At 68.4% G+C, this 112,172-nt stretch carries 108 protein-coding genes, 1 tRNA gene and 2 rRNA genes (2 of these 111 cut by a window edge); 71 read left to right on the top strand and 40 right to left on the bottom strand.

Features of this window, described 5'->3' with window-relative positions; genetic code table 11:
- Together MRBLWS13_RS04640 and rrf are read left to right on the top strand one after the other, a co-directional pair.
- Positions 1–2,432: ribosomal RNA gene (locus MRBLWS13_RS04640) — 23S ribosomal RNA — on the top strand (it extends 673 nt beyond the left edge of the window).
- A gap of 105 nt (positions 2,433–2,537) precedes the next feature.
- A 5S ribosomal RNA gene (gene rrf / locus MRBLWS13_RS04635) occupies positions 2,538–2,654 on the top strand.
- Between the two features lie 45 nt (positions 2,655–2,699).
- On the opposite strand, the gene MRBLWS13_RS04630 is transcribed toward rrf, so the two are convergent.
- The gene (locus MRBLWS13_RS04630) at positions 2,700–3,992 is read right to left on the bottom strand and encodes a hypothetical protein (RefSeq protein ID WP_349427867.1); all 1,293 of its coding nucleotides are present in this window, start codon (positions 3,990–3,992) and stop codon (positions 2,700–2,702) included.
- Between the two features lie 6 nt (positions 3,993–3,998).
- Here MRBLWS13_RS04630 and MRBLWS13_RS04625 point away from each other — a divergent pair, with 6 nt between their 5' ends.
- The 17 genes from MRBLWS13_RS04625 to der all read left to right on the top strand — a co-directional run bounded on the left by MRBLWS13_RS04625 (position 3,999) and on the right by der (position 20,358).
- The gene (locus tag MRBLWS13_RS04625; protein ID WP_349427866.1) at positions 3,999–4,943 is read left to right on the top strand and encodes a hypothetical protein; all 945 of its coding nucleotides are present in this window, start codon (positions 3,999–4,001) and stop codon (positions 4,941–4,943) included.
- Positions 4,943–5,980 (top strand): HAD-IIA family hydrolase, encoded by a 1,038-nt coding sequence (locus MRBLWS13_RS04620; RefSeq protein ID WP_349427865.1) that lies wholly within the window; start codon positions 4,943–4,945, stop codon positions 5,978–5,980. The genes MRBLWS13_RS04625 and MRBLWS13_RS04620 overlap by 1 nt, the downstream gene beginning before the upstream one ends.
- 58 nt (positions 5,981–6,038) lie before the next feature.
- Positions 6,039–6,197, top strand: a complete 159-nt coding sequence (locus MRBLWS13_RS04615) for a hypothetical protein (protein WP_349427864.1) — start codon at positions 6,039–6,041, stop codon at positions 6,195–6,197.
- Entirely contained in the window at positions 6,194–6,994 is an 801-nt protein-coding gene (locus MRBLWS13_RS04610; protein WP_349427863.1) for a TlyA family RNA methyltransferase, read from the top strand. Before MRBLWS13_RS04615 ends, MRBLWS13_RS04610 begins: the two co-directional genes overlap by 4 nt.
- Positions 6,991–7,980, top strand: a complete 990-nt coding sequence (locus MRBLWS13_RS04605) for an NAD kinase (protein WP_349427862.1) — start codon at positions 6,991–6,993, stop codon at positions 7,978–7,980. The genes MRBLWS13_RS04610 and MRBLWS13_RS04605 overlap by 4 nt, the downstream gene beginning before the upstream one ends.
- Entirely contained in the window at positions 7,977–9,668 is a 1,692-nt protein-coding gene (gene recN / locus MRBLWS13_RS04600; RefSeq protein WP_349427861.1) for a DNA repair protein RecN, read from the top strand. Before MRBLWS13_RS04605 ends, recN begins: the two co-directional genes overlap by 4 nt.
- 77 nt (positions 9,669–9,745) lie before the next feature.
- Complete coding sequence (locus tag MRBLWS13_RS04595; protein WP_349428983.1) at positions 9,746–11,461, top strand: CTP synthase; 1,716 nt, start codon at positions 9,746–9,748, stop codon at positions 11,459–11,461.
- A 16-nt stretch (positions 11,462–11,477) separates the two neighbouring features.
- Positions 11,478–12,092 (top strand): NUDIX hydrolase, encoded by a 615-nt coding sequence (locus tag MRBLWS13_RS04590; RefSeq protein WP_349428982.1) that lies wholly within the window; start codon positions 11,478–11,480, stop codon positions 12,090–12,092.
- A gap of 17 nt (positions 12,093–12,109) precedes the next feature.
- Positions 12,110–13,060 (top strand): site-specific tyrosine recombinase XerD, encoded by a 951-nt coding sequence (gene xerD, locus MRBLWS13_RS04585; RefSeq protein WP_349427860.1) that lies wholly within the window; start codon positions 12,110–12,112, stop codon positions 13,058–13,060.
- Between the two features lie 86 nt (positions 13,061–13,146).
- Complete coding sequence (locus MRBLWS13_RS04580) at positions 13,147–13,665, top strand: septum formation family protein (RefSeq protein WP_349427859.1); 519 nt, start codon at positions 13,147–13,149, stop codon at positions 13,663–13,665.
- Positions 13,666–13,793: 128 nt separating this feature from the next.
- Positions 13,794–14,684: a ParA family protein gene (locus tag MRBLWS13_RS04575; protein ID WP_349427858.1), complete on the top strand. Its 891-nt coding sequence runs from the start codon at positions 13,794–13,796 to the stop codon at positions 14,682–14,684.
- The gene (locus tag MRBLWS13_RS04570; RefSeq protein ID WP_349427857.1) at positions 14,668–15,471 is read left to right on the top strand and encodes a ScpA family protein; all 804 of its coding nucleotides are present in this window, start codon (positions 14,668–14,670) and stop codon (positions 15,469–15,471) included. Before MRBLWS13_RS04575 ends, MRBLWS13_RS04570 begins: the two co-directional genes overlap by 17 nt.
- Positions 15,461–16,060 carry an SMC-Scp complex subunit ScpB gene (gene scpB, locus MRBLWS13_RS04565; RefSeq protein WP_349427856.1) on the top strand — a complete coding sequence of 200 codons (600 nt, stop codon included), beginning with the start codon at positions 15,461–15,463 and terminating at the stop codon, positions 16,058–16,060. The genes MRBLWS13_RS04570 and scpB overlap by 11 nt, the downstream gene beginning before the upstream one ends.
- Entirely contained in the window at positions 16,057–16,890 is an 834-nt protein-coding gene (locus tag MRBLWS13_RS04560; protein WP_349427855.1) for a pseudouridine synthase, read from the top strand. The genes scpB and MRBLWS13_RS04560 overlap by 4 nt, the downstream gene beginning before the upstream one ends.
- Positions 16,891–16,987: 97 nt before the next feature.
- The gene (locus tag MRBLWS13_RS04555) at positions 16,988–18,067 is read left to right on the top strand and encodes a prephenate dehydrogenase (protein ID WP_349428981.1); all 1,080 of its coding nucleotides are present in this window, start codon (positions 16,988–16,990) and stop codon (positions 18,065–18,067) included.
- The gene (cmk, locus tag MRBLWS13_RS04550; protein ID WP_349427854.1) at positions 18,060–18,815 is read left to right on the top strand and encodes a (d)CMP kinase; all 756 of its coding nucleotides are present in this window, start codon (positions 18,060–18,062) and stop codon (positions 18,813–18,815) included. The genes MRBLWS13_RS04555 and cmk overlap by 8 nt, the downstream gene beginning before the upstream one ends.
- A gap of 1 nt (position 18,816) precedes the next feature.
- Complete coding sequence (gene der / locus MRBLWS13_RS04545) at positions 18,817–20,358, top strand: ribosome biogenesis GTPase Der (RefSeq protein ID WP_349427853.1); 1,542 nt, start codon at positions 18,817–18,819, stop codon at positions 20,356–20,358.
- 52 nt (positions 20,359–20,410) lie between these two features.
- Here der and MRBLWS13_RS04540 read toward each other — a convergent pair whose 3' ends face one another.
- Positions 20,411–20,836: a GNAT family N-acetyltransferase gene (locus MRBLWS13_RS04540; RefSeq protein ID WP_349427852.1), complete on the bottom strand. Its 426-nt coding sequence runs from the start codon at positions 20,834–20,836 to the stop codon at positions 20,411–20,413.
- 101 nt (positions 20,837–20,937) lie between these two features.
- On the opposite strand from MRBLWS13_RS04540, the gene MRBLWS13_RS04535 reads away from it, so the two are divergent.
- The 3 genes from MRBLWS13_RS04535 to MRBLWS13_RS04525 all read left to right on the top strand — a co-directional run bounded on the left by MRBLWS13_RS04535 (position 20,938) and on the right by MRBLWS13_RS04525 (position 24,133).
- Positions 20,938–21,840, top strand: a complete 903-nt coding sequence (locus MRBLWS13_RS04535) for an NUDIX hydrolase (protein WP_349427851.1) — start codon at positions 20,938–20,940, stop codon at positions 21,838–21,840.
- Between the two features lie 155 nt (positions 21,841–21,995).
- A complete protein-coding gene (locus tag MRBLWS13_RS04530) occupies positions 21,996–23,618 on the top strand; it encodes a helix-turn-helix transcriptional regulator (RefSeq protein WP_349427850.1) in 1,623 nt (540 codons plus the stop codon).
- A gap of 110 nt (positions 23,619–23,728) precedes the next feature.
- Complete coding sequence (locus tag MRBLWS13_RS04525) at positions 23,729–24,133, top strand: hypothetical protein (protein WP_349427849.1); 405 nt, start codon at positions 23,729–23,731, stop codon at positions 24,131–24,133.
- Here the strand turns inward: MRBLWS13_RS04525 and MRBLWS13_RS04520 are convergent.
- Together MRBLWS13_RS04520 and MRBLWS13_RS04515 are read right to left on the bottom strand one after the other, a co-directional pair.
- Positions 24,051–24,428 (bottom strand): S4 domain-containing protein, encoded by a 378-nt coding sequence (locus tag MRBLWS13_RS04520; protein ID WP_349427848.1) that lies wholly within the window; start codon positions 24,426–24,428, stop codon positions 24,051–24,053. The two genes, MRBLWS13_RS04525 and MRBLWS13_RS04520, sit on opposite strands and share 83 nt — an antisense overlap.
- Positions 24,425–25,102, bottom strand: coding sequence for a lysoplasmalogenase (locus MRBLWS13_RS04515; RefSeq protein ID WP_349427847.1), 678 nt, complete (start codon positions 25,100–25,102; stop codon positions 24,425–24,427). The genes MRBLWS13_RS04520 and MRBLWS13_RS04515 overlap by 4 nt, the downstream gene beginning before the upstream one ends.
- Before the next feature lie 37 nt (positions 25,103–25,139).
- Here MRBLWS13_RS04515 and MRBLWS13_RS04510 point away from each other — a divergent pair, with 37 nt between their 5' ends.
- Entirely contained in the window at positions 25,140–26,318 is a 1,179-nt protein-coding gene (locus tag MRBLWS13_RS04510) for a low temperature requirement protein A (RefSeq protein ID WP_349427846.1), read from the top strand.
- Positions 26,319–26,343: 25 nt separating this feature from the next.
- Here MRBLWS13_RS04510 and MRBLWS13_RS04505 read toward each other — a convergent pair whose 3' ends face one another.
- Entirely contained in the window at positions 26,344–26,931 is a 588-nt protein-coding gene (locus tag MRBLWS13_RS04505) for a GNAT family N-acetyltransferase (RefSeq protein ID WP_349427845.1), read from the bottom strand.
- Between the two features lie 222 nt (positions 26,932–27,153).
- Here MRBLWS13_RS04505 and MRBLWS13_RS04500 point away from each other — a divergent pair.
- Positions 27,154–27,227, top strand: a tRNA-Pro gene (locus tag MRBLWS13_RS04500).
- 207 nt (positions 27,228–27,434) lie between these two features.
- On the opposite strand, the gene MRBLWS13_RS04495 is transcribed toward MRBLWS13_RS04500, so the two are convergent.
- The 3 genes from MRBLWS13_RS04495 to MRBLWS13_RS04485 are packed head-to-tail and all read right to left on the bottom strand — an operon-like array spanning position 27,435 to position 29,441.
- Positions 27,435–28,664, bottom strand: coding sequence for a tyrosine-type recombinase/integrase (locus tag MRBLWS13_RS04495; protein WP_349427844.1), 1,230 nt, complete (start codon positions 28,662–28,664; stop codon positions 27,435–27,437).
- A complete protein-coding gene (locus MRBLWS13_RS04490; RefSeq protein ID WP_349427843.1) occupies positions 28,648–28,860 on the bottom strand; it encodes a helix-turn-helix domain-containing protein in 213 nt (70 codons plus the stop codon). The genes MRBLWS13_RS04495 and MRBLWS13_RS04490 overlap by 17 nt, the downstream gene beginning before the upstream one ends.
- A complete protein-coding gene (locus MRBLWS13_RS04485) occupies positions 28,857–29,441 on the bottom strand; it encodes a hypothetical protein (protein WP_349427842.1) in 585 nt (194 codons plus the stop codon). The genes MRBLWS13_RS04490 and MRBLWS13_RS04485 overlap by 4 nt, the downstream gene beginning before the upstream one ends.
- 329 nt (positions 29,442–29,770) lie before the next feature.
- Here MRBLWS13_RS04485 and MRBLWS13_RS04480 point away from each other — a divergent pair, with 329 nt between their 5' ends.
- Positions 29,771–30,163 (top strand): hypothetical protein, encoded by a 393-nt coding sequence (locus MRBLWS13_RS04480; protein WP_349427841.1) that lies wholly within the window; start codon positions 29,771–29,773, stop codon positions 30,161–30,163.
- Here the strand turns inward: MRBLWS13_RS04480 and MRBLWS13_RS04475 are convergent.
- The gene (locus tag MRBLWS13_RS04475; protein WP_349427840.1) at positions 30,150–30,644 is read right to left on the bottom strand and encodes a TetR/AcrR family transcriptional regulator; all 495 of its coding nucleotides are present in this window, start codon (positions 30,642–30,644) and stop codon (positions 30,150–30,152) included. The two genes, MRBLWS13_RS04480 and MRBLWS13_RS04475, sit on opposite strands and share 14 nt — an antisense overlap.
- Positions 30,645–30,745: 101 nt before the next feature.
- On the opposite strand from MRBLWS13_RS04475, the gene MRBLWS13_RS04470 reads away from it, so the two are divergent.
- The 4 genes from MRBLWS13_RS04470 (at position 30,746) to MRBLWS13_RS04455 (ending at position 34,049) form a co-directional block, all read left to right on the top strand.
- Positions 30,746–31,708, top strand: coding sequence for a 2-dehydropantoate 2-reductase N-terminal domain-containing protein (locus MRBLWS13_RS04470; RefSeq protein ID WP_349427839.1), 963 nt, complete (start codon positions 30,746–30,748; stop codon positions 31,706–31,708).
- A gap of 337 nt (positions 31,709–32,045) precedes the next feature.
- On the top strand, positions 32,046–32,657 hold the full coding sequence (locus MRBLWS13_RS04465; RefSeq protein WP_349427838.1) for a DUF3887 domain-containing protein: 612 nt from the start codon (positions 32,046–32,048) through the stop codon (positions 32,655–32,657).
- The gene (locus MRBLWS13_RS04460; RefSeq protein WP_349427837.1) at positions 32,654–33,697 is read left to right on the top strand and encodes a type II CAAX endopeptidase family protein; all 1,044 of its coding nucleotides are present in this window, start codon (positions 32,654–32,656) and stop codon (positions 33,695–33,697) included. The genes MRBLWS13_RS04465 and MRBLWS13_RS04460 overlap by 4 nt, the downstream gene beginning before the upstream one ends.
- Positions 33,687–34,049, top strand: a complete 363-nt coding sequence (locus MRBLWS13_RS04455) for a hypothetical protein (RefSeq protein ID WP_349427836.1) — start codon at positions 33,687–33,689, stop codon at positions 34,047–34,049. Before MRBLWS13_RS04460 ends, MRBLWS13_RS04455 begins: the two co-directional genes overlap by 11 nt.
- Before the next feature lie 749 nt (positions 34,050–34,798).
- On the opposite strand, the gene MRBLWS13_RS04450 is transcribed toward MRBLWS13_RS04455, so the two are convergent.
- Positions 34,799–35,902 (bottom strand): cupin domain-containing protein, encoded by a 1,104-nt coding sequence (locus tag MRBLWS13_RS04450; RefSeq protein ID WP_349427835.1) that lies wholly within the window; start codon positions 35,900–35,902, stop codon positions 34,799–34,801.
- Positions 35,903–36,114: 212 nt separating this feature from the next.
- Between MRBLWS13_RS04450 and MRBLWS13_RS04445 the strand changes: the two genes are divergently transcribed.
- A complete protein-coding gene (locus MRBLWS13_RS04445) occupies positions 36,115–36,966 on the top strand; it encodes a YoaK family protein (protein ID WP_349427834.1) in 852 nt (283 codons plus the stop codon).
- A 36-nt stretch (positions 36,967–37,002) separates the two neighbouring features.
- Here MRBLWS13_RS04445 and MRBLWS13_RS04440 read toward each other — a convergent pair whose 3' ends face one another.
- The 9 genes from MRBLWS13_RS04440 to MRBLWS13_RS04400 form a co-directional block, all read right to left on the bottom strand.
- Positions 37,003–37,719: an alpha/beta hydrolase gene (locus MRBLWS13_RS04440; RefSeq protein ID WP_349427833.1), complete on the bottom strand. Its 717-nt coding sequence runs from the start codon at positions 37,717–37,719 to the stop codon at positions 37,003–37,005.
- Positions 37,720–37,792: 73 nt separating this feature from the next.
- The gene (locus tag MRBLWS13_RS04435; protein ID WP_349427832.1) at positions 37,793–38,734 is read right to left on the bottom strand and encodes an AEC family transporter; all 942 of its coding nucleotides are present in this window, start codon (positions 38,732–38,734) and stop codon (positions 37,793–37,795) included.
- Between the two features lie 100 nt (positions 38,735–38,834).
- Positions 38,835–41,576 (bottom strand): AAA family ATPase, encoded by a 2,742-nt coding sequence (locus tag MRBLWS13_RS04430; RefSeq protein WP_349427831.1) that lies wholly within the window; start codon positions 41,574–41,576, stop codon positions 38,835–38,837.
- Between the two features lie 153 nt (positions 41,577–41,729).
- A complete protein-coding gene (locus MRBLWS13_RS04425; protein ID WP_349427830.1) occupies positions 41,730–42,485 on the bottom strand; it encodes a CE1759 family FMN reductase in 756 nt (251 codons plus the stop codon).
- On the bottom strand, positions 42,434–42,895 hold the full coding sequence (locus MRBLWS13_RS04420) for a MarR family transcriptional regulator (RefSeq protein ID WP_349427829.1): 462 nt from the start codon (positions 42,893–42,895) through the stop codon (positions 42,434–42,436). Before MRBLWS13_RS04420 ends, MRBLWS13_RS04425 begins: the two co-directional genes overlap by 52 nt.
- 3 nt (positions 42,896–42,898) lie before the next feature.
- Positions 42,899–44,089, bottom strand: a complete 1,191-nt coding sequence (locus MRBLWS13_RS04415) for a CE1758 family FMN-dependent luciferase-like monooxygenase (protein WP_349427828.1) — start codon at positions 44,087–44,089, stop codon at positions 42,899–42,901.
- A 44-nt stretch (positions 44,090–44,133) separates the two neighbouring features.
- Complete coding sequence (locus MRBLWS13_RS04410; protein WP_349427827.1) at positions 44,134–44,832, bottom strand: TMEM175 family protein; 699 nt, start codon at positions 44,830–44,832, stop codon at positions 44,134–44,136.
- A 139-nt stretch (positions 44,833–44,971) separates the two neighbouring features.
- Entirely contained in the window at positions 44,972–45,808 is an 837-nt protein-coding gene (locus MRBLWS13_RS04405; protein WP_349428980.1) for an NAD(P)-dependent oxidoreductase, read from the bottom strand.
- Positions 45,805–46,521, bottom strand: a complete 717-nt coding sequence (locus MRBLWS13_RS04400) for an SDR family NAD(P)-dependent oxidoreductase (RefSeq protein WP_349427826.1) — start codon at positions 46,519–46,521, stop codon at positions 45,805–45,807. The genes MRBLWS13_RS04405 and MRBLWS13_RS04400 overlap by 4 nt, the downstream gene beginning before the upstream one ends.
- Before the next feature lie 325 nt (positions 46,522–46,846).
- Here MRBLWS13_RS04400 and MRBLWS13_RS04395 point away from each other — a divergent pair, with 325 nt between their 5' ends.
- Complete coding sequence (locus tag MRBLWS13_RS04395; protein WP_349427825.1) at positions 46,847–47,074, top strand: nuclear transport factor 2 family protein; 228 nt, start codon at positions 46,847–46,849, stop codon at positions 47,072–47,074.
- A gap of 408 nt (positions 47,075–47,482) precedes the next feature.
- Positions 47,483–48,259 (top strand): cyclase family protein, encoded by a 777-nt coding sequence (locus tag MRBLWS13_RS04390; RefSeq protein WP_349427824.1) that lies wholly within the window; start codon positions 47,483–47,485, stop codon positions 48,257–48,259.
- Positions 48,260–48,549: 290 nt separating this feature from the next.
- Here the strand turns inward: MRBLWS13_RS04390 and MRBLWS13_RS04385 are convergent, their stop codons facing one another.
- The 4 genes from MRBLWS13_RS04385 to MRBLWS13_RS04370 all read right to left on the bottom strand — a co-directional run bounded on the left by MRBLWS13_RS04385 (position 48,550) and on the right by MRBLWS13_RS04370 (position 55,776).
- Positions 48,550–50,850: a glycoside hydrolase family 3 N-terminal domain-containing protein gene (locus MRBLWS13_RS04385; protein ID WP_349427823.1), complete on the bottom strand. Its 2,301-nt coding sequence runs from the start codon at positions 50,848–50,850 to the stop codon at positions 48,550–48,552.
- A 42-nt stretch (positions 50,851–50,892) separates the two neighbouring features.
- Entirely contained in the window at positions 50,893–51,483 is a 591-nt protein-coding gene (locus MRBLWS13_RS04380) for a helix-turn-helix domain-containing protein (RefSeq protein WP_349427822.1), read from the bottom strand.
- 10 nt (positions 51,484–51,493) lie between these two features.
- Positions 51,494–54,256 carry a glycoside hydrolase family 3 C-terminal domain-containing protein gene (locus MRBLWS13_RS04375; protein WP_349427821.1) on the bottom strand — a complete coding sequence of 921 codons (2,763 nt, stop codon included), beginning with the start codon at positions 54,254–54,256 and terminating at the stop codon, positions 51,494–51,496.
- A gap of 107 nt (positions 54,257–54,363) precedes the next feature.
- Complete coding sequence (locus MRBLWS13_RS04370; RefSeq protein WP_349427820.1) at positions 54,364–55,776, bottom strand: MFS transporter; 1,413 nt, start codon at positions 55,774–55,776, stop codon at positions 54,364–54,366.
- 508 nt (positions 55,777–56,284) lie between these two features.
- Here MRBLWS13_RS04370 and MRBLWS13_RS04365 point away from each other — a divergent pair.
- The 7 genes from MRBLWS13_RS04365 to MRBLWS13_RS04335 all read left to right on the top strand — a co-directional run bounded on the left by MRBLWS13_RS04365 (position 56,285) and on the right by MRBLWS13_RS04335 (position 64,321).
- Positions 56,285–57,160: an aromatic alcohol reductase gene (locus tag MRBLWS13_RS04365; protein ID WP_349427819.1), complete on the top strand. Its 876-nt coding sequence runs from the start codon at positions 56,285–56,287 to the stop codon at positions 57,158–57,160.
- Positions 57,161–57,419: 259 nt separating this feature from the next.
- Positions 57,420–58,370, top strand: coding sequence for a LysR substrate-binding domain-containing protein (locus tag MRBLWS13_RS04360; protein ID WP_349427818.1), 951 nt, complete (start codon positions 57,420–57,422; stop codon positions 58,368–58,370).
- A 138-nt stretch (positions 58,371–58,508) separates the two neighbouring features.
- The gene (locus MRBLWS13_RS04355) at positions 58,509–60,095 is read left to right on the top strand and encodes a sugar ABC transporter ATP-binding protein (protein ID WP_349427817.1); all 1,587 of its coding nucleotides are present in this window, start codon (positions 58,509–58,511) and stop codon (positions 60,093–60,095) included.
- A gap of 22 nt (positions 60,096–60,117) precedes the next feature.
- Positions 60,118–61,146: an ABC transporter permease gene (locus MRBLWS13_RS04350; protein ID WP_349427816.1), complete on the top strand. Its 1,029-nt coding sequence runs from the start codon at positions 60,118–60,120 to the stop codon at positions 61,144–61,146.
- 72 nt (positions 61,147–61,218) lie between these two features.
- Positions 61,219–62,238 carry a sugar ABC transporter substrate-binding protein gene (locus MRBLWS13_RS04345; protein WP_349427815.1) on the top strand — a complete coding sequence of 340 codons (1,020 nt, stop codon included), beginning with the start codon at positions 61,219–61,221 and terminating at the stop codon, positions 62,236–62,238.
- 69 nt (positions 62,239–62,307) lie between these two features.
- Positions 62,308–63,528 (top strand): pre-mycofactocin synthase MftD, encoded by a 1,221-nt coding sequence (gene mftD / locus MRBLWS13_RS04340; protein WP_349427814.1) that lies wholly within the window; start codon positions 62,308–62,310, stop codon positions 63,526–63,528.
- 43 nt (positions 63,529–63,571) lie between these two features.
- Complete coding sequence (locus MRBLWS13_RS04335) at positions 63,572–64,321, top strand: aldolase/citrate lyase family protein (protein ID WP_349427813.1); 750 nt, start codon at positions 63,572–63,574, stop codon at positions 64,319–64,321.
- 31 nt (positions 64,322–64,352) lie between these two features.
- On the opposite strand, the gene MRBLWS13_RS04330 is transcribed toward MRBLWS13_RS04335, so the two are convergent.
- Positions 64,353–64,565, bottom strand: a complete 213-nt coding sequence (locus tag MRBLWS13_RS04330) for a hypothetical protein (protein ID WP_349427812.1) — start codon at positions 64,563–64,565, stop codon at positions 64,353–64,355.
- Positions 64,566–64,751: 186 nt separating this feature from the next.
- Between MRBLWS13_RS04330 and MRBLWS13_RS04325 the strand changes: the two genes are divergently transcribed.
- Positions 64,752–65,030 (top strand): hypothetical protein, encoded by a 279-nt coding sequence (locus tag MRBLWS13_RS04325; protein ID WP_349427811.1) that lies wholly within the window; start codon positions 64,752–64,754, stop codon positions 65,028–65,030.
- Between the two features lie 133 nt (positions 65,031–65,163).
- The gene (locus MRBLWS13_RS04320) at positions 65,164–65,886 is read left to right on the top strand and encodes a hypothetical protein (RefSeq protein ID WP_349427810.1); all 723 of its coding nucleotides are present in this window, start codon (positions 65,164–65,166) and stop codon (positions 65,884–65,886) included.
- A gap of 88 nt (positions 65,887–65,974) precedes the next feature.
- Here MRBLWS13_RS04320 and MRBLWS13_RS04315 read toward each other — a convergent pair whose 3' ends face one another.
- Together MRBLWS13_RS04315 and MRBLWS13_RS04310 are read right to left on the bottom strand one after the other, a co-directional pair.
- Complete coding sequence (locus MRBLWS13_RS04315) at positions 65,975–66,772, bottom strand: transglutaminase family protein (protein ID WP_349427809.1); 798 nt, start codon at positions 66,770–66,772, stop codon at positions 65,975–65,977.
- Positions 66,773–66,824: 52 nt separating this feature from the next.
- Positions 66,825–68,147, bottom strand: a complete 1,323-nt coding sequence (locus MRBLWS13_RS04310) for an NAD(P)/FAD-dependent oxidoreductase (RefSeq protein WP_349427808.1) — start codon at positions 68,145–68,147, stop codon at positions 66,825–66,827.
- A 121-nt stretch (positions 68,148–68,268) separates the two neighbouring features.
- Between MRBLWS13_RS04310 and MRBLWS13_RS04305 the strand changes: the two genes are divergently transcribed.
- Genes MRBLWS13_RS04305 through MRBLWS13_RS04290 form a run of 4 tightly spaced genes read left to right on the top strand, consistent with a single transcriptional unit; the run spans position 68,269 to position 71,807 of the window.
- The gene (locus MRBLWS13_RS04305; RefSeq protein WP_349427807.1) at positions 68,269–68,742 is read left to right on the top strand and encodes a hypothetical protein; all 474 of its coding nucleotides are present in this window, start codon (positions 68,269–68,271) and stop codon (positions 68,740–68,742) included.
- Entirely contained in the window at positions 68,729–70,303 is a 1,575-nt protein-coding gene (locus MRBLWS13_RS04300) for a multicopper oxidase family protein (protein WP_349427806.1), read from the top strand. Before MRBLWS13_RS04305 ends, MRBLWS13_RS04300 begins: the two co-directional genes overlap by 14 nt.
- Before the next feature lie 50 nt (positions 70,304–70,353).
- Positions 70,354–71,067 carry a hypothetical protein gene (locus MRBLWS13_RS04295; protein WP_349427805.1) on the top strand — a complete coding sequence of 238 codons (714 nt, stop codon included), beginning with the start codon at positions 70,354–70,356 and terminating at the stop codon, positions 71,065–71,067.
- Positions 71,068–71,102: 35 nt separating this feature from the next.
- Positions 71,103–71,807 carry a lipoate--protein ligase family protein gene (locus MRBLWS13_RS04290; RefSeq protein ID WP_349427804.1) on the top strand — a complete coding sequence of 235 codons (705 nt, stop codon included), beginning with the start codon at positions 71,103–71,105 and terminating at the stop codon, positions 71,805–71,807.
- 5 nt (positions 71,808–71,812) lie between these two features.
- Here MRBLWS13_RS04290 and MRBLWS13_RS04285 read toward each other — a convergent pair whose 3' ends face one another.
- Entirely contained in the window at positions 71,813–72,739 is a 927-nt protein-coding gene (locus tag MRBLWS13_RS04285; RefSeq protein WP_349427803.1) for an Lrp/AsnC family transcriptional regulator, read from the bottom strand.
- Between the two features lie 217 nt (positions 72,740–72,956).
- On the opposite strand from MRBLWS13_RS04285, the gene MRBLWS13_RS04280 reads away from it, so the two are divergent.
- The 6 genes from MRBLWS13_RS04280 (at position 72,957) to MRBLWS13_RS04255 (ending at position 79,636) form a co-directional block, all read left to right on the top strand.
- Complete coding sequence (locus tag MRBLWS13_RS04280; RefSeq protein ID WP_349427802.1) at positions 72,957–74,279, top strand: MFS transporter; 1,323 nt, start codon at positions 72,957–72,959, stop codon at positions 74,277–74,279.
- 45 nt (positions 74,280–74,324) lie between these two features.
- Positions 74,325–75,995 (top strand): amidohydrolase, encoded by a 1,671-nt coding sequence (locus tag MRBLWS13_RS04275; RefSeq protein WP_349427801.1) that lies wholly within the window; start codon positions 74,325–74,327, stop codon positions 75,993–75,995.
- A gap of 13 nt (positions 75,996–76,008) precedes the next feature.
- Positions 76,009–77,673, top strand: coding sequence for a thiamine pyrophosphate-dependent enzyme (locus MRBLWS13_RS04270; protein ID WP_349427800.1), 1,665 nt, complete (start codon positions 76,009–76,011; stop codon positions 77,671–77,673).
- Positions 77,670–78,650 (top strand): agmatinase, encoded by a 981-nt coding sequence (speB, locus tag MRBLWS13_RS04265; RefSeq protein WP_349427799.1) that lies wholly within the window; start codon positions 77,670–77,672, stop codon positions 78,648–78,650. Before MRBLWS13_RS04270 ends, speB begins: the two co-directional genes overlap by 4 nt.
- 81 nt (positions 78,651–78,731) lie before the next feature.
- Positions 78,732–79,148, top strand: coding sequence for a hypothetical protein (locus MRBLWS13_RS04260; RefSeq protein ID WP_349427798.1), 417 nt, complete (start codon positions 78,732–78,734; stop codon positions 79,146–79,148).
- A 56-nt stretch (positions 79,149–79,204) separates the two neighbouring features.
- Complete coding sequence (locus MRBLWS13_RS04255) at positions 79,205–79,636, top strand: DUF2809 domain-containing protein (protein ID WP_349427797.1); 432 nt, start codon at positions 79,205–79,207, stop codon at positions 79,634–79,636.
- A gap of 52 nt (positions 79,637–79,688) precedes the next feature.
- Here MRBLWS13_RS04255 and MRBLWS13_RS04250 read toward each other — a convergent pair whose 3' ends face one another.
- Positions 79,689–80,447 carry an NAD(P)-binding domain-containing protein gene (locus MRBLWS13_RS04250; protein WP_349427796.1) on the bottom strand — a complete coding sequence of 253 codons (759 nt, stop codon included), beginning with the start codon at positions 80,445–80,447 and terminating at the stop codon, positions 79,689–79,691.
- Between the two features lie 62 nt (positions 80,448–80,509).
- Between MRBLWS13_RS04250 and MRBLWS13_RS04245 the strand changes: the two genes are divergently transcribed.
- The gene (locus MRBLWS13_RS04245; protein WP_349427795.1) at positions 80,510–81,496 is read left to right on the top strand and encodes a L,D-transpeptidase; all 987 of its coding nucleotides are present in this window, start codon (positions 80,510–80,512) and stop codon (positions 81,494–81,496) included.
- Between the two features lie 43 nt (positions 81,497–81,539).
- On the opposite strand, the gene MRBLWS13_RS04240 is transcribed toward MRBLWS13_RS04245, so the two are convergent.
- Positions 81,540–82,769: an FUSC family protein gene (locus MRBLWS13_RS04240; protein ID WP_349427794.1), complete on the bottom strand. Its 1,230-nt coding sequence runs from the start codon at positions 82,767–82,769 to the stop codon at positions 81,540–81,542.
- A 21-nt stretch (positions 82,770–82,790) separates the two neighbouring features.
- Between MRBLWS13_RS04240 and MRBLWS13_RS04235 the strand changes: the two genes are divergently transcribed.
- Positions 82,791–83,798: an aldo/keto reductase gene (locus tag MRBLWS13_RS04235; protein WP_349427793.1), complete on the top strand. Its 1,008-nt coding sequence runs from the start codon at positions 82,791–82,793 to the stop codon at positions 83,796–83,798.
- Between the two features lie 194 nt (positions 83,799–83,992).
- Here MRBLWS13_RS04235 and MRBLWS13_RS04230 read toward each other — a convergent pair whose 3' ends face one another.
- From MRBLWS13_RS04230 to MRBLWS13_RS04220, 3 genes are all read right to left on the bottom strand, one after another.
- Positions 83,993–84,394, bottom strand: a complete 402-nt coding sequence (locus MRBLWS13_RS04230; protein ID WP_349427792.1) for a hypothetical protein — start codon at positions 84,392–84,394, stop codon at positions 83,993–83,995.
- Between the two features lie 236 nt (positions 84,395–84,630).
- Positions 84,631–86,562 carry a glycosyl hydrolase family 28-related protein gene (locus MRBLWS13_RS04225; RefSeq protein WP_349427791.1) on the bottom strand — a complete coding sequence of 644 codons (1,932 nt, stop codon included), beginning with the start codon at positions 86,560–86,562 and terminating at the stop codon, positions 84,631–84,633.
- 119 nt (positions 86,563–86,681) lie between these two features.
- A complete protein-coding gene (locus tag MRBLWS13_RS04220; protein ID WP_349427790.1) occupies positions 86,682–87,269 on the bottom strand; it encodes a GNAT family N-acetyltransferase in 588 nt (195 codons plus the stop codon).
- Between the two features lie 50 nt (positions 87,270–87,319).
- Between MRBLWS13_RS04220 and MRBLWS13_RS04215 the strand changes: the two genes are divergently transcribed.
- Positions 87,320–88,117 carry a glycosyltransferase family A protein gene (locus tag MRBLWS13_RS04215; protein WP_349427789.1) on the top strand — a complete coding sequence of 266 codons (798 nt, stop codon included), beginning with the start codon at positions 87,320–87,322 and terminating at the stop codon, positions 88,115–88,117.
- 223 nt (positions 88,118–88,340) lie between these two features.
- Here the strand turns inward: MRBLWS13_RS04215 and MRBLWS13_RS04210 are convergent, their stop codons facing one another.
- On the bottom strand, positions 88,341–88,772 hold the full coding sequence (locus MRBLWS13_RS04210) for a DUF1294 domain-containing protein (RefSeq protein WP_349427788.1): 432 nt from the start codon (positions 88,770–88,772) through the stop codon (positions 88,341–88,343).
- 41 nt (positions 88,773–88,813) lie between these two features.
- Here MRBLWS13_RS04210 and MRBLWS13_RS04205 point away from each other — a divergent pair, with 41 nt between their 5' ends.
- The 3 genes from MRBLWS13_RS04205 (at position 88,814) to MRBLWS13_RS04195 (ending at position 90,712) form a co-directional block, all read left to right on the top strand.
- Positions 88,814–89,242 carry an SRPBCC domain-containing protein gene (locus MRBLWS13_RS04205; protein ID WP_349427787.1) on the top strand — a complete coding sequence of 143 codons (429 nt, stop codon included), beginning with the start codon at positions 88,814–88,816 and terminating at the stop codon, positions 89,240–89,242.
- Positions 89,243–89,275: 33 nt separating this feature from the next.
- Positions 89,276–89,575 carry a DUF1905 domain-containing protein gene (locus MRBLWS13_RS04200; protein ID WP_349427786.1) on the top strand — a complete coding sequence of 100 codons (300 nt, stop codon included), beginning with the start codon at positions 89,276–89,278 and terminating at the stop codon, positions 89,573–89,575.
- A gap of 432 nt (positions 89,576–90,007) precedes the next feature.
- A complete protein-coding gene (locus tag MRBLWS13_RS04195) occupies positions 90,008–90,712 on the top strand; it encodes a hypothetical protein (RefSeq protein WP_349427785.1) in 705 nt (234 codons plus the stop codon).
- Positions 90,713–90,842: 130 nt separating this feature from the next.
- On the opposite strand, the gene MRBLWS13_RS04190 is transcribed toward MRBLWS13_RS04195, so the two are convergent.
- Together MRBLWS13_RS04190 and MRBLWS13_RS04185 are read right to left on the bottom strand one after the other, a co-directional pair.
- Positions 90,843–92,228: a DUF222 domain-containing protein gene (locus tag MRBLWS13_RS04190; protein ID WP_349427784.1), complete on the bottom strand. Its 1,386-nt coding sequence runs from the start codon at positions 92,226–92,228 to the stop codon at positions 90,843–90,845.
- Positions 92,203–92,472, bottom strand: a complete 270-nt coding sequence (locus tag MRBLWS13_RS04185; RefSeq protein ID WP_349427783.1) for a hypothetical protein — start codon at positions 92,470–92,472, stop codon at positions 92,203–92,205. Before MRBLWS13_RS04185 ends, MRBLWS13_RS04190 begins: the two co-directional genes overlap by 26 nt.
- 307 nt (positions 92,473–92,779) lie before the next feature.
- Between MRBLWS13_RS04185 and MRBLWS13_RS04180 the strand changes: the two genes are divergently transcribed.
- From MRBLWS13_RS04180 to MRBLWS13_RS04135, 10 genes are all read left to right on the top strand, one after another.
- Positions 92,780–93,220 (top strand): type II secretion system protein, encoded by a 441-nt coding sequence (locus MRBLWS13_RS04180; protein WP_349427782.1) that lies wholly within the window; start codon positions 92,780–92,782, stop codon positions 93,218–93,220.
- 92 nt (positions 93,221–93,312) lie between these two features.
- Positions 93,313–93,693: a prepilin-type N-terminal cleavage/methylation domain-containing protein gene (locus tag MRBLWS13_RS04175; RefSeq protein ID WP_349427781.1), complete on the top strand. Its 381-nt coding sequence runs from the start codon at positions 93,313–93,315 to the stop codon at positions 93,691–93,693.
- Positions 93,690–94,223, top strand: coding sequence for a hypothetical protein (locus MRBLWS13_RS04170; protein ID WP_349427780.1), 534 nt, complete (start codon positions 93,690–93,692; stop codon positions 94,221–94,223). The genes MRBLWS13_RS04175 and MRBLWS13_RS04170 overlap by 4 nt, the downstream gene beginning before the upstream one ends.
- Positions 94,214–95,827, top strand: a complete 1,614-nt coding sequence (locus tag MRBLWS13_RS04165; protein ID WP_349427779.1) for a hypothetical protein — start codon at positions 94,214–94,216, stop codon at positions 95,825–95,827. Before MRBLWS13_RS04170 ends, MRBLWS13_RS04165 begins: the two co-directional genes overlap by 10 nt.
- A gap of 3 nt (positions 95,828–95,830) precedes the next feature.
- Entirely contained in the window at positions 95,831–96,715 is an 885-nt protein-coding gene (locus MRBLWS13_RS04160; RefSeq protein ID WP_349427778.1) for a prepilin peptidase, read from the top strand.
- A 28-nt stretch (positions 96,716–96,743) separates the two neighbouring features.
- Positions 96,744–97,772: a pilus assembly protein PilM gene (pilM, locus tag MRBLWS13_RS04155; RefSeq protein ID WP_349427777.1), complete on the top strand. Its 1,029-nt coding sequence runs from the start codon at positions 96,744–96,746 to the stop codon at positions 97,770–97,772.
- Positions 97,769–98,416: a hypothetical protein gene (locus tag MRBLWS13_RS04150; protein WP_349427776.1), complete on the top strand. Its 648-nt coding sequence runs from the start codon at positions 97,769–97,771 to the stop codon at positions 98,414–98,416. The genes pilM and MRBLWS13_RS04150 overlap by 4 nt, the downstream gene beginning before the upstream one ends.
- Positions 98,416–99,132 carry a hypothetical protein gene (locus MRBLWS13_RS04145; RefSeq protein ID WP_349427775.1) on the top strand — a complete coding sequence of 239 codons (717 nt, stop codon included), beginning with the start codon at positions 98,416–98,418 and terminating at the stop codon, positions 99,130–99,132. Before MRBLWS13_RS04150 ends, MRBLWS13_RS04145 begins: the two co-directional genes overlap by 1 nt.
- A 5-nt stretch (positions 99,133–99,137) precedes the next feature.
- Complete coding sequence (locus MRBLWS13_RS04140; protein ID WP_349427774.1) at positions 99,138–100,463, top strand: type IV pilus twitching motility protein PilT; 1,326 nt, start codon at positions 99,138–99,140, stop codon at positions 100,461–100,463.
- A gap of 1 nt (position 100,464) precedes the next feature.
- On the top strand, positions 100,465–101,700 hold the full coding sequence (locus MRBLWS13_RS04135) for a type II secretion system F family protein (protein WP_349427773.1): 1,236 nt from the start codon (positions 100,465–100,467) through the stop codon (positions 101,698–101,700).
- Between the two features lie 245 nt (positions 101,701–101,945).
- On the opposite strand, the gene MRBLWS13_RS04130 is transcribed toward MRBLWS13_RS04135, so the two are convergent.
- Positions 101,946–103,619: an ATPase, T2SS/T4P/T4SS family gene (locus MRBLWS13_RS04130; protein WP_349427772.1), complete on the bottom strand. Its 1,674-nt coding sequence runs from the start codon at positions 103,617–103,619 to the stop codon at positions 101,946–101,948.
- Between the two features lie 86 nt (positions 103,620–103,705).
- Here MRBLWS13_RS04130 and MRBLWS13_RS04125 point away from each other — a divergent pair, with 86 nt between their 5' ends.
- Together MRBLWS13_RS04125 and MRBLWS13_RS04120 are read left to right on the top strand one after the other, a co-directional pair.
- On the top strand, positions 103,706–104,779 hold the full coding sequence (locus MRBLWS13_RS04125) for a YhjD/YihY/BrkB family envelope integrity protein (RefSeq protein WP_349427771.1): 1,074 nt from the start codon (positions 103,706–103,708) through the stop codon (positions 104,777–104,779).
- Positions 104,776–105,540 (top strand): NAD(P)H-hydrate epimerase, encoded by a 765-nt coding sequence (locus MRBLWS13_RS04120; protein ID WP_349427770.1) that lies wholly within the window; start codon positions 104,776–104,778, stop codon positions 105,538–105,540. The genes MRBLWS13_RS04125 and MRBLWS13_RS04120 overlap by 4 nt, the downstream gene beginning before the upstream one ends.
- Positions 105,541–105,576: 36 nt before the next feature.
- On the opposite strand, the gene MRBLWS13_RS04115 is transcribed toward MRBLWS13_RS04120, so the two are convergent.
- The 3 genes from MRBLWS13_RS04115 to glgP all read right to left on the bottom strand — a co-directional run bounded on the left by MRBLWS13_RS04115 (position 105,577) and on the right by glgP (position 109,639).
- Positions 105,577–106,014: a hypothetical protein gene (locus MRBLWS13_RS04115; protein WP_349427769.1), complete on the bottom strand. Its 438-nt coding sequence runs from the start codon at positions 106,012–106,014 to the stop codon at positions 105,577–105,579.
- A 79-nt stretch (positions 106,015–106,093) separates the two neighbouring features.
- Complete coding sequence (locus MRBLWS13_RS04110; protein WP_349427768.1) at positions 106,094–106,825, bottom strand: glutamine amidotransferase; 732 nt, start codon at positions 106,823–106,825, stop codon at positions 106,094–106,096.
- A 255-nt stretch (positions 106,826–107,080) separates the two neighbouring features.
- On the bottom strand, positions 107,081–109,639 hold the full coding sequence (gene glgP / locus MRBLWS13_RS04105) for an alpha-glucan family phosphorylase (RefSeq protein ID WP_349427767.1): 2,559 nt from the start codon (positions 109,637–109,639) through the stop codon (positions 107,081–107,083).
- A 162-nt stretch (positions 109,640–109,801) separates the two neighbouring features.
- Between glgP and MRBLWS13_RS04100 the strand changes: the two genes are divergently transcribed.
- Together MRBLWS13_RS04100 and MRBLWS13_RS04095 are read left to right on the top strand one after the other, a co-directional pair.
- A complete protein-coding gene (locus MRBLWS13_RS04100; RefSeq protein ID WP_349427766.1) occupies positions 109,802–110,035 on the top strand; it encodes a response regulator in 234 nt (77 codons plus the stop codon).
- On the top strand, positions 110,022–110,675 hold the full coding sequence (locus tag MRBLWS13_RS04095; RefSeq protein WP_349427765.1) for a CYTH domain-containing protein: 654 nt from the start codon (positions 110,022–110,024) through the stop codon (positions 110,673–110,675). Before MRBLWS13_RS04100 ends, MRBLWS13_RS04095 begins: the two co-directional genes overlap by 14 nt.
- 176 nt (positions 110,676–110,851) lie before the next feature.
- Here MRBLWS13_RS04095 and lpdA read toward each other — a convergent pair whose 3' ends face one another.
- Positions 110,852–112,172 carry the 3' portion of a dihydrolipoyl dehydrogenase gene (lpdA, locus tag MRBLWS13_RS04090; protein WP_349427764.1) on the bottom strand. Its footprint extends 80 nt past the window's final position, so 1,321 of the gene's 1,401 nt are visible here — the last part of the coding sequence; the start codon falls outside the window, past its right edge — the gene reads right to left on this strand; the stop codon is at positions 110,852–110,854.

The following is a 112,172-nucleotide window of genomic DNA, read 5'->3' as shown; positions in this document are numbered from 1 at the left end:
TTAGCGATATGTGGCGAGGTTAACCCGGGTGGGGTAGCCGTAGCGAAAGCGAGTCTGAATAGGGCGATTCAGTCGCATGTCCTAGACCCGAAGCGAAGTGATCTATCCATGGCCAGGCTGAAGCGACGGTAAGACGTCGTGGAGGGCCGAACCCACTTAGGTTGAAAACTGAGGGGATGAGCTGTGGATAGGGGTGAAAGGCCAATCAAACTTCGTGATAGCTGGTTCTCTCCGAAATGCATTTAGGTGCAGCGTTGCGTGTTTCTTGCCGGAGGTAGAGCTACTGGATGGCCGATGGGCCCTACAAGGTTACTGACGTCAGCCAAACTCCGAATGCCGGTAAGTGAGAGCGCAGCAGTGAGACTGTGGGGGATAAGCTTCATAGTCGAGAGGGAAACAACCCAGACCACCATCTAAGGTCCCTAAGCGCGTGCTAAGTGGGAAAGGATGTGGAGTTGCTTAGACAACCAGGAGGTTGGCTTAGAAGCAGCCACCCTTGAAAGAGTGCGTAATAGCTCACTGGTCAAGTGATTCCGCGCCGACAATGTAACGGGGCTCAAGCACGCCACCGAAGTTGTGGCATTGACATTATTGGTAGGCCTTCGTGGTCCAGCCGTGTTGATGGGTAGGAGAGCGTCGTGTGGCGAGTGAAGCGGCGGGGTGACCCAGCCGTGGACGCCACACGAGTGAGAATGCAGGCATGAGTAGCGAAAGACGTGTGAGAAACACGTCCTCCGAAAGACCAAGGGTTCCAGGGTCAAGCTAATCTTCCCTGGGTAAGTCGGGACCTAAGGCGAGGCCGACAGGCGTAGTCGATGGACAACGGGTTGATATTCCCGTACCGGCGAAGAACCGCCCAAACTAACCCAGTAGTGCTAAGTGTCTGAATCCCATTGACGGATCCCTTCGGGGTGATGCTGTGGGCCTAGCGCACGACCCCATTCTGGTGCGGTTAGCGTATTAACAGGTGTGACGCAGGAAGGTAGCCCATCCCGGGCGATGGTTGTCCCGGGGCAAGTGCGTAGGCCGAGTGGTAGGCAAATCCGCCACTCATGACGGCTGAGACACGATGCGGATGAAAAGTGGGTGATCCTATGCTGCCAAGAAAAGCATCGACGCGAGGTTCTAGCCGCCCGTACCCCAAACCGACTCAGGTGGTCAGGTAGAGAATACCAAGGAGATCGAGAGAATCGTGGTTAAGGAACTCGGCAAAATGCCCCCGTAACTTCGGGAGAAGGGGGGCCATCCACTTATATGAGCTTGCCTCAAAAAGGGTGTGGTGGCCGCAGAGACTAGTGGGTAGCGACTGTTTACTAAAAACACAGGTCCGTGCCAAGTCGCAAGACGATGTATACGGACTGACGCCTGCCCGGTGCTGGAAGGTTAAGAGGACCGGTTAGCCGCAAGGCGAAGCTGAGAATTTAAGCCCCAGTAAACGGCGGTGGTAACTATAACCATCCTAAGGTAGCGAAATTCCTTGTCGGGTAAGTTCCGACCTGCACGAATGGCGTAACGACTTCCCAACTGTCTCAACCGCGAACTCGGCGAAATTGCATTACGAGTAAAGATGCTCGTTACGCGCAGCAGGACGGAAAGACCCCGTGACCTTTACTACAGCTTGGTATTGGTGTTCGGTGTGGCTTGTGTAGGATAGGTGGGAGACTGTGAAGCGGATACGCCAGTATTCGTGGAGTCATTGTTGAAATACCACTCTGGTCACTCTGGATATCTAACTTCGAACCGTAATCCGGTTCAGGGACAGTGCCTGGTGGGTAGTTTAACTGGGGCGGTTGCCTCCCAAAAAGTAACGGAGGCGCCCAAAGGTTCCCTCAACCTGGTTGGCAATCAGGTGGCGAGTGTAAGTGCACAAGGGAGCTTGACTGTGAGACTGACAGGTCGAGCAGGGACGAAAGTCGGGACTAGTGATCCGGCAGTGGCTTGTGGAAGCGCTGTCGCTCAACGGATAAAAGGTACCTCGGGGATAACAGGCTGATCTTGCCCAAGAGTCCATATCGACGGCATGGTTTGGCACCTCGATGTCGGCTCGTCGCATCCTGGGGCTGGAGTAGGTCCCAAGGGTTGGGCTGTTCGCCCATTAAAGCGGTACGCGAGCTGGGTTTAGAACGTCGTGAGACAGTTCGGTCCCTATCCGCTGCGCGCGTAGGAAGTTTGAGAGGATCTGACCCTAGTACGAGAGGACCGGGTTGGACGAACCTCTGGTGTGCCAGTTGTACTGCCAAGTGCACCGCTGGTTAGCTACGTTCGGGATGGATAACCGCTGAAAGCATCTAAGCGGGAAGCCGGCCTCAAGATGAGACTTCCATACCTTCGGGTGAGAGGCTCCCAGCCAGACTACTGGGTTGATAGGCCAGATGTGGAAGCGCAGCAATGCGTGCAGCTGACTGGTACTAATAAGCCGATGACTTGATAACACACCGTTCATGGTGCTTGCGTCCACTGAGTGGTTCCCGATGTACGGTCGGGAACACAACAAAACATTGCTTTTCACGTTGTGAAGACTGAAACATCAAGAGAGTTTCGGCGGCCATAGCGAGAGGGAAACGCCCGGTCACATTCCGAACCCGGAAGCTAAGCCTCTCAGCGCCGATGGTACTGCAGGGGGGACCCTGTGGGAGAGTAGGACACCGCCGGACACCCATTCACGCAATGGCCACCCCTGATGGGGTGGCCATTGCGCGTTAACAGGGTGGATTGCCGACGCAGACCGCATCCAGGAGGATCGAAGAATGGCAGAGCAGGAGCCGCGCGACGACAGACGCGCGCCGAGCGAACGATCCGACGGGAAGCAGTCGCCGGCACGAGCCGACCGCAAGCCGTACCAGAAACGAGACGGCGACCGGAAGCCGTACCAGAAACGAGACGGCGACCGGAAGCCGTACCAGAAGCGCGAGGGTGATCGCCCGTCCGCAGCTCGCGATGGCGACCGTAAGCCGTACCAGAAGCGTGAGGGTGACCGTCCCTACGCAGCTCGCGATGGCGACCGTAAGCCGTATCAGAAGCGTGAGGGTGATCGTCCCTACGCAGCTCGTGATGGCGACCGGAGGCCGTATCAGAAGCGTGAGGGTGATCGTCCCTACGCAGCTCGTGATGGCGACCGTAAGCCGTATCAGAAGCGTGAGGGTGATCGTCCCTACGCAGCTCGTGATGGCGACCGGAGGCCGTATCAGAAGCGTGAGGGTGATCGTCCCTACGCAGCTCGTGATGGCGACCGTAACCCGTATCAGAAGCGTGACGGCGACCGCCCGTACGCTCCCCGTGACGGCGCGCGTTCGTACCCGCCGCGTGATGCCGGGGACCGCAAGCCCTACCAGAAGCGCGAGGGGGACCGCCCCTACGCTCCCCGCGATGGCGACCGTAAGCCGTATCAGAGGCGTGACGGTGACCGTCCGTACGCTCCTCGGGATGGCGAGCGTTCTTACACCCCGCGTGATGGCGGTGACCGCAAGCCTTATCAGAAGCGCGACGGCGACCGCCCCTACGCACCTCGTGACAGTGAGCGTTCCTACACGCCGCGCGACGGGGGAGACCGTAAGCGGTACCAGAAGCGCGACGGTGACCGCCCCTACGCACCTCGTGACAGTGAGCGTTCCTACACGCCGCGCGACGGGGGAGACCGTAAGCCGTACCAGAAGCGCGACGGCGACCGCCCCTACGTCCCCCGCGATGGCGGAGACCGTAAGCCGTACCAGAAGCGCGACGGCGACCGCCCCTACGCTCCCCGTGACGGTGAGCGTTCCTACACCCCGCGCGATGGCGGCGACCGCAAGCCGTACGAGCGCAGCGCTCGCCCGACCCGCGGCGGGGCGAACCGCCCCGATCGCGAGGTCCGCGAGGGTGAGATCCGACCGGTCCGTCCGCGGCACGACGACCCGTTCATCCCCGATGACGTCACCGCGCGCGACCTGCCGCCGGCGGCGCGCAACGAGCTGAAGACGCTGAGCAAGGAGAACGCCGACGAAGTCGCGCGCCACCTTGCGATGGCATCGGAGCTCATCGACGAGGATCCCGCGCTGGCGCACCAGCACGCGCTGTCGGCATCCCGCCGGGCCGGGCGCATCGCGGTCGTGCGCGAGACCCTCGCGATCACCGCCTACGCGACCGGCGACTTCGCCCTCGCTCTGCGCGAGCTGCGCACCTACCGGCGCATTTCCGGCCGCGACGACCAGATCGCACTCATGGTCGACAGCGAGCGCGGCGTCGGGCGCGCCGATCGTGCCCTCGAGGTGGGCCGCTCCGTCGACCGCGCCACGTTGGACACTCCCGTCCGCGTGGAGCTGGCGATCGCGATGTCAGGCGCTCGTCTCGACCTCGGCGAGCCCGAGCGCGCTCTCCAGGAGCTCGACATCCCCGAACTCGACCCCGATCGCGCCTTCGAATGGAGTCCGGGCCTGTTCGCCGCGCGAGCCGCGGTGCTCGAAGAGCTCGGTCGCACCGACGAGGCTGCGCAGTGGCACCGTCGTGCCGTCGTCGCCGGAGAGGCGATCGATGCGGCGACCGGTCTCGGCGATCTCGAGACGGTGCTCGTAGAAGAAGTCCTCGAGGAGGACGACGAGGACGAGTCGTTCGACGAGGTCGTGGATCTCGATGACGCGGAAGACGAGGCCGAGGACGAGTCGTTCGACGAGATCGTGGATCTCGATGAGCCCGAAGACGAGGCCGAGGACGAGTCGTCCGACGAGGTCGACGCTCTCGACGAATCCGAGCACGAGCTGGAATCCGAGCCCGAGCCCGAGGCCGACGATGAATTCGAGCCAGAGGTCGCTGCCGAACCCGAGTCCGAGCTGAGCCCTCAGGAGGAGCTCTCGGTCGCCGACGAGGTCGCCGAGATCCTCGAGGAGGCCGGCGTCGACGAGCCGCGGCACGAAGCCGACGCAAGCGCCGATGCGGAGGCGAACGCAGACACCGACGAGGCCGAGCGCTGATGGCGCTCTTCGGGAGGCGGGCGGCGACGCCCGCCCCGCTCGACGGTGTCGACGTCGTGCTCGCCGATCTCGACGGAGTCGTGTACGCCGGCGCGGGAGCGCTGCCGTACGCGGTCGAGAGTCTGAATCGCGCCCGGGACGGCCGATCCCTGGCCTACATCACGAACAACGCGGCGCGCACCGACGCGTCGGTGGCGGCGCACTTGAGCGAGCTCGGTCTGCAGACCGCCCCGCGGGATGTCGTCACCAGCCCGCAGGCCGCGATGCGATTGCTCGCAGAGAGGATCGCGCCCGGATCGACCGTGCTCGTCGTGGGCGGAGATGGTCTCGTGGTCGAGGTCGAGAAGGCCGGCTTCGTCGTGACACGGAGCGCCGACGACGCCCCGGCGGCCGTCGTGCAAGGGTTCGCCCCCGAGGTCGGGTGGACACAGCTCGCCGAAGCGGCGTTCGCCCTGAAGACTCCCGAGGAGGAGGGCGGGATCCCCTGGGTCGCCACCAACACCGACTGGACGATCCCGCAGTCACGCGGCATCGCTCCCGGCAACGGCACGCTCGTGTCCGCGGTGCACACAGCGGTGGGCCGGCTCGCCACCGTGGCCGGCAAGCCCGAGACGCCCATTTTCCAGGAGGCTGTGGCGCGGTTCGAGGCGCGGCATCCGCTGTTTCTGGGCGACCGCTTGGACACCGACATCCTCGGCGCGAATCGTGCGGGCATCGGGTCGGCGCTCGTGCTGACGGGTGTGGACAGACCCAAGCACGTGCTGGCGGCGCCGGAGAGTTCGCGGCCGACCTACATCCTCGGCGATCTTCGCGAACTTCATGAGCCGTACCCCGAGGTGCAGGTGAAGGACGGGGTCGCCACCGTGCGCGACGCGCGCGTCGCGATCGACGGTGCCGACATCCGCATTCTGAGCGAGGGGGACCGCGCGATCGACCTGGTGCGAGCGGGCGCCGCTGCCATCTGGTCGACAGGCCGTGCGATCTTCGGCTTCCGCGTGCCCGAGCGGCTGTACGCCGACCCGTTCCACCGGCCCTGACCGGTCACGGCCGCGTCGAATCCGGTCGACTGTCGCGGCGCCCCCGTATTCTGGGGGCATGGATCAGGCCAGCCAGCATGACGACGAGACGGGCGACCTCCTGTCGACCCTCGAGGTGATCGAGGCGCAGCCCCTGGCCACGCGGGCTGACGCGTACGACACGCTGCACGACACGCTCGCCCGTCGCCTCGAGGCGACGCCCGGCTCCCCGTCATGACGGGCCGGCTCGACGCCGCCCTGGCCGCCCGCGGTCTTGCGCGCTCGCGCACTCACGCCGCGACGCTCATCTCGGAAGGCCTCGTCACCGTCGACGGCCGCGCCGTGGTGAAGCCCTCGACGCCGGTGGGCGACGACAGCCGGATCGAGGTCGCCGGCGCCGATCACTACGTCAGCCGCGCGGCGCACAAGCTGATCGCCGGACTCGACGCGTTCGACGTCGACGTCCGCGGCCGTGTGGCGCTGGACATGGGCGCTTCCACCGGCGGGTTCACCCAAGTGCTCCGCGAACGCGGCGCCGAGCCCGTGATCGCGGTGGATGTCGGACACGGGCAGCTCGCCGCGTCCGTCGCCGGCGACCCCGGCGTCGTCTCGATCGAAGGATTCAACGTCCGCCACATGACTCCGGAATCGCTCGCCGAGGCGAGCGGTATGGCGCCGGCACCGTCGGTCATCACCGGCGACCTGTCGTTCATCTCGCTGTCCCACGTGCTGCCGGCGGCGACGGCTGTGGCGGCATCCGATGCCGATCTGGTACTCCTCGTGAAACCTCAGTTCGAGGTGGGGCGCACCGCGGTGAAGGGCGGCCTCGTCACCAACCCGGTGCTGCGCGCCGACGCCGTCGCGCGCGTGCTCTGGTCGGCGTGGGACACGGGACTCGGCACGTGCGGCATCGTCTCCTCCCCGATCGCGGGCACGCACGGCAATTCCGAGTTCATCGTCCACCTCGCGCCGGGCCGGGGGAGCAATCCGACAGAATGGTTGAGCACCGTGAACCGACTGGCGGGGAGCCGATGAACAACGCCGACGCACCGCACGACACGCAGGCTCACACGCAGACCGAGCGCAGCATCCTGGTGGTGGCGCACGCGCATCGTGCCGAGACGGTCACCGCCGCCGAGCGGGTCGTCGACGCACTGCGCGCGGCGGGTGCCCGGCCGGTGTTCGCTCCCGACGACGCGGAGGAGCTGCTGGCTGCGGGTTCCACGCTCGGCGATGTGGCGCTGCTCGGACGCGATGTGCCGGTCGGCGAGGTGGAGCTCGCGATCGTGCTGGGTGGTGACGGCACCATCCTGCGCGCCGCGGAGCTGGTGCGAGACGGACGCGCGCCCGTGCTGGGCATCAACATGGGCCACGTCGGCTTCCTCGCCGAGACCGAGCGCGACGACATGGACGAGGCCGTCCGCCGCGTCATCGCCCGCGAGTACGAGGTCGAGGAGCGCATGGCGCTACAGGTGCGGGTGAAGGACACCGTCGACTCCGTGATCTACGAGACGTGGGCGCTCAACGAGGCGACGGTCGAGAAGGCCAGCCGCGAGCGCATGCTCGAGGTGGTGGTCGAGATCGACGGGCGTCCGCTGTCGACGTTCGGCTGCGACGGCATGGTCGTGTCGACGCCCACCGGGTCGACCGCCTACAACTTCTCCGCGGGCGGTCCGGTCATCTGGCCGACCGTCGAGGCGATCGCCGTGGTGCCGCTGTCGGCGCATGCGCTCTTCGCCAAGCCGCTCGTGGTGGGACCGGAGCATTCGGTGGCGATCGAGGTGCTCGAGCGCACGAACGGCACGGGCATCCTGTGGTGCGACGGCCGGCGGTCGCACGACCTGCCGCCCGGCGCCCGCGTCGTCGTGCGTCGCTCGGAGCGTCCGGTGCGCCTGGCGCGCCTGCATCCCGCACAGTTCACGGATCGCCTCGTGCGCAAGTTCCGCCTTCCGGTCGAGGGCTGGCGCGGCCCGGCCGCGATCGCCGGCGTCCTGCCCGTCTCATCCGAGGTCGCACCGTGATCGAGGAGATGCGCCTGCGCGACCTCGGCGTGATCGCCGAGGCGACGCTGCCCATCGGCGCCGGCTTCACCGCGATCACGGGGGAGACCGGCGCGGGCAAGACGATGGTCGTCACCGGCCTGGGTCTGCTGCTCGGCCAGCGGGCCGACTCCGGCGCCGTGCGTGCCGGCGCCTCGCAGGCCACGGTCGACGGCGTATGGATCGTGCCCGAGGACGGACCGGTCGCCGCACGCGTGCGCGAGGCGGGCGGCGACGTTGAGCCCATCGGCGGCGGCCGCGCCGAGCTCTACATCGGCCGCTCGATCTCGAGCGAGGGGCGCGGCCGGGCCTCCGTCGGCGGACGCGCGGCGCCGGCCGGGGTGCTCGCCGACCTCGCCGACGAGCTCGTGGTGGTGCACGGGCAGTCCGACCAGCTGCGCCTGCGTTCGGCGTCGGCGCAGCGCGACGCGCTCGACAGGTTCGGCGGCGAGGCGGTCCACACCGCGCGAGGCAGGTACCGACGGGCGTTCGAGCACTGGCGCGCGATCGATCGCGAGCTGTCGCAACTCACTGACGAGCGCGATGCGCGTGCCCGTGAAGCCCAGGACCTGCGGGCGCAGCTGGCCGAGATCGAGCAGGCGGCCCCGCAGCCGGGTGAGGACACCGAGCTCGCCGCGCGCGCCGAGCGGCTGGCGAACGCCGAAGAGCTGCGGGTCGCCGCCGCGACCGCGCACGACGGCCTCTCGGGCGAGGGCGACGAGCCCGACGCCGCCGCGCTGCTGGCCGAGTCCCGCCGCGTTCTCGAGCGCGTGCACGATCCGGTGCTCGAAGAGCTCGCGGGTCAGCTGGCCGACCTCGGCTATCGCGTCGCCGACGTCGCCGCCGCACTCGCCGGCTATCTCGCCGACCTCGACGAGTCCGGCCCGCACGAGCTCGCCGCCGTCGAGGAGCGTCGCGCGGTGCTGGCGGGGCTCGTCCGCGCGCACGGCACGCTCGACGCCGCGATCGAGCTGCTCGACACCGGCTCCTCGCGCCTGGCAGAGCTGGACGACGACTCCGATCGGATCGAACGGCTGACCGAGGAGCGGGATGCCGCGGCCGCCGCTCTCGACGAGACCGCCGCCGTGCTCACCGCCGCGAGAACCGAGGCGGCGTCGCGTCTGGGTTCCGCCGTCACGGCCGAGCTGCGTGCCCTCGCGATGCCCGATGCCCGCCTCGAGGTCGCGGTCACCGCCGGCGCCGAGACGGCGTCGGGGCGCGACGACGTTTCGATCTTGCTGGCCCCGCACCCGGGTGCCGAGCCGCGCGCGGTCTCGCGCGGTGCGAGCGGCGGAGAGCTGAGCCGCGTCATGCTCGCCATCGAGGTCGTGATCGCCGCTGTCGACCCGGTGCCGACGTTCGTCTTCGACGAGGTGGATGCCGGCATCGGCGGCGCCGCGGCGATCGAGGTGGGCCGGCGTCTGGCCCGCCTGTCGGAGTCCTCGCAGGTGATCGCGGTCACCCATCTCGCACAGGTCGCGGCGTTCGCCGCCAACCATCTGACCGTCGTGAAGGCGAACGACGGCTTGGTGACGGCATCCGATGTCCGTCGCCTGGAAGGAGCCGACCGCGAGGCCGAGATGGCCCGCCTGCTGTCGGGCATGCCCGACTCGGATGCCGCCCTGACCCATGCGCGCGAGTTGCTGAGCTTGCGCACCGAAGTCGACTGAGATCCGTCGCCTGCTCCGCGTGTCCTCAGCTTCTGCGAAGCTCATCGAAATACAGCCTGATAGGATAAAAGCCCGTGATGCAGACTTCTGGTTCTTCCCGCGGCGACAGTTCGAACGACACCACCAAGCACATCTTCGTGACGGGTGGTGTCGTTTCCTCTTTGGGCAAGGGCCTCACCGCCGCGAGCCTCGGGAACCTCCTCACGGCGCGCGGCCTGCACGTCGTGATGCAGAAGCTCGACCCGTACCTGAACGTGGATCCGGGCACGATGAACCCGTTCCAGCACGGCGAGGTCTTCGTGACCGACGACGGCGCCGAGACCGATCTCGACATCGGCCACTACGAGCGCTTCCTCGACATCGAGCTGAGCCAGGCGGCGAACGTCACGACGGGCCAGATCTACTCGCAGGTGATCGCGAAGGAGCGCCGCGGCGAGTATCTCGGCGACACCGTGCAGGTGATCCCGCACATCACCGACGAGATCAAGCGCCGCATGCGTCTGCAGGCGGACGCGGCGCCCAAGCCCGACGTCATCATCACCGAGATCGGCGGCACCGTCGGCGACATCGAGTCGCAGCCGTTCATCGAGTCGGCCCGTCAGATCCGTCATGAGCTCGGCCGTAGCAATGTCTTCTTCGTGCATGTGTCGCTCGTCCCGTTCATGGGCGCGTCCGGCGAGCAGAAGACCAAGCCCACCCAGCACTCGGTGGCGGCGCTGCGCTCCATCGGCATCCAGCCCGACGCGCTCGTGCTCCGCAGCGACCGACCTGTGACCGAGGCCAACAAGCGCAAGATCGCGCTGATGTGCGACGTCGACGAGGACGCGGTCGTCAATAACATCGATGCGGCAAGCATCTACGACATCCCGTCGATGCTGAACGAGCAGGGCCTCGACGAGTACATCGTCCGCTTCCTCGGGCTGTCGCGGGCGGCCGACGTTGACTGGTCGCGCTGGCAGCGCGTCCTGAGCGCCGTGCACAATCCGAAGCACGAGGTCACGATCGGCCTGGTCGGCAAGTACATCGATCTGCCGGACGCCTACCTCTCGGTGACCGAGGCGCTCAAGGCGGGCGGGTTCGCGCAGGAGACGCACGTCAACATCCGCTGGATCCCGTCCGACGAGTGCGAGACGCCGGAGGGGGCGGCCAAGGCGCTCGCGCCGCTCGACGGCATCGTGATCCCGGGCGGGTTCGGCATCCGCGGCATCGAGGGCAAGATCGGCGCGCTCAAGTTCGCGCGCGAGCAGGGCATCCCGACGCTCGGCATCTGCCTCGGCCTGCAGTGCATCGTCATCGAGTACGCGCGTCACGTCGCCGGCATCGCCGACGCGTCGTCGAGCGAGTTCGACCCCGACACCGAGCACCCGGTGATCGCGACGATGGAGGAGCAGGTCGACATCCTCGACCACGGCGACCTCGGCGGCACGATGCGCCTCGGCCTCTACCCGGCCGACCTTACCGAGGGCTCCATCGCGGCCGAGGTGTACGGCGCGACCCGCGCCTCCGAGCGCCACCGCCACCGCTACGAGGTCAACAACCGCTACCGCGACCGCATCGCCGAGGCCGGGCTGGTGTTCTCGGGCATCAACCCCGACCTCGACCTCGTCGAGTACGTCGAGCTGCCGCGCGACGTCCACCCGTACTACATCGCGACGCAGGCGCACCCCGAGCTGCGCTCGCGTCCCACCGACGCCAACCCGCTGTTCCGCGGACTGGTGGGCGCGGCGCTCGAGCGTCATCGCGCGAGCGAGCTGTTCGAGGTGGAGCCGTTCGATGAGCTCGCGGGGCGGTGACGTGACGGACGATCGGATGCCGCAGCCCGGCGCTCCCGCGAGGCCCACGGCGGCGCTTCTCGCGGACGAGCCCGTCGACGCCGCGGTCCTCGAGAGCGAGCTGGTCTACGAGGGCCGCGTGTGGGACGTGCGCAGCGACACCGTCGCGTATGGCGACGGGCAGATCGTGCGCCAGTACGTCGACCATCCGGGGGCTGCCGCCGTCGTCGCTGTCGAGGACGGCCGGGTGCTGCTGATCCAGCAGTACCGGCATCCGATCCGCCTGCGCGATTGGGAGATCCCGGCGGGGCTGCTCGACATCGCGGGGGAGTCGCCCCTCGAGACCGCACGTCGCGAGCTCGCGGAGGAGGCAGACCTGGTCGCCTCGTCGTGGGAGCCGCTGGTGAGCATCTTCACGACCCCCGGCGGGAACGACGAGATCGTCCACCTGTTCCTCGCCCGCGACCTGGCGCCCGCCGACGACGTGCACGCGCGCGAGGACGAGGAGGCCGACATCCGCCTCGAGTGGGTGCCGCTCGCCGACGCCGTGGCCGGCATCTTCGCCGGACGGCTGCGCAACGGCATCCTCGCCGTCGGCGTCCTGGCCGCCGCGGAGCGGCTCCGCGGCGCGAAGGAGGACCCGGGCGCGTGAAGTGAAGACGGCCTGACATGAGAATCGATCGCGCGGTCGACGCCTACCTGCGCCATGTCGCCATCGAGCGCGGCCTGTCGGAGAACACCGTCGCGGCATACCGGCGCGATCTCTCGGGCTATGCGCAGTGGCTGCGCGAGCAGGGCATCGACGACACGGCCGCGGTCACCTCGGTGACGCTCGCCAGCTTCGTCGCCGACAGGGCGGCCGGGCAGTCCCCGATCGCGGCATCGTCGCTGGCGCGCCTGCAGTCGTCGGTGCGGGGGCTGCACCGCTTCCTCGCGCGGGAGGGCATCGAGCCGGCCGATCCGTCGATGAACCTGCGTCCGCCGAAGCAGGCGCGACGGCTTCCGAAGGCGCTCACCATCGAGCAGGTCGAGTCGCTGCTGGATGCCTCGGGCCCGGCGCCATCGACCGACGCCGACGTGGCGGGCGCCGCGGGCGGGGCGCCGGGGGATCTGCTCGCGACGCGGGATCGCGCCCTCCTGGAGCTGCTGTACGCGACGGGGGCGCGGGTGTCGGAGATCGTGCAGCTCGACGTCGACGACGTCGCGCACGGAGACGTGCTGCGTGTGCGCGGCAAGGGCTCGAAGGAGCGGATCGTCCCGGTCGGCTCGTACGCTCGCGCGGCCGTCGATGCCTATCTCACACGCGCCCGCCCCGAGCTGTCGCTGCGCGGACGCGCGACGCCGAAGCTGTTCCTCGGAGCGCGAGGAGCTCCGCTGTCGCGCCAGAGCGCCTGGCTGATCATCCAGTCCGCTGCCGAGCGCGCGCACCTCACCGCGCACGTCTCGCCGCACACCCTGCGGCATTCGTTCGCCACCCATCTGCTGCAGGGCGGTGCCGACGTCCGCGTCGTGCAGGAGCTCCTCGGTCATGCCTCCGTGGCGACGACGCAGATCTACACCTACGTGTCGGTCGACGCGCTGCGCGACGTCTACGCCACGTCGCATCCGCGGGCACGTTAACGATTTCTCATGGAGTTCGAAACTCCGCCAGACTGTGCGATCGGGGATCCGCCACCCGGGCGGACCACCGATCTCCGGGGAATCGAATGAACAACAAACGTGCTCGCATCTCGCTGGCTGCCGTCGTCGTGGCGGCCGCGGTCTCGCTCAGCGGCTGCTCGATCGTCGACCAGCTCCTGCCGTCGTCGCAGCCGGTCCGCGACGCCGAGACCGGCGAGGTGAGCGAGGCGGTCGACAATGCGGACGTGTTCGCCATCCGCGTCGGCGACTGCCTCAACACCGCGAACATGGACACGACCGAAGAGGTGAGCGACGTGCCCGTCGTTCCGTGCGACGAGCCGCACGACGACGAGGTGTACTACTCGTACTCGCTGGCCGACGGCGACTACCCGGGCGAGGACGCGATCATCGCGGATGCCGACACCACCTGCATCGCGGAGTTCGCGACGTTCATCGGCCTGGCGTACGAGTCGTCCACGCTCGACTACTGGCCGATGTACCCGACCACAGGGTCGTGGGAGAGCGGCGACCGCGAGGTGCTGTGCATCGCGTGGGATCCGGCCGGCGCCCAGCTGACCGGCACCCTCGCCGGCGCCGCACGCTGATCGACGTCACGGCGCTCGCGCTCTGCGCGGGCGCCGCGACGCACGCATCTCCCGCTGCCGCGGCGCTTTGCTGAAGGATTCGGCGAGGGGCCACTAGGATCGAGCGAGCACGAGGAAGCGGGAGCACGGTGGCTGACAGCACGGCGAAGACCAGATCGGGGAAGGCCTCGGAGTCCGAGGTTCCCATCGGGCCTACCGGGCGTCCCTACCAGGGCTTCCCCACTCCGCCGAAGCTCGACGGCCACGGTCCTGCTCGCATCATCGCCCTCTGCAACCAGAAGGGCGGCGTCGGCAAGACGACGACCACCATCAACCTCGCCGCCGCGCTCGCCGGCTACGGTCGCAAGGTGCTCGCGGTCGACTTCGACCCGCAGGGTGCACTGTCGGCCGGTCTCGGCATCCAGACGCACGAGATCCCGACGATCTACGACCTGCTTCTCGACGGCAAGCGCGACCCGTACGACGTCGTCGTCCACTCGCGCGTCGAGAACCTCGACGTCATCCCGGCCAACATCGACCTGTCGGCCGCCGAGGTCCACCTCGTCAACGAGGTCGCGCGCGAGCAGACGCTGTCGCGCGCGCTGCGCAAGGTGTCCGCCGACTACGACGTCGTGCTCATCGACTGCCAGCCGTCGCTGGGTCTGCTGACCGTCAACGCGCTGACCGCCAGCCACGGCGTGGTGATCCCGCTCGAGTGCGAGTTCTTCGCCCTGCGCGGCGTCGCGATGCTGATCGAGACGATCGACAAGGTTCGGGACCGCCTCAACCCGACGATCGCCCTCGACGGCGTGCTCGCGACGATGTACGACTCGCGCACGCTGCACTCGCGCGAGGTGCTCGAGCGCGTGGTCGACGCGTTCGGCGACGACGTCCTCGAGACGGTCATCGGCCGTACCGTCAAGTTCCCGGATGCCTCGGTGTCAGGCATGCCGATCACCGAATTCGCGCCGGAGCACGCTGCCGCGCAGGCCTACCTGCGGCTGGCGCGAGAGCTGGTCGCCCGTGGCGCTGTCGCCTGATCAGGACTCTGGGTTCCGCGTCGCGCTGGCGAACTTCGACGGACCGTTCGACCTGCTGCTGACGCTGATCTCGAAGCACGAGCTCGACATCACCGAGGTGTCGCTCTCGCTCGTGACGAACGACTTCATCGCCTACCTGCGAGATCTGGGTCCCGATGAGGACCTGGACGAAGCGTCCGAGTTCCTCGTCGTCGCCGCGACGCTCCTCGACATGAAGGTCGCCGGGCTCCTGCCCCAGGGGGAGCTGGTGGACGCCGAGTCCGTCGCCCTGCTCGAGGCGCGCGACCTGCTGTTCGCGCGCCTCTTGCAATACCGTGCGTTCAAGGAGGTCTCGGCGTGGTTCGAGCGCTGCCTCCGGCGCGAGGGCGTACGCCACACGCGGTCGGTGCGGCTCGACGAGAAGTACCGGCAGGCGGTGCCGGAGCTGGTCTGGTCGCTGAGCCCCGACGATTTCGCGGCCCTCGCGCTGCTGGCGATGACTCCGAAAGAGATCCCGCGCATCGGGTTCGACCACCTGCATGCGCCGCTGGTCAGCATCCGTGAGCAGGCCGCGATCGTGGTGACGCTGCTGCGGGATGCCGGATCCCTGACGTTCCGCGAGCTCATCGCGGGGGTCGGCCAGCCGGGTGTCGTCGTGGCGCGATTCCTGTCGGTGCTGGAGCTGTACCGCCACGCCGCCCTGTCCTTCGAACAGCTCGAGCCGCTCGGCGAGCTGACCCTCCGCTGGAGCGCGCAGCGCTGGAGCGACGAGAACCTCGCCACCCTGGGAGCCGACTATGACCGATGACGCTGCGCCGAACTCCCCGATCACGACCGACGTCGCGCGGCGGCTCGAGGCGATCCTGCTGATCGTCGAGGAGCCGCAGAGCCTGGTGAGCCTCGCGGCAGCGGTCGGCGCCCCCGTGCCCGCGGTGCGGCAGGCGATCGAGGCGCTCGTCGACGACTACGACGGCAAGTCCGGCGGGCCCGTGCGCGGCTTCGAGCTGCGCGAGGTCGGCGGCGGCTGGCGCCTGTACGTCCGCGAGGAGCTCGACGACCTCGTCAGCGAGTTCGTCGGCGGCCAGGCGCCGTCGCGGCTGTCGCAGGCGGCGCTCGAGACGCTCGCCGTGATCGCCTACAAGCAGCCGGTGACCCGCAGCCAGGTCGCGTCGATCCGCGCGGTGAACGTGGACTCGGTCGTGCGGACGCTGCTGGCGCGCGGGCTCATCACCGAGCTCTTCGCGGATGCCGAGACCGGCGCCATCAACTACGGCACGACCGACGCGCTCCTCGTGCATCTCGGCATCAACTCACTGGACGAGCTTCCGCACATCTCACCGCTGCTGGACGGCGCGGACGAGGTCGGCGACAGCCTGGACGAAGGGATACGTCGATGACCGGCGGAGCGGCACAGGGACCGGGCGCGGAGTCCACCGAGGGCGTGCGCCTGCAGAAGGTGCTGGCGAACGCCGGGGTCGCATCGCGGCGGGTCGCCGAGGACCTCATCGTCGCGGGCCGCGTCCGCGTCAACGGCGAGGTCGTCACCGAGCTCGGCTCGCGCATCGACCCCGAGAACGACCTGGTCGACGTCGACGGCACCGCCGTGCAACTCGACCAGTCCAAGCGCTACGTCATGCTCAACAAGCCCACCGGCGTCGTGAGCTCGATGAAGGACGACCGTGGTCGCCCGGACCTCCGCCGTTTCACGAAGGACTGGGACGAGCGGCTCTACAACGTGGGCCGATTGGATGCCGAGACCAGCGGACTGCTCGTCCTCACGAACGACGGCGAGCTGGCGCACGTGCTGGCCCACCCCTCGTTCGGCGTCACCAAGGTGTACATCGCCAAGGTGGACGGACGGGTGACGCCGCAGACCATCCAGAGGCTCGTCCGCGGCGTCGAGCTCGAGGACGGCCCGATCGCCGCCGACAAGGCCCGGCTGCTGTCGTCCTCGGCTGAAGGCGGCGGGTCGCTCGTGGAGCTCACGCTCCATTCGGGCCGCAACCGGATCGTGCGCCGCATGATGGCGGCGGTCGGGCATCCGGTCGTCGAGCTCGTGCGGCGGCAGTTCGGGCCGCTCCACCTGGGAACCCTGCCAGCCGGGCGCGCCCGCGAGTTGACTAAAGTGGAGCGGGGCGCTCTGCTGACTCTCGCGCGCAGTGCGACTTCTTCCACGCCGGCGGAGGACGCGCCCGATGCCCGCGACGGCGATCAGTCCGCGGAGTGAAGATCCCTCTCTGTGGGGCGAACAGGAGACGCAAGTGACCGACACGAGGCCGACCTCGGCGCGCGAGCGCGCCGGAGAGTCCGCGCTCGCTCCGCGCGTGCAGGGCACGGTGCGGATCGTCGGCGCAGGCCTTCTCGGAGCCAGCATCGGCCACGCGCTGACCGCACGGGGCGTCGACGTGGCCCTCGACGACACCTCGCCATCGCAGCTGCGCCTGGCCGTCGATTACGGGGCGGGCCGGCCTGCCGCCGACTCCGACCATCCGTCCCTCGTCGTCGTCGCGGTGCCGCCCGACGTCACCGCTGACGTCATCCAGCGCGAGCTCGCCCGCTACCCGGGCGCCGTCGTGACGGATGTCGCGAGCGTCAAGCTCGAGCCTCTCCGCACGCTCCGCGAGCGCGGCGTCGACCTCACGCATTACATCGGCTCTCACCCGCTGGCCGGGCGCGAGCGCGGGGGAGCGATCTCGGCGCGCGCCGACATCTTCGTCGGGCGGCCGTGGGTGGTGTGCCGCGACGAGGAGACGCCGTCGGCGGACCTCGCCCTCGTGGAGGGTCTGGCGCTCGATCTCGGCGCGACGCCGCTCGAGATGAGTCCCGAAGACCACGACCGTGCGGTCGCACTCGTCTCGCACGTGCCGCAGCTCGTCGCCAGCCTCCTCGCCGGTCGCTTCGTCGACGCGCCCGACGGGTCGCTGCGCCTCGCGGGCCAGGGCGTGCGCGACACGACCCGCATCGCGGCATCCGCCCCCGAACTGTGGGTGCAGATCCTCGGGGCCAACGCGGCGCCCGTCGTCGACGTGCTCGATCTGCTGGCGACCGACCTGACCGCCGTCGCCGACGCGTTGCGCGCGCCCGACGCCCCCGGCTCGCGCCGCGCCGTCGCCGACACGATCCGTCGCGGCAACGACGGCGTCGAGCGCCTGCCCGGCAAGCACGGCCAGAACCGCCGCTTCGAGCAGGTCGTCGTCATGGTCGACGACACCCCCGGCCAGCTCGGCCGTCTGTTCGGCGAGCTCGGCGAGCTCGCCGTGAACGTGGAAGACCTGCGCCTCGAGCACTCGCCGGGCGCCCAGTTCGGCCTCGCCGAGATCAGCGTCGTCCCGAGCGCCGTGCGCCGAGCCGTCGACGGCCTCGAGTCGCGCGGCTGGAAGATTGCGAGCACCACCAATGACTGACTCCTCGACCTCCGCCGCGACGGACGGCAGCGCAGGCGTCGTCGTCGTCGCCATCGACGGGCCTGCCGGCAGCGGCAAGTCGAGCGTCTCGAAGCAGGTCGCCCGCCGTCTCGGCTACGGGTACCTCGACACCGGCGCCGCCTACCGCGCACTGGCGTGGCACGCCCTCGAGCGCGGCGTCGACACGTCGGATGCGGCATCCATCCTCGACGTCACCGGCGATTTCGACTACGCGATCTCGCTGGATCCCGATGCGTACTGGGTGCGTGTCGGCGCGGCAGACGTGACCGAGGCGATTCGCGAGCCCCGCGTGTCGGATGCCGTGAGCGGCGTCGCCCGCGTCCCCGCCGTGCGCGAGTCCGTGAACCGGATGTTCCGCGCGCTGGTCGCGGCCTCCGGGCGTCCCGGTGTCGTCGTCGAAGGCCGCGACATCACGACGGTCGTCGCGCCCGACGCCCCCGTGCGCATCCTCCTCACCGCGGCACCGGAGGTGCGCGCGGCCCGTCGGAGCGCCGAGGTGACGACGCAGGATGCCGCGGCCGTCGCCGCCGCACTCCACCGGCGCGACGCCTCCGACTCGGCCGTCGTCGACTTCCTCACCGCCGCACCCGGCGTCGACGTCGTCGACTCGACCCACCTCGATTTCGACCAGACCGTGGACGCCGTGCTCGGCGTGATCCGGGCCGCAGAGCCGGCCCCGATGATCCAGGGCGCCCCCGCGGTCGACCCACTGCAGACAGGAGCCTGAGATGGCCGCCGACAACCCCGCCGACTTCGACGAGTTCGAAGACACCGCCGACGACCACCTCGCGGAGAACCTCGCCGCGCTGGACGACGACCTCGCCGAACAGCGTGCCGCCGCCCTGCGCGCCGGCCTCGAGGAGTACGACCTCGACCCGGAGGACGCCGAGCTGCTCGCTGGGCTGGTGCGCGGCGAGGACGGCATCGAGTTCCTCCCCGCGCTGCCCGTCGTCGCCATCGTCGGCCGGCCCAACGTCGGCAAGTCCGCCCTGGTGAACCGCATCCTCGGCCGCCGCGAGGCCGTCGTGGAGGACACCCCCGGCGTCACGCGCGACCGCGTCACGTACAAGGCGGAGTGGATGGATCGCCGGTTCACGATCGTCGACACCGGCGGGTGGGAGCCCGACGCCAAGGGCATCGACCGCTCCGTCGCGCTGCAGGCCGAGGTCGCGATCGACCTGTCGGACGTCGTGATGTTCGTCGTCGACGCCATGGTGGGCGCCACCTCCACCGACGAGCACGTCGTGCGCCTGCTGCGCAAGGCCGGCAAGCCCGTCTTCCTCGTCGCCAACAAGATCGATGACGCCCGTCAGGAGCCCGAGGCCGCGGCCCTGTGGAACCTCGGCCTCGGTGAGCCGTACCCGGTCTCGGCGATCCACGGCCGTGGCGTCGCCGACCTGCTCGACGAGATCGTCAAGGTGCTGCCCGACGTGTCGGCGGTCGCCAAGCACGAGATCGGCGGCCCGCGCCGCGTCGCGATCCTCGGACGCCCGAACGTCGGCAAGTCGTCCCTGCTCAACAAGGCCGCGGGCGAGGAGCGCGTCGTCGTCAACGAGCTCGCGGGCACCACCCGCGACCCCGTCGATGAGATCGTCGAGGTCGGCGGCAAGCTGTGGCGCTTCGTCGACACCGCCGGCATCCGTCGCCGCGTGCACCTGCAGCAGGGCGCGGACTTCTACGCGTCGCTGCGCACGTCGGCCGCGCTGGAGAAGGCGGAGGTCGCCGTCGTGGTGCTCGACGTCACGCAGCCGCTCAGCGAGCAGGACGTGCGAATCATCGACCTGGTGCTGGAGTCGGGGCGCGCACTCGTGCTCGCCTTCAACAAGTGGGACCGCCTCAACGACGACGACATGGACGGGCAGGACCGCCGCCGCTACCTCGAGCGCGAGATCGAGCAGGACCTCGCCCACGTCGCGTGGGCGCCCCGCGTGAACATCTCGGCGCGCACCGGACGCCACCTCGACAAGCTCGTGCCGGCGCTCGAGACCGCGCTCGAGTCGTGGGACCAGCGCATCCCGACCGGCAAGTTCAACGCCTTCCTGTCGGAGCTCATCGCCGAGCACCCGCACCCGCTGCGGGGCGGCAAGCAACCGCGCATCCTGTTCGGCACCCAGGCGTCCACGCGCCCGCCGACCTTCGTGCTGTTCACCACGGGCTTCCTCGACCCGGGCTACCGTCGGTTCATCCAACGCCGCCTCCGGGAGCTGTACGGCTTCGAGGGCACCCCGATCGTCATCAACATGCGGGTGCGCGAGCGCCGCCAGCGCTGACGCCCGCCGCCGCAACCGCGGGGAGGACGGATGCCGCGGGTCGCGGCATCCGTCACCCGCCGGTGCGGTGGGCGAATGCCGGTCGCACCATGGCGGTCTCGTCGGGCTCGGCGAAGCCGAACTGCCGGTACAGGCCGTGCGCGTCGCCGGTGAAGAGCGTCCACCGCAGGTCGCGCCCGGGCCCGTCGTCGATCATAAGCTGCAGCAGCAGCTTGCCGAGCCCGTGGCCGCGATGCTCGTCGAGCAAGAACACGTCGGCGAGGTAGGCGAAGCCGACGCCGTCCGACACTGCGCGAGCGAACCCGACCTGCTCGCCGGTATCGCTGCGATACGCACCGACGACGCGCCAGGCATTGCCGATCTGGGTCTCGACGTCAGCGCGCGTGCGCCAGCGTCCCCAGTAGGCCTCCGTCGACAGCCAGGCCCACACGACATCGTGCTGGATGCGGGCGGGGTCGTCGTCGATGTCGTAGTCCATAGCGTCCATTCTGGCGAGCCCTCGCGTGACGGCCGGCGGTCCGGTCACCCGCCCGTGGCTCGGTAGAGTGACAGGCTGATGGTGAACGAAAGGCCGGTACAGTGACGATCGAGCCCCCCGCCCCCGGCGAGCCCCGGCGCCCTCACGGGCCGCGCGACCCGGGTGACGCGTGGGTGGTCGCACCCACGGGGGAGCGGTACTGGGGCCGCTTCGGTGCCGCTGGACTGCTCGCGGTGGATGCCGAGCGAGGGGTGCTGCTGCAGCACCGGGTCTCGTGGAGTCACTTCGGCGATACCTGGGCGCTGCCCGGAGGAGCGCGCCACGAGGGCGAGTCGGCGTGCGATGGAGCCTTCCGCGAAGCCGCAGAGGAGGCGCGCGTCCCCGAGGCCGCCGTGCAGCCGCGCCTGCTGAGCGTTCTCGATCTCGGCTACTGGAGCTACACCACTGTCGTCGGCGACGTCGTCCGGCCCTTCGAGCCCGTCATCAGCGACCCCGAGAGCCACGAGCTGGCATGGGTGCCGGTGGGCGAGGTCATCGGCTATCCGCTCCACCCCGGCTTCGCGGCATCGTGGGAGGTGCTGCGCGGTCTCGTCGATGTGCGGCCGGCCGCCATCGTGGACGTCGCCAACGTCATGGGCTCGGTGCCCGACGGCTGGTGGAACGACCGCGCGGGCGCCGCCGCGCGCCTGATCTCGCGGATCGCGGGCCTCGCCGGGCGTGGGGTGCCGGCATCCGTTCTCGACCTGCCCGAGCACACTTGGTACCCCGAATGGACCGCCGTCGTCGAGGGGCAGGCGCGGTCCGTGGCAGACGCCGACGGCGTCGAGGTGGTGCGGGCCACGGCGTCCGGTGACGACGCGATCGTCGTGGCCGCCGAGCAGGCGGTGGCGCGCGGACGTGTCGTGACGGTCGTCACGAGCGACCGCGGCCTGGCCGGGAGGGCGACGGCTACCGGAGCCGCCGTCCGCGGTGCCCGCTGGCTGCTCGACCTGATCGACGCCTGATACGGACCTGTCGGAATCGCCGCCCGCGCGGGGCGGAAGGTCTGCGGCGCGGCGCGCGCCTTGCGGGCCGCGTCTCGGCGGCGGTACGTTTCGCGCAGGATCCGACGGGCGCCGGTGCCGACCCGTGGCCGGGACGCGACCGACGGGAGAGCGACATGATCATCTCCAGCGACCTGGACGCCGGCCGAACCGCGTCGGCGGACCGGCGCTGGGCAGACGCGCTCGAGCTGCTCGCACGTGTCGATGCGCGCGTCGGGCTCGGGGCATCCGATCTCGAGACGCTCGCGACGGCCGCGCTGCTCCGCGGTGAGCCGCGTGTATCCGTCGACGCGCTGTCGCGGGCCTACTCGGCGCACCTCGGCGCGCAGGACACCGCGGGCGCTGCGCGCTCGGCGGGGTGGCTGGCGCTGACCCTCATCGAGCAGGGCGACTTCACCAACAGCGTGATGTGGGCCGCGCGCGCGATGCGGATCGCGGGGGCGATGGCCGAGCCCGGCGCGCTGGCGGGCTTCGTCCGGCTGGCGCCGGCCGTCGGGCAGCTGGGCAGCGGGAACGCCGCCGAGGCGGTCCACTCCTTCGAGGAGATCCTCGATGTCGCCGAGCGCGCGGGCGATCGGGAGCTCGCGGCGTTCACGAGACTCGGCCTCGGCAAGTCGCTGATCGAGGCGGGGTCGCCGGCCGAGGGCTTCGCATGCCTGGACCTGGCGATGGCCGCCGTCGCAGCCGGCGATGTCCCGCCGCTGCCGAGCGGCGTGATCGCCTGTGCCTCGGTCCCGGACGCCCTGCTGGCCTTCGACCTGGAGCGCGCGGACGCGTGGACCGCCGTGCTGGCTCGGTGGTGCGGCGAGCAGCCGCAGCTGATCGCCTTCAGCGGGCAGTGTCATGCGCTCGAGGCGGCGCTCCTCCTCGTGCGGGGCGCGTGGGCCGAGGCTTCGACGGCCGTCGATCTCGCGCTGTCGCGCTTCCGGGCGGGCGACTACCGGGCGATCTGGGGTGCTCCCTACCAGCTGGGGGAGCTCGCCCGGCTGCGCGGAGCGTTCCACTCCGCCGAGGAGTCGTACCGCCGCGCGGCGGACTCCGGATGGGAGGCGCAGCCCGGCCTCGCGCTTCTCCACCTCGCGCTCGGACGCACGGCGCGGGCGCAGGAGGAGATCCGCCGGAGCGCGGCCGGCGCCGACCCGGTCACCCGACGGTTCCTCCTGCCTGCGCTCATCGAGATCGAGGTGGCGGCGGGCGATCCCGCATCCGCGCGTCGCGCGCTGGAGGAGCTTCGCGGACCGATACCCGACACGGCCACCCCGATGCTCGACGCCACCGTCGTCACGGCGGACGCGAGGGTGCTGCTCGGTGAGGGGCGCGCGGCAGGGGCCCTCGAGGCGGCGCGCGCCGCCGCGCACGCGTGGAGCGCGGTCGGGGCGCCGTACGAGGCGGCCCGCAGCCGGGTGCTGGCGGGGCATGCACTTCGCGCGCGCGGCGAGACCGAGGCGGCGAGAGCGGACTTCGAGGCGGCCCGCGCGGTGTTCCTCGAGCTCGGCGCGGAACCCGCCCTTGCCGACCTCGCGGCGCTGATGGGCGATCGGCGCTCCGGCGCCCTCACCGCGCGCGAGCTCGAGGTGCTGCGGCTGGTGTCGACGGGCCTCACGAACCGGGGCATCGGCGCAAAGCTGTCCCTGAGCGAGAAGACCGTCGCGCGGCACCTCGCCAACATCTTCGGCAAGCTCGGCATCTCGACCCGAGCCGCGGCGACCGCCTACGCGTACGAGAACGGGCTGGTCTGACCGGTCGCGCATCGGAGGGTGTCTACACACAATGACCCATGCGCGGCGCCCACCGAACATGGGCTCTTCGCCCGACGCGGCGCGCGGGCGCGTGCACCTACCGTGGCGATATGGACATCCCGCTGATCGCAGGCACGGTATCGACCGTCGTCTTCGCGGTCAGCAACCTGCCCATGCTCCGCAAGGCCCTGCGCACCGGCGACGTCTCGTCGTACAGCCTGGCGAGCATCGCGATGATCAACGTCGCGAACGTCGTCTACTCGCTCTACGTGTTCAGCCTGCCGCTCGGCCCGATCTGGGCGCTGCACACGTTCTACCTCGTCTCGTGCGCCATCATGCTGGTGCTGTGCCTCGTGCAGCGCCGCGTCGCAGCGAGGAGGGAGGCGTCGAGCCGCGTGCCGGTGCTCGCCGTCACGGAGGGTCTGGAGCCGGTCACTCGCGTCCCCGAAGGCGATCGATCTCCCGGCGCTCGCGCTTGGTCGGGCGCCCCGCGCCGCGGTCGCGCTGCGCCATGATCGGCGTGGGGTCGCGTGGTGGGGTGCGGTCCTCCATCGCGGTGGGGACCAGCGGGGCGCCGACCCGCTTGGAGATCGGCTGCTTCACGACGAGCATCCGGTCGAACCCGTCGATGCGCACGCGGATCTCGTCGCCGATCCGCACCGGCTGGGCCGCCTTCGCGCGCTCGCCGCCGACGCGCACGTGCCCGGCTCGGCAGGCGGTGGTCGCGGCCGAGCGGGTCTTGTAGATGCGCACCGCCCAGAGCCAGGCGTCGACGCGCACCGCCTTGCCGGCGGTCGAGGCATCCGTCATCTCGTCACCGCCGGTTCCTCCGCCGTGCGCCGTTCGCGGACGCCGACGAGCACGCCTGCGGCGATGAGGCCCTGGCCGAGGCAGTACGTGAGCATGACGAGGGGACTCGTCCAGTCCGGCATCGCGTCGGGCACGAACAGCCGGAACGCGAGCACCGAGTCGGACGCGAGGAAGAACACGCCTCCCCACACGATGAGCGGGTGGCACCGGGATGCCGCGACCGCCGTGCCGCCCAGCACGAGCCCGTAGAGCGCGACGGCGACGGCGAGGCCGCCGAGATGCGGCCACAGCACCGCGAGGAGCGCGATCCACCAGACGGCGTAGACAGCCGCCCACGGCGGCACGCGCCGGACCGCGAGCATCCGCCAGAACAGCCAGATGTAGCAGAGGTGGGCGAGTCCGAAGAAGAGCAGCATCATCGGCACGGTCGGCAGCCACGGCACGAACGTGCCCGCGCCGTCGCCCAGCCACGAGAGCCCGATCGCGACCACGAGCAGGGTGTGGGCGCGCGTCCAGCCGGATCCGCGCGCGCCCCAGACGACCGCGAGGGCGAGGAGCGGCATGAGTGCGAGCTTGGTCGGCGGTGCGACCGCGGTCGCACCGACCGCGAGCGCCGCCACATGCACGATCGACACCGCGATGTAGGGCACGAACCCGATCCACAGCCGACGCATGATCCTCCTCGACGCGCAGGGCAACCATAATCGTCGCATGACTGATGTGCTGGCCCGGATGGGGCTCGTTCGCATGTCCGCCCGCGACACTGGGGCGGCGCACCGCGCGTCGACGCCGCTCGAGCTGTTGTTCGACCTCGTGTTCGTCGTCGCCGTGTCGCAGGCGTCGCAGAACCTGCATCACCTCATCAGTGAGGATCATGTCGGTCAGGGCGTGCTCTCGTACCTGATGGTGTTCTTCGCGATCTGGTGGGCGTGGATGAACTTCACGTGGTTCTCGTCCGCGTTCGACACCGACGACTGGCTGTACCGCGTGCTGACGATCGTGCAGGTGGGCGGCGTGCTGGTGCTTGCGGCCGGCGTGCACGACGCGATGGTCGAGTTCGACTACGTCGTGGTGACATGGGGCTACGTCATCATGCGACTGGCGATGGTGGTGCAGTGGCTGCGGGCGGCGGCATCCGATCCGCAGTCCCGCCGCACGGCGCTGCGGATGGCTCTCGGTGTGACGGTGGTGCAGGTGTTGTGGCTTGCGCGCATCTACCTGCTCGACCCGGAGTGGCAGTTCTGGACCTTCTTCGTGCTGGTACTGCTCGAGCTGCTGCTGCCGGTGTGGGGCGAGTCCGCCGGCCGCACGCGCTGGCACCCGCATCACATCGCCGAGCGCTACGGGCTCTTCACGCTGCTGCTGCTCGGCGAGAGCCTGCTGGCATCGGCCAACGCGATCTTCGATGCGCTCGGCGAGGGCGAGCATGTGTCGGAGCTCGTGACGCTCGCGATCTCGGGGATCGTGGTGACGGCCGGCATCTGGTGGGTCTACTTCGCCCGCGAGCAGCAGAGCCGGCTCGATAGCATGCGGTCCGGGTTCCGGTTCGGGTACCTCCATTACGTGATCTTCGCGGCGGTGGGCGCCGTGTCGGCGGGTGTCGAGGTCGAGATCGACGAGATCACCGGCCACACCGAGGTGTCGCCCGAGATCGCGGGCCTCGCCCTGACGCTGCCGATCGCGATCGTGGTGGCGGCGTCGTGGCTCGTGCTGCTGCGCGGCGCGCTGTCGCGCTGGGCCTCCGCGGCCGTCCTCACCGGGGCGGTGCTGATCGTGCTGAGCGGCCTGCTGCCGTCGTCGGAGTACGTCGTGGCGGCGGTTCTTCTCGCCGGGGTGGTCGTCGTGCTCGAGGTGGATCGGATCCGCCGGGAACGCGTCGCCGCCGGCTGACCGCGCCGGATGCCGCGAGCCGCGGTCAGCTCGCGAGATCGAGGGAGACGATCGCGAGGTGGGGCTGCGGTCGGGCGACCTCGCGGAAGCCGGCATCCTCGAACGTGGACAGCACGCCGTGGTACAGGTCGTTGACCGGGATCTTCTTGCCTGCGCCGGGATCCAGTGGGTAGGCCTCGATGACGCGTGCTCCGCCGGTGCGGGCGTAGTCGATCGCCGCGTCGAGGAGGCGCGCATTGAGGCCCCGCTTGCGGTGGTCTTTGCGGACCACGAAGCAGCTCACCGTCCACACCGAGTCGTCATCCCACGGCTCTTCGGAGTGTGCGATGAAATTGCGCGTGCGGCCGATGCGCACCTGGCGCGTGCGGGGACCGACCCGCACCCAGCCCGCGGCCTCGCCGTCGACGTAGGCGATGAGTGCCGGTGGCGGCCCGGCGTCGATCTCGTCGCGCAGCCGCCCCTCGCGCTCCGGCCGCGACGTCTTCTGCCACTCGCTGTTCGGCATCATCCACCACTGGCACTGGCAGCCGTATCCGTCGCCGCCGCCGCTCAGCGCGTGCTGCGCGTCGTCGAAGCGATCTGCGGTGGCCGGCTCGATGGTGATCGTGGTCATCCCGTGACGCTAGTCCGTCCCGCCGACACCGGCAACGGACGGACGGATGCCACGCCCGGGCGTACGCCGGTTCGCGGGGTGTCCGCAGAACGGGTAGGATGGGGGAGTTGTCCGCGCGCAAGCGAGGGCATCGGGATGTGGCGCAGCTTGGTAGCGCACTTGACTGGGGGTTAAGGGGTTTACCCCGCTCTGGTCGGCCTGAACAACTGAATATCAATGCCACGGGCTGTGGCGCAGCTTGGTAGCGCACCTGACTGGGGGTCAGGGGGTCGCAGGTTCAAATCCTGTCAGCCCGACGTAAAAGCCCAGGTGAGAGTAGGTTTCTCGCCTGGGCTTCATCATGTCCGGGGGTCGTTTTCTGTTGTCCCCCTCTGGTCCCCCTGGCGCTGTGTCGACAGGTCGCTTGCGACGGTCGGACCGCCTCGAACCCGCTTCCTGTGGACAAGGGGACCAAAAGGGGACCAGAACGCCTGGGTGACCACTCCTCCCGGCTCCACAGCGCATCACAGAGCCCTGGCCGCAGGGCTGCTGCGGCGGGCTTGCCTGCGCTGCCCCGCGGCGGACAGAAAGGCGTTGGCCTGCTCGGCCGCCGACGCGAGGTGGCGGTCGTCGGGATGCAGGTAGCCGCGGGTCGTCTCCATCGAGGCGTGCCCGAGGATTTCTTGGAGCACATGCAGCGGGATGCCGGCGTCGGCCATCCAGGTCGCCCCGGTGTGGCGCAGGCCGTGCCGGGTGAGGTCGGGCAGCCCGAGTTTCGCGACGATGCCGTCCCAGTTCGTGGCATCGCGAACGGTCGCGGTGGTGAGGATGCCGCCCTTCGGCCCGACGAACAGTTGATCCTCAGGCTCCTTGCCCTCGGTGAGGCGTTCCAGCACGGGCCGGAGCGGTTCGAGAATCGGCACACGCCGTTCTTTGCGGCTCTTGGTCGGCTTGGTCACCAGACCGCCCTTGCCAGGAAAGACCTGCCGACGGATCACGACGAGGTTCTTGCCGAAGCCCACGTCCCCGACCTGCAACCCGGACACCTCCGAGGACCGGGCCGCCAGCAGCGCGGCGAGCATCACGAAGTCGCTGTAGGACTGGTGCACCTTGCCGCACGCTCGCGCGAGCCGGTTGAGGGTCTTCATGGCCGGGATCGCATGCGCCCGAGGGGAGGCCTGCTCGGCCGACTGTCCGCGGAAGGCGTTGCGGTTCAGGCTCCGCTTGGCGCGGTTCTTCGCCGGGTTGATGGTCAGCAGCCCATCGCGCACCGCCTCGTCCAGCACCCGCACCAGCGGAGCGATGGTGTTCTTGATCGTGGACGCCCCGTGCCGCTTCTCCCACTCGTCGATGGTTCGGTCGATTATGCCCGCGGTGATCTGAGTGACGGGCAGGTGACCGAGCGCGGGCAGCACGCGCAGTCGCAGCCCATGCCCGTAGGTGTCGGCAGTCGAGGTCGGGTCCAGGCCCCGTGCCCACCTGTCGCCGATGGAGGTGACGAACTCCAGCAGCGTCACGGACACGTCGATGCCCTTGGTCGCAGAGCTGCGGAGCTGGTCGAAGAACTCGTGCGCAGCTGTCTCGTCCCGCACGATCTCCGAGCGGATCACACGCCGTTTGGTGGTGGGGTCAGTCCACCGGGCGCGGGCACGGATGCCGTAGGAGCGACGCTCCATGTCGGTGGAGACCTTCACCCCGATCGGCGGCACCGGTTTGGGCTCAGCGGCCGGCTGCGGCTCAGCTCTCCGGGGCATGGTCGTGTTCCATCTCGCCAAGCCAGCGGTTCACGGCATCGAGCCGATACCGGGCGATTCCGCCGAGCCGCAGGAACGGCGGTCCCGTGCCAGCCGACCGCCACCGCGACAGCGTGGACTCCGACACCTTCAAATACGCGGCCACCTCACGGCTGTGCATCAGGGGCGACACCACGAGCGTTCCGTCGCCACTCATGACACTTCCCCGGTGTCGGGGTCGAGGTCGCGGTAGAACGCGTCCTCCGCTTCGCGGCGGGCCTGGACGTCGGCCATGACGAACTCCACGAACTCGGCGTCGCGGTCAATGATCGGGACGTCTTCGATCGGGCCAGCGGGTTCCTCCCCGGGCCAGACGGTCTGCCTGGTGGTCCGGTCGTGGTCGAGTTTGGTGCCCGACGCCGCCACCCATTCGCGGAGGCGCTGGCGGGCGTCGGCGAAGTCGCGGTGCCAGCCGAGCGGTGCGGACCCGTTTTGCTCGGGGTCGTAGGCGCAGAGCCAATGCAGGTGCAACGCGGACAGTTCCCACAGCAACTCAGGATGGGTATGCCATGCCGGCGGGATGACGGAGGCGGGCAGGCCGTAGGTGTGTCTGAGCCAGTCCACCCATCTGTTGAGTTCCAGCCACTCGACCTCGGCGTCGTAGGCGTTCAGCAGGTTCCAATTGATCGGGTGCGGTGGCTCGGCGACCAGTGGGCCCTCGAAGTCGTCGTCGGTGTCGTCCAGGTCCGGGCCGGGAACCTCGTCCAGGGCGGCGTCCTCGTGTGGGGTATCGGACATGCGGTGCTCCTGTCTGCTCTTGCGTGCCCGGTCATGCCGGGGCTCGCTGTGGCAGGCAGGTGGGCCAGGAGGCGTCTGGACGTTCAGTCCTCGGTGCGGATAAGGGGACCAGAACCGCTCGTCGCAGCTCCACCGGCCTATGGCTCGGCATCACAGGCCTCGTGTCGAGGAGGCGCTTCCGGCGGCCCGACGCTTCTGCCCGGAGGGAGAGAGGAACGCGTTGGCCTGCTCCGCCGCAGAGGCGAGGTGCCGGTCATCGGGATGCACATACCCGCGGGTGGTTTCCATGGACGCGTGCCCAAGAATCTCCTGAAGCGACCCGATCGGCGATGACCGCGTCGAACAGCCCCTCCAGCACCGACAGTGTTCCGTTTGGCATCGAAGACCTGCCCGGCTGGGCTGCCCGCGTCTACGACCACAACCTTCAGCATCCAGAACTCTCGCGACTTATCGCCTCGACGCGACTCGAGCAACATCCCGACGGCCGATGGTTCAACAGTTCACGACACGAGCACAAGCTCCGTGCGATCGCTACCGCGCAGGCAGCCGGCCGCCTGCGCCCGGCAGACCCCGCCGACCTGCTCATCCTCTTGATCAGCATGGCCTCGGCTTGGTCACCGTCGAGCAGCGTCTACACCGCAACGACGCAAGAGCGCGGCAGCGATCACGACCGACGACGGGTCCTGCTCCGCGAGGCCGTGGTCCGTGTCACGCAGCCCTGAGCCCAGCGAGTAGTATCTCCACGGCCGCGCGCGACTCCGCTATCCAGTGTGGTCGGTCGGTTGCTGACCCGATGCCGTGCAGCACGACCATGACCGCCCCCGCGCTCGCGTCGCTGCGTACGTCGCCTTCGACGACGGCCTGAGTCAGAAGCTCAGTGACGGTGCGTTCGAGCTGGATGCCCCCGTCGGCCTGCACGGACGGGTCGACGACGGCTGCAAGCCTGCGGGCAAGTCCGCTGTGTGCCACGACGTACTCAACGAAACCGCGCAAGAAGGCGCCGAGGTTTTCATCGGCGGATCGAGTCGGGTCGCGGGCCTCGTCGCAGAGTGCGGCGACTTCCTCCTCGTAGACAGCCGTCGCCAACGCCTCCCGCGTCGGGAAATGCCGGTAGAGCGTTCCCACTCCCACGCCGGCACGCGCCGCGAAGTCATCGAAACGCAACTGCTCGTCACGATCGAACACCTCACGCGCGGCTGCCACGATCGCGTCTCTATTTCGGCGTGCATCTGCTCGTAGCGCTCGCGTCCCGGCCACGCGTAACCCCCCTTCGACAATCGGAGACAGTCTCCATATTCTTCTAATTGGAGACACGCTCCATTTTACGGGAAGGCACACCCGCCATGCGCATTCTGATGTTCGGTCGCGGAGTGATCGCGACGATCTATGGCCGCGTGCTTCAGACCGCAGGACACGATGTCGAGTTCTACGTGCGTCCGGGACGCGTTGCGGAGTACGGCGACATGGTGCAGGTGGATGTGATCGACGGTCGCCACAAGCCATTCGGCCGGCGGATTCGCGAGTCGTACCGAACCACGTTGCGCGAGTCCCTTGATGAGACCGACGGCTTCGATCTGATCGTGCTCAGCGTCGGGCACCACCACCTCGCAGAGGCAGCGGCGTTCCTGGCGCCCCGACTCGGAAAGGCGATGGTTCTCGTGCTCGGCAACGTGTGGGCGGAACCGCTCACTGCCGTCGCGCCACTTCCGTCCGATCGGGTCGTGTTCGGGTTCCCGCTAGCGGGCGGCGGTTACGGCGACGACGGCGTGCTGCGAGGCGCGATGATGCCCTCCGTCATCATTGGCACCACGGGAGCCTCTCCCCGGCCACAGGAGCAGGAGATCTTCACCGCCTTCCGGCAGGCAGGCCTGACCGCCCGCCAGCAGAAAGACATGCGAGGGTGGCTCTGGCTTCACTTCATCGCCGACGCCGGCATGTTCAACCAGGCGCTGCGCAGCGGGTCATTGGCGAACATGATCGGAGACCGCCGAGCTTTCCGCGACGCCTTCTTGACGACACGCGAACTGATCCCCGTGCTGACGGCTCGAGGAGTCGACCTAGGACAGCATCGCATGGCGATGCTCCCGTACCGACACCCGCTCCTCGCCGCGACAATGATCGCATGGGCGACTCGACTGATTCCGATCGCGCAAAGGAGCCTCGCGGCGCACACCGATCCCCACGCCGCCGAAGCACGCGCCGTCCTCGACGACACGATGAGCGAAGCGCACCGGCTTCGCATCCCCACCCCCCGCCTCGATCGGTGATCCAGGGCTCGACGCCGAAACTCCGGCGGGTGGGGGCAGCAGGCATCTCACGGACTTCTTCCGAGACGATCATCGTCTCAACTCAGGTATGAAAGCGGGTCAAGCTCCAATGCCCTCAAGATAGAGGCACGTGCGCAGGCTCATCGTCCAGGATCGCAGTAGGAACTACGTTCACTACCGCAAGCCCGGCCCGGGGTCCGGCGATCGCTGGACTGCGGATGCGAGCAGGGTCGTGGCTCGTCGCGACTGGCGGTCGATTCAATCTGTGAAGGTCTCATTCTTAGACATCTGTAAACCGCATCTTTACAGATCAGTGCATGTCAGGCATACTTGACGTATGCAAGACAACTTGACGGATGCGATTCGGGGATTGAAGCGCCATGCAGACGCGCTCCTCGCGGCACGAGTGCTGACCATCCCCGGCGATGACTTTGCTGGCGAGATCGAGCAATCACTGCGACTTCAGTCCGCGGCTGACGATGTCGTTCGTTCGGTCGTGCAGCAGGCGCGCGAGGCAGGTGCGACCTGGCAAACGATCGGCGACGCCTTGGGCGTGAGTCGGCAAGCGGCTTTTCAACGCTACGGCAAACCGGTCGATCCGAGAACGGGAGAACCCATGAACACAACCCCCTTGAGTGAGGCCACGGAGCTGGCCCGAACCGTCATCCACGATCTCGCGAGTGGTCGGTGGGAACTGGTCACCGAGAGGTTCGACCCCGCGATGCGCGAGAACCTGTCGGAAGACGCGCTGGCGGCCGCGTGGGCGCAGATCGTGGGAAGCTCCGGGGCCTTTGAAAGCCAGGGTGATCCCGTGGTGACGCGAGCCGGTGACGTGACGGTCACGAACACGCCCCTCTCGATGGAGGCGGGCGACTACACCGCGCGAATCGCGTTCCGTGACGACCAGACCATCGCAGGTCTGCACATCCTTCAGGAGCAGACATCATGACCGACACCCGCGACCGCACCCCCACGACCGTTGCCGATGTGCGTTCTCGACTGAACGGCCGCGACATCCGATCCATCGCGATCTTCGTCGCGATCGCCTTCGCGCTCGCATGGCTTGTCGCGCTACCGCTCTGGCTCGGCGACGGACTGGCAAGCCCCTTGTTCCCGATCATCGGGATCGCCATGATGGCTACGCCTGCCGTCGCCGCCCTCGTCATGGTGTTCTTCATCGACCGGCCGCAGCGCCGGGCGAGGTCGCTGGGTCTCTGGCCGTTGAAGCCCGCGGGTCGGCTGATCGGATACGCCCTGCTGGGAATCTTCGTGCCCATCGTGCTCGCCCTCGTCGCTCTGCCGATCGGCGCGGCGTTGGGCGTGTTCCCGGCCGACTTCGTGAACTTCTCCGGATTCCAGCAGACCATCACCGAACAGCTGCGGGCGCTCGGAGAGAGCACGCTCCCGCTCCCGCTCCCGCTCGGCACGCTCGTCATCCTCCAGCTGGTCACGCTTCCCACGGCGGCGTTCATCAACCTCCTCCCCGCGCTCGGCGAGGAACTCGGCTGGCGAGGCTGGCTGCTCCCGAAGCTCATGCCGCTCGGACCCGTGTCCGCGATTCTCATCTCCGGTGTCATCTGGGGGCTGTGGCACGCGCCGCTCATCCTGCTCGGGTACAACTACGTGGGCGCACCGGGATGGCTCGCTCTCGCGGCGATGGTCGGCACGTGCATCGTCTTCGGAGCGATCTTCGGCTGGTTGCGGCTTCGATCCGACTCGGTCTGGCCCGCAGCCCTCGCTCACGCCGCGTTCAATGGCGCCGGCGGCACCTTCCTCCTCTTCGCCATGGCGGGCGAGCAGGTCGACACCACTCAGGCGACCGTTCTCGGTTGGAGCGGATGGATCGTGCCGCTCGCACTCGTGATTGTCCTCCTCGCTACCGGCCAGTTCCGCCGACCCTCACCTCCGCAGACCTCGACGGAGACTGTGACGGCCCCGACCGACGCGGCGAGCCGATCGGCGGAGGAAGTGGTCACCGATGACCGGTAACCGTCTCACCATCACCGACGGCAACTTGATCGTCGAACCGCTCGGGATGGACAAGCTGTGGTCTTTCAGGCGCCGCATCGAAATCCCGCTCGCGCATGTCAAAGCTGCGTTCTTCGACCCCAGCGTGATCGACGAACCCAAAGGCATCCGCTTCCCCGGGCTGCACCTGCCCGGCAAGGTGGCAGGCACCTTCTACGCCAACGGCAAGAGACAATTCTGGAATATCGCCGGGTACCACCACGCGATCACCATCGAGCTCGATTCCGCCGAACGCTTCGACCGCCTTGTCCTGAGTGTCAGTGACCCTCTGCGCCAGGCCGATGCCATCAATAGTGCCCGCCGTTCGAGCTGACCCGGACGGTCAACGCGAAGATCGTGAACGGGCTCGTGACAACGAGCCGCCCGGTCAACATGGCGTCGCCCAGCAGGAACTCGAGCATCGTGTGTTCGCGCCTGGCCGGGCGCGTGATCCAGGGGGGGACCAGAAGGGGACCACAATCATGCAATCCATGCATCTCATGATTTGTTCTGCATGATCTGATCCGCGGAACTACGCGGTTCCAGGCTCCATTCGAGCCGCTTGGACGCCTGGGGGTCAAGGGGTCGCAGGTTCAAATCCTGTCATCCCGACCGAAAAGTCCCGGGAACCTAAGGGTTCCCGGGACTTCATTGTTGGTGAGATGTGACCACGTCACCGAAACCTACCTTTCTGACGATCACGGTCAGCCCGGTGGGATGACTGCATGGCCGACGCCAGAAGACGGCGCATCACGATCTCTTCCAGTGGGGTTCTCGATGGAGGACGTTACACGGATCGACACCGCGCCCGAGGCGCATCACGCGCCTTCTACGCTCGACAGCTATGGCTCAGCGTGGCGAGGTTTCGAGCTGGTCCGACGTCCGCCGCGGCCTGCGCCGAATCCTGGGGGTCGCACCCGGCCGCCGCGCCCGCCCGCTGCTGGTCGAAGACCTCCGCCACATCCTGGCTGTCGTCGATCGAACAACCCCGGCCGGAAAGCGTGACGCCGCGCTCATCCTGCTCAGTTTCGCCGCCGCCCTGCGTCGGTCGGAACTCGCTGCGCTGGAAGTCGCGTACATCGGTCAGCGCAACGGAACGATGCCCTGGGTCTGCCTGGGAAACCCGGCGATGACCTCTTCCGGAATGTTCAGGTGCTGCGCGACGAGCGCCGGCGGTAGATGCGCAAGCCAGTTAGCGAGGGAGACCTCTTCGTAGTGGGCGCTGCGGAACGTCTCGAGGAACACCAGGGTGTCGTCGCCGGCGTTCTCCACGTAGTGGCCGAGGTTGCGACGCACGAGACCGACATCTCCGGCGCGAAAGTCCATCGTGTTTGCGTGCGGACCTGTGTTGAACACTGTCATCCGAGCGGCGCCGTTCAAGTAGTACTGCCACTCGTCGGCGTTAGGGTGCCAATGTAGCTCGCGCATCCCGCCTGGCTCGACCGTGACCAGGGCAGCCGCAACCGTCGTGGATGCGGGGAAGTTCGAGCTGTCGGCGATCTGGATCCGGCCCCCACTGTTCTCGTGCGCAGGCACCGACTGACCGAGCCGAAAGATCACGGGCTCGGTGCCACCCCACTGCACCCCAGCGGCGAGCTGGTCAGCCTCCAGATCGCCCGGGACTTCTCCAGGGAAGATCCACAGATCGTGGAGCGGGATGTCGCTGAACACGTCCTGCGCGACCCCGAAGTTCTTCGCGAGGACGTCGGGCGGCGTGTGCGCAAACCAGTCCGTCAGCAGCAGGGTGTTGCTCTCGGACTGCCCTCCGTCGTCGAATGCGAGCACGAACTCCGCGCCGTCCGGGCCGAGCCCCTGCAACGAGTGCGGAAGGCCCGCGGGGAAGAACCAGAGGTCGCCCTCGAAGACGTCCTCGATACTCGGAAGTCCTGCCCGACTCAGGGTGGTGACGCGGCATCCGCCCCTCGTCATCAGTGCCCACTCCGCAGTCTGGTGCCAATGCAGCTCGCGGATTCCGCCGGCTTCGAGGTACATGTTCACGCCCGCGATCTCGTCGGAGATCGCGAAGTCGCTCTGAGTGACCTCGCGCGCCCATCCTCCGCGCTGGACTCGGCGCGGCGAGATGTTGAACGACGACCAGAAGAACGGCTGCGTGCTGACATCGGTCGGCGGTGCCTGGAGAGAACTCGGGAACTGCCCTTCGATCACCAGGTTACGAGGACCGGTCATCGTCGCGCTGGAAGGGCTGGTCAATGTGTTCACCAGGCCCTCGGCCGGAAGGTCCGGGTTTCCGAACTGCGGAGCCTCGTGATGCGGCGCCGGAGTCTCGTCTCGTCCATGGTGGGGGCATCCTCTCGATCATCGTTGCGGGTGAGCACGTCACCGAAGTGGCGCCGGCAAGCGCTCACGGACTAGCGAACTACGCCTGGGCCGCTGGGTGCTTGAGCCATTCGACTCGACTTCCTGGGGTTCGGCTGTCGTTTCGCGACGTCGATCGAGAGATCGGGTCATCTTACTCATCCCATGCGTCCGAGCGTCGGGAAGCCTGGACCGCAGGGACTGAGGTCTTGCGCCACGCAGAGGAGTCTCGAATGCCGGGAGCCGAACTTCGCACCATTCCTCCCCTGCTCGAGCGACCGCAAGCGGCCATCGCACTGGCGGCCTCGTCCGGCGCGATGAACGCCTGGACCCTCGCGAACGCCGGTTCCTTTGCGACCGTGCAATCCGGCAACATCGTTGCAGTCGGCTTCTACGGCGCGCAGCAGGACCCTGCGCGGGTCATACCTGTGCTCCTGTCGGTTCTCGCGTTCGGACTCGGCGCATTCCTGTGCGCGATCGTGGTTGCCTTGGTCGAGGGCCGAGGACACAAGTACTCACCGTGGATCCTCGCCGTTGAGGCGATCGTCGTCGCCACGTCCGCCGCTCTCGCCTCGGCGGTCCCGTCGATGGCGATCGCGATCACCGTGAGCTTCATCGCCGGCATCCAAGGGAACGCGTTCCATCGGAACAGCGGCGTGATCTACGGCAACACCGCCGTGACCTTCGTCGTGCAGATGACGCTCAGCGCGCTCGGTCGCGCAACGGTGTCGCGCATCAAGGCAGATCGCGAACCCGTGCTGCGTATCGCCGGGCTCTATGGATCGGTCGTCCTTGCATTCGCCTTCGGTGCGGCGGCGGGCTTCCTGCTCGACACCGTGTGGCGGGCTGCATCGCTCGTCGCCGTTTCGGTCGCTCTCGCGATTCTCGCGATAGTCGCCTCCGGTGCGCGAGGCGAGGTCGATCCGATGTACTGATCGACCTCGGCTTCCCCCGGCGGTCTACCGAGTCAATCACTCGGCCTCGCGCATCCGTGCCGATGCCGCGAGGATGAGGCGCGCGACGTCTTGCGGGTGGCTGACCATCGCGAGATGGCCACTGTCGATTTCGATCACCTGCGCCTGCATTCTCTGCGCGAGGAATCTCTCCAGTTCCGGCGCGGTCGTTCGGTCCTGCGTCGAGACCGAATAGTAGGTGGGACGCACTCGCCACGCGGCAACAGTGGTGCGCGAGGGGAACAGGGCATCGGAGATCGCGCCCTGAACGGCATAAAGCACTCGCGCGCGTTCAGCATCGATTCCGTTCGCGAAGTCGTCGATGAACGCCGCTTCGGACAGCCGTGCGAATCCATCGGTGTGCACCAGCCCAGCGGTCGCCGGCGGCATGGGGAACCTGGCGGCCAAAGCGGAGTAGTCCTCGCCGGCGTCGGGTGCTCGTGCCGCGATGTAGACGAGCGCCGACACGCGGTCATCGATACCAGCCTCGGTGATCACCGTGCCCGCCCAGGAGTGTCCGACCAGAACAGTCGGCGGGTCGACGAGGGCAATGGCCCGCCGAGTCGCGGCGACATCGTCGGCGAGCGAGGTCAGCGGGTTCTGCACCGCTGCTACCTGCAGCCCTGCGCGCAACAGGAGGGGTATCACGTCCTGCCATGACGATCCGTCTGCGTAGGCGCCGTGAACCAGCACCGCACTGTGCGCGGGGGCAGGGGTCGAAAGCGGGTCTGTCATCTGAATTCTCCTTGCGTGGTGGATCGTGGTCGGGGCCGGTCAGACCTGCGACGACACAGACCTGCGGCGATCGTCAGCGTGGCAACCATGTGATCACCAGCGGTAGCGTGACAGCCGCGAGAACGGTGGATAGGAGAAGCGTCGTGCCCGCCAGTGCAGACTTCGCGCCGAGACTGAGGCCGAGCAGGACTCCGAAGAAGCCGGCCGGCACCGCCATGATCAGCACTGCGTCAGCGGTCGCCGCAGGCGGGAGCGCGAATGCCAGCGCGAGGGCATAGGCGATTGCGGGTCGCACGAGGACGCTCACGATCGTGGACACCACGGCGCCGGCAGTGATCTCGATTCGCTGAGCGGAAAGCACGAGACCGGTCAGGAAGAGAGCGAGGCCGGCAGACACCATGCCGATCTCCGAGAGCGTCGCGTCGACGACATGGGGCAACGGCACCCCGGACAGACTGTAAACGAGCCCGAGAAGAGGGGCGATCACGATCGGCTTCGCGAGAGCGACAGCCACCGCACGCGCAGACAGTCGCGGGCTGGCTCCGCCGTCGGCTGCCGAACCCGAGTCGCGTTGGACGAGGAGGATCGTCACTGGGGACAGGGTGACGGAGCCGACAGCAAGGGTGACAGCGACGGTCAGCGCTCCGGTGGGGCCCATCACCGTGTCCGCAAGCGGGAGGCCGACGGCCGCGGCGTTGGGGAAGGCGACGGTGAGCGCCTGGATAGCCGCGTCGCTGCTTCGCCCATGGTGCCGCCGCCCCATGACGAACACTCCCGCGTAGACGACTGTCATCGCGAGCAAGACGACCGCAGCCATGGGAGCGTGACCGAGCAGGTCGGTACGCGATGAGGAAGCGAGAATCGCGAAGAGAGCGACCGGTATCGCGATCTGCATCACGAGTGTGTTCAAAGACGAGACGTCGACGTTGTCGATCAGCCGCCAGCGCCCGCATCCCCATCCGAGGGCTATCACGAAGAAGACCGGCGCGAGGGCCTCGACCGTGCTCCAGGCCATCGCGTCCCCTCCGCGCTCTACTCAACACCTCACCCGACGATGATCGCCTCCGACATTTGACTCGACCGAACGGCCGACCGGCTCCAGCCTGCTGCCACAGTCAACCCTCGAGCCGGGCGAGCGCGTCGCGGAGTCCCGCGCGGCTTGTGATCCCGAGCTTCGGAAACGTGTTGTAGAGATGCCCGCTCACCGTGCGGGGCGACAGGAAGAGACTGTGCGCGATGTCCTTGTTGGTCATGCCGGATGCCGCCATCTCGGCGATGACCAATTCCTGAGAGGTCAGATCCGACATGAGGCCGTGTTCCGCGGCAATCCGCACGCTCGCGTCGCCGGTCGCCCGCAGCTCTTGCGATGACCGTTCCACCCACGGAATCGCGCCGAGCCGCTCGAAGATCTCCAACGCATCGTGGAGTACCTCCCGCGCACGGCTGGTGTCGACCGCCCGGCGGAGACGCTCGCCGTAGGCGAGTTGCACGCGGGCGAGGTCGAACGGCCACGAGCTGGCTTCCGGCATCCGCAACGCTTCCTCGAATCTCTCGCGCCAGTCGGCTCCGCCGTCCGAGAGGGCGACGGCGCCCGCCGTGAGGAGCGCCATGCGCGGAGAGACACCGGGGAGCCCGGAGTCGACCATCGCCCGACTATGCAAGTACGCGTCCGCGGGCAGCCCGAGACGAACCGCCGCCTCGACCAGGTCGAAACCGACCCACATGGCAGGCGGAACGAACCTGGGGAGTTCGCCGGGGGCACCAAGTCTGGACGCAGTGCGGTACACCTCCTCCCAGTTGCCATCGGCGACGGCGGCGAGCACGCGCGGCTGGTACGAGAACCGTTGGGCACCCCAGCTCTCCCGGCGGCTGCACTCGGCATCCACGAACGCCGAGCGCTCCCGCGCCGCGTCCGTGTCCCCTCGGCCGGCCGCGAGAAGCGCCTGAAGATAGGCGAAATACCACGCGCCGTTCCCGAAGCCGTGCTCCTCACAGAGCTGGGCACCCTCATCGGCGAGGTGCTGAGCGTCGATCCACCGGCCGTGGAGATATTCATTGATGCTGAGAAAGCTCAGGCAACGCGCATACGGGCGAGGCGGTCCTCCCTCTCGACCCGAGACGACGCGATCCCACGCGTAAGGTCGCCAGAGATCGATGAGATCGAGGTACATCGCGGCGAACGTCATCGACATGGCCAACGTCGGGTCCTCGTCTGGCGGCGGAGTCGAAGCGAGTCGGATGACCGTCGGACGGGCATCCTCGCCCTTTCGTACCGTGTCACCGACGGCCCAGCTCTCGGCGCGCAGGACTTCGGGCGCCTCGGGCACCAATCGATCGAGAGCGTCGAAGTATGCCTCCCAACATTGCGGGTCGCCGGCGTAGGAGCACAGCAGCAGCCACGTTCGAAATGTCGCGATCAGTTCGTGATCGTCGGCCTGCCAGCCGTGAGTGCCCTCCCGCACGGCACGCTCGATGCGCTCCAGCGCGATGCGGTGGGCCCCTTCCGCGTTGACGGTCACCTGCGCCTGTGCAACGACCGCGTAGAGCGACCCGGGGCCGCGACCCAGGTCAGCGCGCGCGTCCGCGAGCAATGTCTGTGCGCGGTGGAGATCACCGGCGACATCGGCACCGAGGAACGCCGCTTCGGCGAGCCGACGGGCTCGATCCGGTGCGGACGGACTAAGCAGCGCCGCACGGGTGAGCGCCGAGGTCGCCCCCTGAGGGTCGCCGCGCGAGAACGAGCGGTGCGCCAGCTCCTGCAGCAGGCGCGCGACCGATTCATCGGGCGCGATCGCCGCAGCGGCCAGATGCCAGACGCGCCGGTCGGGGTCGTCGGTGTTCGACTCGGCGAGCTGCAAATGCATCTGCCGCCGTTCGGCGCTGGTCGCTCGGGATACCAGCGCTGACCTGAAGAGTGGATGGCGAAACTCGACCCGGTTCGCATCTTCGTCGACCATGACCGTACCGGCCGACTCAGCCGGCTCGAGATCGTCGAACTGCAGACCGAGCCGGCCGAGCTCGTGCACACCCGTCCGTCCATCCAAGGCGAGCAGGAGCAGTGCCTTATGCGTGCGGACGGGAAGGCGCTCGATGCGGGCGGCGAAGGATGCTTCCAATCCACCCGGAAGGGGGAGCGCGTCCGAGTCAGACCTCATCACGTGCTCGACGTCGGATATCCATTCGACAAGAGCAAGCGGGTACCCCGCCGAGCGGCGCACGAGCTCCTGCCGGACCGTCGCCGGCAGTGCTGGGGCGCGCTCCCGGACCAGCCGATCCGCCTCCACCGAGGAGAGCGGGCGGACTCGGTGAACACGGATGCCGGACGAGTCGAAGTGCGATGCCTCGCCGTCGCGGACAGCTCCGACGAAACCGACCCGCTGGTCATCGAGTCGACGCGTGATGAATGCGAGGGCTGCGGCGCTGGCGGCATCCATCCAGTGGAGGTCGTCGACCGCGACGAGCAGGGGAGTCCTGCCCGCGGCATCCGCGAGGAGGGCGAGAGCCGCGTTGTACACCATCAGCGGCTCGACGGCAGCGTTCGGATCGCTCATGCCCAGGGCGGACCGGAGTGCTGAAGACAGCGGCGGCGGAAGCCGGTCGAGACCGGAGATGATCGGCCTGAGTAGCTGATGGAGGGTACCGAAGCTCAGCTCGGCTTCGAATTGAACTCCCGATGCCCTCAGCACGGATGCACCGCGCACCGAGGCGACTTCGGCGCAGTGGCGCAGCAGCTCGGTCTTCCCCACGCCGGCCTCACCTGGAAGGAGCAGCGCCCCGCCCGCACTCAGAGCAATCCCCAAGAACGTGTCGAGCGCGACGATGTCGTGCTCCCGTCCGACAAGCGTCGGAGTCTGCACGGTGCGGTCACCTCCCGGGTCGGAGGGGGATGAGCCGATCTTAGGGGCGCCGCCGCATCTCCTCAATAACCTGTTGCGCGATCATCGCGACCGCAGTCGCGCAATGCATCCTTGGTCGCCGATCCTGCGCGCGCGCCCTTGCGGCGGGCGCGTTCAACCCACCTGATGGGCTGACCCACCGGTTGCCAGGCGCATGAGATCGGTGTCGAAGTCGACGTCCGCGGACGACTTCTCCGCACGCGAGGCGCTGCCGCCGAAGCGGTGGCGGTAGTGTCGCCACGCTGCATCGGCCATGCGATGGCCCACCCGACTGATGACGAGCTGGACCAATTCCGTGGCGGCCCGCTCGATACGCGATCCCAGGGCCGTCGATCCCCAATCCTCTGGGGCGGCGAACACGGAGGTGGGGACCGACAACGCTCGCATGAAGGCGAAGAGCGGTCGAAGCTGGTCATCGACCACCATCGCGTGGCGGGTGGATTCGGCCGTGGCTGCCAGGATGGTCGGCTTCGCGATCATCACGTCCTCGTCGAGCAGGTCCACGAAGGACTTGAACAGGCCGCTGATGCCGGCCTTGTACACCGGTGTGGCCGCGATGACGGCATCCGCTTGCGAGAGCGCGTCGATGGCAGCCTCGAGCTGTTCGCTTCGCAGCCGGGTCACGACGGCTCGGGCGATGTCGACGGCGAGGGGCGCGAGCTCCACCACCGTTGTCATCGCCGTGACGTCCTCAGCGGCAAGACCGTCACCCACGCGTACCGCGATCCGATCAGCGAGCAACCGCGTCGACGACGGGTCGCTCACGCCGGCCGACAGGACCACGATGCGCACGGACGGTTCCATGTCGATGACGGTGCTCATGCTGCGTTCACCCCTCCGATCGGTTCTGAAGCGAGCATCGCTCGGCACAAGTCGCGCAGCTGCACGAGTTGCTCGCCGTTCAGCCTGCTCGACATCTGCGCCGTGACATGGCGCGCGTGCTGACGACCGATCCGTCGCTGAGTCTCGCTCCCGCGGACCGTCAGTCGGAGCCGTGTCGCGCGCCGGTCCTTGTCGTCCTCCGCGCGCGCGATCATGCCTGCGGACTCGAGCCGCGTGACGAGCCGCGACACCCCGGCCTGGCTAAGGAGGACGTCGTCGAGCAGGTCCGTCATCCGGAGCCCTTCCGGCGACTTGGACAGTTCGTACAGCACTCCGTACTCGTTGGGCAGCAACTCGTCCCACGCATCTGCCGTATGCAGCTCGCGCAGGACCGTCATCTGCGCACGGAAAAGGGCTTCCCAGGACTCGTTGGCGAGCCGCGTGTCGTTGTGCGCCACGGCTCAGCTCGCCAGCGGGTAGGTGGGACGGACGGACGGATCGCTGTCGCGGTACGGCGACGTGCCCGTCACGTTGTCTCCACGGTTCGCGTTCGGCCGAGGCTGTCGCGGCTCGGCGTCGCCGTACTTCGCCCTCACCAGGCTCGCATGGGTCGGCGCCTCGGCTGCCAGCGGCGAACGGGCGGCGTCCATCTCCTTGCGCAGCACCGGCACCACCTCGGTTCCGAGCAGTTCGACCTGCTCGAGGGCCATCTCTACGGGGAGTCCGCCCAGGTCGACATTCCACAGTTGACGCTGGTAGTCGCCGAAGCCCTCACGGAACGTCATGGTCTTGTCGATCGCTTCCTGCGGACTTCCCACCGACATGGGCGTGAGTTCCTTGTATTCCTCGAGCGTGTAGCTCATCCCGTAGATCTGCGAGTTGTCGAAGTACGGCCGATAGGCGTCGAGGGCGTCCTGCGAGCGTCGGGCCAGGAACGCCTGGCCTCCGAGACCGACGATCGCCTGCTCCTTGGTTCCATGACCATAATGCACGAACCGCTCACGGTAGAAGTCGACCAGCGGCACGAAGTGGAAGTTCGGGGCGAGGACGTTGTTGGCGAAGTAGCCATTGCCGTAGAACGCCGCCTGTTCGGCGATCTCGGGGCTGCGAATCGCACCGTGCCAGACGAACGGGGGTACGCCATCCAATGGTCGCGGCGTCGACGTGAAGCCCTGCAGTGGTGTGCGGAACCGACCCTCCCAATCGACGACGTCCTTTCGCCACAACTCATGGAGAAGGTTGTAGTTCTCCAATGCCAGCGGCAATCCCTCGCGGATGTCCTTGCCGAACCACGGGTAGACCGGCACAGTGTTGCCTCGACCGACCATGAGGTCCATGCGGCCCTTGGCGAGGTGCTGGAGCATCGCGTAGTCCTCGGCAACCTTCACGGGGTCGTTCGTCGTGATCAGCGTCACCGAAGTCGACAGCAGGATTCGCTTCGTCAGCGCCGCGATGTGCGAGAGGAGGGTCGTCGGGGAGGATGAGAAGAACGGAGGGTTGTGGTGCTCACCTATCGAGAACACGTCCAGACCGACCTCGTCCGCCCGCTGCGCGATCCGCACGATCGCATCGATCCGCTCCGCTTCGCTCGGCGTGTAGTCGCGCACCGGGTCGCGTGTGATGTCGCTGACCGAGAAGATTCCGAACTGCATCGCAGCCCCTTTCACTTGATTCATCCGTAGCGAACATTGCATGACTAGTCATGTATTCCCGACCCGCTCGGACCGACCGGTGACCTGGGTCGCCGGCGTGACGTCGAGAAGAGGAAGTACACCGGGATCGCCCCGTACAGTGCGAGTGAGATCACCGGGTTGACGAATGACGTGGCGAACGCGATGAGGACCGGGATGCCGGCGACGGCGGCTTCGATCGAACTGCGCCGCATCCAGACCGCATCATGCGGGCGCCGAAGAAGATGCGGGCGCCGACTCAACAGCGCCGTCATTGCGGACCAGGAGATCATCACCACGAGTGCCGCCAGGGCGAAAAGCCCGCAGGCGACGATGCCATTCCAGTGGGCCGCCTCGTTCTGTATCGACTCCGCGACGAGGGCTGTCGGCCAAGGCAGGAGCGATACTCCCAGGAGCAGGAGCAGATTGAGAAGCACGATCGCAGGCTCGACCCGTGCGACTCGCTCAAAGACTGTGTGGTGGTGCACCCAGATCCCCGCGATCGTCAAGAATGCCGCCAGATATGCGACGAAAGATGGCCACTTCTCCATGAGCACGTCAGGTAGTGACCCGGACGAGGGAACCGGCAGGTCGAGAACCAGAAGGGTGATCGCGATGGCGAAGACGCCGTCGGTGAACATCTCCACTCGGTCGGACTCGTTCGAGGGGATCTCCCGCTCCGGATGCTGCGCCGCTGCGCCCCCTACCTTCCTCTTTCTGGACACGTGCCCAGCACAGCACCATCCAACACACCGCAAACCGGAAGGATGACTCGTTTCCGCATGCCGAAGACGCATGACAAGTCGACCAGCGTGTGTGGTGTGATCCGCTGCGAGGGAGCCGCTGCGTGGTCCAGACTGCGTCCTAGGACTGGGTTAGCCTCGTCAGCTCGGAAAGCCCGTTGGCCCCCGCGAGAGCGCGCTCGACGACGGGCATACGCTTCTGGCCGAGTGAGGCCGTCGCGGCTGAGAACAGATCCATGTCGATGAGTTCCAGCGAGGCCAGATGCTCGACGTTGTCAACCGTGATCGAGGGACCGATCGCCTGAAGCGCGAAACTCGACGCTGAGCCCGAGCGCAGGACTTCGATCAGACTCCTGACAGGCAGGTCGAGACGTAGTGCCAGGTTCACGACCTCGATCACGTTCTGGTGGTTCATCATCATGAGGGCGTTGTTGAAGAGCTTGCCGTACTGACCCGAGCCGGCGGGCCCGACATGGATGACGCTCTTCGAGAAGGTGTCGAAGATGGCACGAGCGCGCGCGACACCATCGTCCGTTCCGCCCACGATGGTGGTGAGCTGGCGAACGCGTGCGACGGCGTTCCCACCGCTCACTGGGGCGTCCAGCACATCGACGTTGCGGACAGCACCCAGCCCGGCAAGATGTCGCGCCGTCTCCGGTAGCCCCGTTCCGTGATTGACCAGAATCGACTCGGGCTGCATCCCGGCGAGGAGGCCGCCATCGACCACAAGCTGCAACACGTCCGTGTCCTCGGGAAGGCACAGTGCGACAAGCTCGCTCACCTTCGCCATATCGCCAGGTGATTCGTGCACGGTGAACTTGCGGTTGCCCAGGGCGCCCAGGGACGCGGAATGCCTCGCCCACACATGCAACGGGTAGCCCCCATCGATGATCGCCTGCGCGATCGGGGCTCCCTGGTCGCCGAGTCCGACGAAGCCGATGCGGGCGGGTGGACTCACCACGATGCCGGTCCGTCATTTGAGAGGAAGCTGCCGGTCGGGCCATCTGCAGCCACCTGCGCCATCCGGACGATCACCGCCGATCCCTCCTCGACGGTCTGCGTGCCCGTGTTGCCGTTCAGGTCGGTCCGTGTGAAGCCCGGGTCCACGGCGTTGATTCGAAAGTCGGGCAATGCTTTGGCGAGCTGGATCGTGATCGCATTCAACGCCGACTTGGAAGACGGATATGCGATGCCCCGGTAGAACTGGGTCGGGCTCGAAGGGTCACTGAGTTCGGTGAGCGATCCGAGCCCGCTCGATACGTTGACGATGACGGGAGCCGCCGACTTCTGCAGCAGGGGCAGGAACGAATGAACAACGCGAATCACGCCGAAGACGTTGGTGTCGAATACTGCCAGCATGTCGCCCGCGGTAGTGTCCTCGGCGGCGAGGATCCCATTGTCGGCAAGGCGTCCCTCAACACCTGCGCAGTTGACAACCACATCGATGCCGCCCTCGGTCTCGCTCGCGTCTATCTCCGCCGCCGCTGCGGCGACGGAAGCGTCGTCGGTCACATCGATCTGTATGAATCGAGCGCCGATCTCGTTCGCGGCTGCGCGTCCGCGTTCACCGTCGCGTGCTCCTGCGTAGACAGTGTGCCCTGCGGCGGCGAGCTGGCGCGCGGTTTCTCGCCCGAGGCCCTTAGTTGCACCCGTCACCAATACGGCGCTCATCTCGGCCTCCTTTCGCTGTGCGGTGGATCGTGTTCTGGCCTTCCCTAAGGTGGCAGGCGAGTTCGGGCCATGGCATCAGTCAAATGACCCTCATGACCGTGCGCGGGCACCCGCCCCGCGTGCGAGCCCGGTGCTGAGCGGGACGGGCTGCCTGAATCGAGTTAGATGTCCGGGGCAACTCCTCGAAGGATCTGCTGACCTTGAGGGGACGAACCAGGCAAGGAGCGCTCATGACTGATGAACCGGTCTCCGCACACGACCAGCAACTTCCGCCCGCCGTGGCCGAACTCATCGACGCACCAACCGAGCCGACGCCAATCGCTTCGTGGAGGCGTTCACGCCGGACGCCTACGTCGAGGATGGTGCTGCGCAATACCATGGCCGAGAGGGCATCGCAGAGTGGAACCACACCGACAACCTAGGTGTCGGCATGCGGTTCGATCTGTTGTCGGTGTCTGGGTATGGCGACGACACATACGACGTTGCGCTCCGAGCCACCAGCCGACGATTCACCGGCACCGGCACGATGCACATCACCCTGCGCGAGGGTTGATCTCGCGCTTGATAGTCGGCTGATACGAGAGCGGGCGTCTGCGCGCAGCCTCGGCTGGAAAGTCTCTGACGGAAGCTGGGTTCGCGTGAGACCGCCTCCTCAACGAAGGGTGCAGTTCATCGCCGCGAAAGCTCTGTAAATGAGAATTGAACGTGAGGTGTGCGTCACGTGCCTCCGTGCCGAATCCTCCGAGCGTGGACCGCAGCCTCAGACTCAAGCGATACCGCGGGTCGCAGTGAGTCTCCCGGGACGAAGATCTGCAATTGGGTTGTTAAGCAATGCTTGACGCTCACGTCATCGAGCTGTGAGTATATAGCGGACATGTGCGGCGGATCCAAATGAGATCCGCGCATCCCTGACGCTGGGCGAGGGTTGCTTCGTCGAACAGTCGATATGAAAGGCGTGGTCATGGCACAACTGGGCGATCTGCTCGCATCAATCTCGACGGGCACAGTCAAGATCATCGACTTGACAAACAAGCTGACTGAGAACACGCCCAGTATGACTCTTCCCGACCCATACCCCAGCCCGGCTCCATTCGAGCTCGAGGAGATCGCCGCATACGACGAGCGTGGTCCCGTATGGCGGGCGAACGACATTCACATCAGCGAGCACACGGGTACTCATATCGATGTGCCGATTCACTGGATAACGGGACGCGACGGCAGGGATGTCTCCGAGACGCCATTGCCACGCCTGATCGGTCCGGCGGTGGTCGTGGACTTCGCAGCCGAGGTGGCAGCGGATCCGGACTTCTTGGTGACGGTGGATCATCTCCAGCAGTGGCAGGCGGAGCACGGGGACTTTCCGGAGAACGCGTGGGTACTGGTTCGGACCGGGTGGGCTGCGCACTCTCAGAACGCCGAAAAGTTCGTCAACGCAGACAGTGCGGGAGGGCACACGCCGGGGTTTGCTCCGGAGTGCGCTCGCTGGCTGGCCGAGGAGACGCCTATCTCGGGCGTGGGTGTGGAGACGATGGGGCTCGACGCAGGGCTTGCTTTCGGCATGGAGCCCGCGATGCCCATGCACTACTACCTGCTAGGCAATGACAAGTACGGCATCACCTCGCTGCAGAACCTGGATCGGCTGCCGGCAACAGGCGCGATGATCGTTGTGGCCCCACTTCCGATCGTAGGCGGCACAGGGAGCCCGGCGCGCGTGCTGGCGCTGGTCGAACACGACTGATCATCACACAGCGCCCACTCGCGCTGGGTGGGTGCCGTCACCCGAGCACATGCTGATCACTATCAGCACCCCAACTACATCGACGAGGGTGCCGTGCTGGCGTGCTTAGCAGTTCACCGAGGATGGAGCGAAAGCCACGCCGAATCGTCGTCGGGAGCGGCCGCAAGTGCTGATTACGCACATATGTGCGCGTAGGTGGCGGCCACGAGGGCTTCCCCGTGGTAGCCCAGTCGCCCGACACTCGGGCCTGGTGCTTCCTGTTCTTGATCCCGAGATCGTAGTGAAGCGCCTCAGCCTGCGGTGGCCTCGATGACGAAGCGGGCACGTAGCTGGGTGGAACCGCGACTCGACGGCCCGACGCGCAACTCGAACTCGCCGGGCTCGACGACGCGGTGACCATCGGCATCGACGATGGTGAACGCCGCGGCCGCCAGCTCGAACTCCACATGGGCCTCCTCGCCAGGCGCCAGATCGATCTGTCGGAACGTCTTGAGCTCCTGATCGGCCCAGCTCACCGAGGTCACGAGGTCGCTCGCGTACACCTGCACGGTCTCGCGCGCGGGCCGCGCGCCGGAGTTCCGTACGGTCACGACGGCGCGCACCGCGCCGTCGTGCTCAACGCGGTCCTCGGCAATCCACAGGGCGTCGTACTCGACGTTGGTGTACGACAGGCCGTCGCCGAACGCGTAGGCGGGGCGCTGGGTCAAGTCGGCGTAGCGGTCGCCGTGCTGCCCGCGGATCTGGTTATAGTACGTCGGCTGCTGGCCGACGTGCCGGGGGAACGAGATCGGGAGGCGCCCGGACGGCTCGATGAGCCCCAGCAGCAGCTCCGCGATCGCCTGACCACCGCGCATACCGGGGTTGGCGGCCCACACGACCGCGGCCGCATCGGTCACCGCGGGAGGCAGGATAAGCGGTTTGGAGGCGAGGAGCACGACGATGAGCGGAGTGCCCGTCGCCGCGAGGGCTTCGAGCAACGCTCGCTGCGCGCCGACCAGGTCGAGGGTCGCCGTGGAGCGTCCCTCTCCGACGAGTTCGATGCGGTCGCCGACGACGGCGACCACGTAGTCCGCGCGACGGGCGTCGGATACCGCATCCGCAATCATCGTCTCGTCCGGTTCAGCGGGCGTGACGATCGCCGGACGCGGCTGCCCATCGGTGAAGAACTCTCCCTCTGGATCGGGCCGGAGAGTCAAGATGTCGGCTCCGGGCGCGAACGTCACGGTCCAGTCCGCCGGCGTCTGGGCGCGCAGTCCATCGAGCAGGGTTGTGATCATCTGCCGGGGTTGCGAGTGGATCCAGTCCGCCTGCCCAGATCCGCCGGCCCAGTCGCCGAGCTGCGTCTGGGCGTCGTCGGCGAGCGCCCCGACGACTGCGATGCGACGCCGGTGCGGCGACACTCCGCGCCCGGATTCGTCCGCCGTCACGCCGCCGGCGAGCGGCAGCGTGCCGTCGTTGCGCAGCAGCACGAGGGATCGACGTGCCGCCTCGAGGTTGAGCGCGGTGTGCTCGGCCGAGCCGACCGCCGCCGCGATGCGCTCGCGGTCGGGCAGGCGCGGGTCTTCGAAGAGGCCGAACTCGAACTTGAGCAGCAGGATGCGGGTCACCGCGCGGTCGAGGGCCTCCTCGGTCATGAGGCCGTGCCGCAGCGCATCGAGTGCGCCCTGGAAGAAGCCGGGCGTGGTCATGATCATGTCGTTGCCGGCGAGCACGGCGGCGGCGGCGGCGTGCGCGTAATCGGGCTGCACCTTCTGCTCCCACACCATGCGCCCGACGTTGTCCCAGTCGGTGATGAGGGTTCCGGTGTATCCCCACTCGCCGCGCAGCACGTCGTTGAGCAGCCAGTCGTTGACCGTGATGGGCACGCCGTCGATGCTCTGGTATCCGAGCATGAAGGTGCGGCATCCCTCTTTCGCCACCCGCTCGAACGGCGGCAGGAACCACGAGCGGAGCTTGCGTTGCGAGATGTCGGCCTCGCTCGCATCGCGGCCGCCCTGGGTCTCGGAGTAGCCGGCGAAGTGCTTGGCCGTCGCGAGGATCGCGGTCGGGTCGTCGAGGCCACCGCCCTGATAGCCGCGCACCATCGCCGATGCGAGCTCGCCGATGAGGAACGGATCCTCGCCGAATGTCTCGTCGACCCGGCCCCAGCGGAGATCCCGCGCGATGCAGAGCACCGGCGAGAAGGTCCAGTGGATGCCGGTCGCCGACACCTCGACCGCGGTCGCGCGTGCGACGCGCTCGGCCAGTCCGGCATCCCACGACGCCGCCATGCCGAGCTGTGTCGGGAAGATCGTCGCCCCTTCCCAGAACGAGTGACCGTGGATGCAGTCCTCGGCGACGAGGAGCGGGATCCGCAGGCGCGTCTGCAGAGTGAGCTCGTGAGCACGTCGCACCCGCTCCGGCGACGCGTGCAGGATCGACCCGGCGTGCATGCGTACGACCTGATCGTCGAGGTCGCCGCGCGCGTCGAGCTGCATCATCTGCCCGACCTTCTCCTCGAGCGACATGTGGCACAGGAGGTCTTTCACGCGGTCGTCGACGGGCACCGACGGGTCGAAGTAACGGGGGGTGCGAGCGTTCACGCGGGCCATCCTGTCACACGTTGCACCCAAAAACCTAAGTGGCTCAGACTTTTAAGCGTGGTCCGCCCATGAGGCAAGGCACAAGCTGCTCCACAGTGCGCGCAAGCGGCCGCCCATGTCGACGGAACGATCGAGCAGCCACTGCACTTGCAGCCCGTCCGCCGCGGCGATCAGGAGGTCCGCCACGGCTGTGGGATCCACATTCCCGCCCATATCGCCCGATTCGCGGGCCAGCGCGACATCCCGTTCCAGCGCGGTGCGCAGGCTCGCGTAGCGCTCGAGGAAGAAGTGGTGTGACGGATGCTCGGAGTGCGTCGCCTCGGCGGAGAACTCGACGTACAGCTGGACGAGGCCGGGGACCTCCTGGTTGTGCTCGATGACGGCGAAGAAGCCCTCGATGCCCGTCGGCGCGTCGGCGTAGGTGGCGCGGTCGTGCTCGTCGCGCGCGCGGATCACCTCCTCGTAGAGCTCCTCGCGCGAGCGGAAGTGGTGCATGAGGCCCGTCTGTGTGAGACCTACGCGCTCAGCGATCTCGCTCACGTATGTACGACGGGTGCCGTGCTGCGCCACGGCTTCGAGTGCCGCTTCCAGGATCTCTGCCCGTTTCGCGGTTCCTTTCGCGTAGGGTCCCCGGGTCGCCATGGGGGTCAGCCTATGGCATCGCACCCACGACGGTGGGATCGCTCTCCTCCCATCCCGCCGCCGAGTCCGGCACCCACTCCTCGACGGAGCGAGATGCTCCGACCGGGATGGATGAGGTTAGCCGGATGTCCTGCGAGGACGCCCCGATGAGCACGTCCACGATGCCATCGGCGATCACCCAATCGTGTGTGGCAACGTCGAAGTACGACACCGCGCGAGCCGGGATCTCGAGGGTGACGCGTGCCGTCGCGCCGGGCTCGAGGTGAAGCTTCCGGAACGCGGCGAGCTGGCGTTCGGGCGTCGGCACGTCGACAGGAAGTTCGCCTACATACACCTGCACGACCTCAGACCCCGCTCGCGGACCAACGTTGCGCACCGTGACCGACAACGTGGCGATGGCCTCCCTGGTGCCCGCTTCGACGACGAGCTCCTCGTAGGCGAACGAGGTGTAGGCGAGCCCGTGGCCGAACGGAAATGCCGGCTGCGCCCCGTCCGATCGCACGGCGCGATACCCGACGAACACACCTTCGCTGTAGTGCGCCTTCCCATCGACGCCCGGGTACTGTGCGACAGTTGCGCCGGGCGTCTGGGACAGATCGCGGGGGAGGGTCAGCGGCAGTCGTCCTCCGGGCTCGACCGAACCCGTGAGGACGCGCGCGAGCGCGTCTCCCTGCGCCTGGCCGGGGAACCAGGCCTGCACCAGGGCCGCCGGCTCCGCACCCCAGTCCGTCATGTCGACGGGCGCCCCCGTCATCAGCACCACCACTGTGCGGGGGTTTGCCGCGAGCACCGCGCGCACGAGGGCATCCTGTCCGCTCGGCAGGAGCATGCTCGGCCGATCGTCGGACTCCGCTTCATACGTGCGGACGACGACGATCGCGACATCGGATGCGGCGGCGAGTTCCGCGGCGGCAATGATGTCCGGGGAGACCACGCCCGCGGGAGGCATCCAGCCCAGCCGGATACGAGCGCCCAGCAGGAAACCCTGCGAAGGGTCGTCCGCGGCGTACTCCAATCGGACACGGTAGGGCCTGCCGGCGACGAGCACGATCGAGACGTCGTACATCGCGGCAGAACCTCCACCATCTCCTCCCCAGTTGTACGGCTGGACTCCGGCACGTTCATGAGCCTCGAGTTCGGTCGCGTCGGCCCCGTCGATCACGGCGAGGGTCGACCTCGAGGCGTCGACCTCCGCCGTCGTGCTATTACGCATCGACGTCGTGTCGCTCGAAGCCACCACGGTTTCGCCGAGCTCAAACGAGAATCGGCCGAGCGCGGTGACGGTGAACAGGTAGGTGCCTGTGACCGGGACAGTGAGGGTTCCCGTCCATCGTGCCGACGACTGACCGTTCAGCTCACCGGGCAACGGCTCATAGCGCGGCGAGCCAGCGTTGAAGCCGGGGAAGTTGTGGGCCCCAAGGTTGTGCTCGATGAGGCCGTCGACGCGCGAGACGAGGGGCTCGCCGCTGTGGTCGGTGCTGGTCCACCATTCGGAGACGAGTCCCCGCTTCCCATCGGGCGTCGAAAAGAACGCCTCCGGAACGGTCGGCGGTCCCGGCAGCAGCACGCCGGGGGTGACCGGCTCCGCGCCAAAGGCGAGACCGATCTCGACGCCATCGCCGAAAGCGCGGGTGAGACCCTCGAGCGGCGAGATCTCCCTCGTCGCGCGCACCAGCGAGCTGCCGCCCCCCTTGGCGCCTGCGGTGTCTACGTCGGTGCCGATGAGCGCGACTCTGCGAACGCCGGACAGCGGCAGGATGCCATCGTTGCGGAGGAGCACCATGGATGCCTCCGCGATCCGCTGCGCGATCAGGTGATGCTCGTCCTCGGGGAACTCCCCGAGGGATGCCGGGCTCTCGAGCTGTCCGAGCCCAATCAGCGGACGCAGGATACGGCGCACGCTCTCATCCAGAGTCGTCTCGGCCACCTCGCCGTTCTGCACGCCATGCCACAGCTGTCCGCCCCAGTGGCCCTCGGCCGGCTGCTCTTGGTCCAGGCCGGCGTTGATGGCGGGTGCCGTCGAGTGGTTGGCACCGTAGTCGCTCATCACCCACCCGCGGAATCCGAACGCACCGCGCAGGATGTCGGTGAGAAGAGTCGGGTTCTCGCATGCGAACGTGCCGTTGATGCGGTTGAACGAGCCCATCATCGATGCCACGTCGCCCTCGCGGATGAGTGCTTCGAACGGCGGAAGGTACAACTCACGCATGGTGCGCTCGTCGATGACGGCATCGATCGAGGTGCGGTGGTCCTCCTGATTGTTGATGGCGAAGTGCTTGGCACATGCCTGGACGCCCTGCGCCTGTACGGCGCGGACGAATGCGACGCCGATCGCGGCGGCCAGCCGCGGGTCTTCGCCGTACGACTCGAACGTGCGGCCGCCGAGCGGAACCCGTGCGATATCGACCGCCGGGCCGAGCGAGACGTTGTGGTCGGTGGCGCGGGCCTCCGCCCCGATCACGGTGCCGTACTCCCACGCGAGCTCCGGGTCCCACGTGGCGGCGAGGGCGATCGGGGCGGGCAGGGCCGTCGCCTTGCCTTCGTGCACGTCCCCTCTGTTGACGCGGACTCCGGCGGGACCGTCGGCCATCTGCAGTGCAGGGATGCCGAGTCGTTCGAGCGGACGGGCGTAGAACGCGTAGTTCCAGTTCAGCCCGCCCGTGACGAAGGCGATCTTCTCGTCGAGGGTCATCTCGCCGAGCAGCGCGTTCACACGTGCTTCGACTTCGTCGGTCGCCCAGGACTGAGCAGGGATGGATGCATCGCGGTTCATGTTCATTCTTCCGTGTCGTGTGCTGGGCAGCGCGCTCGACGGCCCAGCGTGGGAAGCGACGGGAGAGCGCCGCGGCCGACCCGATCGGGGCCGGCCGCGGCGGCCGGTTAGCGGACCTTCTTGATCGGGAAGATGACGAGCGCGCCGATCAAACACGCGACGGCGCAGAGTGTGAACCATACGCCGTAGTCCGAGCCGTTGGGCCCACCGGTCCCCAGGAGCACAAGACCGCCGATGAGCGGTGCGAATGTCTGCGGCAGTGCGTTCGCGATATTGAACACGCCGAGATCCTTGCCCGCGTCGTCTGGGTTGGGCAGTACGTCCATGACGAGCGCGTAGTCGACCCCGACATAGATGCCGTACGCCAGACCGAGGATGAGCTCGAGAGCGTAGTACTGGGGCACGGTGTTGATGAAGATCAGCGAGAACGTCCCCACGGCGTAGATCGCGGTCGAGGTCCAGACGAAGATCTTGCGGCGGCCGATTCTGTCGGAGATCTTCCCAGCGGCCCATGCGGTGAGGACCAGCGCGCCGGTATAGACGAGGGTGGTATTGGCGATCAGAAGAGGGACCTCCTCCGCCGGCACGCCCAGGTGAAACTGCATGTAGGCGAAACGAAAGGCAATGAAGCCGAAGCTCGCGAACGTGATCAGGAACCGCGACCACCAGGCAAGCGCGTAGTCGGGGAACTTGATCGGGCTCACCCAGAATGTCTGGACGACCTCGGCGAAACTCATCCGGTCCGGTTTCACCGGCAGCACCTTGTCCGGCAGGACGACCGCGAAGATCACCAGAGCCACGATCGCGAAGAGCGACGGGACCACGAACACCACCAAGAGGTTGGGGGCGAACCAGCCGGCGATGTAGATGCCGAGTACTATGGCGACCTGCTGCGCGATGCCGAGACCGGCTGTGACCGATCCGTGCGACTGCTTGGGTACCTGGTCAGCGATCGTGGCGACGAATGGAGCGAGGGCCATGTTCGCGCCTGTCTGCGCGAGCGCCCAGCCGATCGTCGCGAGCATCAGGTTCGGCGCGAGCGCCATGATGACGAAGGCGATCGTCATGATCGTCACGCCGAGCACGATCCAGATGCGACGACGGCCCCACCGCGATGTGGTGCGGTCCGAGACGCGCCCAAACACAACATTCGCGACGGTGGCGAAGAAAGCGCCGACACCACCAAGAACGGCCGCGGCGCTGTTGAAGGACTCGCCTCCCTGAGGAATCGCTCCCGAGGCTTGCAGCGCGCCGATCTTCATGCCGAGGCCCACGACTGCCGGGCCGAGCAGCGCGACGAAGAAGACCAGCTGCCCGATGAGAAGCCACGCGACATAGCTCTTCTTCGGCGGGTCGGTCGGCTCGCTGAACCAGTGATGCTCGTGCGTTCTGCTGGCCGTCGTCATTCCTGACGGGTTACCTGCGGCGGATCCACTGACGGTACTCATACCTGCCTCCTTTGGCCGGATGGATGCGGCGCCGGGAGACCGCCGGGAGGAGGTTGCGCGCCTGTCGACCAAAACCTAACTTGTAAAGGTTTATCAGCGCAAGCATGTTGCGACGTCATGCGAGTTGCGGAGCCGGAGCTCGACAGTGCGCCCGAACCGAACGGGGGCGTGTTGAGCAGGGCTCGCGATCCGGACGACGACTGCGGACTTCGCACGAAGACGCGATCGCCGCCCTGTCCTCTTCGGCGTCTTCGCTTCTCGGATCTCGTGCTCGCACTCATCCTCGTGGTGATTCTGCTGCGCATGCTTGACGGACTCACACGATCCAGCGAACTGTCGTGGCGGGGACGGAAAGGGAATTCTCGACAAGCTGCTGGCGCTGAACTCGTCGAGGAAAGTCGGCTGGTGAGCAGCGGAGGCACGGGCGAGCTTCAGCCGCTGACCTCCGCCGATCGCGCCCATTTCACAACGGACGACCGGAAGAATCGGCCAGATTCGAGTAAGGAAAGCACAAATGGCAGACTCAAGTTCGATACCGACTTCGCGAGACATCCTCATCATCGGGGCAGGAGAGCTAGGGATGCCGGTTCTGCGCAACGTCGCTCGCCGGGCTCGAGATGTGGAAGGTGCGACAGTAAGTGTTCTGCTCCGACCGAGTAGCCTCAGTTCGACTGCGCCGGAGAAGCGCCGCGACATCGCCGAGATTCGCAGCCTGGGAGTCGAGATCGTGCAGGGCGACCTGGTGGAATGCTCAATTGACGAACTCGCATCGGTATTCGCGAACTATGACACCGTGATCGGTTGCACGGGCTTCGCTGCCGGGATCGAGACGCCGATGAAAGTTGCGCACGCCGCGCTCGGGGCGAAGATCCCGCGCTACTTTCCCTGGCAGTTCGGCGTTGACTTCGAGGTGATCGGCCGTGGGAGCCCGCAAGACATCTTCGACTCTCAGTTGGACGTGCGCGAGCTGTTGCGATCCCAGGATGAGACTGAGTGGGTCATCATCTCCACCGGAGTGTTCATGAACTACTTGTTCGAACCTGGCTCCGGCATGGTCGACCTGCCGAACGACACGGTCAACGCCTTGGGCGGTCTGGACACAGCCGTCACAGTGACGACGCCAGAAGATATCGGCGTTCTGACGGCCGAGATTCTCTTCACCGAGCCTCGCATCCGCAATGAGATCGTCTATCTTGCCGGCGATACCATCACCTACGGCGAGTTGGCGGACACGCTCGAAGCGGTGCTCGAGCGTCCGTTCGAACGCGTGGAGTGGACCGTGCCACTCCTGTTGGACGAGCTTGCCGACGACCCAGACAACATGACGAAGAAGTACCGTGCCGTGTTCGCGCAGGGCCGCGGGGTGGCGTGGGACAAGGCCGATACCTTCAACGCTCGCCGTGCCGTCCCGGTTACGACTTTGAGGAACTGGATCGAGGAGAATCTCGATGTCTGACGGGACCAACGGAGAGTGACACCCCGCTTTCTCCGCGACGCTGTCCGTCTGGGCCGTCCTCGAGGACGGCCCAGACTCGCTCCCTCTTCCGCTGGCGCGGCCGTTCGGCGCACGGGGATCGGTCGAGTCAGTGCAGTTGGACGCTGCGAGGAGAGAAGAGATGGAGTGTGGCTCCCGCAAGTGCTTTGATAGCACAAGCTAGGCCATTCCGGCCCGCCAGCCAGACGGATGCGCCCGGACGCGATCGAGAGCGAAGACCATGATCTCAAACCGACTTCTTGACGGTCGCATCCGGATGCGACACCTCATTCTCGTCACGACTGTCGCCGAGGCTCGAAGTCTCGTCGGTGCGGCAACCGCACTGAACGTAACCCAGCCATTCGTCAGCCGGGGGTTGCAGGAGATCGAGAGGGCCTTGAGCGTCAGACTCTTCGAACGAGGCCCGCGAGGAGTGAAGCCCACTGCCGAGGGCGAGATCTTTCTCGAGTACGCGTGGGTCGTTCTGAACACACTGCGCCGGGCCGGTGAGCATCTCGATGAGGTCAATATGGCCTCTAGCGGGGTCGTCAGCGTCGGTGCCAACCTTGCGGCCGCCCATTTCCTGTTGCCGAAAGCCATCGTCGACCTGAAGTCGATGTATCCAACGATGACGGTCAGCGTGTTCGAAGCGTATCAAGAGCGCCTGATCGCCCTGCTGAACCGGGACGAGCTCGATCTGCTGGTCGGCAGACTTCCTCGGGTGCGTCTGCCGGAGCATCGCTATCTTCCGTTGTACGACGAGCCGTTGACTCTGGTTGTGCGTAGGGGGCATCCGGCCATCGATCGTCCGGTTGAGTTGTCTGAATTGCTCAACTACCCGTGGGTCTTGCCGTGCGCTTCGTCGATGGTTCGGCCCGCGCTCGATGAGATGTTCACATCCAACGGCTTTCCGCTGCCGCGCAATCTCATCGAGTGTTCGAGCATAGTGACGACCAAGCCCATCCTGCTTGCGAGCGATGCCATCGCGTCGCTGCCGATGCTCGTCGCCAGCACTGATGATGAACTCGACATCCTGCCCATCCCACTGGACATGATCCCTGGCCAGATGGGCATCATCATGAAGCGGGATGCGCCGCTCAATCGGGCGAAGATGCGGCTGATCGACAGCCTCACGACGGTCGCGGACTCGCACGTGTCGCCCTTTCTCAGACCTGCCGAGAAGGTGTTTTGACCGCGCCACCGCGGAACTGTCGAGAGTGACGCGCTCGACGTCATGCGCATAGCTGAGGTTCGCGCCATGCCATTTCAGGCATAACCAGGACGGAACAGGCATTGGACCGCCACTGGTGAGTCCGCCCAGCATGATGCCATGACCCCCTCCTCTGAGTCGGCACTTTCGCGACGTCCGAAGGCAGGCATCGCCGACCACGGCATCGCCGACCACGGCATCCCGGCCCCGCTCATCGAGGTGCGCAATCTGGTGAAGCGGTTTCCCGGAGTGGTGGCGGTAGCCAATGCGAGTCTCACGATCTCGGCAGGAGACATCGTGGCCCTCACAGGTGAGAACGGCTCGGGAAAGTCCACACTGTCCAAGATCATCGGGGGTGTCGAGCAGCCCGACGAGGGCAGCATTCTCGTCGATGGCATCGAGCTCAAGATTGTCAATCCGCACATGGCGCTCGGGTTGGGAATCGTCATGATCAGTCAAGAGCTGACCTTGGCCCAAACCCTCACGGTGACCGAGAACGTCCTGCTCGGCCGGTTGCCGCGAGGTCGCGGCGGACTCATCGACTGGCGGACGGCCCGCCGCCGCGCTCGAGAGGTCCTCGACGAGTTGGGCGTGCACATCGACGTCGACACGCTGGTTCGGGACCTGAGCGTCGAACTGCAGCAAGAAGTCGAAATCGCACGCGCCATCTCGTCCAAGGCCCGTCTGCTCATTCTCGACGAAGCCACGAGTTCGCTGTCAGAGAAGGCCACCGACCGCCTCCTCAGTATCGTGCGAGAGCTCGCCAGGCGCGGCGTGGCTGTTCTGATGATCTCGCACCGTATGCCCGAGCTCTACTCGACCGCCCACCGAGCCACGGTCCTTCGCGACGGTCGCGTCGTGGGCACCGTCGATCTGCCGGAAACGCCGGAACGACAGCTCGTCACGATGATGGTCGGGCGCGAGCTGGGTGACTACTACGGCTCCCGTACCTCGAGCATCGGATCGACCGTTCTGAGTGTCTCCGGACTGCGGCAGAGCGATGGAGAGCTGAAGCCGACGGAGCTGGTCGTTCGGTCCGGTGAGATTCTGGGTATCGCCGGTCTCGTCGGCTCCGGAAAGGCGGAGTTGGCGATGGCGCTCGGGGGCGCCATCGCGGCGCAGGGAACCGTGACGGTTAATGGCGTCGTGGTCAAGCTGGGCGACCCACGCTCAGTGATGCGCACAGGTATCGGCTATGTGCCGGACGATCGTCGCCGTGCGGCGCTGCTGCCCGTGCGCAGCGTCGCCGAGAACATGACGATCGCGTGGCGGGAGTCGATCGCGAGCCTGGGCGTCATCCGCTCCCGAGTCGAGCGGGACAAGGTCAAGAGCGCGATCTCAAGATACGGCGTCAAGACGTCGTCTGCCGACCAGAGAATTGCCCTGCTCTCAGGAGGCAACCAGCAGAAGGCCATCCTCGGTCGCACCTTCGCGCGCAACTGCCCGGTCTACGTGCTTAACGAGCCGACCCGCGGTGTCGACGTGGGATCCAAGAGCGCGATCTACGCCTTCCTACAGCAACTGGCAACAGAAGGCGCTGCGATCGTGCTGATTTCGTCGGAGTTGCCGGAACTGATCGGGCTCGCCGATCGGATCGGGGTGTTCTTCCATGGGGAGGTCGCCGGCGAGCTGTCGGGCACAGACATCTCCGAGGAGGCTCTGGGCGCCCTCGCCGTGAGTGGCCATCTTCACTCATCCACCAAGTGATTCCCCCGAAAGGTCTTCGATCATGACGATTCACGTTGACGAGCGGCCGCTCGCTCCTGCTCGCGCACCACTGATTTCGCGGCTGCTCCGAGCAACCGGGCCGAGTACCGGTGCGATCGCCGGAATCGTCGTTCTGTGCATCGCTCTGGGCTTCACTCAGCCCATCTTCTTCACCGTCGGCAATTTCACCAATCTCATCAGCGCCAATAGCGCGGTTCTGATACTCGCCGTCGGAACGACCTTCGTCCTGCTCTCCGGCGGCCTGGATCTGTCCGTCGTGGCGGCGGGAGCCGCCAGCGGTGTCGCTTTCTGCCTGATGTTGCAGAGTGGATTCGATGCTCTGCCTGCGGTGCTCGCCACACTGATCATCGGCTGCTTGTTCGGCGCTCTCAACGGTGTCCTGATCAACTTCGGGCGCATCCCCTTTCTGGTGGTGACCCTGGGGACGGCGTCCGTCTTCGCCAGCCTGGCGCTGGTCGTGAGCGATGGCAAGACCATCAATGTCTTCGACATCGCCGGGTTCCAGCCGATCTACAGCTTCATGCTGGGCTCCGCCTTGGGCGTGCCTCTTCTCCTCGTTCTCGACGTAATCCTCGTGGTCGCCGCCGTGCTGGTGCTGAAGTTCACGATATTCGGCCGCGCGGTCTTCGCGATCGGCTCGAACCGCGAAGCAGCGCGATTGAACGGCATCAACGTGCAGATGACCTCGTTGCTCGTCTATCTCATCTCCGGGTTGTCCGCCGCGCTGGCGAGCCTCATTCAAGTGGGTCGTCTGACCGGTGCTGCGCCGACATTCGACGGGACGCTCCTGCTGACCGTTCTCGCGGCCGTGCTCATCGGAGGAACGGCGTACTCGGGCGGTGAAGGCGGCGTGCTCGGCACCGTCATCGGTGTGTTCTTCCTCGGCATCATCCAGAACGGCCTGACCCTGACGAATGTCTCGTCGTTCTGGCGCGGAGCAGTCAACGGAGCCGTTCTGATCCTCGCCGTGGCGCTTGGAGTGGCTCGCGACAGGGGCGTGTTTCGACGAAAGAAGCTCAGCAGCGCCTGATCCTGTATCCCTCGACGGCACGACCGTCGCACGCGTTATCCCCATCCCGACAGTACGACGAACAGGAATCTCATGAGGAACTCAAAACTGACTACCGCCGTCATCGGTATCGCAGCATCATCCGTGCTCCTGGCAGGGTGCAGCGGCGCATCCGACTCCGATGCCACCGCCGCATCGGATGCATGGACGATCGGCTACGCCGCGCCGGTGCAGTCACAGCAGGGGCAGCAGGCAATCACCAATGGCATGATCGGGGCAGCGGCGGATCTGGGTTGGAAGACCGACATCCTCGACGCGAACCTGTCCGCTGATAAGCAGTCGTCCGACATGCAGACGATGCTGCAGAAGGGGGACAACGTGCTCGCACTGTGGACCTTGGACATGGGCGCGATGCAGGGAACTTTCGCGCAGGCAAAGGCTGCCAATGTTCCTCTGATCGGCGTCAACGACCGTTCGCCCGAGTTCACGACGAGCGTGTTCTGGGAGGTGTACCTCTGCGAGGCGGACGACGCGCCGAACAAGCTGACCGCGCAGATGATCGCGAAAGCGCACCCCGGCGGAAAGATCCTGGTCATGGGTGGCCCTCCCGTGGCCTCGCTCCAGGCCAACGTCGCCTGCTTCGTCGAGGCAGCCGAGGCTGCCGGACTGGAGGTGGTGAATGAGACCGACAACATGACGGATGACCCTGCCGCGGCATCCAGCCTCGCGGCCGACATGCTGTCGAAGTACCCCGGAGTCGATGCCTTCTGGAGCTACAACGACGCTTCGGCGCTCGGCATCTCGGCAGCCATCATCCAATCAGGCGGCACCATTTCCGACGGCACGAGCCCGGGGATCATCCTCGTGGGCACGAACGGTGACGACGATGCCATTCAGGCCATCAAGCAGGGCCGGCTGACGGGGACGTGGGACCCCAACACGACCGCAACCGGCGCCGCCGTCGTCAAAGCGGCGAAAGACATTCAGGACGGCAACCCCGACAAGGAGCTCGTGGTCAAGTCGACGTTCTGGACCAAGGCCAACCTCGACTCCTACGTGGCACCCGACGACCGTTCCTACAGCCTCGATGACCTGCCACTGGTTACTCAGTAAGGTGACTGACCGCGAACGGTCCGTCAGTAACGACGCGACATCCACACAAACGAGAAACTAGGAGAAGACATGGCTCACAAGCCACTCGAGTCCGTCAACGAGGCGCATATCAAGGCGAAGAGGCTGCTGCCCAAGGACGTCTACGATGCGCTCGAGGCGGGGAGCGATTCCGGCGCCACGATGAGCGGCAACCTCGCCGCCTTCACGCAGATCGGCATGATTCCGCGCGTCGGCGTCGCGCTGCCGGCTCAGCTCGATCTGGCGGCGACGTTCATGGGCCAGCAGATCGAAATGCCGGTCGTCGTGTCCCCGGCTGCGGCATTTGCGATGCACCCGGATGGCGAAGTCGGTGTCGCACGCGCGGCCGAGCGCGCCGGTACCGCGATCGGGCTGAGCAACGTCGCTTCCGTCGGCATCGAAGAAGTGACCAAGGCGAACTCGCGGTCCTTCGCGCAGCTCTATTGGTCCGGCGATCGCGACGTCATCGCGGCGCGGGTAGAGCGCTGCCGGAAGGCAGGGGTGAAGGGGCTGATCCTCACCATCGACCTCTCGGCCACCCGCGTCGCGTACAACCCGCGGGACTGGGGCTCGCCGGTGTACCCGGATGGGATCAATCTCGCGACGCTCGTGAAGTATGCACCCATGGCGGCCAGTCACCCCACGTGGTTCCTGCGCTATGTTAAGCAGCGCACGTTGCCGGGCCTGAACGCCCCCAACATGGGTACCGTCGGCGGCCCGGTCCCGACCCTAGTGGGTGGCCTGATGGAGTGGCTCGGGACAGCGGTGCCGACCTGGGACGACGTCGCGTGGCTCGCGGGACTCTGGGGTGGCCCGCTCATGGTCAAGGGCATCGTTGCGGCGGACGACGCGCGGCGTGCTGTGGACGCGGGGGCGACCGCGATCAGCGTGTCCAATCACGGAGGGAACAACCTCGACACGACTCCTTCACCGCTGCGGTTCCTGCCGTCGGTCGTCAGCGCAGTCGGGGATCAGGTCGAGGTCGTCTACGACAGCGGCGTGCGCCGTGGTACGGACGTGCTCAAAGCTCTCGCACTGGGTGCCTCGACGGTGATGATCGGGCGACCGTGGTTCTATGCACTCGCCGCTGATGGAGAGCGGGGCGTGTACGAGGTCCTCGAGAGCTTCCGCGGCACCATCGAGCGCGGTCTGGTATCGCTGGGCAAATCCTCCATCCGCGACGTGACCATCGACGATCTGGTGCTTCCGGATGGATTCCTCATCGATACCGATCTGCGGCACACGCGCACCACCGCGAGGCAAGGCGTCTGATCGGCGACGCGGATCTGCAGCGAAATCTCACCGAACAAAGAAAGTGGTTCATCGAATGACAAAAACTGGATTCTGGCTCGCGGACAACAGCGTTCCTGCAGCGGAGATCATCGCCGATCTGGAGTTTGACTTCGTCATGCTCGATCTTGAGCACGGAATGTTCGACCTTGCGACACTCTCGCGCCACGTTCCGCTCCTCCTCGGGCTCGGGCTAGAGGTGTTCGCCAAGGTCATCGGTCCGGATCGCGAGCCCATTCAGCAGGCTCTCGACTTCGGCTGCACGGGCGTGATCGTTCCGCACATCGGGGGCCTGGCGCATGCTCGGACAGTGACCGAGTATGCGAAGTACCCGCCGGTGGGCACGCGCAGCCTCGCGAGCGGTCGGAACACGACGTGGGGTCCGATGACGGCGGAGGCGGTTGCGGCAGCGGATGCCGGGACCCTGAGCTTCCCGCTCATCGAAGAGTCCGATGCGCTGGCGGACATCGAGAAGATCGCGGCGCTCAGTACCGTCGACGGGCTGATGATCGGTCAGGCGGACCTGTCGATGAGCAGGGGGCGGGGGATGTACACCCGCAGTGAGGCGGATCTCGCCGACATGAATCGGATCGTCGACGCGATCCAGGCAGCCCAGAAGCCGTGGATGTGTGCCGGATGGGCGCAGGATGAGCTCGACTGGGCGATCAGCCGAGGCGCGTCGCGCATCATTCTGGGCGTCCAGTACGCGTCGTTCGGCATCGGAGCACGGGCCGCCAAGGACGCCTACGACTCTCGGGTGGGCGCACTTCGCTGATCGGCGAGCTCGTCCCGGCGGGTCCGCTCGCCTAGCGAGCTGAGCGGTAGTGCACGGCGATGTTGACGCCGATGGCTGTCACGGCGGCCGCGAGGGCGAGAAGCGCGATCGGAAGCCGGTCTGTTTTCCCGAACAGCAGCGGGAGGGCGATGCCGAGCCATGCGCCGACCGCGAGGAACAGGGTGAAGAGAGTCCAGAGCAGGTATTCGACGACTGTCGTGGTCGATGAACGGTTGTCTGTCATGGCTTTCCAATCGAGTGGCTACCTGATCGAATGTGACAGGTCTCCTCGCCGGTGGGGTGCGCGCTCGCGAGGGCCTTTTGCGCGAGCGGCCGATTCCTTACAGACCTTCTCCGTGACCTCTTATCCCGGTGCGGTGGGGCCGAGTGGCAGGTTACGGTGGCCGTAAAGCGGCCCTCGCCCGACCGGATGATCATGTTCGACGTCATTGACTTCACTCGCGACCCTGGTGGCTGCGCGACCAGCAACGTGTGCGTCTTCGACGGATATGGCGCCCAGGGCGCGAAGCTCTCGTGGAGCTCGTGCGGCAATCCGACCGTCGCCGCGTTCACGGTCCGGTCCATCGCGAACGACCGACCTACCGGCGACGCGCAGGCCCGGTCGGGAACCACGGTGCACGCCACTGCCCACGCAGGCAGCTACGCGAATGTCTACGGCGCAGTGAACACCGTGCGTTGCGTGAGCTGAACGGGGAAGCGACCTCCATACATGCCGTTTTGGGGGCGGCCGTCATTGTACGGCGCTGGCGGGCGCTAGCCTTGCGCCAGAGCATCGGCAGCAGTCCCGTATCCGAAAGCAACACCGTCAGATCGGGATGCACATGACGACGAGCGAGCGACTCGTTGCCAGCCGGAGTACCGCGCCGAAGCGCGTCCGGTGGCGACTGGTCATCGTCGCATCGGCGCTCAGCGTCGCGACGATCGCGATCATCTGGTTCGCAGCCGTTCCATGGGGACCGATCGTCTGCCCGGCGATCTACCCGATGCCCAGGTCCTGCATCCCCGCGTACCGCACCGGCGTTGCATTGCTGGCGACGATCGCAGTCGTGCTCGTCTGTGCCGCCACGATCGGTGCGGTGGCCGCCGGCTGGCGTCGCGCCGCAGCGGTCGGGACGGGACTGCTCGTCGCGGCCCCGGCCGTGACCTATCTTGCGGTGGCGTTCATCCCCGGTCCCGCGATTGTCGCCACATCGGCAGAGTCCCTCGACAGCCCGACGGAGTCGCGGGCATACCGGGACATCCCCGAGTTCGGCGAACCGCAGACAACCGATGACCACCCGCGGGCGGGACTGGTTCAGGTAGGCGAGCCGAGGGAACCCTTCGACGATCCGGCACGTCGCTACGAACGACAGTTACGCCATTTTCGTCGGGCAGACCGAAAGCTTGGACGGCGTCTGATTCAGAGCCGTGCAGATTCCGGAAGACACCGAGGTGGGTTCCGGTTGCGCGGACCGGAGCGGGCCAAGCTACGTTCCGGGGGGCGATGTGGAGCGTCGACGAGAACCTCTCCGTCGTCGTCGGAGATCCTGCGTACTTCGACGTGAAGGGAGAGCCTGTCCCTCTGTCTGAGACGGTCACTGCCTTCCGTGCACCCTGAGAGCCCACGGATCCATCACACCCGCCGTTCCGTGGTCAGAGCACGCTGGCCAGCTGGTCGAGGTCGTCGTCCGGCAATTCGTCGGCGACGGCGGCGACCGCGATGCTCACGAGGTCGGCCCGGCCCGAGATGACGTTGAGGAACGCGGTGTCGGCGGCATCCCTGCCGGTCGCGATCCTCACGAGGGTCGAGCGCGGTGCGAGCGTCGTCGCGTCGACCGCCCGCCACGCACCGTCCACCCACGCCTCGGCGACCGCGTGGAAGTCCATCGGGTCGAGCCCGGGCGCGTATACCGCGACCGACCGTGCCGGCACCCCCTGTGCGCGCAGCAGCGCGACGCACAGGTGGGAGTAGTCGCGGCAGACGCCTCGTCGCGCGAGCAGCGTCCGCACCGCGCCGTCGGTCGGGAGGGAGGAGCCCGGCACATAGCTCAGGCGGGTGCCGACCCACGACGACACCGCCGTCAGAAGCTCGGCCGCGCCACGGATGCCGCGGAACTCGGCGGCAGAGGTCTCGGCGAGCGCGTCCGACTCGGAGTACCTGCTGGGGCGCAGGTAGGTGAGGAGCTCCACGTCGTCGCGGGCCGTCGGCGTCGCCGCCCCCTCGATGGTCGCGTTGTAGCTCATCACCAGCTCGCCGATGCCGCTCTCCACCCGATGCAGCCGAGTGGAGTGGACGTCGGTCAGCTCGGTGATGGAGACGGGTGCGCCGTCCAGAGTCGCGGTGACGCGCTCCCGGCTCAGCTCGTAGACGCCGGCCGCCGCGATCGAGAAGACCAGGTCGGCGGGCTCGGTGATGTCGAGGACGATGGTGCTGGTGACCGTGCGCTGCATCTGCCCAAGCCTGCCCTGAACGCCGCGAGAAAGCGAAAATGACGGCGAACGCTCAGGTCCAGGCGGTGTCGATCGGGATGTCGTGGCCGAGGACGTCGGCCGCCGCGCGGTGACCGGAGGCCAGCGCCGCGGTCACGGTGGCCGGGTCATCGGTCCAGGTCGCCTCGCCGGCGAGATGCAGGACGCCGCCGACCGGCGTCGCGAGATCGTCGTGGTCGGAGGTCGTCGAGCCCACGGTCATGTAGGCGTAAGACCCGTGCGACCACGGGTCGTCCTGCCAGTCGGTGACGTGCACGGATGTCGGGTTCTCGACGCGATCGCCGTAGAGACGCCGCAGCTGCACGAGGATCGACTCGACGATCTCCTCCTCGGTCCAGTCGCGCGTCTCGACGGCCGCAGGTCCCGCGGCGAACGTCAGCAGCGTCGGGGTGTCGTGCAGCGCTGTCAGGTCGTACCACGAGTGCCACCACCGGCTCTCGGGCCCCTGCTGCCGGATCGCGTAGACGCCGTCGTCCCAGAACCGGGTGGGAAAACGCAGGAAGACCTTCTCGAAGGCGTTCATGCGCAGCCGGCTCAGCGCGCCGGCGACCGGCTCGGGGAGCGCGGGCTCGATGACGAAGTCATCGGACTGCAGCACGCCGACCGGCACGGTGACGACGGCGGTGTCGGCCGAGAAGGCTCCGTGGTCGGTGGTCACGACGACCCCCTCCGCCGACCACTGCACGCGGGAGACGACATGGATGAGGCGGATGTCGATGCCCTCGGCCAGTCGCCGCGGGAGGCGGTCGTACCCGTCGGGGAACACGACCTCGTCGCCGTCGATCGTGTCGTCGTCCAGGCCGTGGGCGGCGAGGTCCTCGATCCAGGCCCCGTACTGCTCCTCGGAGCGGTGCTCCAGGTACTCGCGCACGCGCTCGGCGCGTTCGGCGTCCCAGCCCTGCGCGGCGAGGGCTGTCTCGGTGACGTCGCGGTAGGAGGCGTCGGGGGCGGAAGCCGCGACCACGTCGAGCAGGGCGGCGTCGAGCGCGTGGATGTCGTCGACGAACGCCTGCGCGGCGACATCCGTCAATCGAACGCCGTCAGGTCCGTAGTACGCGATCGGACGGCTGTCGGGCTGGTAGCCGCCGACGGTGAACTCGACGGTGCGCATGCCGAACGCCTCGGCCGCGGCGGCGACCGGCGAGCCGGTGATCCCGTGGATCCAGGACGCACCCATGTCGGTGACGAGCCCGAAGCGGCGGTCGGTCGACACGCGGCCGCCGACGCGGTCGCGCGCCTCGAGCACGACGACATCGCGCCCGGCCTCGACGAGCAGGCGGGCCGCGGTGAGCCCCGCGACCCCCGCGCCGACGACGATCGTGTCGAAATGATCCATGTGCACCGTCCTCCTGCGCGCGCAGCACCGCGCGCTCCGACGCTATCGCAGGGGTGCGGATGTATCACCGTGCCGTCGGCGTGCTCTGGAGTGTCATCGCATCAACACCCTGGGGGAAATCATGCGCCTCGCATACCGCATCATCTCGTTCACCATCTGCGCGCTCGTCGCGCTGCAGGCGGCGTCCCACGCGTGGGCGTCCGCCGGGCTCAGCCTCTACATCGCCGAAGGCGGAGTGGTCGACGCGTCGGCCCAGGAGGGCCCGCCGCCGTTCCCGGAGGTCATGGGCTTCATGATCCACGGCATGAACGGCATGTTCGTCATCCCGCTCCTCGCGCTTGCCCTGCTGATCGTCTCGTTCTTCGCCAAGGTTCCGCGCGGCGTCGCGTTCGCGGTCGGCGTGCTCGTGCTCGTCATTCTGCAGGTGACGCTCGGCCTGCTGGGCCACGGCATCCCGTTCCTCGGATTCCTGCACGGCATGAACGCGCTGCTGCTGTTCGCCGTCGCTCTGATCGCGGGGCTGCGCGCGTCGAAGAACCGGGTGGCGGCTGCCCAGGCGGCGACCACCACCACCACAGCCGGTGCCACCGTCTAGGACCGACCCTGCGACGAGCCGGTGGGCGTGGTTCGCCCGCCGGCTCGCCGTGGTGGTCGCGGCGATTGCGCTCGCCGGCGTCGGCTGGGCATGGTGGGCCAGCATCCTGCCGGGGACGTACTCCGCGATGGACGTGGGCGTGCCGGACTACGGCGGCGGACCCGGCTCGGCCGCGCTGCATGCGGGAGCGCACGGCGGCCGCACCGCCGACGGCGCCGCGGCCGGTGCCGCGCCCGCGGCCGTCACCGGGACCGCGAACGACCTGGCCACGATGAGCGTGATAGACCTCGTCGCCGATCCCGGGCGGCCGGCGGACGTTCGTGTCGAGCTGGTCGCGCGCTCCGAACGCATCACGCCCGACGGTGGTGAGCCGTTCGACGGCTTCACCCTCAACGGCGAGTCACCGGGTCCGGCCATCCGTGCGACGGAGGGGCAGTTGGTCGAGGTCGTGCTGCGCAACGACGACGTGCCGGACGGTGTCACGCTGCACTGGCACGGCGTCGACGTGCCGGCCGCGATGGACGGCGTCGCCGGCGTCACGCAGGACGCCGTGCGCGCCGGTGACAGCTTCACCTACAGGTTCGTCGCCGAGCAGTCGGGCACGTTCTGGTACCACTCGCACCAGGCCTCCCACCCGCAGGTGGTCGGCGGTCTGTTCGGCGCCGTGATCCTCGAGCCTGCAGCGGGGACGACGGATGCCGTGGCCGACGTGGTCGCGGCGATCCACACGTATCCGGGCGGGCAGCGCACCCTCAACGGCGCGACCGGCGACGGGCACCACCGGGCGGAGCCCGGAGGGACCGTGCGCGTGCGGCTGATCAACACCGACAGCACGCCGACTTCGGCGTGGGTGACCGGCTCGGCCTTCCGGGTGCTCGCGATCGACGGGCAGGATCTCCACGGTCCCGGCGAGGTGGAGGGGCGTGCGGTCGAGCTCACCGCGGGTGCGCGCGCCGACCTCGAAGTGCGCGTGCCCGTCGAGGGTGCGGTGCGCGTGCAGGTGCCGGGCGCGTCGCTGATCGTCGGACCCGACGGGGCGCAGGCCGACACCTCGTCGGCGCCGCGCGAGTCGGTCGACGTCCTCGCGTACGGCGAGCCCGCCGACACGGGCATCGACCCGGCCGACGCCGACCGCACCTTCACGTACGACATCGGACGACTGCCGGGATTCCTCGACGGCCTCCCGGGGTACTGGTGGACGATCAACGGCGGGATCCTGCCCGCCGTCCCGATGTACATGGTCGACGAGGGCGACATCGTCGTGATGCGCATCGCGAACAACAGTGGCGAGGTGCATCCGATGCATCTGCACGGCCACCATCTGCTGGTGCTGTCGAGGGATGGGCAGCCGTCGACGGGCAGCCCGTGGTGGGTGGATTCTCTGGACGTCGAGCACGGCGAGTCGTACGAGGTGGCGTTCACCGCCGACAATCCCGGCATCTGGATGGACCATTGCCACAACCTCCCTCACGCGTCGGAGGGTCTGATGACGCATCTGGCGTACACCGGCATCACGACGCCGTTCCGGCTCGGTCGCGACTCGGGCAACGACCCCGAGTGAGCGATCCTCACCGCCCTACCCCTCGCCGAGGCCGAGTGGGACGATGAACCATGGCGACTGGGGCCGAGCACCTCGAAGATGCCGGCGACGCCCGGAGCGACGCGGCGCTCGCCCGGAGACTGCAGATCCTCGCGACCGAGCACTGGGGACTTCTCGCCGCGCGCAGCACCGCGCAGAGCGAGGTGCTCACCCGCATCAGCATCTACCTCACGCTCGTCTCGGCAGGCCTTGTCACCATCGGCCTGCTCGGGCAGGCGACGCAGTTCGGGTCCTGGTTCCCGGTCGCCGCGCTGGCGATCCTCGGGTTCCTGATGGTGGTCGGCCTGCTCACGCTGATCCGCGTCCTCACGGTCTCGGAGGAGGACATGATGTACGTCCTCGCGATGAACCGGATCCGCGGCGGCTACGCCGATGTCGACCCGACGGCGGCCGAGTACTTTCTCGCCTCCACCCACGACGACTTCGTCGGAATGGGGGTCACCTATTCGTTCCTGCGGCATCGCGGCGGATTCGAGCAGGTGCTGGGCTCCTCGCTGATCATGAGCGGACTGGTCACGGGGTCGGTGGGAGGGATGTTCGCCGGCGGCCTGTGCGCCGCGCTGGGCATGCCCACGGGCGGAGCGGTGACCGTCGGCGTCGTCGTGGGGCTGGCGATCGTCGCCGCCACCGCCTGGTACGGCGGGTATCGCTTCAGGGGGGCGTGGCAGACCTACACGCCCCGGCGACCAAGCGCGGGGCCGCCGGCGCAATGGGGACCGCGCTGACGCCACCGTCTCGAGGTCGTGAGAGTGTGGTGCACGTGGCATCGCCTGCTCTGCTCCCGTCGCACGGCCCAGCGCTCGTCATCCGCCAGGAGGAGCGAGCGGATGCCGAGGCCGACCTCGAGCGATCCGTCGAGCTCCTGCGGGCCGTGGCCACGGGCGTGATCGCGCACGATCGCGTGGTGCGGCTGTACGCGCCTGCGCCGACGGTCGCGATGAGCCGCCGCGAGAGCCGCCTGCCCGGGTTCGCCACGGCGAGCCGCGCGTCGATCGTGCACGGCTTCGCGCCGGTCATCCGTCCCACCGGCGGCCGCGCGGTCGCCTATGACGAGACGTGCATCGTGTTCGACGTGATCCACCGCGAGGAGGACGGCGCCATCGACCAGACGCGGTTCTTCACGGAGATCGGCGATGCGCTCGCCGCAGCGATGCGCGGGCTCGGCGTCGACGCGCGGGTCGGCGACGTGCCGGGGGAGTACTGCCCGGGTGAGTTCAGCATCAACGCGCGGGGCGCTGTCAAGCTGATCGGCACCTCTCAGCGGGCGGTGCGCGGCGCGCGGCTGCTCAGCGGGATGCTGCCGCTCGCCGGCGTCGAGCGCTTCGCCGAGGTGCTCGTCGCCGTGAACGAGGCTCTCGGACTCGATTGGGATCCGGCGACCTTCGGCAGTCTCGGCGCGGAGACGACGCGGATCCCACGCGCCACCGCGGAGGACGCCCTGATCGCGGCGCTCGCCGGGGGCTGATCCGGTCAGCCGCCCGTCGAGCCGACCGGCTGCGGGATGCCGCCGCCGGCGGGACGCAGCGTCCGGGCGTAATCCTCCTTGAGGACGGCGAGGTGGAACCAGGCCTCGACGTTCGCGACGCCGGGGATCGCCCGGATGCGCTCGAGGCTCGCGTACAGGGCGCCGGCGGAGGGCTCGACCAGCGTCGTGACGACGTCGAAGCGGCCGAGCGTGCGCGCGGCGAAGTCCACGCCGCGCCAGGTGCGGAGGGCCTCGGTCACGCGGTCGTCGGACCCGGCGAGGTTGAGGCCGACGCCCATCGAGAGCTGCCGGTGCGCGAGCCCGCGGGCCTCGACGGCGCTGATCTTGATCACCCCGCCGTCGACGAGCCGCTGCACCCGCGTCGTCACGGCCGAGGGGGACAGGCGCACGGCCTCGCCGAGCGCCCGGTAGCTCTTGCGGCCGTCGCGCTGCAGCTGCTCGATGAGGGCGGTGTCGATGGCGTCGATGGTGACGTCGCCGTGGTACTCCGAGACGAAGAACCCCTTGACCACGTCGGTGTAGATGAGGGTGTTGATGTCGGCCACTCCCGGCAGAGCCCGGATCTGCGCGAGCAGGTCGTGCAGGGCGGGCATCGATCCGAGCCGCACCTCGGTCACGAGGTCGTGGGCGCCCCCGACCGCCGACACGAGCACCGTCTCGCCGAGTCCGCGCAGGTGCTGCGCGACGGGCTCGACGCCGCCGCGGGTGCGGATGGAGACGTGTGCGAGCACGTGCTGGCCGAGGAACACCGGGTCGACGGCGGCGACGACCCGCACGGTGCCGTCGGCCAGCATCGCGTTCAGGCGCGTCGAGACCGCAGCCCGTGACTGGCCGAGCCGGCCGGCCAGGGAGTGGATGCTGGCGCGGCCGTCGACCTGCAGCTCGCGGATGAGCTCGGCGTCGAAATCCATACCGATCCTCGATTCGTCGATTTTCCCGAGATCGCGCGCAGTGAGTCGCAGAAGTCGAGTCTAGGGCGGAGCTCACCGGACGGGGCGCGTTGAACTGCGTGATAGAGCCTTCAGAACGCCAGTCCGAAGCGCTCAGTGCTGGAGTTCTGCCCTTGCCACCGGCATCCGTTCGTCCCTACCATCCAATCCATCCCGACACATCCGCAAAGGAGCGGCCATGACTACGACCAGCAGCAGGGCGCGGCGCGCAGGAATCGCCGCGTTCGTCGGCACCACCATCGAGTGGTACGACTTCTACGTCTACGCGACCGCCGCCGCGCTCGTCTTCGGACCGCTGTTCTTCCCCAGTGGTGACCCGCTCGCCGAGACGGCGGCGGCGTTCGCGACGTTCGCCGTGGCGTTCCTCGTCCGTCCCCTCGGCGGCATCATCTTCGGGCACATCGGCGACAAGCTCGGGCGGCGCGTGTCGCTCGTGATCACGCTGCTGCTGATGGGCATCTCGACCGTGCTCGTGGGCTGCCTTCCGACCTACGAGACGATCGGCATCGTCGCGCCGATCCTGCTCATCCTCCTGCGGGCGATGCAGGGCCTCGCCGTCGGCGGCGAGTGGGGCGGCGCGGTGCTGATGAGCGTCGAGCACGCACCGGCCGGCAAGAAGACCTTCTACGGCGGCTTCACGCAGCTGGGCAACCCCGCCGGCGCGCTGCTGGCCTCGGGCATCTTCGCGATCATGTCGCGCTTCGGCGACGACTTCATCATGAACGGCGGCTGGCGCATCCCGTTCCTCCTGTCGATCGTGCTCATCGCCGTCGGCTTCTGGGTGCGCTACCGCGTCGAGGAGTCGCCGGTGTTCGAGCAGAAGATCGAGGGCCGCAAGCAGAGCATGCCGCTCGCCTTCGCGCTGCGCGTCAACTGGAAGCCGATCCTCCTCGGCATCGGCGTGCTGCCGATCTCGACCGGCGGCTACTACCTCGCGACGACGTTCGCGACCGCCTATGCCACCGGCGAGCCGATCAGCATGAGCCCGCAGCTGATCCTCGACGCCATGACGATCGCGTCGTTCATCGAGTTCGTCGTGACGCTGCCCGTCGCCTGGCTCGGCGACAAGTGGGGGCGCAAGAACGTCATGTACATCGGCCTGGTGACCTCGGTGCTCACGTTCGTGCCCTTCATGCTGGTGCTGCCGGGCAAGGTCGAGCCGGTGATCTTCCTGATGGCGTCGCTCGTGCGCATCGCCATGAGCGCCACCTACGCGCCGATCGCCGCGATCCTCGCGCAGATGTTCCGCCCGCAGGCGCGTTACACGTCGATCGCGCTGTCGTACGGCGTCGGCGCGGCGATCTGGGCCGGATTCTCGCCCTGGTTCGCGACGCAGCTCATCGCATGGACGGGGAGCATCTGGTCGGTCATCGCGATGTTCACCGGCATGGCCGTGCTCGCCGGCATCTGCACGTGGCTCGCGCCGCAGCACTCCGACGAGGCGCCCGTGACGGACTCCTTCACACCGCGCACCGACACCACGACGGCCCGCACCTCCTGAGCCCGACGCGGCCCCGCCCCGGCACGACCCACCACTGAGGTAGACATGCGAAAGCTCGCCCCCTTCGACCGCCCCGCGCAGCAGACCCCGCGCCTGCTGACGGCCGCCGCGATCCACACCGTCGACGCGCTCGACCGCACCGCCACGGCGATGCTCACCGATCGCGGCCGGATCGTCGCGATCGGCACGGCGGCACAGTGCCGCGAGGCCGCAGTCGCCGCCGGCCTCGAACCCGAGGTCGTCGACCTCGGCGACGCGGTGGTCGTACCGGGGTTCGTCGACGCGCACGCGCACCCGCTCATGTACGGGCAGCTCATGACGTGGGTCGACTGCGGACCAGAGAAGGCGGGCAGCATCGCCGAGATCGTGGCGCTGCTGCAGGCCGCCGCGGCAGACCTGCCCGAGGGACGGCCGGTCCGCGGGTACGGCTACGAGCACCGCAATCTGGCGGAGCAGCGGCATCCCACCCGGTTCGAGCTCGACGAGGTCGCGAGCGATCGCCAGGTCTACCTCATGAACGCGTCGGGGCACGGCGGGGTCGTGAACTCGTACACGTTCGCGCAGAACGGCATCGATCGCGACACCGCGAACCCCGATGGCGGCGAGATCTTCCGCGACGCCGACGGGGAGCTGACCGGGGAGATCTCGGATGCCGCGTGCAACATGCTCACCGGCGTGCACGGCGTGAAGATCGGCCATCACGGTCCGAACTTCCATCTCGCCGATGAGCCGGAGGAGCACCTGCGTCAGCTCGATGCCGCGACGCAGCGCTTCCTAGCCGGGGGAGTGACGACGCTCGGCGACGCGCAGGTGTCACGCCGCGAGTTCGACATGTACCTGCGGCTCGCCGAGGCCGGACGGCTGGACCTGCGCGTGTCGATGTACCTGCTGTCGCACCTGCTCGACGAGGCGCTCGAGATGGGGCTGGTCGGGCAGTTCGGCAACGCGCACCTGAGCTTCGCGGGCATCAAGCTGTACGCCGACGGCACGCTCGGCGGGTGGACGGCGTACTTCCCCGACGGCTACGTCGGCGACCCGTGCCGCACCGGGCAGCTGTACCACGAGCCCGCAGAGTACGCCGAGCTCATCCGCAAGGCGCACGCGGCGGGCCTGCAGACGGCGACGCACGCGCAGTCCCCGACCGCGATCGAGATGGTCGTCTCGGCGATCGAGGCGGCGCTCGCCGAGCGCCCCGACGACGACGCACGCCACCGGATCGAGCACTGCGGGCTGCCGACACCCGAGCAGATCCAGCGGATGGCGGCCGCCGGCATCCGGCCGGTGAACCAGACGCAGCACTACTTCAACTGGGGCGAGGGAGTCGAGCAGGCGATCGGCACACCGGGTGAGCGCTTCAACCCGCTCGGCGAGTTCGAGGCGGCGGGGGTGCCGTTCACGATCTCGTCGGACGCGCCCGTCGCCGAGCCGATCCCGCTCGAAGCGATCCAGACGGCCGTGACGCGCGTCACTCGCCGCGGGCACAAGCTCGGACCCGACGGCCTGCGCGTGTCGGCGCGCGCCGCACTGCGCGGACACACGATCGAGGGGGCGGTGTCGCTCGGCCGCGAGGACGACCTCGGCTCGCTCGAGGTCGGCAAGCACGCGGACTTCGCGGTGCTCGGCGGCGACCCGCTGGCCGTGGACGCATCGGCGATCTCAGAGATCCCGGTGCTCGAGACCTGGGTCGGCGGCGTGCGCCGATTCGCGGCATCCTGAGGCGTGGGCTGACATGGACGCATACGACGAGATCGGGGCGCGGTACGCCGACACCACCGGCCGGGCCGTGCTCGAGACGATCCGCGCCTATGGCGTGACGGCGGTCTTCGGCATCCCGGGGACGCACAATCTCGAGCTGTACCGGCCGCTGGCGCACCTTGGCCTGCGCGCGGTGACCAATCGCCACGAGCAGGGCTCGGGGTACGGCGCCGACGGCTGGGCCCAGCAGACCGGCCTGCCGGGCGTGGTGATCACGACGTCGGGTCCGGGGCTGCAGAACGCGATGAGCGCCATCGGCACCGCGTTCTGCGAGTCGCGGCCGCTGCTGGTGATCTCGCCGGGCGTGCCGCTCGGCGCCGAGTTCCAGGACGTCGGCACGTTGCACGAGACGAAGGACGCGACAGCCATGGTCGGCGCGATCGCCGAGTGGTCGCGGCGCGTGGCGAGCGGGACGGATGCCGTCGACGCCGTGCACGACGCCTTCGCGCTGTTCCGCACCGGGCGCCCGCGCCCCGTGCACATCGAGATCCCCCTGGACGTCCTGGAGGCGCCTGCCGGCGTCCCTGCGGCGGCACGGGCGGCGCGCCCGGTGCCGGCACCGGTGCGTGGCGACGCTGCCGCGGTGCGCGAGGCGATCGCCCTCCTGAGGTCGGCTCAGCGGCCGGTGATCGTCGCGGGCGGCGGGTCCACCCGCGCCGGCCGGCAGGTGACCGCGCTCGCGGAGCGGCTCGGGGCGCCGGTCGTCACGACCCTCAACGGCAAGGCGGCCGTCGACGAGCACCACCCCCTCTCGCTCGGATCGAACCTGCGGCTGGGATCCGCCCGCCGCGTCGCCGAAGATGCCGATGTGCTCCTGGTGCTGGGGTCGAAGCTCGGCGAGGCGGAGCTGTGGGCGCCCCGGCTCGAGGCGCGCGGAGCGGTCGTGCGCGTCGATATCTCGGCCGCGCAGCTGCACAAGAACCTCGATGCCATGGTCGGCATCGTCGGGGACTGCGCCGCAGTCGTCGAGGAGCTGCTCTCGGGGCTTCCTGCGGCACCGCGGCCGCCCCGAGACCTCGCGGGCGCACGCGCCGCGATCGCCGAGGAGACCCGCGGCGTCCTCCCCGAAACTGTCGCCCTGGCGCAGGCGATCGCGGCGGCGCTGCCGCATGACGCCATCGTGGCGGGGGACTCCTCGCAGATCGTCTACATGGCGCTCGCGAACGTGCTGAGGCAGTCGGCGCCGCACTCGCTGCTGTACACGCCCACCTACGCCACGCTGGGCTACGGCCTTCCCGCGGCGATCGGCGCGCGCGTGGCGCAGCCGGCCGAGGGCGGGCGACCCGTCGTCGCGGTGGTCGGCGACGGCGCGCTCATGTTCAGCGTCAACGAGCTCGCCACCGCCGTCGAGCAGCGGCTCGATCTCACCGTGGTGTGCGTCGACAACGGCGGGTACGCCGAGATCAAGCAGAACGAGGTGGATCGCGGCATCCGTCCGGTCGGCGTCGATCTTGTACAGCCCGACTGGGTCGCGCTCGCCCGCGCGTTCGGCGCGACGGGGCGACGCGCCGAGAGCCACGACGACATCGCGCCGGCGCTCGCCGCGGCGATCGAAGCCGGCGGCGTGCAGCTGGTCCACATTCCGCAGACGCGCAGCGCCGCGAGCGCGACGCCGTCCACTCCGAAGGATGAATCATGACCGAGCACCACGAGCCCGTCGGCCCCGTCGACGCGTCCGTCCACCCCCGCTACGCCGGCATCGCGACGTTCGCGCGACTGTCGCGCATCGAAGACGTGCCGCGCGCCGACATCGCGATCGTCGGCATCCCGTTCGACACCGGCGTCAGCTACCGCCCCGGCGCGCGCTTCGGCCCGTCGCACGTCCGCGAGTCGTCACGGCTGCTGCGGCCCTACAACCCGGCGCAGGACGTGTCGCCGTTCGCCGAGGCGCAGGTCGTCGACGCCGGCGACATCCCGGCGAATCCGTTCGACATCGGTGCGGCGGTCGCCGAGATCGAGCAGGCCGCCCTCGACCTGGGCTCCCGGGTCGAGCGCATCGTCACGGTGGGCGGCGATCACACGATCGCCCTGCCGCTCCTGCGGGCCGTGAACCGGAAGCACGGGCCCGTCGCGGTGCTGCACTTCGATGCGCACCTGGACACGTGGGACACCTACTTCGGCGCGCCCATCACGCACGGCACACCCTTCCGGCGCGCGAGCGAGGAGGGGCTGATCGACCTCACGGCCAGCTGCCATGTCGGCACGCGCGGGCCGCTGTACTCGAAGCAGGATCTCGACGACGACGAGCGGCTCGGGTTCTCGATCGTCTCGAGCGTCGACATCGAGGAACGTGGCATCGAGGCGGCGATCGAGCGGGTGCGGCGCCGCGTGGGCGACCGGCCGCTTTACATCTCGATCGACATCGATGTGCTCGACCCCGCGCACGCCCCCGGCACCGGAACACCCGAGGCCGGCGGCATGACGAGCCGGGAGCTGCTCCGGATGCTGCGTGCCCTGAGCGACCTCGACATCGTGGGCGCCGACGTGGTCGAGGTGTCGCCGGCGTACGACCACGCGCAGCTGACCGGCATCGCGGCGAGTCATGTCGTCTACGAGCTCGTCACGTTGATGGCCGCCCGGATCGGCGCCGCGCGGACCGGCGGAGAACAGGGCTAGCGCGCTCGCACCCCGTCTGCAACCCCCTGCACGGTCCGCCCCGCACGCCGCAGGGTGGAAACAGATGCAGAGGAGGACGCCATGAGCGGCTATGCAGATGATGCGCGGAACCCGGAGCAGACGACAGGCGCCGGCGACGCGATGACCGGCGCGACGGCAGACGCGACCACAGGTGTGACGCCAGGTGCGATGCCGGGCGCGGCGGCGGAGGCCCACGAGTACAACGCCACGACGGATCACGAGGTGATCCGCAGGTGGGCCGAGGACCGTCACGCCACACCGGCGACGGTCGGAGGCTCCGAAGGCGACGGCATCGTCGGAGAGCTCCGTCTGGACTTCGACTTCGGCAACGACCTCGAAGACCTGCGGGCGGTCACCTGGGACGAGTGGTTCGCGGCCTTCGACGAGCGCGGCGACCAGTTCGTCTACCAGGACACCACGCGCCCCGACGGGTCGCGCTCGAACGACTTCCACCTCGAGGAGCGGCGAGCGCTCTGAGCCGGACCGGGGCTGCGCGGGACAGCCGCGCGGCCCCGGTGCGCGAGACTGGGCGCATGGGTTTCACTCGCGACGCGGCCACGGTGTCGCGAGCGCGGCCGGGCACCCGCCGGCGCGTGCTCGCGGCGGTGCTGCTGGTCCTCACCATCGGAGCAGGGCTGGTCGTCCACGCGGCGCTGCCCGACAGCAGCGCGACTGATATCGCCGGAGACGCGCTGTACGCCGTCGCCGCCTACCTCGCGGTCGTGCTGATCGCTCCCCGGGCGCCCGCGCTCGCCGTGGGCGGCATTGCGATGCTCTGGTGCGTCGGCGTCGAGCTGTTCCAGCTCACCGGCCTGCCGCTCGCGTGGGGCGCCGAGTTCCCCCCTGCGATGCTCCTGCTGGGCACGGTCTTCGACACGCGCGACCTCGTCGTGTACATCGCGACCATCGCGGTGGTCACCGCGCTCGACGCCGTCGTCCGCTCCCGCACCCGAGCCGCGCGCTGACGGACGTCGGCGTGCCCGCCCCTCACGATGCAACGGGACGGATGCTGCGACCTCAGGCGCCGGCATCCGCTTGCGTGTCCGCGGCCCGGGCGCGGGCGACGACGATCCCGCGCTGAGAGGCGGGGAACCGGTCGAGCATCGCACGCAGCTCGGCGCCGTCGACGTCGGCGCCGAACGCCTCGGCGCCCGGCTCGAGCATGATGCCCGCGGCAAGGGGACCGGCGACCACCGGGTCGAATCCGAGATCGTCGACGAGCCGGGCCACGAGCGCCACGTCGTCGGCGTCGTCGCCGGCGACGGCGATCGCCTTGCGCCCAGGAGTGCCGGTGGGCCGGGCCTCTTCGTCGAGGTCGCGGTAGCCCATGTGGTTGAAGGCCTTGACCACCCGTGAGCCCGGAAGGAAACGCTGCACGGTCTCGCTGGTCGACGTGCGCAGGTCGCCGAAGTCGGCCCGCAGCCCGTCGACCTCCCACCAGTAGTTCATGGCGTCGATGACGAGGGCGCCGTCCAGCGCATCGACCGGAAGGGTGCGGTGCTGGGGGAGCGGCAGCGCGAGGATGACCGCGTCGGCGTCTCGTGCGACGACGGATCCGGCGGCGGGGACCGCGCCCGGAGCCGCGGTGGCAAGGGTGGCGGCGATCCGAGACGGATCGCCCGACCCGGCGACGAGCACCTCGTACCCGGCAGTGACGGCGAGGCGTGCGAGCACCTGAGCGACGCGTCCTGCGCCGATGATGCCGAGGACGCGGATCGCCCGGTCGGCCTCGCGACGGTCCGGCGCCTGCTGCTGATCTTGGCCGTCACTGCTCACCGGCCCAGGCTAGTCATCGGCGTGGAGTTGCGGCATCCGTCCTCGCAACAGACCATGGGGGGATGGGGGATGCCGAGACAGACGGCCCGGCTGCGGTCGAGCCCACCGTGCCGGACGCACAGCCGCCGACGCCGACCGCGGCGCGCCGCCCGCTGCGCGTCTGGCTGCTCGTGGCGCTCGCCGCAGTGGTCGTCGCCGGCGGGCTGGCGGCGGCGTGGCTGCTGCAGCCGCCCGTCACCGAGGCATCCGCTCCGCCGTCGCCCTCGCCGACCCGCGCGGCGACCACGCAACCCAGCCCGACGCCCACACCGACGCCGATACCGACGCCCGCCGGCTTCCCGGCGAATACGGCGGGGTACGACGTGACGACCCTGCCGCAGGTGAACGTCTTCGCCGTCATCCCCGGGCTGGCCGTCGACGACGCGGCGTTCACCGCTCCGCTGCCCCTGCGCGCGGTCGCGCTCGGGGTCGGTGCGCCCGTGTGGGCCGACCCGACCGCGCAGCCGGTCGCGTACCTGCCGCACGAGTTCCCGTACGACGGCACCGCTGTACCGGTCGTCGAGGAGCAGGAGCACTGGGTGAAGGTGCTGCTGACCGGGCGCCAGGCGGTGCCGTCGCAGGGCAGCCCCGCCCAGGTCGCCGGCTGGCTGCGCAAGAGCGACGTCGAGGTGGCGCCGAGCGACACGAGCGTCGTGGTGAGCATCTCGGGCCGCACGGTCGACATCGTCCGCGGCGGAGTGGCCGAGCGGGTCGCGACGGACTTCGCCTGGGGCACGGATCGCACCCCTACGCCGATGGGGCGCGCGTTCATCATGACGACGCGCGTCGTGCCCGAGTACGGGTACACGCGTGGACACCCGATCGTGTACCTGTCGGTGCAGTCGCCGACGCTCGACGGCTTCGGGGGAGCGGATGTCGCGGTCACGGCCTTCCACTACCACGACGACCGTTCGGGGCCGATCTCGAACGGATGCCTCCGCGTCGATCCGACGGCGATCACGAAGCTCTCGGCCCTGCCGCTCGGAACGCCCGTGATCGTCAACCCCTGAGCGGAACGCTCCGGGAGTCCCGGGGACGCAAAGGGGGAGCCGATCAGACGAACGGTCGAGTGACGTCGATGATGCGGCGCAGGCACAGTTCGACCGCCGCACCCGCGGCCATCTCCGCCCGGCCTCCCGGCTCCGGGGCGCCCAGCGCGCTCTGATAGTCGGCGAGGGCCTCGCTCGCGCCCCGGAACCGGTCGGACACCGCGGGGTCGCCGAGAGGGGTGGCGATCAGGTCGGCGGATTGCCGGATCGCGTGGGCGAGGCGCTCGCGAACGGCACCGGTCAGCGCGACGTCGTCGGACGCCTCCAGCTCGACCAGCAGGTCGATGAGCTCGCGGGTGAGGAACGCCGTGCGCTCGAGCGCGGCCATGCGGCGGGCGTTCTCCTCTCGCTCCTCCTGGTGACGCCGGCGGCGCGGATTCGCGCGGGCGCTCTCGTCGGCTTCATCGACGACCTCGGTGACCGCCGACCGCGTCTCACCGAGGTCGTCCAGCGCCGCACGGAAGCGCTCGGGATCCAGCTGATCGTCGGCAACGGCGTCCGCAGCGTCTCGCAACACACCCGTGACGGCGTCGCGCAGCGCCGACAGCCGCTCGCTCGCACGGCGGAGGTACAGGGGAGGGACGATGATGAGGTTGACCGCGATGCCCACCACCACGCCGAACGCCGTCGTGCCGAGGTACGAGATCGAGAAGCCCTCGGGATCGCCGCCGGCGGCGAGCAGCACGAAGAGCGCCGCGAGAGCGACCCAGTCGCCGCCGGCGCCGAGCAGCCGCCACCCGCCGAGCAGCACGCCGACGCCGATGACCACTCCCAGCACCACACCGCCGGGCACCCCCAGCCGGAGGGCGGCGATGCCGCAGAGGCTGAGGGCGATGCCCAGCGCGAGTCCCATCAGCACCTGCCCGCCCACCTGAGCGGAACGGGCGATGGTCGGGTGCATGGTGACGAGCGCGCCGAGCGGGGCGTAGTAGGAGTACTGGTCCTCGGTGAACGGGATGAGCGGCGCCAGATACCACGCCAGCACTGCCGCCAGCGAGGTCTTGATCGCCAGCAGCAGGCGCGGCTGATCGGCGAGGCGCGCGGTGTACGAGACGGCGCGGCGCAACGGCCGGGTGTGCTCGGCGATGGCGACCTCCCTCCCCGTCGGTCGCAGGCAAACGTACTCGCTCGACGTGCCGTGCACACCGGGCTTGCGTGCGCCGGGGTCCGCCGGTAGCCGATCGAAGAGGGGGCCCTCGACGCCGCGCCACGTGGGATGCTGGGAACCACCCATCGTTCGATCCGGAGGATCCTCATGCAGCAGCGCGCTCTCGGCCGCACCGGACGCTCGGTCTCGGCGATCGGACTCGGCACCTGGCAGCTGGGCGCCGACTGGGGCGCCGTCTCGGAGGAGGATGCGACGGCCGTGCTCGCGGCATCTGTCGACAACGGCGTCGCCCTCTTCGACACCGCCGATGTGTATGGCGACGGCCGCAGCGAGTCGATCATCGGGCGCTTCCTCGCCGCCCGGCCCGGCCATGGCATCACCGTCGCCACCAAGATGGGCCGGCGCCTGGCGCAGGAGCCCGAGAACTACACGCCCGAGAACTTCCGCGCGTGGACGGAAAGGTCCCGCCGCAATCTGAGTGTCGACACGCTCGATCTCGTGCAGTTGCACTGCCCGCCGACCGCGGTGATCGAGGACGACGCCACCTACGACGCCCTCGACGACCTCGTCGCCGCCGGAGCGATCGCCGCGTACGGCGTGTCCGTCGAGACGTGCGCACAGGCGCTCGCCGCCATCGCACGGCCGAACGTGACCAACGTGCAGATCATCTTCAACCCGTTCCGGCTCAAGCCGCTCGACGAGGTGCTGCCGGCGGCCGAGGCGACGGGCGTCGCCGTCTTCGCCCGTGTGCCGCTCGCGTCGGGACTGCTTTCCGGGAAGTACACGGCAGACACGACGTTCGCCGCCGACGACCATCGCACGTACAACCGCCACGGCGAAGCGTTCGACCGGGGCGAGACGTTCTCGGGCGTCGAGTTCGAGACCGGCGTCCAGGCGACCGCCGAGCTCGCGGGGGCCCTGCCCGATGGAGTGACGCTCCCCGCCGCGACCCTCGCGTGGATCGCCTCGCGGCCCGGCGTCACCAGCGTCATCCCTGGCGCCCGCAACGTGCGCCAGGCGTCATCCAACGCGGATGCCGCAGCCCTCCTCGACGGTGCGCAGCAGGAGACCGGGTTCGACGTCGCCGCGTTCGACCGTGTCGTGCACGAGGTCTACGACCGCGATCTGCGGGACGCCATCCACCCGCTCTGGTGACCTCGGGGCGTTTCGTCTCGCTTCGCTCGCTCAACGACAGGGTGCGTGCATGAGTTGCGGTCGTTGAGCGAGCGAGGAACGAGCGAGACGAAACGCCTCGAGTGTCCGCGAAGGGGGCGGGCGTGTTTCGTCGCTTCGCTCGCTCAACATCGGCACGTGACAGGCATCCGTTCGCGCTCCGACTTCTCCGCGTGTCAGGTGCGCTTCAGCTCCCGGCCGTGGACGATCAGCGCGTAGATCACGATGATGTCGAGCAGGATCATGATGAGGGACCACAGGGGCTGCACGGCGAGGAGTCCCATCTGGCTGATCGCGTTGATCGACACCAGGACGACACCGACGATGCGCGCCCAGGTGGCGCCCCGCAGCACGAAGATGCCGACCACGACGATGGCGGCGCCGATGATCAGATGCCACCAGCCCCAGCCCGCCGCGTCGAGCAGGATCACTGCTTCATCCGTGAGGAACAGATACTCGTTCGAAGGCAGCAGGATCGCCGTCAGTCCCAGGAGGGCGTCGAACGCTCCCGCGATGATCATGACGATCCCGGCGAACACCACCCATCCGGTCCAGCTCTGCTCTTGCGGATCGGTCATGGCGTTCTCCTTGCCCGAGGGCCCGCGCGACTCTGCGTGGGCGGTTGCTCGAATGGTAGATCCGAACCACCGCGCCGCAAAGGGATGACGGATGCCCCGGCCCCCGCGTGTCGCGTGAGCCGAGGCATCCGTCCGGTCGTTGAGCGAGCGAGGAACGAGCGAGACGAAACGCCCTGGGCTTGCGAGAGGCGCTTGCCGCGTTTCGTCTCGCTTCGCTCGCTCAACGACCGAGAGGGTTACGGCAGCGGGTAGTCGACCACGAACTGCGGCGTGCCGGTGTTCGTGTTGTCGGCCTGCCCGCCCACGCCGTTCACGACGTGCTGGACCGTGCCTGCCGACAGGTTCACCGTCATGATGTGGTGCAGCTGCACGCCGGGCGTCCCGGGCACCTCGAACCCGTTGGCCGTCAGGATCGACGGGTTGTTCTGGTTGAAGACGTACACGCCTGCGCCGTCGAGGCGGTGCGTGGTGACGTCGTCGGCGACCTTGTACCCGGGGTAGCCGAGCGTGCCGTTCGGCTGCGTCCAGTCAGCCTGCGTCGGCGGGTCGTACGGCAGCTCGTTCTGGTACAGCACGACGCGGCCGTTCTCGCCGTTCCAGACCGTGTTGTACGTCTGGAAGTGCTCGACGAACAGGCCGGTCGCGGTCACATCGTCGCCGTTGACGATCACGCCGACGGTGCCGGTGTTGGTCTGCCACCGGTCGGTGTCGCCGTTCACTCCGTTCGTGAAGCCTTCGACGCCGTGGTCGCCGCGCCACACCCAGGTGTGGTCGATGAGCACGTCGTCGGCGTTCACCTCGAGCGCTGTGGTCGTCTTGCCGATGTGGGGCCCGCCGACGCGGAAGTACACGTCGCTGAGCGTGATCGGGTTCGCCGGGTCGAGCGCCTTGTCGCTGTCGGCGGCGCCCACGCGCAGCAGCACCGGCGAGAGCTCGGTGCCCGCGTCGATCGTGACGCCCGCGACGACGATGCCGTCGGCATCCTTCACCTCCAGCGGCACCGCACCGCCGACCGCGGTCAGGGTCGCGTGCCCGAGCCCGAGCACGACGGTGTTCGCGCGCTTGACCTTGATCGTCTGGGCGATGTCGTACACGCCCGGCGTCAGGATCAGGTGCTGGCCGCGTGCGAGCGCGTTGTTGATGTCCTTCACCGAGTCGGCCGGGGTGGCGATGTAGAAGTCGGTGATCGGGATGCTGCGCCCTGCCGTCTCGCCGTCTGCCCAGGTGACGCCGCTCGACTCGTGCTGCGCCGCGGGCACCCGCACGCTGTATCGACCGTCGTCGTCGACGTACAGGTACGGCTTCTCGCGGCTGACCGGCGTCGTGTCGAGCGTCGTGTACGGCGGGTCCGGGAAGCCGGCGTCGTCGGGTGCGCCCACGACGCCCGAGAACACCTGGTTCCAGACGGCGTTCGACCAGCTCGCGACCTCGCTGTTGCGGATCAGCCACTGCTGCTGCGAGCCGTTGATCACGTTGGGCAGGCGCGAATCGGCGATGAAGCCGCCGCTGGCGTACTGCGGACCGGCGGTGCAGTAGTCCATGAGCGACAGGTTGCCGCCCGCGATGTCGAGACGTCGCATCGAGACCGCCTGCGACACCGCCCAGAAGTCGGTGCCGGTGCGGCAGCCGCGGTCCGCGTCCTGGATGTCGATCGACAGGTTCGAGATCGTGCGCCAGAAGTTGACGAGCGCGAGGCAGTTGCCCGTGCCGCCGTCGGCGAGGCAGCGGTTGTAGACCTCGACGGCACCGTGGACGGTGACGTCCTCGGGCGACGTGCCCAGGCCTGCGATCTCGGTGTAGTAGCCGACCTTCACCTGCAGCGGATCCGCTGCCGACCCGTACTCGCCTGGCAGGAAGTAGACTGCCTGGCGTTCGGTGCTCATCTCGGCATCGACCTGCTGGGCGTGCAGGGCATCGAGGTCGGCCCGGATGGCGGCGACGGGCGTGTCGGGGGAGTAGATCGTCACGTTCGGCCCGAAGTCGGGGTGGAACGGGTCGACCGTGCGCGGTGGCGCCGCGGTGGCGGGCGTCGCCAGCAGCGCGCTCGCGATCAGCGCGGTGCCGGTGGCGACAGCCGCGATACGCGCGGCGCGTGCCGTGCGTGCGGTGCGCGCGGCGCGTGCCGTGCGTGCGGTCGGCGCCGCGAGGCGGGGAACGGGGGCGGGCATGGGGAGTCCTCTCCGTTGAGGGTGTGAGTGCGCGGCGGGGATGCCGATTACTTACTGGAATGTAACCAACCATGGGAGCGGTCTCAAGCATCAATGTCGGAGAGCGTTTGCTCGTCCCGTCAGAAGTCGAGGCGCATCACGAGCCGTCGCTTCGTCGGATGCGACACCTCGCGGAAACCGGCAGCGAGGAACGGACCGACGGGTCCGACGTTGAGCTCGTCCCAGATGACGCTCGCGCCGCCGGTCAGCATCGGGTAGCCCTCGATGGCCGCCGCGCCGCGAGAACGGGCGTGTTCCGCGGCCGCGGCGACGAGCGCGTACGTGAGTCCCTGGCGGCGATAGCCCTTGCGCACGATCATGCAGGCGATCGCCCAGACGGTGTCGTCGTCGGGGTCTTCGTCGCGCCCCTGCCACGGCACGGGCGACCCGCGGACCCGCCCGTAGACGCCGCGCCGGTCCACCGCACACCAGGCGACGGGCTCGTCGTCGTGATAGGCGACGATGCCGATCGTCTCGGTGGCGCGCGGGTCGTCGCAGTGGGTCTCGGCGCGCAGAATCGCGGCGCGTTCCGATTCGGGCATGTACCACCAGTCGTGATCGCCCAGGCGCTGGCGCTGGCATTGGCAGCGCCCGGCGACGCCCGTGAGGATCGCCTGCAGGTCGTCCCACGACGCCTCGTTGGCGGGCACGACGCGCAGTCCGCTCATGTCGGCAGGCTAGCGCCGCCTGCCGACACGGCGGGAGTAGGGTGGCGCTTGTGCCCCTCGCCCCTCGCGTCGCCGTGGTCATCCCGTGCCGGAACGACGCGGCATATCTGGATGCATGCCTCGCCGCGCTCGCGGCGCAGACACACCCCGCCGACGTGGTGATCGTCGTCGACAACGCCAGCACGGATGCCTCGGCCGCCGTCGCGCGTGTCTACGATGCGGTCGTCGTGGAGGAGTCGTCGATCGGCATCTGGCCGGCCGCGGCGCGCGGCTACGACGAGGCGCTGGAGCAGGCCGACATCATCGCGCGGCTCGACGCCGACTCGCGGCCGCATCCCGACTGGATCGCAAGGCTGGTGCGCGCATTCGTGTCCGACCCGACACTTGGCGTGCTCACCGGCGGGGCCGAGTTCTACGGCGGGACGCCGCTGCAGAACTACCTCGGCGAGCGCTGGTACATCGGCGGCGGCCACTACTGGATCAAGAAGTGGCTCGGCATCCCGCTCGTCTTCGGGTCGAACTTCGCGATGCGTGCGCAGGTGTGGGAGCGCGTGCGCGACCACGTCGATCGTGACAACGCCCGCATCCACGACGACCTCGACCTGACCATCCGCCTGCGGCCGTCCGACGGCGTCCGCTACGACCCGCAGCTGCGCATGCCGGTGTCGGCGCGTCCGGTGCAGACCCTGTCGGGCCTGTCGCGCCGGGTGTTCAAGGTCGCGTCGACCTTCGCGGTGAGCTGGCCCGAGGGTGCAAAGTGGCGCCGCGCACAGCCGTCGGCAGGTTCCGCATCAGCCGCCGAGTGGGTTCCCGACGGCGACGACTGGGCCGCCGGATACGGCCGCTGACGCCGTCCGCGTCCGCGCGCTGTCCCCACCTCCGTCGGCGCACATTTGTCAACCCCCAAGCGTCGCCGCTCGACGCGGTCTTAACCTTCGGCGTGGGAGGGGTTTTCGGCGTTGACGAATCCACTCCGACGCGAGAGAGACGGCGACCCGAGGATGGAGCAACCCGAATGCTCCGCCCCGGGTCGCTTCTCGCGACACTGCGCGCCAGCACACCGGCGGGACGTCAGAACAGAGGCGTGCCGGCGACGACGTACACGGCGGCCGCCAGCACGAGGATGTTCACTCCGACCGTGCCCCAGAACGCCCGGCGGAACGACCGCTTGCGCGTCTTGTGCCGGAACAGCTGCTGCGCGACGATCGCTCCGGGCCAGCCGCCGACGAGTCCGAGCAGCAGCAGCGTCTGCTCCGGGACGCGCCCTGCGCTGCGGCGGGCCGCCGACTTGTCGATCCCGTAGGCGGCGAACGTGATGAGGCTCGCGGCGCCGTAGAGCGCCGGCACCCACCACGCGAGTCCGAACAGGAAGTACGCGACGGTGAACGCCGCGGCGAAGACGAGCAGCGTGATCCAGCTGAGCGCCGGGGGAAGCGGCTTCGAGAGGTCGCGACCCAGTCGGTCCGGCGTGGCGAGAGGTGGCCGGGGGCGCGCGTTCGACATGCGCTTGATCCTATGGGGGAGGCCCGGCGTACGGTGTCAGCATGCATGAGCTCACCGAAGAGGCGCTGGTGGCGGCGTCCGTCGATGTCGTGTGGCGCGAGTTCACCGTCGCAGGCCTTCTCGCCGAGTGGTTCTGGCCGCCCCGCTTCGAGACGACCGCGGTCGTCGAGGTGCGCGAGTTGGGTCGCTGGGAGGTGCGGTCGGCGCCGGCCGGCATCGGCGTCGAGGCGACGGTGCTCACGTTCGAAGCGCGGCGCGCGCTGCGGCTCGCGTGGCGGTGGGCGGGGGAGGAGCACGCGACCGATGTCGAGGTCGTGCTGGAGCCGGCAGCGGATGCCGCGACCCGCGTCATCGTGCGCCAGTCCGGTTTCGCGAGCGGCGAGGAGCGCGATCAGCACATCGACGGCTGGTCGAGCTGCCTGCAAAGGCTGGTGGACCGCCACGGTGGGCCTCCCGGCGAGCACCTGTGACGCGTGTCCCCGGCCGGCGGTAGCGTCGGTGGCGTGATCATCGAGTTCGACAGCGATGTGTTCCGCTGGGCGGCACGGGAGGACTCGTCGTGGTTCTTCACGGCGGTTCCGCCTGAGCTGAGCGAGGAGATCCGCGAGATCCCGCGGCCGTACCGCGGATTCGGCTCCGTGCGCGTGCGCGCGCGGATCGGCGGCAGCGAGTGGACGACGTCGATCTTCCCGTCGTCCGATTCGGGTTCGTACGTGCTGCCGCTGAAGAAGGCGGTCAGGGATGCCGAGCAACTCGTCGACGGCGGCCCCGTGACCGTGCGACTCGAGGTGCTGGACGGCTGAATCCGTGAGCGGGCGTGGGTGTTCGTCGGGGGAGTGGTCGCCATTCAGTTGATGATGCTCGCCGGTGGGGCATGGCCGGCGCGGGGTAGCAGCGGTGGCGTGCTCGCTGTTCCGCGTTCACACTGGACATGAGGTGACAAGCAGAGCTATGGCACTCGCAGTCCCATCGGTCCGGTAAGTTGGGCCGCAGCGAGAATCATTCTGCTGGGGAGCATGATGTCGGACGGGTCTCAGGGGGGACCGCCGCCCGGGTGGTACGCGGACACGTCGCGCACCGACCGCCTGCGGTGGTGGGACGGTGCTGCCTGGACGGACCAGTTCCGTCTCCCGGAATCGGATGCCGCAGCCCCGGCTGACGCGCCCGTCGATGCTGCCGCACCGATGAGTCGGGCGCAGCTCCGCGCATCGCGATCGGTCCCTGCGCACGAGGGGATGACTGCGAACGAGGTGCCCGCGGGCGGGGCATCGGGGGACGATGTGCCTCCCGTCGGAGCATCGGGCGGCGTGGGGCCGGTCGATGCGCCGGGTTCGGCACCGGTGTGGCCGGCCCCGTCGTCGCTGGCCGCCCCTGCGCCGGCACGGGATGCGACTCCGGTGCCGATGGACGCCGCGCCCGCGGCATCCGATTCCGCACCGGTCGTGCCGCCTGCTGCCACGGAGCCTCCGTCGCCCGGTGGACCGACGACCACCGAGGCGCGCGTGCCGCGAGCAGGCGGCATTCCCGACCAGATCGCGCCGCGCCGCACCGCGCCGGGCGCCGATCGGATGCCCACGCCGATCGTGTACGAGCCTGTCTCGAGCTCGTACGTGGGTGGGATGCGGCCGCCGATTCCGGAGGCCGCGCCCGCGAACATCCCTGCTCGTGCGGCGATCGTGCTGATCGCGCTGGCGGCGATCGGTGGCGTGGCGGTGGTCGTGTGGCTCGCGAGCCGGGATCAGGCGATTGCCGGCATGGTGAGCCTGGTCAGCGTGGCGCTCGCGGCCGGCGCGTTCTTCCTCGCGATCGGCGGACTCATCGTCGCCCGGCAGCGGGGGACGGGCCGGGTCATGTCCGTGGTCGCCTTGGCAGTGTCAGTCGTGCTGGTGGCATGGCTCGTCTTCGTCGCGACCGAGTTGGCGCTCGCGATTCTGGCCTGACGGATTCTGCGCTGCGGCGCGATCAGGGCGCTACGGCGTGATCCAGGCGCGTCGGCGATCCAGGCGCTCCGGCGTGCTCCAGGCACGACGGCGTGATCCGGCTCGGTTTGCGCGGCGTGGATGGGCGGTGTCACCAGGGCGCTGGTTCGGTGGGCACGGTGAGGGCCGTGGGGGAGACCCACCATGTTGCTCCGGTCACGTCGTCTCTGTAGAGCGTCCATTTACTCTTCGACTTGAGTACGTGGTGCCCCTCGCAGAGTGGCGCGAGGTTGGTGTCGACCGTGGCGCCGCCATGTTGCCATTCGAGCCGATGATCGATGTCGCAGTCGCGCGCGGCGCGTCTGCAGCCCGGTCCGATGCAGACCGTGTCGCGCACGCCGAGCCATCTTCGCAGTGCCTTCGGAACCCGGTAGGTGGTGCGGTCGACGTCGAGGACGGTGCCGTTGATCGGGTGCGTGAGGATCCGTACCCAGCTGGATGCCTCCCCGGCGAGCCGACGGGCGGTCTCGATGTCGATAGGGCCGTACCCGTCGAGGGTGGCGGGTTCGTCGTCGAGACCGAGCAGCGTCATCACCGGCACGGTGATCGCGACGGACGGGCGAGGCGCACGTGTGTCTGATCCGGCGAGCGCCGCCGTCGTCATGAGGTCGAGAATTGCGTCGGCGCGGAGCTGCGCGAGGGTGCGCTCCTCACCCGGCTGAACGCGGAGGTGCTGCGCGTGGGCGTCGGCGTGGTCGTACACGGCGAACACCCGGTCGGCGGGGCCGAGCACCGTGAGCGTCGCCATGCCGTCGTGTTCGGCCTCGAACCACGCGTTGCGATCCTTTGCCGCGCGCTGGTGGCGCACTTCGAGGGACTCGGGGTGAACGCGCTCGCGGACCACGCGGGCGCGCAGCCGAAACTTGCCGGGCGGCAGCTGCTGCGCCCCCGTCTCGAGGGTCTCGTCGAACCGTTCCCAGGCTTCGGCGGCGTCATCGGGAAGCGAGGCCGCCAGCTGGGCCGCGGCGGTCGCATTCTGCGCTGGCAAGCGCCCGGCGCGAAATGCGTCCCAGATCCGAGGGCATCGCTCGCGGAGCGTGTCGGCATGTGCGGCGCGAGTGCGAACCGCCGTCTCCGACATCCCCAACCGCGTCGCAACGTCGAGCGCTGCCGCCCGCACGGCGATGTTGCGGCGTTCCGCGCGCACCGCAGCGACCGAGCGACCCTGCGGGTCACGCCAGTCGGGGTCGTGGGTCGGATCGGCTCCGACCCAGGGGTCAGGGCAGGCCGCGGCATCCGTCAGAATCATCGCGATGGCGGCGTACTCGTCGGCGATGAGCACGCGGGCACGAACACTCAGGCCCTCGAGCGCGGTGACCGCCGCGGTGTGGGCCTCGCCACTCGAGTAGAGCGCCGCGACGGCGACATCGGGGGACCTCAGCGCCGGATCATCAGGGTCGTCAGGCACCCAGAACCAGTCGTCGGCATAGTCAGCTCGCCACTCCAGATCATCAACGGCGTTCGCTGAAATATCCATATATGAAGGATACCAGGAATGATAAAGAATCGAAAAGATCTTCGAGATTGTGGTCTCGATATGTCGCGTCCCGGTGATCGTTGCGCACCTCCGGGCCGCGACTGATGCCCCGACTTTCATGATCATCCACGCGATCGTGACCGGCGTGTAGACCAGCCCGTACACGGGCCTCGCGCTTGCGTGTCGGGCGCTGCACGGCGATGACGGCGCCGACGGTTGGAAGCAGGAGCGCGGCGATCGTCATGAGATTCCCGGCCGCAGACAGCGGGCCGAGGTGCCACAGATATTGCCGCACCGCCGGCATCGCGCCCGGAGATGTGGTGAAGCGTCTTGAGGAAGTCCTGAGGCAACACTGCATGCGCTCGCGTTGACTTGCGCGGCCGAGTCTGACACCGTCGACGGCGGGAGGGGACCCGCGTTTGGGCGCGTGTCTCGAACCCAGCTCTGACAGAGTCTGGGAGTTCGTTACTGGGGTTACATGTGAACCGGTACTTGCTGTGCCGGCGGTCAGAGCTGACCAATCAATTCACACACTGGGGAGACACTGCGCCATGCGTGCAACTATCAAGAACTATGTTGAGGCGGCGAACCGTCGCCGTGAAGAAGAAGGCGAAGAGGGCTTCTCGCTCATCGAGCTCATCATCGTCGTCGTGATCCTGGGGATCCTGGTTGCAGTAGCGATCCCGATCTTTGCGAGCATCCAGACTGAGGCAGAGAATCGTGCCCTCGAAGCAGCTGCCGCAAACGGCGCTACGGCGGTGGCGGCGGCGATCGCTGCGGACGCAACTTCGGACGAGATCACGGCGGCAGCACAGTCCGGCGGCGCCGGCGGAGCGGAAGGAATCGCTACTGCAAGCACCGGTTCCACGACCGATGTGAGCGCGGTTTGCGTGAAGGCCACGGGCTACGGGCGTGAGGCAAGCGCCGGTACCGCCCCGGGATGCTACTCGGCTCCTGCAGACGTCGCTACTACTCCGCCGGCTGGCGGCTAAGCGACGCCGGGCGCGAAGGGCCGGGGCAGAGACCCCCGGCCTTTCGCAGCACGATGATAGTGAGGGACTCTGCCACTTGGGGAGGTGTGCGGATGAGGGGTCGTAGCACTGATGCTGCGGGGTTCAGCCTCGTCGAAGTGATCATCGCGATGTTCCTGCTGGGCATCGTCGCGGTGGCGATTCTGCCTGCGCTTTGGCAGGGGATCATGCTGTCGTCGCAGCAGGCGTCCACAGCGACCGCGACGCGCTACATGAACTCCATCGTTGACGACGCGCGAGCAACGCCGACCTGCGCCTACCTCGGTTCGATCGCAGCACGGCCTGCCGTGACCGACGGACGTGGGGTATCTCTTTCCGCGTCCACGAGCTCCGTGACCGGGTGCGCCCCCGGCGCGACAGCCACATTGACCATCAACATCGTGGGCGAGGGACGCACCCTCGCAACGAGCACTGCACTCATCTACGTCCCATGACACCTCGCACACGCACGACCGACGACGACGGACTCGGCCTGATCGAGCTCATCGTCGCCATCGTCGTGAGCGGAATCGTCATCATCGCGATCGCAACGATCTTCGTCAACTCGTGGCGCACGCAGGAACAGGTGACCAGCGTGACCCAGGCGACCAACCGCGGGCAGCTCGTCTCTTCGACGATCGAGCGGGCGATGCGCAACGCTCTGTTCTTCGACGTCACCGAAAGTGGCACGGTTCTGCGGGTGAGCACCTCGCTCACGGGTGATCTCAAATGCCAGGCCTTCCGCATCACCGATCCGGGGGCTCAGTTCACCACCGATTCCGGCACGCTGTCGTCCCCCAACACCGCGTGGCCGACCTGGCAGACAGGTATCACGAAGGAGGGCACAACGCCCTACTTCGTCCGCACGACAGCGAACTCGCTGACCTACACGTTCAAGATCACGACCGACGCAGCGCCGGTCACGTTCTCGGCCGACATTGCGCCCCGGTCGATCCAAGAAGCAGGGAGCGACGGATGCTGGTGATCGATCGGCTGCGCAGGACTCAACAGCGCACGGATGCACGCCCCGACGACGCAGGCGCCGTGCTGGTGACCGTGGTGGTCGTGATGTTCGTCGGCTTCATCATCGCGGCGACCATCGCCGCGTCTGTGGTGTTCACGATCGGCGCGAACGTCGACAACAAGGACCGCACGCAGGCGTTCATCGCCGCCGAGTCGGGCCGCGATGTAGCTGTGGATTCGCTGACGTCGGCGATCACCTCGACCGGACTCAACTGCGGTGCCGTGACCATGTCGGCGAACTCGACCGCCGGTGCCGCGCCGACGTACACCTACTCGGTCCGATCCTCAGAAGCCGCCGACAGGCCCGACGCATGGGACGCGGCGGGTGTGACCGCAACCTGCCCGATACCCACGACGAAGTGGGTGGTCATCCGGTCCACGGGGACCGGTACCGATGACGCGCAGACCACCATCGACTCGGTCTACCCGTGGTACCACGGCCCGGCGACTCAGCCTGCGGGGACGCTCGCCTTCTTCGAAGGCGAGTTCACCGCCACGAAGTCGACCTACCAGGGCGACCTGGTGATTCGGGACGACGGCGACTACACCTGCAACAACGCGGACGGCGTCTCGATCCAAGGTGACCTGTGGGTGCTGAAAGGTGGCCTGTCGATCACGAAGGACTGCGTGATCACCGGAAGCGTCTACACCCGCGGGCTGATCGACACCAAGAACCACAAGCTGACCGTCGGCGGCGATCTCGTCTCGTTGGACGGATCGATTCTCCTGACAGCCAATGACATCAAGATCGGCGGCGACGTCTACGCGAAGGGCACGATCTCGACGAAGAACGGCTCGGGGAGCGTGAACGGCTCGTTCAAGACTGCAGCAACGGTGACCGATCATAAACCCGCTGACTGGAAGCGACTCGACGGCACGGCCGTGCCGGTACTGGAGAATCAGACGGTGCCGACGGTCACCCCGACGCTGGATCAGGTGTTCGCAGCGACGGCCTGGATCGAACTCACCAACACCGTGCCGTGGAGTACCGACTCGACCGTTTACACCGGATTGTGCTCGGCCGCCGAGCTGCAGACCGTGCTGACGGTGCCCGGAACCCGCGCCTTCATCGACATGACCAGTTGCACGGGCGGCGCCAGTCCGAACGAGATCACTGTCGCGCCCGGGAACTTCGCGCTCGCGCGCGATGCGATCCTGTATGTTCCCGCTACGAAGGGGATGAATCTCGACTTGACGGGCACGATCACGAAGGCGGCAGGTGACCCGCAGCTGTTCATCGTTCACGCGGACGCGAACGGCAGTGACAGCAAGCCCACCTGCACCACGGGCTCCGACAAATTCACCGCGACTTCCACGATCGGTGTGCGCACCATGGTCTACAGCGCGTGCGGCATCACCAACTCCATGGCGCTCACAATGACCGGACAGCTCTACATGGGCAATCTCGGCATCCACCTCAACGGCGGCACCTTCACGTGCACGCCCATGGAATGGAAGCCCCAGATCGGCAAGCTCAGCTGCGGCGTCAAGGGCAGCGGTGGCATCTTCGACCCGACGAACACGGTGACGCGACTCGACAACCGCGCTTATCAGACAGAGCGCTAGCCGATGACCGAATTCACCATCTTCCTCGTCGTCGTTGCAGGACTCTTCGGCCTCCTCATCGGGTCGTTCCTCAACGTCGTCGCGTACCGCGTGCCGGCGCACATCTCGCTGATGCGCGAGAGCCGGTGCCCGCACTGCGATGCGCCGATCCGACCGTGGCAGAACATCCCGGTCGTATCGTGGATCGCTCTGCGGGGGAAGTGCGCGAACTGCAAGGCGCCGATCTCGGCGCGCTACCCGATCGTCGAAGCGGTGACGGGCATCGCGTTCGCGCTCGTCACCTGGTGGGGGCTGGCGGTCTACGAGGGACTCCTCGGGTCGACGCTGCTGACCTACCTCGCCTCACCGGCGTGGGACGGCGTGGTCCGACCCACTGACGTGTGGGCTGCCGTGCTCGTCATCGTCGCGTTCCTCTACTTCGCGGCGGTCTCGATCGTGCTGACGCTCATCGACCTCGACACCCACCGCCTGCCGAACAGCATCGTGCTGCCGAGCTACCTGGTGGCCGGCATCCTGTTCACCGTCTCGGCCTGGCTCACGGGCGACTGGGAACTGTTGCTGCGAGCCGCGATCGGCATGGTCGTGCTGTACGTGTTCTACTTCCTGCTGCGGTCGGTGCGACGCGGCGGGATGGGCGGGGGCGACGTCAAGCTCGCCGGAGTCATCGGCATCTACCTCGGCTGGCTGGGCTGGGGAGCCCTGGCCGTGGGCGCGTTCGCCGCATTCCTCTGTGGGGGACTGTTCGGCATCGCACTGCTGCTGCTCCGGCGTGCCGGGCGCAAGACCGCCATCCCGTTCGGCCCGTGGATGATCCTCGGCGCCTGGACGGGAGTGTTCGCCGGCGAAGCCGTCGGACGGTGGTACGTGAATCTCTTCGTCGGCGCGTAAGCCCGACGGACTTGGGGAAGGGAAGAACATGGCGAAGACGATCGTGGGGCTGGAGGTGACCGAAGAGAGCGTGCGCGCTGCGGAGCTCTCACTCGGTCGCAGACCCCAGCTCATCGCATACGGCGAAGTGCCGCTGCCGCCCGACGCTGCGAAGGACTCGGAGGTGCTCGACCCGGGCGCCGTCGCCGTCGCACTCCGGCAGCTGTGGACCGGCGCGAAGTTCAAGAGCAAGGATGCCGTGCTCGGCGTCGCCAGCCGCCGCATCCTGGTGCGCGAGTACACGACCCAGGCGATGCGGCCCGACCTGCTGCGCGAGGCCCTGCCCTACCAGGTGCAGGACCTGCTGCCGGTGCCCGCGAGTCAGGCGGTGCTGGACTTCTTCCCGCTCGCCCAGAACGGCGACCAGGTGTCGGGTCTGCTGGTGGCGGCCGTGTCGGACAGCATCGAGCAGATCATCTCGACCCTGTCGAAGGTCAAGGTGCGCGCGCAGGCAGTCGACCTGGCGGCCTTCGGACTCGCCCGCGCGACCGCCGCACTGGCGGCGCCGGACGAGACCGTGGCGACCGTCGGCATCGGCGACCACACCACGCAGGTCGTGATCTCGCGCGGCGGCGTGCCGCTCTTCGTACGACTCCTGCCCATCGACGTCGCGACCGCAGCGGTTCGCCGGCACAGCGCGGAGATCGCCGAGCCGGAACTCGAGCTCGCCGCCGCCGGCGGGAACGGCCTCGGCTCCGCCGTCGCCGCCGGCCGCACGCGCGGTGCGATGCGCGCGGCGACTCCGCCGGGAGCATCCGACCTCGCCGCACGCGTCCGCAGCACGCTGGCCTTCTTCGGCAGCCGGCCGAGCGCCGCGCCGCTGACGCGCCTCTTCGTCACGGGTGCCGGCGCGGCGGTCGAAGGCGTGATGGCGGCACTCACCGCCGCCATCGACACGCCCATGACCATCGTGTCGGCCGGCGACGTCGTCTCGATCGTGACTCCGCCGCCCGCCGGCGACGTCTCGCTCAACCTCGTCGGCACCATCGGTATCGCACTCGGGGAGGCCGGCCGATGACCGCCATCCCGGCCCCGTTCGCGGGAGTGCCCCGCGTCAACCTGATGCCGCGCAGTGAGGTCGTGCGTCGCGAACGTGACAAGCTCGTGCGCCTCTGGGTGTGGGTCGTGCTCGGCGCCATCGTCGTCGCACTCCTCATCATCGCCGGCGCCTTCGCGTTCAAGTTCTTCGCCGACCAGCGCCTCGCCGCGGAGCAGGCCGAGACCAACGCGCTCCTCGTCGAGATCTCGTCGCTCTCGGAAGTGAGCCAGGCGCTCGCGACCGAGGCCGAGCTCACCGACTACCGCACCGAGGCCATGGCCGCCGACCTCGCCTGGACGCCGGTGATCGCCAAGATCTCCGGCATCCTGCCCGCCGAGACCGCTCTCACCGCCTTCGACTTCGCCGCCGGCGGCGCGGCGCAGGGCGACGACCCGACCGCCGAGCAGGGTGTCGTCGGGACGGTCACGATCGACAGCCCGACACCGCTCGACATCGTCGCGATCATCCGGTCGCTGCGCGGTGTCGAGGGCGTGCTGTACGCCGACGGCCAGTCCGTCACGTCGAGCCAGGTGTCGGAGGGGCGCTACGCGTACCTGCTCGACGTCGAGTTCGACCAGACCGTTTACTCCAATCAGTACGCGGCCGAAGAAGGGAGCGAGTGATGCCCAAGCACCTCGTCACCGCGCTCGGACTCATCGTCTCGCTCGGCGTCATCGCGCTCGGCGTGTTCCTGGTCGCCCTGCCGCTGTACTTCCAGGCGGTCGGCGTCGACGGGCAGACCGCCACCGTCGCGAACACCAACGCGATCTATCAGGCCCAGGTCGACCATCTCACCGCCGAGGAGGAGAACCTCGAGCAGATCAACGCGGAGGTCTCCGGGCTCCGTTCGCAGATCCCCGCCACCGCGCAACTCGACGACGTCTTCGAGGTCGTCGGACGCGCGGCCGAGGCATCCGGAGTCTCCCTCACCTCCGTCACCGCCGGAGAGCAGGTGCTCTTCACGACACGCACCGGCGTCATCGACGGTGACGCCGCCGCGGTCGCTCCGGCGCCGGCACCCGAGCCGACGCCGGCGGCGACCGAGGGCGCCGCCGACACCACCACCGGAACGACGACGGATGCCGCCGCCGGCACCACCGCCGGGGCGACGACGGATGCCGCCGCCGGCGGAGGCATCGCCGCCGCGGCGGGACGCCAGCAGGTCGACTTCGTGATCAGCGCCAGCGCGACCGACATGGCGCAGGCGACCGCGTTCCTCGACGCGCTGCGCGCGGGCCCGCGCCTGCTCAACAGCATCACGGCGACCACGACGCAGAGCGGTGAGGGCACGTTCGACGTGCAGATCACCGCGCTGACCTTCATGGACGCGGAAGGATGACGGCCATGGACGAGCTGGACTTCGAGACGCTCCTGGTGCGCGGCGCGCGCTACCGGGCCTCCGATGTGCACATCACTGCCGGCGCGCCGCCCCTGCTGCGCGTGGACGGCGACCTGGTGCCGGTGCCCGGGTACCCCGAGGTGCTGTCGGACGAGTGGGTCGAGCGCACCGCGTTCGCCCTCATGAGCGAGGGGCAGAAGCGGGAGTTCCTGGAGCACGGCGAGGTCGACCTGGCCCACGCGACAGCGGGCATCGGTCGCTTCCGCACGAACGTGTACCGGCAGCTCGGGTCGATCGCGATCGCGCTGCGCTACATCCCCGACCGTGTGTACACCCTCGAAGAGCTCGGTGCTCCGCCGATCGCGCGCGACCTCGCGCTGCGCCCCCGCGGGCTCGTGCTGCTGACCGGGCCGACCGGATCGGGCAAGTCGACCACCCTCACGGCCATGGTCGACATCGTCAACCAGCTGGTGGCGGCGCACATCATCACGATCGAGGACCCGATCGAGTTCCATCACCAGTCCAAGCGCGCGCTCATCCACCAGCGCGAGGTCGGACGCGACACCAACTCGTTCGCCGAAGCGCTCCGGCGCGTGCTTCGCCAGGACCCCGACGTGATCCTCATCGGCGAGCTGCGCGACCCCGAGTCCATCTCGACGGCCCTGTCAGCGGCCGAGACCGGACACCTGGTGCTGTCGACGCTGCACACGCAGGGCGCCGCGAAGAGCATCAACCGCATCATCGACGTGTTCCCCGCCGACCAGCAGCATCAGATCCGCACGCAGCTGGGCGACACGCTGCAGGGCATCATCAGCCAGACGCTGCTGCCGCTCGCGCAGGTGAACGGCCGCACGATCGCAACCGAGGTGCTCATCAACACGCCTGCGGTGGCCAACATGATCCGCGAGGGTCAGGTCGCGCAGATCTACTCGGCGATGCAGGCGGGCTCCGAGATCGGCATGCACACGCTCGATCAGGATCTTCGCCGCCTCGTCGCCGACGGCACGATCGCCCGCAACGTCGCGATGGACTTCGCGGTCGACCCGAAGAGCCTCGACGGCGTCTACGTCAAGCCGCGCGACCTCGACGCCGAGGAGTGGGCGCACCACGCCGGCGAATGGCGGCAGGCGGATGCCGCGGCATCCGTCCCCGCGAATGCCGCAGCGGGAACCGGCATCGGCATGGGCTCGCGCTTCGGCTCGCCCACGGTGGGCGGCCGGGTCGACCCGACCGCACGCGACGTCGAGTGGGGCGCTGCCGACGACACGTATCTGAACGACGCCGACTCGTGGGCCGAGCTCGGCCTGCCTGCGCCCGAGAAGGGGGCCTGACATGGCCGTCGTACAGGAGTTCGTCTACCGCGCCGTCGATCCGCGCGGCGGATCGGTCGTCAAGGGCACGATCGAGGCGGCGAGCGAGTCCGCCGTCACCGGCAAGCTGAAGGCCCAGGGGCTCACGCCCCTCGAGGTCACGCTCAAGTCCAACACCGGGCTGAACCGCGACATCAAGCTGCCGGGAGCCACCAAGACCGTCTCGGCGCGCACCCTCGCGGTGTTCTCGCGACAGATGGCCGGTCTCATCAACGCCGGCCTGCCGCTGATGCGGACGCTCGCGATCCTCATCGAGCAGACCGACGACAAGCGCCTGCAGCCCGCCCTCGTGCAGGTGCAAGCCGATGTCGAGTCAGGCTCGTCGTTCTCGGCGGCGCTCGCGCGGCATCCGCAGACCTTCCCGCCGCTCATGCTCAGCATCGTGAAGGTGGGCGAGGCCGGCGGCTTCTTGGGCAGCGCCCTGACGTCGATCGCCGACAACTACCAGCGCGACGCCGAGCTGCAGAACAAGATCCGCGCGGCCATCACGTACCCCGCGATCGTGCTCTTCATCGCGATCGTCGGCGTGCTCGTCATGGTGACGTTCGTCGTGCCGATCTTCGAGGGCATGTTCAAGGGGCTGGGCAGCTCGCTGCCGCTGCCGACGCAGATCCTCGTCACGATCTCGAACAACATGTGGTGGATGATTCCCGCCATCGTGCTCGTCGTGATCGTCGCGGTGATCTGGTGGCGCACCAATCGCCACACGCTGCAGTACCGGAAAGTCGTCGACCCGATCAAGCTGAAGATGCCCGTCTTCGGCAAGTTGACCACCAAGATCGCGGTCGCCCGATTCGCACGCAACCTGTCCATGATGCTGAACGCGGGCGTTCCGATCATCCAGGCGCTCTCGATCGTCGGCCAGGCGTCGAACAACTGGAAGATCGAAGAGGCCGTGCGCGACGTGCAGGAGTCGATCCGTCAGGGACGCTCGTTCGCCGCACCGCTCGCGAAGGCCGAGGTCTTCCCGGCGATGGTGCCGCAGATGGTCTCGGTCGGCGAGGAGTCGGGCACGCTCGTCGACATGCTCTCGTCGATCGCCGACTTCTACGAGGACGAGGTCGAGACGGCGACTGCCCAGTTGTCGTCGACCATCGAGCCGATCCTCATCGTCGGTCTCGGCATCGTGATCGGCGGCATGGTGATCTCGCTCTACCTGCCGATCTTCACGCTCTACGGGGAGCTCGCACAGCAGTAGGCACGCGTCTCGTCTCGCTCGTTCCTCGCTCGCTCAGCGACCGGGTGGTGGGGCGTTTCGTCTCGCTCGTTCCTCGCTCGCTCAACGACCGGGGTGGGGGCGCTCAGCGACCGGGGGTCGGAGCGGTGGCGTGCTTCGACGGGCTCAGCGTCTGAGCAGAGGTGCCGGTCGTTGAGCGAGGGAGCGCCAGCGACCGAGACGAAACGCGTCGAGCCGCTCGGATGCGCCGGGAGCCGGCGGGCGCGTCACACGGTGACGCGGAGGACCTCTTCGATCGTCGTCAGGCCCTGCGCGACCTTCGACCAGCCGTCCTCGCGCAGCGAGATCATGCCCTGCTGCAGCGCGACCTGGCGGATCTCGCTGCCGGTCGCGCGGGTCACGACGAGCGTCTCGATCTCGTCGCTGAGCGTCATGATCTCGTGGAGCGCGACGCGGCCGCGGTAGCCGGTGTTCGAGCAGGCGGGGCACCCGGCTGCCCGGTACAGCTGCGGCAGATCGCCGGGGTCGTGCGGGAAGCCCAGCGACGTGAGCACCTCGCTCGTCTCGACGAGCGGCTCACGGCAGCGCATGCAGAGCCGGCGTGAGAGGCGCTGCGCGATCACGGCCGACAGCGCCGTGGCGACGAGGAACGGCTCGCAGCCGATCTCGGTCAGGCGGGTCAGCGCGGACGGCGCGTCGTTGGTGTGCAGCGTCGACAGCACGAGGTGGCCGGTGAGCGCCGCCTCGATGGAGATGTTCGCGGTCTCGAAGTCGCGGATCTCACCGACGAGCACGACGTCGGGGTCGGAACGGAGGATCGACCGCAGCGCGGTCGAGAACGTCAGGCCGGCACGGTTGTTCACCTGCACCTGGTTGATGCCGGCGATGCGGTACTCCACCGGGTCTTCGACAGTGATGACGTTGATCTTGGGGTTCGCGATGGCGCGCAGCGCGGTGTACAGACTGGTCGACTTGCCCGAACCGGTCGGCCCGGTCGCGAGGATCATGCCGTGCGGCTTCGTGATCGCCTCGCGGAACCGCTTCTCGTTCGTGCTCGAGAACAGCAGGTCGCGCATCGTCATGACCTGGCCGGTGTTGTCGAGGATGCGCATCACGATCTTCTCGCCCCACACCGTGGGCAGCGTCGCCACACGCAGGTCGACCGAGCGGTTCTCGTGCGTGACCGACAGGCGGCCGTCCTGCGGCTTGCGCTTCTCGGCGATGTCGATCGACGACATGATCTTCAGACGCGAGATGATGCCGTCCTGAATGGCGCGGTCGGCCTTCTGCATCTCGTGGAGCACGCCGTCGATGCGGAACCGCACCGTGAGCTGCTTCTCGCCGGGCTCGACGTGGATGTCGCTGGCACGGTCGTTGATGGCCTGCGCGATCAGCAGATTGACGAAACGGACGATCGGGGCGTCGTTGTCCTGCTCCTCGAGCGTCTCGGTGAACGCGGCCTGGTTCGACTCGCTGGACTCCTCGATCGTCATCGACAGCTCGCTGAGCTCTTCGTCGGAGCGGAGGAACCGCTCGAACATCTGCGTCAGCGCGTCTTCGGCCACGACGACCGGCTCGACGAAGAGGTCGGTGATGCTCGCGACGTCGTCGAGCGCGACGATGTCGGTCGGGTCGAGCACGCCCACGGTCAGACGTTCGCCACGGAGGTCTACCGGGATGAGGCCGTACTTGCGGCACAGGTTGCCCGGCACGAGCGCGACCACATTCGGGTCGAGCGGCATGCTCGCGAGGTCGACGTACCGATGGCCGGTATGCAAGGCGATGGCCTCGGCGACCTGCCCCTCGGTCACGAGCTTCGAGCTCACCAGTAATCGCTGCAGCTCGGGCCCGTCGGCGCCCCCCGCCTGCGCGATGGCGGCTGACATGTCGGCGGCTCGTACGGCTCCGGTGAGCACGAGCGTCTGTGCAAGACCTCTCACGGCAATTCCCCAATCCCCATGGACATACTATGTGGCCCGCGTCAAGCCTGGGCAGGGTCCCCGCGCGCACTCGATAAGGTGGCGCCATGGCGGACCTGATCGCGAAGGTGACGGCCTGGGCGCTGTCACTGCGGCTCGTACGGGTGTGGCTGCACTACGCCGAGCGGCGCGGCCCGATGCTCTCGGACAGCATCACCTACCGTTCCCTGTTCTCGGTGTTCGCGGGCGTGCTGCTGGGCTTCTCGTTCGCGGCCGTCTGGCTGAGCGACAACCCCGCGGCATGGAAGTCGCTCGTGGACGCGGTGGATGCCGCGATCCCGGGCCTCGTCGGCGAGGGCGGGATCGTCGACGTCTCCGACATCCAGGCGCCCGCTGGATTCACCGTCGCCGGGATCATGGCGCTCGTCGCGCTCGTCGGCGCGGCGATCGGCGCGATCGGGTCGCTGCGCGTGGCGATCCGCACCCTGGCCGACCGGGTGCACGACGACGTCTTCTTCGTCTGGGTGCTGCTGCGAAACCTGCTGCTCGCGATCGCGATCGGCGGCGGGTTCGTCCTGTCAGCGGGTGCGACCTTCGTGGGCACCTCGTTCATCGGAACCGTCCTCGACTGGCTGGGGATCACGCAGGACGACTTCGCGGCGATCGCCACGCGCAGCGTCTCGATCGTCGTCGTCTTCCTGCTGGACATGGCCGTCGTCGCCCTCGCCTTCGTCAGCTTGAGCGGCGTGCGGGCGCGTCCTCGTGCGCTGTGGTCGGGTGCCTTCCTCGGCGCGCTCGGGCTCACCGTCCTCCAGCAGCTGTCGGGACTGTTCGTCGCCGGCGCCGGCTCGAACCCCCTCCTCGCCACGTTCGCCAGCCTCATCGCCCTGCTGCTGTGGCTGAACCTGTCGGCCCAGGTGATCCTGCTCGCGTCGACGTGGATCATCGTCAGCGAGCGCGAGCACGTCGACCGCGTCCGCGAGCGGTTCGGTTCGCCGACGTTCGCCCTGCGCCGGGTGCGGCAGGCGGAGGATGCCGTGCGCGTCGCGACCGAGGAGCTCGCACACGCGCGCGCCGACGCCGACCGCGAACGTCTCGCCGCCCAGAAGAAGAACGCGGACGAGAAGCCGGCCGCGCCGGCGGAACAGGAACGCGTCGGGGCGGGAAAAGAGCAGTCGTGAGCCACCAGGTGCCGACCTACACCGCCGAGCAGGTCCGCGCAGCCGAACGCCCGCTCCTCGACGCCGGCACGCCGCTCATGCGCCGCGCAGCACGCGCTCTCGCGGACGTCATCCGCGCGGAGCTGTCGTCGCAGACCCCCACCACCATGACCAGCGCTCTGGAACCCGTGACTCTCGATCACCCCGACACGCCGCGCCCGCGGGTGCTCGTGCTCGTGGGCAGCGGCGACAACGGCGGAGACGCGCTCTACGCCGCGGCGCAGATCGCCGCTGTCGCCGACGTCGACGCGCTGCTGGTCTCCGACCGCTTCCACGAGTCAGCCCTCGCGGCCGCCGTCGGCGCCGGCGTGAGGAGGCTCGACCTCGCTGAGCTGGCCGACACCGCCCACCGCTACGGACTCATCGTGGACGGCATCCTCGGCATCGGCGCCTCGCAGGACCCGGCGCTGCGCGGCACCGCGCGCGAGGCGGTCACCGTGCTGCTCTCGACCGTCCCGCGCGCCGGGCGCCGGCAGCGCGTCGTGGCCGTCGACATCCCGAGCGGCCTGCACCCCGACACCGGGACCGCGGATGACGCCGTGCTCCCGGCATCCGTCACCGTCACGTTCGGCGCGGTCAAGGCGGGACTCGTCACCGGACGCGGCCCGGAGCTCGCCGGCGAGATCGTGCTCGTCGACATCGGACTCGGCCCGGCGCTGGAGACCGCTGAGCCGGCGGGGGAGGCATCCGTCTCGCGCGTCGTGCTGGCCCAGACCGACTGACGAACTCGGCGGAGCGCCCGGGGACCGGCCAGAGACTCAGTCGTCGGAGTCGTCGTGCCCGCGGCCGTTGTCGCCGGGGACGTCGGGGGAGTCCTTGTCGTGACCGATCGCGTTGCCGTCGCCGTTGTGGTCGGGGCCGTCATCGTCCATTGCGTCGGCATCGCCGTTGCCGCGACCGTTGTTCCCCGGGAAGTCGGGGGAGTCCTTGTCGTGACCGAACGCGTTGCCGCGGCCGTCGCCGCCCCTGGCACCGTCCCCGCGGTTGCCGTTGCCGGGGAAATCGGGGGAGTCCTTGTCGGGACCGAACGCGTTGCCGCGGCCGTTCTCGCCGGGGCCGTCATCCGGCGCCACCGCGAAGGTCGCCGGCAGCAGCACCGGGAGCGGGGCTCCGGTCGCGACGCTCGGCACCAGGATCGCGGCCGCCACGACGACGGCGATCGCGGCGCCCGTGAGGAGCAGCTTCTTGAAACCCATGACGCACCTCGGTCTCGGGCGGCGGAGGCAGCCGGTGCGGGGAGCGTACCACCGCCGAGGCGCGGTGCGAAGGTCCGACTCAGCGCGCGTAGCGGGTGACGAACGTACGCAGCATGCGGCTCGGATGCGAGACCGCCGCGCGCCGCACCGCGGCGAGAGTGAGCTCGAGCTCGTCGGCGGCGAAGTAGCCGTAGTCGGCGTACGCGTGGATGCGCGTCGTGATGCCCTCGACGTCGAGTTCGGGGTGGAACTGCGTCGCGTACACGTTCTCGCCGACCCGGAACATCTGCACCGGACAGCCCGGCGACGACGCCAGCAGGGTCGCCGCGGCAGGCAGCTGCGAGATCGCCTCCTTGTGTCCGACGAACGCGTCGAAGGTCGTCGGCATCCCCTCGAGCAGCGGATCGGATGCCCCGGCCTCGGTGACCGTCACCGGCACGACGCTGATCGGCTCGGGGTAGGTGCGGTCGATCACCGCGTGCTGGTGGGCGCCGAGCGTGCCGATGCCGTAGCAGGCGCCGAGGAACGGGAAGTCGCGGTCCACGACCTCGTCGAGCAGGGTCGCGAACTCCGCCTCGACCCGCCGCTGCACCGCCGACTTCTTCTCGAGGGGATCGGAAGCGTTGAACGGTCCGCCGCCCACGAAGATGCCCGAGAGCGCATCGAGATCGAACCGCGGCATCGGCTCCGCCTCGAGCCGCACCCGCACGAGCTCATCGGGGGAGAGGCCGGAATAGCGCAGGAACAGCGCGTACTCCTCGTCGGCGGGCACGTCCTCGGCACGGGTGGCGAGGAGGACGAACGGCTTCACCGCACCAGCCTACGTGGGCCGGGGGCGCGTTTCGTCTCGCTGCGCTCGCTCAACGACCGTTCCTTTGACCCGGTCGTCGAGCGAGGAAGCGCCAGCGAGCGAGACGAAACGTCCCGTGCTCTGACCCGGTCGTCGAGCGAGGGAGCGCCAGCGAGCGAGACGAAACGCCACGGGTCGACGCGCAGCCTCGAGGAAGGACGACGGATGCCTCGACCCGGCGCAGCACGCCGGATCGAGGCATCCGTGATGAGTGTCCTACGAGGCGTACGTGACGAAGCCGAGCTCCACGGGCGACACGAGCTGCGGGTGCGCCGGCCGCACGCGGACGGTGTACCCGAACGTGCCCGTGACGCTGAGCGGCAGCGTGCCGGTGAAGGCCCGCACTCCGTCCACGCCCTCGCCGGTGGGGGAGAGGCGGTACACCGAGTGGTCGCGCGCGAGCGCGTCGTCCTCGTCGGTGCTGCCGTAGAGCAACTCGACCGCGACGTCGTCGGGCGAGAGGCCGTCGAGTCGCACGTCGGCGCGCACCTCGAGAGCGTCGCCGGCCTGCGCCTGCGCCGGGATGCCGGAGCTGTCGACGCTCGCGATCGAGATCCGGCCCCACGCGCCCTTGATGCGTCCGACGAACGCGGCGACCTCGCGCGCCAGGGCGAACTCGTTCGCGCGCAGCGCCACGTCGTGGGCGGCCGCCGGCACGTACAGCCGCTGGACGTAGTCGCGCACCATGCGGTCGCTCGTCGCCTTCTTGCCGAGATCGGTCATGGTGTGCCGCACCATGCCCAGCCACGCGGTGGGGATGCCGCCCTCGCGCTCGTAGAACTTCGGCACGAGCTGGTGCTCGATGAGGTCGTACAGGGCCGCGGCCTCGGCGTCGTCGCGCTCCTCGTCGTTCGATGCGGTGTCGGCGGTCGGGATCGCCCAGCCGTTCTCGCCGTCGAACCACTCGTCCCACCAGCCGTCGAGGATCGAGAGGTTGAGCGCGCCGTTGAGCGCGGCCTTCATGCCGCTCGTGCCGCACGCCTCGAGGGGGCGCAGCGGGTTGTTGAGCCACACGTCGCAGCCGGGGTACAGGTCTTTGGCGAGGGTGATGTCGTAGTCGGGCAGGAACACGATCCGCCCGCGCACCTTCGGATCGCGGCTGAAGCGCACGAGCTGCTGGATGAGGATCTTGCCCGAGTCGTCGGCCGGGTGCGACTTGCCGCCGATCACGATCTGCACCGGCCGCTCGGGGTCGGTGAGCAGAGCAGTCAGCCGCTCGGGATCGCGCAGCATCAGCGTGAGCCGCTTGTACGTGGGCACGCGCCGGGCGAAGCCGATGGTGAGCACATCGGGATCGAGCAGATCCTCCACCCACGAGGGCGTGTGGCCGTTGCCCGTGGACACGGATGCCGCCACCCGCCGCCGCGCCTCGGCGATGAGCCCGCCCTTCATCTGCTGACGAACACCCCAGAGCTCGGCATCCGTCACGGCAGCCCGGTCGGTCCAGTCATGGGTGTCGGTGCGCGCGTCGCCCCACGCCCGCTCGCTCACGGCCTTGAGAGCGGGGTGCACCCAGGTCGGAGCGTGGACGCCGTTCGTGATCGACGTGATCGGCACCTCGTCGGCGTCGACACCCGGCCACAGCATGCCGAACATGCCGCGGCTCACCTCGCCGTGCAGCACCGAGACGCCGTTCGCGTGCTGCCCGAGGTGCAGGCCGAGCACGGCCATGTTGAAGACGCCCTGGTCGCCGCCGTTCCAGGTCTCGAGGCCGAGCGCGATGGCACGCCCCGCGTCGAGGTTCTGGAAGAGGCCGCTGGCGAGATAGTCGGCGATGAGGTCGCGCGAGAAACGGTCGATGCCGGCGGGCACCGGGGTGTGCGTCGTGAAGACGGTGCCCGCGCGCACCTGGGCGAGGGCCTCGTCGAAGCTCAGGGCGTCCTGCGTGATGAGCTCCGACATCCGCTCGAGTCCCTGGAACCCGGCGTGGCCCTCGTTCGTGTGATAGACGTCGGGGGCGGGGCGACCGTTCAGCTCGGACCACGCCCGCACGGCGCGCACGCCGCCGACGCCGAGCAGCAGCTCCTGCAGCAGACGGTGCTCGCCGCCGCCGCCGTACAGGCGATCGGTGACGCGGCGCATCTCGTCGGTGTTCGACGGCGTCTCGGAGTCGAGGAGCAGCAGCGGGATGCGCCCGATGTCGGCGATCCAGACCCTCGCGTACAGGCGGCGGTCGCCCGGCAGATCGAGCGCGATCTCGACCGGTGCGCCGGCGCGGTCGCGCAGCAGCGTCAAGCCGAGGCCGTACGGATCGAGCAGGGGATAGGCCTCGCGCTGCCACCCGTCGTCGCCGATCGACTGGCGGAAGTAGCCCGCGCGATAGAAGAGCCCGACGCCGGTCAGCGGCACGCCCAGGTCGGACGCACTCTTGAGATGGTCACCGGCGAGGATGCCGAGCCCGCCCGAGTACTGCGGCAGCGAGCCGTCGACGCCGAACTCGGGGGAGAAGTAGGCGATGTGCGCCGGCTTGTCGCCCTCGAGCTGCTGGAACCAGCGGTCGCCCTCGAGGTAGGCGGTGAGCCGCTCGTCCTCTTCGCGGACCCGAGCGACGAACTCCTCGTCGCGCGAGAGCTCGTCGAGGCGGGATTGACCCAGCGCGCCGAGCATGCGGGCGGGGTTGGCGCCGATGTCGTCCCACAGGGCGGGATCCATCGACGCGAACAGCGCGTGCGTCGCGCGACTCCACGACCAGCGCCAGTTCGAGGCGAGGCGATCGAGCGGGGCGAGGGTGTCGGCCAGCACAGGGCGGACCGTGAACGTTCGGATGGCCTTCACGCTCGCGATTCTAGAGGCAGAATCTGGAAGCGCTTGCACCACGATGGCCGCCTCAGCGGAACGCCGGGCGTCGCGGCGGTGAACGTCGGCGGCACGGAGACACGTCGGCCGGCAGAGCGCAAGGGTGCGGATGGTGTCGGGCGCCGGGTCTACGCTGGGGGCATGGCCATCGCACGACTGCACGGAGGCCCGCTCGACGGGCAGCTCCTGCCCCTCGAAGACCCCCAGCTGGACCGCTTGATCGTCCCCTACAGCGAGACGCAGGTCGTCTACGAGCGCAAGGGGTCGCCCGAGAACACCGGCGACGGCGATGGGCCGACCGAAGCCGAGTTCTGGTTCATCGAGTCCGAGGACGACATCGATCCGTACAGCGACACCGCACGTGATCGGCGCTGACGAGCACCCCGCCGAACCGACCCGCCCGAGCCATTCGGTCGAGATCGAGCTGAAATTCGACGTCGACGACGACACCGCGCTCCCCGACTGGTCGGGTCTGCCCGGGGTGTCGTCGGTCGGCGCAGCCGAGCCGCGTGCGCTCGACGCCGTCTACCTCGACAGCGACGACCTCGCCCTCGCGCACGCCGGCTACGCGGTGCGCCGCCGCACCGGCGGCCCCGACGAGGGCTGGCACATCAAGGGCCCCCGTGACGAGGAGGGCGGCCGGGTGGAGCTGCACTGGCCGCTCGGCACCGACGACACGATTCCGGATGCCGTCGCCGACGCCCTCGAGGCGGTCGCCGTGACGTCGCACCTGGCGCCGATCGCCCGCATCCGCAACCAGCGCACGGCGTATGCCCTCTGCGACGCCGAGGGCGGCATCGTCGCCGAGTTCGTCGACGACCACGTGATCGCCACCGACGAACGGGACGGTGTGCAGCGCACCTGGCGGGAGTGGGAGTTCGAGCTCGGCCCCGCCGCACCCGGTTCCGCGGACGACCGCGCGGCGCTCTTCGCCGCCGCCGCACAAGCCGTGCATGCGGTCGGTGGCCGGGAAGCGGCATCCGATTCCAAGCTCGCCCGCACGCTGGGAGCCTGAGGAGTCGTAGCGGGTTTCGTCTCGCTCCGCTCGCTCAACGACCGGGGGAGAGGCGTTTCGTCTCGCTTCGCGCGCGCGTCCGAACCAGCACCCGGTCGTTGAGCGAGGAGCGCCAGCGACGAGACGAAACGCCCCGGACCTTTCGAGAAGGTCCGGGGCGTTTCCGCGTCAGCTGATCAGAGGTTGATCATGTGGCCGGCGAGGCCGTGGAAGGCCTCCTGCACGGCCTCCGACAGCGTCGGGTGCGTGTGGACGTTGCGCGCGGCCTCGAGAGCAGTGAGGTCCCACTTCTGGGCGAGCGTCAGCTCGGGCAGCAGCTCCGAGACGTCGGGGCCGATGAGGTGACCGCCGAGCAGCTCGAGGTGCTCGCCGTCCGCGATGAGCTTGACGAAGCCGATGGGCTCGCCCAGGCCGTTCGCCTTGCCGTTCGCCGAGAACGGGAACTTGGCGACCTTGACGTCGTAGCCGGCGTCGCGCGCCTGCTGCTCGGTGAGGCCGAACGAGGCGACCTGCGGCGAGCAGAACGTGGCGCGCGGCATCATGCGGTAGTCGCCGAGGGTCATCGTCTCGGTCTTGCCGATCGTCTCGGCGGCGACGACGCCCTGCGCCTCGGCCACGTGGGCCAGCTGCAGTTTGGCGGTGACGTCGCCGATCGCGTAGATGTGCGGCACGTTGGTGCGCATGTGGTCGTCGATGTCGATGGCGCCGCGGTCGGTGAGCTTCACGCCGGTGTTCTCGAGCCCGAAGCCCTCGACGTTTGCGGCGAAGCCGATCGACATCATGACCTTGTCGGCGTCGATCGACTGCGTCTCGCCGCCGGCCGCCGGGGTGTAGGTCACGGTGACGCGGTCGCCGTGGTCGGTGACCGTCTCGACCTTGGTCGAGGTGAGGATGTCGACGCCGTAGCCCTTGTACTGGCGCGCGATCTCCTTGGAGACGTCGGCGTCCTCGTTGGGCAGGGCCCGGTCGAGGAACTCGATGATCGTGACCTTGACGCCGTAGTTCACCATGACGAAGGCGAACTCCATGCCGATGGCGCCGGCGCCGACGATGACGATCGACTGCGGCAGGTCGCGGGCGAGGATCTGCTCCTCGTAGGTGACGATGTTGCCGCCGATCTGCACGCCGGGAAGCAGGCGGACCTTGGAGCCGGTGGAGATGATCGCGTTGTCGAAGGTGACGTCCTCGGTGGAGCCGTCGGCCTTGGTCACACGGATCGCGTTCGGACCGGTGAACGATCCGCGCCCCTCGTACTCGTCGACCTTGTTCTTCTTCATCAGGTAGTGGATGCCCTTGACGTGGGTATCGGCCACCTTGCGGCTGCGATCCCATGCGACCCCGAAGTCGAAGTGCACATCACCCGAGATGCCGAACAGATCGGCCTTGTGGTGGAACTGGTGCGCGAGGTCGGCGTTCTTGAGCAGAGCCTTCGAGGGGATGCAGCCGACGTTGAGGCAGACACCGCCCCAGTACTTCTCTTCGATGATCGCGACCTTG

Origin of the sequence: Microbacterium sp. LWS13-1.2 (genome assembly GCF_040144835.1) — a bacterium.
Classification (GTDB): domain Bacteria; phylum Actinomycetota; class Actinomycetes; order Actinomycetales; family Microbacteriaceae; genus Microbacterium.
This window is presented reverse-complemented; position numbering and strand designations above follow the sequence as displayed.

Coding starts and splice junctions, on each gene's coding strand:
- MRBLWS13_RS04115 (WP_349427769.1), bottom strand. CDS start 106,014: ATGGGTTTCAAGAAGCTGCTCCTCACGGGCGCCGCGATCGCCGTCGTC.
- MRBLWS13_RS04595 (WP_349428983.1), top strand. CDS start 9,746: ATGCAGACTTCTGGTTCTTCCCGCGGCGACAGTTCGAACGACACCACC.
- MRBLWS13_RS04615 (WP_349427864.1), top strand. CDS start 6,039: ATGGATCAGGCCAGCCAGCATGACGACGAGACGGGCGACCTCCTGTCG.
- MRBLWS13_RS04140 (WP_349427774.1), top strand. CDS start 99,138: ATGGACGAGCTGGACTTCGAGACGCTCCTGGTGCGCGGCGCGCGCTAC.
- scpB (WP_349427856.1), top strand. CDS start 15,461: ATGACCGATGACGCTGCGCCGAACTCCCCGATCACGACCGACGTCGCG.
- MRBLWS13_RS04260 (WP_349427798.1), top strand. CDS start 78,732: ATGAGCGGCTATGCAGATGATGCGCGGAACCCGGAGCAGACGACAGGC.
- MRBLWS13_RS04230 (WP_349427792.1), bottom strand. CDS start 84,394: ATGACCGATCCGCAAGAGCAGAGCTGGACCGGATGGGTGGTGTTCGCC.
- MRBLWS13_RS04495 (WP_349427844.1), bottom strand. CDS start 28,664: ATGCCCCGGAGAGCTGAGCCGCAGCCGGCCGCTGAGCCCAAACCGGTG.
- MRBLWS13_RS04170 (WP_349427780.1), top strand. CDS start 93,690: ATGACACCTCGCACACGCACGACCGACGACGACGGACTCGGCCTGATC.
- MRBLWS13_RS04270 (WP_349427800.1), top strand. CDS start 76,009: ATGGACGCATACGACGAGATCGGGGCGCGGTACGCCGACACCACCGGC.
- MRBLWS13_RS04530 (WP_349427850.1), top strand. CDS start 21,996: ATGATCATCTCCAGCGACCTGGACGCCGGCCGAACCGCGTCGGCGGAC.
- MRBLWS13_RS04190 (WP_349427784.1), bottom strand. CDS start 92,228: ATGGATATTTCAGCGAACGCCGTTGATGATCTGGAGTGGCGAGCTGAC.
- MRBLWS13_RS04455 (WP_349427836.1), top strand. CDS start 33,687: ATGACCGGTAACCGTCTCACCATCACCGACGGCAACTTGATCGTCGAA.
- MRBLWS13_RS04180 (WP_349427782.1), top strand. CDS start 92,780: ATGCGTGCAACTATCAAGAACTATGTTGAGGCGGCGAACCGTCGCCGT.
- MRBLWS13_RS04525 (WP_349427849.1), top strand. CDS start 23,729: ATGGACATCCCGCTGATCGCAGGCACGGTATCGACCGTCGTCTTCGCG.
- MRBLWS13_RS04195 (WP_349427785.1), top strand. CDS start 90,008: ATGACTGCGAACGAGGTGCCCGCGGGCGGGGCATCGGGGGACGATGTG.
- MRBLWS13_RS04125 (WP_349427771.1), top strand. CDS start 103,706: ATGGCGGACCTGATCGCGAAGGTGACGGCCTGGGCGCTGTCACTGCGG.
- MRBLWS13_RS04415 (WP_349427828.1), bottom strand. CDS start 44,089: ATGCAGTTCGGAATCTTCTCGGTCAGCGACATCACACGCGACCCGGTG.
- MRBLWS13_RS04330 (WP_349427812.1), bottom strand. CDS start 64,565: ATGACAGACAACCGTTCATCGACCACGACAGTCGTCGAATACCTGCTC.
- MRBLWS13_RS04285 (WP_349427803.1), bottom strand. CDS start 72,739: ATGGATTTCGACGCCGAGCTCATCCGCGAGCTGCAGGTCGACGGCCGC.
- MRBLWS13_RS04185 (WP_349427783.1), bottom strand. CDS start 92,472: ATGACGATCGCCGCGCTCCTGCTTCCAACCGTCGGCGCCGTCATCGCC.
- speB (WP_349427799.1), top strand. CDS start 77,670: ATGACCGAGCACCACGAGCCCGTCGGCCCCGTCGACGCGTCCGTCCAC.
- MRBLWS13_RS04520 (WP_349427848.1), bottom strand. CDS start 24,428: ATGACGGATGCCTCGACCGCCGGCAAGGCGGTGCGCGTCGACGCCTGG.
- der (WP_349427853.1), top strand. CDS start 18,817: ATGGCCGCCGACAACCCCGCCGACTTCGACGAGTTCGAAGACACCGCC.
- MRBLWS13_RS04385 (WP_349427823.1), bottom strand. CDS start 50,850: ATGGCCCGCGTGAACGCTCGCACCCCCCGTTACTTCGACCCGTCGGTG.
- MRBLWS13_RS04560 (WP_349427855.1), top strand. CDS start 16,057: ATGACCGGCGGAGCGGCACAGGGACCGGGCGCGGAGTCCACCGAGGGC.
- MRBLWS13_RS04275 (WP_349427801.1), top strand. CDS start 74,325: ATGCGAAAGCTCGCCCCCTTCGACCGCCCCGCGCAGCAGACCCCGCGC.
- MRBLWS13_RS04540 (WP_349427852.1), bottom strand. CDS start 20,836: ATGGACTACGACATCGACGACGACCCCGCCCGCATCCAGCACGATGTC.
- MRBLWS13_RS04365 (WP_349427819.1), top strand. CDS start 56,285: ATGCCGGTTCTGCGCAACGTCGCTCGCCGGGCTCGAGATGTGGAAGGT.
- MRBLWS13_RS04320 (WP_349427810.1), top strand. CDS start 65,164: ATGACGACGAGCGAGCGACTCGTTGCCAGCCGGAGTACCGCGCCGAAG.
- MRBLWS13_RS04515 (WP_349427847.1), bottom strand. CDS start 25,102: ATGCGTCGGCTGTGGATCGGGTTCGTGCCCTACATCGCGGTGTCGATC.
- MRBLWS13_RS04460 (WP_349427837.1), top strand. CDS start 32,654: ATGACCGACACCCGCGACCGCACCCCCACGACCGTTGCCGATGTGCGT.
- MRBLWS13_RS04255 (WP_349427797.1), top strand. CDS start 79,205: ATGGGTTTCACTCGCGACGCGGCCACGGTGTCGCGAGCGCGGCCGGGC.
- MRBLWS13_RS04295 (WP_349427805.1), top strand. CDS start 70,354: ATGGCGACTGGGGCCGAGCACCTCGAAGATGCCGGCGACGCCCGGAGC.
- MRBLWS13_RS04210 (WP_349427788.1), bottom strand. CDS start 88,772: ATGTCGAACGCGCGCCCCCGGCCACCTCTCGCCACGCCGGACCGACTG.
- MRBLWS13_RS04165 (WP_349427779.1), top strand. CDS start 94,214: ATGCTGGTGATCGATCGGCTGCGCAGGACTCAACAGCGCACGGATGCA.
- MRBLWS13_RS04235 (WP_349427793.1), top strand. CDS start 82,791: ATGCAGCAGCGCGCTCTCGGCCGCACCGGACGCTCGGTCTCGGCGATC.
- MRBLWS13_RS04490 (WP_349427843.1), bottom strand. CDS start 28,860: ATGAGTGGCGACGGAACGCTCGTGGTGTCGCCCCTGATGCACAGCCGT.
- MRBLWS13_RS04610 (WP_349427863.1), top strand. CDS start 6,194: ATGACGGGCCGGCTCGACGCCGCCCTGGCCGCCCGCGGTCTTGCGCGC.
- MRBLWS13_RS04100 (WP_349427766.1), top strand. CDS start 109,802: ATGGCCATCGCACGACTGCACGGAGGCCCGCTCGACGGGCAGCTCCTG.
- MRBLWS13_RS04205 (WP_349427787.1), top strand. CDS start 88,814: ATGCATGAGCTCACCGAAGAGGCGCTGGTGGCGGCGTCCGTCGATGTC.
- MRBLWS13_RS04625 (WP_349427866.1), top strand. CDS start 3,999: ATGGCATCGGAGCTCATCGACGAGGATCCCGCGCTGGCGCACCAGCAC.
- MRBLWS13_RS04360 (WP_349427818.1), top strand. CDS start 57,420: ATGATCTCAAACCGACTTCTTGACGGTCGCATCCGGATGCGACACCTC.
- MRBLWS13_RS04375 (WP_349427821.1), bottom strand. CDS start 54,256: ATGAACCGCGATGCATCCATCCCTGCTCAGTCCTGGGCGACCGACGAA.
- MRBLWS13_RS04315 (WP_349427809.1), bottom strand. CDS start 66,772: ATGCAGCGCACGGTCACCAGCACCATCGTCCTCGACATCACCGAGCCC.
- cmk (WP_349427854.1), top strand. CDS start 18,060: ATGACTGACTCCTCGACCTCCGCCGCGACGGACGGCAGCGCAGGCGTC.
- MRBLWS13_RS04380 (WP_349427822.1), bottom strand. CDS start 51,483: ATGGCGACCCGGGGACCCTACGCGAAAGGAACCGCGAAACGGGCAGAG.
- MRBLWS13_RS04390 (WP_349427824.1), top strand. CDS start 47,483: ATGGCACAACTGGGCGATCTGCTCGCATCAATCTCGACGGGCACAGTC.
- MRBLWS13_RS04150 (WP_349427776.1), top strand. CDS start 97,769: ATGACCGCCATCCCGGCCCCGTTCGCGGGAGTGCCCCGCGTCAACCTG.
- MRBLWS13_RS04605 (WP_349427862.1), top strand. CDS start 6,991: ATGAACAACGCCGACGCACCGCACGACACGCAGGCTCACACGCAGACC.
- MRBLWS13_RS04240 (WP_349427794.1), bottom strand. CDS start 82,769: ATGGGTGGTTCCCAGCATCCCACGTGGCGCGGCGTCGAGGGCCCCCTC.
- mftD (WP_349427814.1), top strand. CDS start 62,308: ATGGCTCACAAGCCACTCGAGTCCGTCAACGAGGCGCATATCAAGGCG.
- MRBLWS13_RS04145 (WP_349427775.1), top strand. CDS start 98,416: ATGCCCAAGCACCTCGTCACCGCGCTCGGACTCATCGTCTCGCTCGGC.
- MRBLWS13_RS04310 (WP_349427808.1), bottom strand. CDS start 68,147: ATGGATCATTTCGACACGATCGTCGTCGGCGCGGGGGTCGCGGGGCTC.
- MRBLWS13_RS04220 (WP_349427790.1), bottom strand. CDS start 87,269: ATGAGCGGACTGCGCGTCGTGCCCGCCAACGAGGCGTCGTGGGACGAC.
- MRBLWS13_RS04480 (WP_349427841.1), top strand. CDS start 29,771: ATGACCGCGTCGAACAGCCCCTCCAGCACCGACAGTGTTCCGTTTGGC.
- MRBLWS13_RS04450 (WP_349427835.1), bottom strand. CDS start 35,902: ATGACCGGTCCTCGTAACCTGGTGATCGAAGGGCAGTTCCCGAGTTCT.
- MRBLWS13_RS04465 (WP_349427838.1), top strand. CDS start 32,046: ATGCAAGACAACTTGACGGATGCGATTCGGGGATTGAAGCGCCATGCA.
- MRBLWS13_RS04485 (WP_349427842.1), bottom strand. CDS start 29,441: ATGTCCGATACCCCACACGAGGACGCCGCCCTGGACGAGGTTCCCGGC.
- MRBLWS13_RS04175 (WP_349427781.1), top strand. CDS start 93,313: ATGAGGGGTCGTAGCACTGATGCTGCGGGGTTCAGCCTCGTCGAAGTG.
- MRBLWS13_RS04440 (WP_349427833.1), bottom strand. CDS start 37,719: ATGACAGACCCGCTTTCGACCCCTGCCCCCGCGCACAGTGCGGTGCTG.
- MRBLWS13_RS04590 (WP_349428982.1), top strand. CDS start 11,478: ATGCCGCAGCCCGGCGCTCCCGCGAGGCCCACGGCGGCGCTTCTCGCG.
- MRBLWS13_RS04345 (WP_349427815.1), top strand. CDS start 61,219: ATGAGGAACTCAAAACTGACTACCGCCGTCATCGGTATCGCAGCATCA.
- MRBLWS13_RS04400 (WP_349427826.1), bottom strand. CDS start 46,521: ATGAGCGCCGTATTGGTGACGGGTGCAACTAAGGGCCTCGGGCGAGAA.
- MRBLWS13_RS04505 (WP_349427845.1), bottom strand. CDS start 26,931: ATGACCACGATCACCATCGAGCCGGCCACCGCAGATCGCTTCGACGAC.
- MRBLWS13_RS04225 (WP_349427791.1), bottom strand. CDS start 86,562: ATGCCCGCCCCCGTTCCCCGCCTCGCGGCGCCGACCGCACGCACGGCA.
- MRBLWS13_RS04580 (WP_349427859.1), top strand. CDS start 13,147: ATGAACAACAAACGTGCTCGCATCTCGCTGGCTGCCGTCGTCGTGGCG.
- MRBLWS13_RS04280 (WP_349427802.1), top strand. CDS start 72,957: ATGACTACGACCAGCAGCAGGGCGCGGCGCGCAGGAATCGCCGCGTTC.
- MRBLWS13_RS04435 (WP_349427832.1), bottom strand. CDS start 38,734: ATGGCCTGGAGCACGGTCGAGGCCCTCGCGCCGGTCTTCTTCGTGATA.
- xerD (WP_349427860.1), top strand. CDS start 12,110: ATGAGAATCGATCGCGCGGTCGACGCCTACCTGCGCCATGTCGCCATC.
- MRBLWS13_RS04355 (WP_349427817.1), top strand. CDS start 58,509: ATGACCCCCTCCTCTGAGTCGGCACTTTCGCGACGTCCGAAGGCAGGC.
- MRBLWS13_RS04245 (WP_349427795.1), top strand. CDS start 80,510: ATGGGGGATGCCGAGACAGACGGCCCGGCTGCGGTCGAGCCCACCGTG.
- MRBLWS13_RS04135 (WP_349427773.1), top strand. CDS start 100,465: ATGGCCGTCGTACAGGAGTTCGTCTACCGCGCCGTCGATCCGCGCGGC.
- pilM (WP_349427777.1), top strand. CDS start 96,744: ATGGCGAAGACGATCGTGGGGCTGGAGGTGACCGAAGAGAGCGTGCGC.
- MRBLWS13_RS04160 (WP_349427778.1), top strand. CDS start 95,831: ATGACCGAATTCACCATCTTCCTCGTCGTCGTTGCAGGACTCTTCGGC.
- MRBLWS13_RS04305 (WP_349427807.1), top strand. CDS start 68,269: ATGCGCCTCGCATACCGCATCATCTCGTTCACCATCTGCGCGCTCGTC.
- MRBLWS13_RS04350 (WP_349427816.1), top strand. CDS start 60,118: ATGACGATTCACGTTGACGAGCGGCCGCTCGCTCCTGCTCGCGCACCA.
- MRBLWS13_RS04510 (WP_349427846.1), top strand. CDS start 25,140: ATGACTGATGTGCTGGCCCGGATGGGGCTCGTTCGCATGTCCGCCCGC.
- MRBLWS13_RS04325 (WP_349427811.1), top strand. CDS start 64,752: ATGATCATGTTCGACGTCATTGACTTCACTCGCGACCCTGGTGGCTGC.
- MRBLWS13_RS04620 (WP_349427865.1), top strand. CDS start 4,943: ATGGCGCTCTTCGGGAGGCGGGCGGCGACGCCCGCCCCGCTCGACGGT.